The 109491-nt window shown below is 58.1% G+C and carries 115 protein-coding genes and 1 tRNA gene (2 of these 116 cut by a window edge); 66 read left to right on the forward strand and 50 right to left on the reverse strand.

The window, feature by feature from the left end; translation table 11 throughout:
* From ACXADZ_RS06885 to ACXADZ_RS06900, 4 genes are all read left to right on the forward strand, one after another.
* Window positions 1–80 carry the 3' end of a YhdP family protein gene (locus ACXADZ_RS06885; RefSeq protein ID WP_475194118.1) on the forward strand. 3298 nt of this gene lie to the left of the window's left edge, so the window shows 80 of its 3378 coding nt (coding positions 3299–3378); its start codon lies off the left edge, out of view; its stop codon occupies window positions 78–80.
* Window positions 81–122: 42 nt separating this feature from the next.
* The gene (queA, locus tag ACXADZ_RS06890; protein ID WP_475198516.1) at window positions 123–1169 is read left to right on the forward strand and encodes a tRNA preQ1(34) S-adenosylmethionine ribosyltransferase-isomerase QueA; all 1047 of its coding nucleotides are present in this window, start codon (window positions 123–125) and stop codon (window positions 1167–1169) included.
* A 111-nt stretch (window positions 1170–1280) separates the two neighbouring features.
* Window positions 1281–2558: an MFS transporter gene (locus ACXADZ_RS06895; RefSeq protein ID WP_475194121.1), complete on the forward strand. Its 1278-nt coding sequence runs from the start codon at window positions 1281–1283 to the stop codon at window positions 2556–2558.
* Between the two features lie 109 nt (window positions 2559–2667).
* A complete protein-coding gene (locus tag ACXADZ_RS06900; RefSeq protein ID WP_171090649.1) occupies window positions 2668–3243 on the forward strand; it encodes a DUF924 family protein in 576 nt (191 codons plus the stop codon).
* 49 nt (window positions 3244–3292) lie between these two features.
* Here ACXADZ_RS06900 and ACXADZ_RS06905 read toward each other — a convergent pair whose 3' ends face one another.
* A complete protein-coding gene (locus ACXADZ_RS06905; protein WP_475194128.1) occupies window positions 3293–3727 on the reverse strand; it encodes a hypothetical protein in 435 nt (144 codons plus the stop codon).
* A 214-nt stretch (window positions 3728–3941) separates the two neighbouring features.
* Between ACXADZ_RS06905 and lpdA the strand changes: the two genes are divergently transcribed.
* Window positions 3942–5336, forward strand: a complete 1395-nt coding sequence (gene lpdA, locus ACXADZ_RS06910; RefSeq protein WP_171090645.1) for a dihydrolipoyl dehydrogenase — start codon at window positions 3942–3944, stop codon at window positions 5334–5336.
* A gap of 132 nt (window positions 5337–5468) precedes the next feature.
* Here the strand turns inward: lpdA and ACXADZ_RS06915 are convergent, their stop codons facing one another.
* Complete coding sequence (locus tag ACXADZ_RS06915; protein ID WP_171185783.1) at window positions 5469–6854, reverse strand: M20/M25/M40 family metallo-hydrolase; 1386 nt, start codon at window positions 6852–6854, stop codon at window positions 5469–5471.
* Window positions 6855–7174: 320 nt separating this feature from the next.
* On the opposite strand from ACXADZ_RS06915, the gene hemA reads away from it, so the two are divergent.
* The 4 genes from hemA (at window position 7175) to ACXADZ_RS06935 (ending at window position 11404) form a co-directional block, all read left to right on the forward strand.
* Window positions 7175–8398, forward strand: a complete 1224-nt coding sequence (gene hemA, locus ACXADZ_RS06920) for a 5-aminolevulinate synthase (RefSeq protein WP_475194143.1) — start codon at window positions 7175–7177, stop codon at window positions 8396–8398.
* A gap of 129 nt (window positions 8399–8527) precedes the next feature.
* Window positions 8528–9733, forward strand: coding sequence for a helix-turn-helix domain-containing protein (locus ACXADZ_RS06925; RefSeq protein WP_475194146.1), 1206 nt, complete (start codon window positions 8528–8530; stop codon window positions 9731–9733).
* A 71-nt stretch (window positions 9734–9804) separates the two neighbouring features.
* Window positions 9805–10926, forward strand: coding sequence for a flavodoxin-dependent (E)-4-hydroxy-3-methylbut-2-enyl-diphosphate synthase (ispG, locus tag ACXADZ_RS06930; protein ID WP_171090637.1), 1122 nt, complete (start codon window positions 9805–9807; stop codon window positions 10924–10926).
* Window positions 10927–10987: 61 nt separating this feature from the next.
* Entirely contained in the window at window positions 10988–11404 is a 417-nt protein-coding gene (locus tag ACXADZ_RS06935) for a VOC family protein (RefSeq protein WP_475194152.1), read from the forward strand.
* Window positions 11405–11531: 127 nt separating this feature from the next.
* On the opposite strand, the gene ACXADZ_RS06940 is transcribed toward ACXADZ_RS06935, so the two are convergent.
* Both ACXADZ_RS06940 and ACXADZ_RS06945 read right to left on the reverse strand, forming a co-directional pair.
* On the reverse strand, window positions 11532–12290 hold the full coding sequence (locus ACXADZ_RS06940; RefSeq protein ID WP_475194154.1) for a DsbA family protein: 759 nt from the start codon (window positions 12288–12290) through the stop codon (window positions 11532–11534).
* The gene (locus ACXADZ_RS06945) at window positions 12287–13669 is read right to left on the reverse strand and encodes a M48 family metalloprotease (RefSeq protein WP_171647641.1); all 1383 of its coding nucleotides are present in this window, start codon (window positions 13667–13669) and stop codon (window positions 12287–12289) included. The genes ACXADZ_RS06940 and ACXADZ_RS06945 overlap by 4 nt, the downstream gene beginning before the upstream one ends.
* Here ACXADZ_RS06945 and ACXADZ_RS06950 point away from each other — a divergent pair.
* The 3 genes from ACXADZ_RS06950 (at window position 13668) to ACXADZ_RS06960 (ending at window position 18702) form a co-directional block, all read left to right on the forward strand.
* Complete coding sequence (locus ACXADZ_RS06950; protein WP_475194159.1) at window positions 13668–14831, forward strand: pyridoxal phosphate-dependent aminotransferase; 1164 nt, start codon at window positions 13668–13670, stop codon at window positions 14829–14831. The two genes, ACXADZ_RS06945 and ACXADZ_RS06950, sit on opposite strands and share 2 nt — an antisense overlap.
* A gap of 66 nt (window positions 14832–14897) precedes the next feature.
* The gene (locus ACXADZ_RS06955; RefSeq protein ID WP_475194164.1) at window positions 14898–16118 is read left to right on the forward strand and encodes an N-acetylmuramoyl-L-alanine amidase; all 1221 of its coding nucleotides are present in this window, start codon (window positions 14898–14900) and stop codon (window positions 16116–16118) included.
* Between the two features lie 94 nt (window positions 16119–16212).
* Window positions 16213–18702, forward strand: coding sequence for a penicillin-binding protein 1A (locus ACXADZ_RS06960; RefSeq protein ID WP_171090625.1), 2490 nt, complete (start codon window positions 16213–16215; stop codon window positions 18700–18702).
* Here the strand turns inward: ACXADZ_RS06960 and ACXADZ_RS06965 are convergent.
* On the reverse strand, window positions 18696–19526 hold the full coding sequence (locus tag ACXADZ_RS06965; RefSeq protein ID WP_475194171.1) for an aminoglycoside phosphotransferase family protein: 831 nt from the start codon (window positions 19524–19526) through the stop codon (window positions 18696–18698). The genes ACXADZ_RS06960 and ACXADZ_RS06965 overlap by 7 nt on opposite strands.
* A 77-nt stretch (window positions 19527–19603) precedes the next feature.
* Here ACXADZ_RS06965 and prfB point away from each other — a divergent pair, with 77 nt between their 5' ends.
* From prfB to ACXADZ_RS06985, 4 genes are all read left to right on the forward strand, one after another.
* Window positions 19604–20731, forward strand: a complete 1128-nt coding sequence (gene prfB, locus ACXADZ_RS06970) for a peptide chain release factor 2 (protein ID WP_171090621.1) — start codon at window positions 19604–19606, stop codon at window positions 20729–20731.
* Window position 20732: 1 nt separating this feature from the next.
* Window positions 20733–21437: a M50 family metallopeptidase gene (locus tag ACXADZ_RS06975; protein ID WP_475194178.1), complete on the forward strand. Its 705-nt coding sequence runs from the start codon at window positions 20733–20735 to the stop codon at window positions 21435–21437.
* Between the two features lie 104 nt (window positions 21438–21541).
* Complete coding sequence (locus tag ACXADZ_RS06980; protein WP_475194181.1) at window positions 21542–22942, forward strand: amidase; 1401 nt, start codon at window positions 21542–21544, stop codon at window positions 22940–22942.
* Between the two features lie 25 nt (window positions 22943–22967).
* Window positions 22968–23765, forward strand: coding sequence for a DUF2189 domain-containing protein (locus tag ACXADZ_RS06985; RefSeq protein WP_475194185.1), 798 nt, complete (start codon window positions 22968–22970; stop codon window positions 23763–23765).
* Here ACXADZ_RS06985 and ACXADZ_RS06990 read toward each other — a convergent pair.
* The 3 genes from ACXADZ_RS06990 to ACXADZ_RS07000 all read right to left on the reverse strand — a co-directional run bounded on the left by ACXADZ_RS06990 (window position 23762) and on the right by ACXADZ_RS07000 (window position 27169).
* Window positions 23762–24481 (reverse strand): helix-turn-helix domain-containing protein, encoded by a 720-nt coding sequence (locus ACXADZ_RS06990; protein ID WP_171185759.1) that lies wholly within the window; start codon window positions 24479–24481, stop codon window positions 23762–23764. The genes ACXADZ_RS06985 and ACXADZ_RS06990 overlap by 4 nt on opposite strands.
* A 306-nt stretch (window positions 24482–24787) precedes the next feature.
* Window positions 24788–25348, reverse strand: a complete 561-nt coding sequence (ilvN, locus tag ACXADZ_RS06995) for an acetolactate synthase small subunit (protein WP_475194187.1) — start codon at window positions 25346–25348, stop codon at window positions 24788–24790.
* Window positions 25349–25417: 69 nt separating this feature from the next.
* Window positions 25418–27169: an acetolactate synthase 3 large subunit gene (locus ACXADZ_RS07000; RefSeq protein WP_475194189.1), complete on the reverse strand. Its 1752-nt coding sequence runs from the start codon at window positions 27167–27169 to the stop codon at window positions 25418–25420.
* A 423-nt stretch (window positions 27170–27592) separates the two neighbouring features.
* On the opposite strand from ACXADZ_RS07000, the gene ACXADZ_RS07005 reads away from it, so the two are divergent.
* Together ACXADZ_RS07005 and ACXADZ_RS07010 are read left to right on the forward strand one after the other, a co-directional pair.
* On the forward strand, window positions 27593–28438 hold the full coding sequence (locus ACXADZ_RS07005; protein WP_475194193.1) for a HalD/BesD family halogenase: 846 nt from the start codon (window positions 27593–27595) through the stop codon (window positions 28436–28438).
* Window positions 28439–28484: 46 nt separating this feature from the next.
* Window positions 28485–28868, forward strand: coding sequence for a bleomycin resistance protein (locus tag ACXADZ_RS07010; protein ID WP_171090609.1), 384 nt, complete (start codon window positions 28485–28487; stop codon window positions 28866–28868).
* Window positions 28869–28934: 66 nt separating this feature from the next.
* On the opposite strand, the gene ACXADZ_RS07015 is transcribed toward ACXADZ_RS07010, so the two are convergent.
* Both ACXADZ_RS07015 and ACXADZ_RS07020 read right to left on the reverse strand, forming a co-directional pair.
* Window positions 28935–29582: a response regulator transcription factor gene (locus tag ACXADZ_RS07015; protein ID WP_475194196.1), complete on the reverse strand. Its 648-nt coding sequence runs from the start codon at window positions 29580–29582 to the stop codon at window positions 28935–28937.
* Window positions 29579–31012 (reverse strand): cache domain-containing protein, encoded by a 1434-nt coding sequence (locus ACXADZ_RS07020; protein ID WP_475194201.1) that lies wholly within the window; start codon window positions 31010–31012, stop codon window positions 29579–29581. Before ACXADZ_RS07020 ends, ACXADZ_RS07015 begins: the two co-directional genes overlap by 4 nt.
* A 245-nt stretch (window positions 31013–31257) precedes the next feature.
* Between ACXADZ_RS07020 and ACXADZ_RS07025 the strand changes: the two genes are divergently transcribed.
* From ACXADZ_RS07025 to ACXADZ_RS07035, 3 genes are all read left to right on the forward strand, one after another.
* A complete protein-coding gene (locus ACXADZ_RS07025; RefSeq protein WP_171090603.1) occupies window positions 31258–32340 on the forward strand; it encodes a TRAP transporter substrate-binding protein in 1083 nt (360 codons plus the stop codon).
* Window positions 32341–32460: 120 nt separating this feature from the next.
* Window positions 32461–33387 (forward strand): TRAP transporter small permease subunit, encoded by a 927-nt coding sequence (locus ACXADZ_RS07030; RefSeq protein ID WP_171090601.1) that lies wholly within the window; start codon window positions 32461–32463, stop codon window positions 33385–33387.
* A 17-nt stretch (window positions 33388–33404) separates the two neighbouring features.
* Window positions 33405–35759 carry a TRAP transporter large permease gene (locus ACXADZ_RS07035; RefSeq protein ID WP_171185751.1) on the forward strand — a complete coding sequence of 785 codons (2355 nt, stop codon included), beginning with the start codon at window positions 33405–33407 and terminating at the stop codon, window positions 35757–35759.
* Window positions 35760–35889: 130 nt separating this feature from the next.
* Here the strand turns inward: ACXADZ_RS07035 and ACXADZ_RS07040 are convergent, their stop codons facing one another.
* The 4 genes from ACXADZ_RS07040 to ACXADZ_RS07055 form a co-directional block, all read right to left on the reverse strand.
* Entirely contained in the window at window positions 35890–36279 is a 390-nt protein-coding gene (locus ACXADZ_RS07040) for a VOC family protein (protein ID WP_475194217.1), read from the reverse strand.
* Window positions 36280–36286: 7 nt separating this feature from the next.
* Window positions 36287–37111, reverse strand: coding sequence for an arginyltransferase (locus tag ACXADZ_RS07045; RefSeq protein ID WP_171185747.1), 825 nt, complete (start codon window positions 37109–37111; stop codon window positions 36287–36289).
* 75 nt (window positions 37112–37186) lie between these two features.
* Window positions 37187–37618 carry an RDD family protein gene (locus tag ACXADZ_RS07050; protein ID WP_475194228.1) on the reverse strand — a complete coding sequence of 144 codons (432 nt, stop codon included), beginning with the start codon at window positions 37616–37618 and terminating at the stop codon, window positions 37187–37189.
* A 65-nt stretch (window positions 37619–37683) separates the two neighbouring features.
* A complete protein-coding gene (locus tag ACXADZ_RS07055; RefSeq protein ID WP_475194235.1) occupies window positions 37684–38106 on the reverse strand; it encodes a DUF2852 domain-containing protein in 423 nt (140 codons plus the stop codon).
* 141 nt (window positions 38107–38247) lie between these two features.
* On the opposite strand from ACXADZ_RS07055, the gene ACXADZ_RS07060 reads away from it, so the two are divergent.
* The 5 genes from ACXADZ_RS07060 to ACXADZ_RS07080 are packed head-to-tail and all read left to right on the forward strand — an operon-like array spanning window position 38248 to window position 43518.
* Window positions 38248–38637, forward strand: coding sequence for a DUF4440 domain-containing protein (locus ACXADZ_RS07060; protein ID WP_475194238.1), 390 nt, complete (start codon window positions 38248–38250; stop codon window positions 38635–38637).
* Between the two features lie 49 nt (window positions 38638–38686).
* Window positions 38687–41482: a [protein-PII] uridylyltransferase family protein gene (locus ACXADZ_RS07065; RefSeq protein WP_475194242.1), complete on the forward strand. Its 2796-nt coding sequence runs from the start codon at window positions 38687–38689 to the stop codon at window positions 41480–41482.
* Window positions 41466–41738, forward strand: coding sequence for a hypothetical protein (locus ACXADZ_RS07070; RefSeq protein WP_475194249.1), 273 nt, complete (start codon window positions 41466–41468; stop codon window positions 41736–41738). Before ACXADZ_RS07065 ends, ACXADZ_RS07070 begins: the two co-directional genes overlap by 17 nt.
* A gap of 38 nt (window positions 41739–41776) precedes the next feature.
* Window positions 41777–42979, forward strand: a complete 1203-nt coding sequence (locus ACXADZ_RS07075) for an RSP_2647 family RNA methyltransferase (protein WP_475194254.1) — start codon at window positions 41777–41779, stop codon at window positions 42977–42979.
* Window positions 42976–43518 (forward strand): RSP_2648 family PIN domain-containing protein, encoded by a 543-nt coding sequence (locus ACXADZ_RS07080; protein ID WP_171090580.1) that lies wholly within the window; start codon window positions 42976–42978, stop codon window positions 43516–43518. Before ACXADZ_RS07075 ends, ACXADZ_RS07080 begins: the two co-directional genes overlap by 4 nt.
* Before the next feature lie 70 nt (window positions 43519–43588).
* On the opposite strand, the gene ACXADZ_RS07085 is transcribed toward ACXADZ_RS07080, so the two are convergent.
* On the reverse strand, window positions 43589–44275 hold the full coding sequence (locus tag ACXADZ_RS07085) for a M48 family metallopeptidase (protein ID WP_475194263.1): 687 nt from the start codon (window positions 44273–44275) through the stop codon (window positions 43589–43591).
* 212 nt (window positions 44276–44487) lie between these two features.
* Between ACXADZ_RS07085 and ACXADZ_RS07090 the strand changes: the two genes are divergently transcribed.
* Entirely contained in the window at window positions 44488–45291 is an 804-nt protein-coding gene (locus tag ACXADZ_RS07090; RefSeq protein WP_475194269.1) for a class I SAM-dependent methyltransferase, read from the forward strand.
* Between the two features lie 27 nt (window positions 45292–45318).
* Here the strand turns inward: ACXADZ_RS07090 and ACXADZ_RS07095 are convergent, their stop codons facing one another.
* The 5 genes from ACXADZ_RS07095 to ACXADZ_RS07115 form a co-directional block, all read right to left on the reverse strand.
* Entirely contained in the window at window positions 45319–46503 is a 1185-nt protein-coding gene (locus ACXADZ_RS07095) for a vWA domain-containing protein (RefSeq protein WP_475194273.1), read from the reverse strand.
* 4 nt (window positions 46504–46507) lie between these two features.
* On the reverse strand, window positions 46508–46678 hold the full coding sequence (locus ACXADZ_RS07100) for a hypothetical protein (protein ID WP_171090573.1): 171 nt from the start codon (window positions 46676–46678) through the stop codon (window positions 46508–46510).
* Between the two features lie 7 nt (window positions 46679–46685).
* The gene (locus ACXADZ_RS07105) at window positions 46686–48062 is read right to left on the reverse strand and encodes a DUF2927 domain-containing protein (protein WP_475194277.1); all 1377 of its coding nucleotides are present in this window, start codon (window positions 48060–48062) and stop codon (window positions 46686–46688) included.
* Window positions 48059–48508: an N-acetyltransferase family protein gene (locus ACXADZ_RS07110; protein ID WP_475194280.1), complete on the reverse strand. Its 450-nt coding sequence runs from the start codon at window positions 48506–48508 to the stop codon at window positions 48059–48061. Before ACXADZ_RS07110 ends, ACXADZ_RS07105 begins: the two co-directional genes overlap by 4 nt.
* A 101-nt stretch (window positions 48509–48609) precedes the next feature.
* The gene (locus tag ACXADZ_RS07115; protein WP_475194283.1) at window positions 48610–49455 is read right to left on the reverse strand and encodes an AAA family ATPase; all 846 of its coding nucleotides are present in this window, start codon (window positions 49453–49455) and stop codon (window positions 48610–48612) included.
* A gap of 382 nt (window positions 49456–49837) precedes the next feature.
* Here ACXADZ_RS07115 and dksA point away from each other — a divergent pair, with 382 nt between their 5' ends.
* On the forward strand, window positions 49838–50260 hold the full coding sequence (gene dksA / locus ACXADZ_RS07120; protein WP_475198517.1) for an RNA polymerase-binding protein DksA: 423 nt from the start codon (window positions 49838–49840) through the stop codon (window positions 50258–50260).
* A gap of 71 nt (window positions 50261–50331) precedes the next feature.
* Window positions 50332–51483 (forward strand): FAD-dependent monooxygenase, encoded by a 1152-nt coding sequence (locus ACXADZ_RS07125; RefSeq protein WP_475194285.1) that lies wholly within the window; start codon window positions 50332–50334, stop codon window positions 51481–51483.
* Window positions 51484–51487: 4 nt separating this feature from the next.
* Here ACXADZ_RS07125 and xth read toward each other — a convergent pair whose 3' ends face one another.
* Window positions 51488–52267 (reverse strand): exodeoxyribonuclease III, encoded by a 780-nt coding sequence (gene xth, locus ACXADZ_RS07130; RefSeq protein WP_171668417.1) that lies wholly within the window; start codon window positions 52265–52267, stop codon window positions 51488–51490.
* A gap of 280 nt (window positions 52268–52547) precedes the next feature.
* Window positions 52548–52871, reverse strand: coding sequence for a HesB/IscA family protein (locus ACXADZ_RS07135; RefSeq protein ID WP_171090564.1), 324 nt, complete (start codon window positions 52869–52871; stop codon window positions 52548–52550).
* A gap of 76 nt (window positions 52872–52947) precedes the next feature.
* Between ACXADZ_RS07135 and ACXADZ_RS07140 the strand changes: the two genes are divergently transcribed.
* Window positions 52948–54087 (forward strand): deoxyguanosinetriphosphate triphosphohydrolase, encoded by a 1140-nt coding sequence (locus tag ACXADZ_RS07140; protein ID WP_171668416.1) that lies wholly within the window; start codon window positions 52948–52950, stop codon window positions 54085–54087.
* On the opposite strand, the gene ACXADZ_RS07145 is transcribed toward ACXADZ_RS07140, so the two are convergent.
* Window positions 54088–54639 (reverse strand): putative pterin-binding protein, encoded by a 552-nt coding sequence (locus ACXADZ_RS07145; RefSeq protein ID WP_475194292.1) that lies wholly within the window; start codon window positions 54637–54639, stop codon window positions 54088–54090.
* A 131-nt stretch (window positions 54640–54770) separates the two neighbouring features.
* Between ACXADZ_RS07145 and argS the strand changes: the two genes are divergently transcribed.
* The 6 genes from argS (at window position 54771) to ACXADZ_RS07175 (ending at window position 60372) form a co-directional block, all read left to right on the forward strand.
* Window positions 54771–56516, forward strand: coding sequence for an arginine--tRNA ligase (argS, locus tag ACXADZ_RS07150; RefSeq protein WP_475194295.1), 1746 nt, complete (start codon window positions 54771–54773; stop codon window positions 56514–56516).
* Between the two features lie 88 nt (window positions 56517–56604).
* Entirely contained in the window at window positions 56605–57660 is a 1056-nt protein-coding gene (locus ACXADZ_RS07155) for an SPOR domain-containing protein (protein WP_475194297.1), read from the forward strand.
* Entirely contained in the window at window positions 57657–58664 is a 1008-nt protein-coding gene (gene nagZ, locus ACXADZ_RS07160) for a beta-N-acetylhexosaminidase (protein WP_475194300.1), read from the forward strand. The genes ACXADZ_RS07155 and nagZ overlap by 4 nt, the downstream gene beginning before the upstream one ends.
* A complete protein-coding gene (locus ACXADZ_RS07165) occupies window positions 58654–59448 on the forward strand; it encodes a segregation and condensation protein A (protein ID WP_475194303.1) in 795 nt (264 codons plus the stop codon). Before nagZ ends, ACXADZ_RS07165 begins: the two co-directional genes overlap by 11 nt.
* Complete coding sequence (scpB, locus tag ACXADZ_RS07170; RefSeq protein ID WP_475194306.1) at window positions 59441–60091, forward strand: SMC-Scp complex subunit ScpB; 651 nt, start codon at window positions 59441–59443, stop codon at window positions 60089–60091. The genes ACXADZ_RS07165 and scpB overlap by 8 nt, the downstream gene beginning before the upstream one ends.
* A gap of 65 nt (window positions 60092–60156) precedes the next feature.
* Window positions 60157–60372 (forward strand): hypothetical protein, encoded by a 216-nt coding sequence (locus tag ACXADZ_RS07175; protein WP_475194309.1) that lies wholly within the window; start codon window positions 60157–60159, stop codon window positions 60370–60372.
* 3 nt (window positions 60373–60375) lie between these two features.
* Here the strand turns inward: ACXADZ_RS07175 and ACXADZ_RS07180 are convergent, their stop codons facing one another.
* From ACXADZ_RS07180 to ACXADZ_RS07215, 8 genes are all read right to left on the reverse strand, one after another.
* A complete protein-coding gene (locus ACXADZ_RS07180; protein WP_475194312.1) occupies window positions 60376–61455 on the reverse strand; it encodes a 2'-deoxycytidine 5'-triphosphate deaminase in 1080 nt (359 codons plus the stop codon).
* Between the two features lie 61 nt (window positions 61456–61516).
* Window positions 61517–61593 (reverse strand) — tRNA-Pro (locus ACXADZ_RS07185).
* A 60-nt stretch (window positions 61594–61653) separates the two neighbouring features.
* Window positions 61654–62259: a MerR family transcriptional regulator gene (locus tag ACXADZ_RS07190; protein ID WP_475194315.1), complete on the reverse strand. Its 606-nt coding sequence runs from the start codon at window positions 62257–62259 to the stop codon at window positions 61654–61656.
* Window positions 62260–62277: 18 nt separating this feature from the next.
* A complete protein-coding gene (ihfA, locus tag ACXADZ_RS07195) occupies window positions 62278–62580 on the reverse strand; it encodes an integration host factor subunit alpha (protein WP_152458234.1) in 303 nt (100 codons plus the stop codon).
* A gap of 96 nt (window positions 62581–62676) precedes the next feature.
* The gene (locus ACXADZ_RS07200; protein WP_475194318.1) at window positions 62677–63648 is read right to left on the reverse strand and encodes a beta-ketoacyl-ACP synthase III; all 972 of its coding nucleotides are present in this window, start codon (window positions 63646–63648) and stop codon (window positions 62677–62679) included.
* Between the two features lie 21 nt (window positions 63649–63669).
* Window positions 63670–64758, reverse strand: coding sequence for a phosphate acyltransferase PlsX (plsX, locus tag ACXADZ_RS07205; protein ID WP_171090535.1), 1089 nt, complete (start codon window positions 64756–64758; stop codon window positions 63670–63672).
* A gap of 24 nt (window positions 64759–64782) precedes the next feature.
* Window positions 64783–64989 (reverse strand): 50S ribosomal protein L32, encoded by a 207-nt coding sequence (gene rpmF / locus ACXADZ_RS07210; RefSeq protein WP_008756996.1) that lies wholly within the window; start codon window positions 64987–64989, stop codon window positions 64783–64785.
* 205 nt (window positions 64990–65194) lie between these two features.
* Window positions 65195–65731, reverse strand: a complete 537-nt coding sequence (locus ACXADZ_RS07215) for a YceD family protein (protein WP_475194322.1) — start codon at window positions 65729–65731, stop codon at window positions 65195–65197.
* An 85-nt stretch (window positions 65732–65816) separates the two neighbouring features.
* Here ACXADZ_RS07215 and ACXADZ_RS07220 point away from each other — a divergent pair, with 85 nt between their 5' ends.
* The 3 genes from ACXADZ_RS07220 (at window position 65817) to ACXADZ_RS07230 (ending at window position 69008) form a co-directional block, all read left to right on the forward strand.
* Complete coding sequence (locus tag ACXADZ_RS07220; protein ID WP_171090530.1) at window positions 65817–66290, forward strand: outer membrane protein assembly factor BamE; 474 nt, start codon at window positions 65817–65819, stop codon at window positions 66288–66290.
* Window positions 66291–66390: 100 nt separating this feature from the next.
* Entirely contained in the window at window positions 66391–67131 is a 741-nt protein-coding gene (locus ACXADZ_RS07225) for a GNAT family N-acetyltransferase (protein ID WP_475194326.1), read from the forward strand.
* Between the two features lie 68 nt (window positions 67132–67199).
* Window positions 67200–69008 (forward strand): ABC-F family ATP-binding cassette domain-containing protein, encoded by a 1809-nt coding sequence (locus ACXADZ_RS07230; protein WP_475194329.1) that lies wholly within the window; start codon window positions 67200–67202, stop codon window positions 69006–69008.
* On the opposite strand, the gene ACXADZ_RS07235 is transcribed toward ACXADZ_RS07230, so the two are convergent.
* Together ACXADZ_RS07235 and ACXADZ_RS07240 are read right to left on the reverse strand one after the other, a co-directional pair.
* A complete protein-coding gene (locus ACXADZ_RS07235) occupies window positions 69005–69535 on the reverse strand; it encodes a sugar O-acetyltransferase (RefSeq protein WP_475194332.1) in 531 nt (176 codons plus the stop codon). The two genes, ACXADZ_RS07230 and ACXADZ_RS07235, sit on opposite strands and share 4 nt — an antisense overlap.
* 27 nt (window positions 69536–69562) lie before the next feature.
* A complete protein-coding gene (locus tag ACXADZ_RS07240) occupies window positions 69563–70318 on the reverse strand; it encodes a 3-hydroxyacyl-CoA dehydrogenase (RefSeq protein ID WP_475194335.1) in 756 nt (251 codons plus the stop codon).
* A 206-nt stretch (window positions 70319–70524) separates the two neighbouring features.
* On the opposite strand from ACXADZ_RS07240, the gene ACXADZ_RS07245 reads away from it, so the two are divergent.
* Entirely contained in the window at window positions 70525–71334 is an 810-nt protein-coding gene (locus ACXADZ_RS07245) for a hypothetical protein (protein WP_475194338.1), read from the forward strand.
* A gap of 78 nt (window positions 71335–71412) precedes the next feature.
* Here ACXADZ_RS07245 and tyrS read toward each other — a convergent pair whose 3' ends face one another.
* Window positions 71413–72666, reverse strand: coding sequence for a tyrosine--tRNA ligase (gene tyrS, locus ACXADZ_RS07250; RefSeq protein WP_171090519.1), 1254 nt, complete (start codon window positions 72664–72666; stop codon window positions 71413–71415).
* A 243-nt stretch (window positions 72667–72909) separates the two neighbouring features.
* On the opposite strand from tyrS, the gene ACXADZ_RS07255 reads away from it, so the two are divergent.
* From ACXADZ_RS07255 to ACXADZ_RS07265, 3 genes are all read left to right on the forward strand, one after another.
* Complete coding sequence (locus ACXADZ_RS07255) at window positions 72910–74031, forward strand: anhydro-N-acetylmuramic acid kinase (RefSeq protein WP_475194343.1); 1122 nt, start codon at window positions 72910–72912, stop codon at window positions 74029–74031.
* Between the two features lie 78 nt (window positions 74032–74109).
* Window positions 74110–74400: a hypothetical protein gene (locus tag ACXADZ_RS07260; protein WP_475194347.1), complete on the forward strand. Its 291-nt coding sequence runs from the start codon at window positions 74110–74112 to the stop codon at window positions 74398–74400.
* 9 nt (window positions 74401–74409) lie between these two features.
* Complete coding sequence (locus tag ACXADZ_RS07265; RefSeq protein WP_171090515.1) at window positions 74410–74871, forward strand: hypothetical protein; 462 nt, start codon at window positions 74410–74412, stop codon at window positions 74869–74871.
* Window positions 74872–74938: 67 nt separating this feature from the next.
* On the opposite strand, the gene ACXADZ_RS07270 is transcribed toward ACXADZ_RS07265, so the two are convergent.
* The 3 genes from ACXADZ_RS07270 to ACXADZ_RS07280 form a co-directional block, all read right to left on the reverse strand.
* Window positions 74939–75829: a fatty acid desaturase gene (locus ACXADZ_RS07270; RefSeq protein ID WP_475194353.1), complete on the reverse strand. Its 891-nt coding sequence runs from the start codon at window positions 75827–75829 to the stop codon at window positions 74939–74941.
* Window positions 75830–75874: 45 nt separating this feature from the next.
* Window positions 75875–76504, reverse strand: coding sequence for an extensin-like domain-containing protein (locus ACXADZ_RS07275; protein WP_475194358.1), 630 nt, complete (start codon window positions 76502–76504; stop codon window positions 75875–75877).
* 198 nt (window positions 76505–76702) lie between these two features.
* Entirely contained in the window at window positions 76703–77122 is a 420-nt protein-coding gene (locus ACXADZ_RS07280; protein WP_171668399.1) for a cupin domain-containing protein, read from the reverse strand.
* Between the two features lie 86 nt (window positions 77123–77208).
* Between ACXADZ_RS07280 and ACXADZ_RS07285 the strand changes: the two genes are divergently transcribed.
* Entirely contained in the window at window positions 77209–78627 is a 1419-nt protein-coding gene (locus ACXADZ_RS07285; protein WP_475194363.1) for a protein adenylyltransferase SelO, read from the forward strand.
* A 14-nt stretch (window positions 78628–78641) separates the two neighbouring features.
* Here ACXADZ_RS07285 and ACXADZ_RS07290 read toward each other — a convergent pair whose 3' ends face one another.
* Window positions 78642–79529, reverse strand: a complete 888-nt coding sequence (locus ACXADZ_RS07290; RefSeq protein ID WP_475194366.1) for a DMT family transporter — start codon at window positions 79527–79529, stop codon at window positions 78642–78644.
* Window positions 79530–79749: 220 nt separating this feature from the next.
* Here ACXADZ_RS07290 and ACXADZ_RS07295 point away from each other — a divergent pair, with 220 nt between their 5' ends.
* The 6 genes from ACXADZ_RS07295 to ACXADZ_RS07320 all read left to right on the forward strand — a co-directional run bounded on the left by ACXADZ_RS07295 (window position 79750) and on the right by ACXADZ_RS07320 (window position 84271).
* Window positions 79750–80454, forward strand: coding sequence for an endonuclease/exonuclease/phosphatase family protein (locus ACXADZ_RS07295; RefSeq protein WP_171090504.1), 705 nt, complete (start codon window positions 79750–79752; stop codon window positions 80452–80454).
* A gap of 83 nt (window positions 80455–80537) precedes the next feature.
* Window positions 80538–80951: a Fur family transcriptional regulator gene (locus ACXADZ_RS07300; RefSeq protein WP_171090502.1), complete on the forward strand. Its 414-nt coding sequence runs from the start codon at window positions 80538–80540 to the stop codon at window positions 80949–80951.
* Window positions 80952–81085: 134 nt separating this feature from the next.
* Window positions 81086–81964 carry a DMT family transporter gene (locus ACXADZ_RS07305; RefSeq protein WP_475194376.1) on the forward strand — a complete coding sequence of 293 codons (879 nt, stop codon included), beginning with the start codon at window positions 81086–81088 and terminating at the stop codon, window positions 81962–81964.
* Between the two features lie 136 nt (window positions 81965–82100).
* Window positions 82101–83378: a phosphopyruvate hydratase gene (eno, locus tag ACXADZ_RS07310; RefSeq protein WP_475194379.1), complete on the forward strand. Its 1278-nt coding sequence runs from the start codon at window positions 82101–82103 to the stop codon at window positions 83376–83378.
* 48 nt (window positions 83379–83426) lie between these two features.
* Window positions 83427–83966 (forward strand): GNAT family N-acetyltransferase, encoded by a 540-nt coding sequence (locus ACXADZ_RS07315; protein WP_475194382.1) that lies wholly within the window; start codon window positions 83427–83429, stop codon window positions 83964–83966.
* Between the two features lie 140 nt (window positions 83967–84106).
* On the forward strand, window positions 84107–84271 hold the full coding sequence (locus tag ACXADZ_RS07320) for a hypothetical protein (RefSeq protein WP_171183540.1): 165 nt from the start codon (window positions 84107–84109) through the stop codon (window positions 84269–84271).
* Here the strand turns inward: ACXADZ_RS07320 and ACXADZ_RS07325 are convergent.
* The 3 genes from ACXADZ_RS07325 to mazG form a co-directional block, all read right to left on the reverse strand.
* Window positions 84268–84717, reverse strand: coding sequence for a GNAT family N-acetyltransferase (locus tag ACXADZ_RS07325; RefSeq protein WP_171090492.1), 450 nt, complete (start codon window positions 84715–84717; stop codon window positions 84268–84270). The two genes, ACXADZ_RS07320 and ACXADZ_RS07325, sit on opposite strands and share 4 nt — an antisense overlap.
* On the reverse strand, window positions 84714–85655 hold the full coding sequence (locus ACXADZ_RS07330; RefSeq protein ID WP_475194390.1) for a nucleoside hydrolase: 942 nt from the start codon (window positions 85653–85655) through the stop codon (window positions 84714–84716). Before ACXADZ_RS07330 ends, ACXADZ_RS07325 begins: the two co-directional genes overlap by 4 nt.
* A gap of 61 nt (window positions 85656–85716) precedes the next feature.
* Window positions 85717–86574, reverse strand: coding sequence for a nucleoside triphosphate pyrophosphohydrolase (gene mazG / locus ACXADZ_RS07335; protein WP_475198518.1), 858 nt, complete (start codon window positions 86572–86574; stop codon window positions 85717–85719).
* Between the two features lie 66 nt (window positions 86575–86640).
* Here mazG and ACXADZ_RS07340 point away from each other — a divergent pair, with 66 nt between their 5' ends.
* The 4 genes from ACXADZ_RS07340 to ACXADZ_RS07355 all read left to right on the forward strand — a co-directional run bounded on the left by ACXADZ_RS07340 (window position 86641) and on the right by ACXADZ_RS07355 (window position 90294).
* The gene (locus tag ACXADZ_RS07340; RefSeq protein ID WP_475194395.1) at window positions 86641–87804 is read left to right on the forward strand and encodes a M20 aminoacylase family protein; all 1164 of its coding nucleotides are present in this window, start codon (window positions 86641–86643) and stop codon (window positions 87802–87804) included.
* Between the two features lie 12 nt (window positions 87805–87816).
* Window positions 87817–88791: an agmatinase gene (gene speB, locus ACXADZ_RS07345; RefSeq protein WP_475194400.1), complete on the forward strand. Its 975-nt coding sequence runs from the start codon at window positions 87817–87819 to the stop codon at window positions 88789–88791.
* Between the two features lie 87 nt (window positions 88792–88878).
* Window positions 88879–89826, forward strand: coding sequence for an agmatinase (speB, locus tag ACXADZ_RS07350; RefSeq protein ID WP_475194403.1), 948 nt, complete (start codon window positions 88879–88881; stop codon window positions 89824–89826).
* Between the two features lie 66 nt (window positions 89827–89892).
* Complete coding sequence (locus ACXADZ_RS07355; RefSeq protein ID WP_171090483.1) at window positions 89893–90294, forward strand: DUF1499 domain-containing protein; 402 nt, start codon at window positions 89893–89895, stop codon at window positions 90292–90294.
* A 15-nt stretch (window positions 90295–90309) separates the two neighbouring features.
* Here ACXADZ_RS07355 and ACXADZ_RS07360 read toward each other — a convergent pair whose 3' ends face one another.
* On the reverse strand, window positions 90310–90591 hold the full coding sequence (locus tag ACXADZ_RS07360; protein WP_171090481.1) for a hypothetical protein: 282 nt from the start codon (window positions 90589–90591) through the stop codon (window positions 90310–90312).
* 62 nt (window positions 90592–90653) lie between these two features.
* Here ACXADZ_RS07360 and prfA point away from each other — a divergent pair, with 62 nt between their 5' ends.
* The 3 genes from prfA to ACXADZ_RS07375 all read left to right on the forward strand — a co-directional run bounded on the left by prfA (window position 90654) and on the right by ACXADZ_RS07375 (window position 93371).
* A complete protein-coding gene (prfA, locus tag ACXADZ_RS07365; protein WP_475198519.1) occupies window positions 90654–91709 on the forward strand; it encodes a peptide chain release factor 1 in 1056 nt (351 codons plus the stop codon).
* On the forward strand, window positions 91706–92551 hold the full coding sequence (gene prmC / locus ACXADZ_RS07370; protein WP_171090479.1) for a peptide chain release factor N(5)-glutamine methyltransferase: 846 nt from the start codon (window positions 91706–91708) through the stop codon (window positions 92549–92551). Before prfA ends, prmC begins: the two co-directional genes overlap by 4 nt.
* A gap of 241 nt (window positions 92552–92792) precedes the next feature.
* Complete coding sequence (locus tag ACXADZ_RS07375; protein ID WP_475194415.1) at window positions 92793–93371, forward strand: DUF4167 domain-containing protein; 579 nt, start codon at window positions 92793–92795, stop codon at window positions 93369–93371.
* Between the two features lie 52 nt (window positions 93372–93423).
* Here the strand turns inward: ACXADZ_RS07375 and rsmA are convergent, their stop codons facing one another.
* From rsmA to lptG, 5 genes are all read right to left on the reverse strand, one after another.
* On the reverse strand, window positions 93424–94266 hold the full coding sequence (gene rsmA / locus ACXADZ_RS07380; RefSeq protein WP_475194418.1) for a 16S rRNA (adenine(1518)-N(6)/adenine(1519)-N(6))-dimethyltransferase RsmA: 843 nt from the start codon (window positions 94264–94266) through the stop codon (window positions 93424–93426).
* A gap of 84 nt (window positions 94267–94350) precedes the next feature.
* Window positions 94351–95316, reverse strand: a complete 966-nt coding sequence (gene pdxA, locus ACXADZ_RS07385; RefSeq protein WP_475194421.1) for a 4-hydroxythreonine-4-phosphate dehydrogenase PdxA — start codon at window positions 95314–95316, stop codon at window positions 94351–94353.
* Complete coding sequence (locus ACXADZ_RS07390; protein WP_475194426.1) at window positions 95313–96566, reverse strand: peptidylprolyl isomerase; 1254 nt, start codon at window positions 96564–96566, stop codon at window positions 95313–95315. Before ACXADZ_RS07390 ends, pdxA begins: the two co-directional genes overlap by 4 nt.
* Complete coding sequence (locus tag ACXADZ_RS07395) at window positions 96557–98713, reverse strand: LPS-assembly protein LptD (protein ID WP_475194430.1); 2157 nt, start codon at window positions 98711–98713, stop codon at window positions 96557–96559. The genes ACXADZ_RS07390 and ACXADZ_RS07395 overlap by 10 nt, the downstream gene beginning before the upstream one ends.
* Window positions 98713–99813: an LPS export ABC transporter permease LptG gene (gene lptG / locus ACXADZ_RS07400; RefSeq protein WP_475194435.1), complete on the reverse strand. Its 1101-nt coding sequence runs from the start codon at window positions 99811–99813 to the stop codon at window positions 98713–98715. Before lptG ends, ACXADZ_RS07395 begins: the two co-directional genes overlap by 1 nt.
* Window positions 99814–100042: 229 nt before the next feature.
* On the opposite strand from lptG, the gene ACXADZ_RS07405 reads away from it, so the two are divergent.
* The 3 genes from ACXADZ_RS07405 to ACXADZ_RS07415 are packed head-to-tail and all read left to right on the forward strand — an operon-like array spanning window position 100043 to window position 103050.
* On the forward strand, window positions 100043–101509 hold the full coding sequence (locus tag ACXADZ_RS07405) for a leucyl aminopeptidase (RefSeq protein WP_475194439.1): 1467 nt from the start codon (window positions 100043–100045) through the stop codon (window positions 101507–101509).
* A gap of 4 nt (window positions 101510–101513) precedes the next feature.
* Window positions 101514–101972, forward strand: coding sequence for a DNA polymerase III subunit chi (locus ACXADZ_RS07410; RefSeq protein ID WP_475194442.1), 459 nt, complete (start codon window positions 101514–101516; stop codon window positions 101970–101972).
* A gap of 31 nt (window positions 101973–102003) precedes the next feature.
* On the forward strand, window positions 102004–103050 hold the full coding sequence (locus ACXADZ_RS07415) for an aldo/keto reductase (RefSeq protein ID WP_475194445.1): 1047 nt from the start codon (window positions 102004–102006) through the stop codon (window positions 103048–103050).
* A 74-nt stretch (window positions 103051–103124) separates the two neighbouring features.
* On the opposite strand, the gene ACXADZ_RS07420 is transcribed toward ACXADZ_RS07415, so the two are convergent.
* Window positions 103125–104111 carry a GlxA family transcriptional regulator gene (locus ACXADZ_RS07420; protein WP_475194451.1) on the reverse strand — a complete coding sequence of 329 codons (987 nt, stop codon included), beginning with the start codon at window positions 104109–104111 and terminating at the stop codon, window positions 103125–103127.
* Between the two features lie 133 nt (window positions 104112–104244).
* Between ACXADZ_RS07420 and bcoG the strand changes: the two genes are divergently transcribed.
* Genes bcoG through ACXADZ_RS07440 form a run of 4 tightly spaced genes read left to right on the forward strand, consistent with a single transcriptional unit; the run spans window position 104245 to window position 107767 of the window.
* Entirely contained in the window at window positions 104245–105159 is a 915-nt protein-coding gene (gene bcoG / locus ACXADZ_RS07425) for a 3-dehydrocarnitine:acetyl-CoA trimethylamine transferase BcoG (RefSeq protein WP_475194455.1), read from the forward strand.
* Between the two features lie 60 nt (window positions 105160–105219).
* Window positions 105220–105537, forward strand: coding sequence for a hypothetical protein (locus ACXADZ_RS07430; protein ID WP_475194457.1), 318 nt, complete (start codon window positions 105220–105222; stop codon window positions 105535–105537).
* Window positions 105538–105545: 8 nt separating this feature from the next.
* Window positions 105546–107012 carry a carnitine 3-dehydrogenase gene (locus tag ACXADZ_RS07435; protein ID WP_475194459.1) on the forward strand — a complete coding sequence of 489 codons (1467 nt, stop codon included), beginning with the start codon at window positions 105546–105548 and terminating at the stop codon, window positions 107010–107012.
* Complete coding sequence (locus tag ACXADZ_RS07440; RefSeq protein WP_475194463.1) at window positions 107009–107767, forward strand: SDR family oxidoreductase; 759 nt, start codon at window positions 107009–107011, stop codon at window positions 107765–107767. The genes ACXADZ_RS07435 and ACXADZ_RS07440 overlap by 4 nt, the downstream gene beginning before the upstream one ends.
* Before the next feature lies 1 nt (window position 107768).
* Here the strand turns inward: ACXADZ_RS07440 and ACXADZ_RS07445 are convergent, their stop codons facing one another.
* A complete protein-coding gene (locus tag ACXADZ_RS07445; protein WP_171090450.1) occupies window positions 107769–107951 on the reverse strand; it encodes a hypothetical protein in 183 nt (60 codons plus the stop codon).
* A gap of 79 nt (window positions 107952–108030) precedes the next feature.
* Window positions 108031–108900: a helix-turn-helix domain-containing protein gene (locus ACXADZ_RS07450; protein WP_475194466.1), complete on the reverse strand. Its 870-nt coding sequence runs from the start codon at window positions 108898–108900 to the stop codon at window positions 108031–108033.
* A gap of 108 nt (window positions 108901–109008) precedes the next feature.
* On the opposite strand from ACXADZ_RS07450, the gene ACXADZ_RS07455 reads away from it, so the two are divergent.
* Complete coding sequence (locus tag ACXADZ_RS07455) at window positions 109009–109212, forward strand: DUF2061 domain-containing protein (RefSeq protein ID WP_475194471.1); 204 nt, start codon at window positions 109009–109011, stop codon at window positions 109210–109212.
* Window positions 109205–109491, forward strand: partial view of a fatty acid desaturase gene (locus ACXADZ_RS07460; protein WP_475194475.1) — the 5' end (the start) only. 616 nt of this gene lie beyond the right edge of the window; only the first 287 of its 903 coding nucleotides appear in the window; the start codon lies at window positions 109205–109207; its stop codon lies beyond the right edge, outside the window. The genes ACXADZ_RS07455 and ACXADZ_RS07460 overlap by 8 nt, the downstream gene beginning before the upstream one ends.

Consider the following 109491-nt stretch of genomic DNA (forward strand, 5'->3'; position numbering starts at 1 on the left):
TGTCAGACGGCCCCAATGCGCTTCCCCTGAAACCAGACGAGCCGAAACCCACCTTTGGCTCGCGTCCCAGCGACCGCTGAGAGCATATGGCCGAATCCCTTTCGGGGATGTATGGCGCGCGCATGAAACTCAGCGATTTTGATTTCCATCTGCCCGAAGACCTGATTGCCACGCGACCTGCCAGTCCGCGCTCGTCTGCGCGTTTGCTGGTGGCACAGGGAGATGTGACGACGGACAGCCATGTGTTCGACCTGCCGAATTTTCTGCAACCAGGCGATCGGCTGGTTCTGAATGACACGCGCGTTATCCCGGCACGGCTGAACGGTCGCCGTCATCGGGACAGTGCACAAGGCCCGGTCTCGGCAGGGATTGAGGCCACATTGCTGGACCCTCAGGCCGATGGCACATGGTCGGCACTGATCAAGCCGCTGAAAAAAGTGAAGATTGGGGAAGAGATTGTCTTCTCGGACGATCTGAGTGCAACGCTGTGCAAGGTTGAGGACGGTCAGGCGTATCTGAGGTTCAACCTGAGCGGAGAGGATTTTGATGCCGCGTTAGAGCAGGCCGGTGTGATGCCCCTGCCACCGTATATCGCGGCCAAACGTCCCGCGGATGAACAAGACAAGACCGATTACCAGACCATCTGGGCGCGAAATTCTGGTGCGGTTGCTGCCCCGACCGCCTCGTTGCATTTCGATGATGCGCTGATGAAAGCGTTAGCAGACCGAGGTGTTGGTTTCACGCACGTCACCCTTCACGTCGGCGCGGGCACGTTCCTGCCCGTCAAAGTAGAAGACGTGACCACCCACAAGATGCATGCAGAATGGGGGCAGGTGAGCCCTGAGGCGGCAGCCGAGATTCAGGCGACCAAAGACGCAGGCGGGCGTGTAATCCCGGTGGGCACCACGGCATTGAGGTTGATCGAAAGCGCCGCGCGGTCCGGAACAATCCAACCTTGGGAAGGGGACACCGATATATTCATCTATCCCGGTTTCAAGTTCCACGTCACCGACGCGCTGATGACCAATTTCCACCTGCCGAAATCAACGCTGTTGATGCTGGTGTCGGCGCTCATGGGGCAAGACCGGATGCTTAAAGTGTATGATTATGCGATTGAGCAGAAATACCGTTTCTTTTCTTACGGCGACGCGTCGCTTTTAATCCTGTGAAGGGCGCAGGCGAAGCATCAAAACAGTTCAATGTCGTAGACAAGCGCGACAGAAGCGGTCTTTGATCGCAGAACAGCTCGCACTTTAGGTTGGCATCAGTCGGAGACCCCAATGATTCAGGTTCTTTCCAGCGCATGGGCGTTGCTGCTCGGCATGGGGTTGCTGATGGTCGGAAACGGCCTTCAAGGCACGCTTCTGGGTGTCCGGGGCGAAATCGAAGGGTTCTCGACGCTGCAGATGTCATTTGTGATGTCAGCCTATTTTGTCGGTTTCCTCGGTGGCTCTCGTCTTGCACCTGAAATGATCCGACGCGTGGGTCATGTACGGGTTTTTGCGGCGCTGGCGTCTTTTATTTCGGCCGTCATGATTATGTACCCGATGCTCACGGACCCAATCGCCTGGGTTCTGGGGCGGGTGGTGATCGGCTTCTGTTTCTCGGGCGTGTATGTCACCGCAGAAAGCTGGCTGAACAACGCGGCCAATAACGAGAACCGGGGGCAGGCATTGTCCCTGTATATGATTGTTCAGATGTCAGGGATCATTGGTGCGCAAGCCCTGTTCCTGGTCGGTGATCCGGCGGGATATGAGACCTTTGTCATCGCTTCGATCCTGGTATCTGTGTCTTTTGCGCCAATTTTGCTGTCCATTTCACCAACACCGGCCTTTGACACCACCAAGCCCATGACCCTACGCGAATTGATGCAAAAATCGCCGCTGGGCTGTATCGGCTTGTTCCTTTTGGGAGGGGTTTTCTCTGCTCAGTTCGGTATGTCCGCGGTGTACGGGGCGCAGGCGGGGCTGAGCCTTGTTGAAATCTCAACCTTTGTAGCTGCCTTCTACGTTGGTGCGGTTGTGCTTCAATATCCGCTGGGGTGGTTTTCGGATCGAATGGACCGGCGTGTTCTGATCTTTCTGGTCGCAACGGTAGGGGCTGTCGCGGCCCTCGCAGGAATGCTCTACGGGGTGACTTTCGAGATCCTTTTGGTCTCGGCTTTTTTGATCGGCGGTATGTCCAACCCGTTGTATTCATTGTTGATCGCACATACCAACGACTTTCTGGAACACGAAGATATGGCCGCAGCGTCCGGTGGCCTTGTGTTCATCAACGGCTTAGGTGCCGTCGCAGGTCCATTGATCACCGGTTGGCTGATGGACGATGCCGTGTTCGGCCCGCCCGGCTTTTTCCTGATCATTGCTGTGCTGCTGTTCTTCCTTGCGGTGTATTCCGCATACAGGATGACGCAGCGCGCCTCGGTTCCCGTGGACGAAACCGGCACAATGTCGACATTGTATCCAACTGCGTCACCAGTCGCATTCGAAGTTGCGCAGGAGGTTGCGATCGAAGCAGCCGAAGCAGAAGCAGAAGAAAGCGCGCAGGAAACCGCTTAAGACACGAATTTATGTCGAATATGTTGCAATATGTTACTGTAACAGTTCTGTAAAACGGCCTTAAATGACCTTACGCCCCTTTTGCGGGCATAAGACGGAGTTTAAGGCAATGGCAACGCCTGAAGAGGTATTGAGTTTTTGGTTAGATAAAGTTGGTCCGAAAGGCTGGTACATACAGGATGAGGCGCTGGATGCAGAAATCCGCGATCGTTTCTTGTCAACTTGGGAGGCAGCGGTAGAGGGCAAGTTTTCGCTCTGGCTGACATATCCCAGCGGCGCACTGGCTTACATTATTTTGACGGACCAATTTCCACGTAACATGTTCCGGGGTCAGGCGCGGGCTTTCGCGACAGACCGGGCGGCTTTGGCGGCGGCGAAATGCGCGGTCGACAAAGGGTGGGACAAAAAGATCGACGAACCGGCGCGGCAGTTCTTTTACCTGCCCTTGATGCATTCAGAAAACCTGTGCGATCAGGAGCGCTGTGTGAGGTTGATTTGCGAAAACCTGAGCCGCGACACAAGCAATCTGCTGCACGCGCGGGCGCATCGCGAAGTGATCCGTAAGTTTGGCCGGTTCCCGTATCGAAACGAAGCGCTGTCGCGCAACTCGACGCCGCACGAGGTCGCATATGTCGACATGGGTGGTTACGGCACAACCGTGCGCGAGCTTCAAGCGACCGTTTGACGACGCCCGACGTGTTGACAGGCCGCGCAGAATTTTGCGCGGCGCAGCCTCATGAACCTGGCTCGCACCCTTTGAAATCCAGTACGCGCTGAGACACAACGTCGGCACCTTTTTCGATGGCCTGAGCAATCAGAACCTGAGGCTCGTCCGACAGGCTGCTCAACCGTTCCTGCGCTGCCTGTAACTTTTGTTCCAAACTGTTCAGGCGGGCCAAAGCTGACCGGAGCTCTTGCGCGGCTGCACTATTCGCCCCAGGATTTTCCAGCGACAAATCGGCCAGGTCTGCACGCAATGCCGCAAGCTCTGTTCTCGTGCCATTCACTTCATCCCGGATAGGGGCAACGGCCTGCACGGTTTGGGAAAACTCTGCTGTGATGCTCTCGACCTTGGACGCAAGTTGCCAGCCCAGAAACAGGCAAAGTGCTACAAGGATCAATGTGGCGTTGAGCAGAGCAAGCAGCAGGTCTTTAAGAGTTTTTGCCATGATCAGCCTCTTGAATGTCATTTGTTTAGAAATGCGCGAACGGTGTCGGCGGTTCTGTTCTAGCCACAGAGAGAGCTTGGGTATAGGCTGAATCCCGCACATTCAGGCTTTGCTTACCCTGCGTCGCTTTTGTCGCGGGGGTGGCCTGTTGATGTGTTTCAGAAAGTAGTTTAATGGTAAACTAATTTCTCAACACCTGCGCCGAGAGGGACACATGGCTGCACAATCTTATGATCTGATCGTAATCGGGGCTGGCCCCGGCGGCTATGTCGCTGCAATCCGCGCAGCTCAGCTGGGTCTGAAAACCGTTGTTGTCGAACGCGAACATCTGGGTGGTATTTGCTTGAACTGGGGTTGCATTCCGACCAAAGCCTTGCTGCGCTCGTCTGAGGTGTTTCACCTGATGGAACGCGCCAAGGATTTTGGTTTGAAGGCCGACAAGATTGGCTACGATCTGGATGCGGTGGTTAAAAGGTCACGGGGTGTGGCCGGGCAACTGTCGGGTGGGATTGGCCACCTGTTGAAGAAGAACAAGGTTGCCGTGGTGATGGGCGAAGCCACGATCCCTGCCAAGGGCAAGGTCAGTGTCAAAACCGAAAAAGGCACCGAAGAACTCACAGCCAAGAACATCATTCTGGCCACCGGCGCGCGGGCGCGGGAATTGCCGGGGCTTGAGGCAGACGGCGATCTGGTTTGGACCTACAAACATGCGCTGCAACCGCCACGGATGCCAAAGAAGCTGCTGGTCATTGGGTCTGGCGCAATCGGCATCGAATTCGCCAGCTTCTACAACACGCTGGGTGCCGACACGACCGTGGTCGAGGTGATGGACCGAGTGCTGCCGGTGGAAGATGCCGAGATCAGCGCCTTTGCTAAAAAGGCATTCACCAAGCAAGGCATGACCATCATGGAAAAAGCTATGGTCAAGCAGCTGGACCGTGCCAAGGGCAAGGTAACGGCCCATATCGAGGTCAAGGGCAAGGTCGAGAAACACGAATTCGACACCGTGATCTCGGCTGTTGGCATTGTCGGCAATGTCGAAAACCTTGGGCTTGAAGCTCTGGGGGTCAAGATCGACCGCACGCATGTGGTGACGGATGAATATTGCCGCACCGGGGTAGAAGGGCTCTATGCCATCGGTGACATCGCCGGCGCACCCTGGTTGGCGCACAAGGCCAGCCACGAAGGTGTAATGGTTGCCGACCTGATCGCTGGCCAACATGCGCACCCGGTTAAACCCGAAAGCATTGCGGGATGTACATATTGCCAGCCTCAGGTCGCGTCCGTGGGCTACACGGAAGCCAAAGCCAAAGAGCTAGGCTATGACATCAAAGTTGGTCGCTTCCCCTTCATCGGCAACGGCAAGGCGATTGCGTTGGGTGAGCCGGAGGGGTTGATCAAAACCGTCTTTGACGCAAAGACCGGAGAACTTCTGGGTGCGCACATGATCGGCGCAGAAGTCACCGAGCTGATTCAGGGATACGTAGTGGGTCGCCAGTTGGAGACCACCGAAGAAGACCTCATGAACACGGTCTTCCCACATCCAACCTTGTCAGAGATGATGCACGAAAGCGTTCTGGACGCTTATGATCGAGTGATCCACATGTAAGGGAAGGGGGCGCTACCCCCGCCGCGGCAAGCCGCGACTCCCCCGAGGTATTTGTAGCCAGATGAAGCAGGGGATCCGTACTTCATCTGGCCCAAAATACCTCGGAGCGCGAGGCAGAGCCTCGCAAAAAACCTACTTATTCAAAGCATCCAGAATTCGGGCCCACGAGCGGATGCCCTTATGGAAACTTTTGACGTCATATTTCTCATTCGGAGAATGGATGGCATCATCTTCGTTTGCATAGCCAACCAGCATCGAATCGAGCCCAAGCACGGTGTTGAAATACCCGACGACCGGGATGGACCCGCCCATGCCTGTAAACACGGCCTCGCGCTCCCATTCATCGGAAAGGGCTGCGCGCGCGGCTTCGAATTCTGGGCGGTTGATGTTCATGACGGAAGCAGGAGAGCCTTCGGAGTCATTATCCCAAACGACTTTAGCATCCGGAGACAGGCGTTCCTCGACGTGTTTGCGGATCTTCCTGCGCAACGCATCGGGGTTCATATCGCCCACAAGGCGGCAGGTAATTTTACAATGGGCTTCCGACGGGATCACGGTTTTCGAACCAGCGCCATTATAGCCGCCCCATAGGCCGTTCACCTCTAGTGTTGGACGTGCCCATTGCTGTTCAAGTGTCGAATACCCCTTTTCACCATGCGGTTGGGTATAACCGACCGAGTTCAGATAATCTGCTTCGTCGAAACCGCAGTTTTGCCACTGGCGAAGCTGGTCTTCGGGTACTTCGTGCACGCCCTCATAAAACCCTTCGATCGCGACGCGCCCGGTTTCGTCATCGTAGAACGAGGAGACGATCTTGGACAATTCCCGCAGCGGGTTCAGGCCGGGGCCACCATAGTGGCCGGAATGCAGATCGATCCGGGGACCTATGATTGTGAACTCGTCCTTCAGCATGCCGCGCAATTGGGCGGCAATCGAGGGAACGCCGCGTGACACCATCGAGGTGTCGCAAACAAGTGCCAAATCTGCTTTAAGCTCGGCCGCATTTTCCTTGAGGAAAGGAACCAGAGAGGGCGAGCCGGATTCTTCCTCGCCTTCGAAGAAAAAGGTGATGCGACAGGGCATGGACCCATGGACGGCCTTCCAGGCCCGGCAGGCTTCGACAAAGGTCATCAATTGTCCTTTGTCGTCAGATGCGCCGCGCCCGCGGATCACCGGACCATGTGCTGTTTCTTCAATCGCGGGATCGAAAGGATCGCGGGTCCAGAGGTTCAAAGGGTCGACTGGCTGAACATCGTAGTGACCGTAGAACAGAATATGCGGGGCGTCTGTGTCCTCTCCCACATGACCGACAACCATAGGGTGGCCGGGAGTTTCCCGCTTTTCAGCAGCAATCCCGATACTGCGGAGGTCATCGACTAGCCAATCTGCGGCGCGGCTTACCTCGTCCTTGAATGCGGGATCGGTTGAAATGGACTGGATTCGCAGCAATTCCATCAGACGGTCGATCGACGTTTGTAAATCATCGTCAATCCGGTTCAGCACAGTGTCTAGCGACATAGGGGGCTCCTGCTTTTCTAGGTTGGGCGAACCCTAGCAGCGTCAACGGCGCCGTCCAGAGCGGTTGTGTCGAAAAGTTAAATGTCTACTCAGCGCACTGACTTGACGGCGCCTGCGTCGTTTCCACGCGTTCGATGGCCGTAACTTTACTTGTCGTAGGGGGCGCAACCTTTTATTTGATGCAAATCAAAGTTGGGTTCACCTGTTCGGCTGTAACCAGCTAAACTAAGGAACGCAAAGCTGCTGAAGCAGGTTACACTGTTTAAGGCGGCAGACTATTAGCCCAAGGGAAACCAATTTGGGCGCTCAAGGAGGGTCCGTTGGACTATACTGCTCAGCTCGATTCAGCGATTGCCAGGCTGCATGACGAAGGACGTTACCGGACCTTCATCGACATCGAACGTCGCAACGGACATTTTCCTCATGCAGTACGCACGCGCCCGGATGGGTCGCAACAGAACATCACCGTGTGGTGTGGCAACGATTACCTGGGCATGGGGCAGCACCCGGTGGTTCTGAATGCCATGCACGAGGCTGTGGACGCCGCAGGTGCAGGGTCTGGCGGGACGCGCAACATCTCGGGCACCACGGTTTACCACAAAAGGCTTGAAGCCGAATTGGCTGATCTGCACGGCAAAGAAGCCGCGTTGTTGTTCACCAGCGCCTATATAGCCAATGATGCAACACTCAGCACTCTGCCCAAGCTGTTTCCTGGTCTGATCATTTATTCCGACGCGCTGAACCATGCCTCGATGATCGAAGGTGTGCGCCGCAACGGCGGTTCTAAGCGGATTTTCCGGCACAATGACGTGGCGCATCTGCGTGAGCTGCTTGAAGCAGACGATCCCGCCGCGCCCAAGCTGATTGCATTTGAGTCGGTCTATTCGATGGACGGCGATTTTGGCCCGATTGAAGAAATCTGCGATCTGGCCGCTGAATTTGGCGCGCTGACTTATATCGACGAGGTGCACGCGGTTGGCATGTACGGCCCGCGTGGCGGTGGCGTGACTGAACGTGACCGTTTGGCCCATCGGATCGACATTATCAATGGAACCCTCGCCAAAGCGTACGGCGTTATGGGTGGCTATATCGCGGCAAGCGCCAAGATGTGTGACGCTGTGCGCTCTTATGCGCCGGGCTTCATCTTTACGACATCACTGCCGCCTGCCGTCGCTGCGGGTGCCGCCGCTTCGGTTGCGCATCTGAAAACCGCGCAGGAGCTGCGTGACCAGCATCAGACTCAGGCCAAGATCCTCAAGCTGCGACTGAAAGGTATGGGTCTGCCTTTGATTGATCATGGAAGTCACATTGTGCCCGTGATCGTTGGTAACCCTGTGCACACCAAAAAGCTCAGCGATATGTTGCTGGATGATTATGGCATTTACGTGCAGCCCATCAATTTCCCGACTGTCCCGCGTGGCACCGAAAGGCTTCGGTTTACCCCGTCTCCGGTGCATGGACCCGACGAAATGAACCGTTTGGTGCAGGCGATGGACGAACTTTGGTCACATTGTGCGCTAAATCGCGCCGAACTTGCCGGTTAACCTCACGCCAAAGTGTGCAACGTGATTGCCGCGTGTTAAGCTTAGGTTAACAAAATTGGCAGACGAATCATTGTGGGGATGATTCGCCGCTAACGCGAAATACGCGACAGGCAGAATGGGGCAGCAGGGATGATTGGGCGCAGATCTCAGCGCGAGTCCGAAGAAGATGTAGACGTCAGGCCAAAAGGGTTTGACGATTACGAGATTCGTTTAGGCGACAAGATGCGCGGTGAACGCGCAACGATGGGCAAATCTCTTCTGGATGTTCAACGTGAACTGCGGATCAAAGCCAACTACATCGCCGCAATCGAAAACGCCGATCCTGGTGCATTTGATACACCCGGCTTCATAGCCGGGTATGTGCGTTCTTATGCACGTTATCTGGGCATGAACCCGGATGAGACTTTTGCGACCTTCTGTCAGGAAAGCGGGTTTGAAGTCGCGCACGGCATGTCGGCCGAGGCATCGGTTGTCCGCAAACCCACGGGTGGTCTTCCGGCACGTGGTCCGATGGGACGCGATCCGTTCATCTCGCCCAACACGCCCTTCATTCCGGGCAAGGAACCTCTGGTCAGCCAGATCGAGCCTCGGGCCATCGGGTCTTCGCTGGTCTTGTTGGCGGTCATTGGCGGCATCGGCTATGGTGGCTGGGCCGTTCTGAACAAAATCCAGCAGGTGCAAGTCAGCCCGGTGGAACAAGCCCCTGTCGTTCTGTCCGATCTTGATCCGCTGGATGCAGCCCGCAGTACTGTATCGGACAGCCCTGTCGAGACGGCAAGCGCTGAGGCGCTGGACCGTCTTTATCGTCCGCAGGCTTTGGACGTTCCGGTTCTGGTGGCGCGTGATGCGCCTATTTCAACGCTTGATCCGCGTGAGGTCGGAACGTTCCGTCCGCCCGAGCTGCCGCAGTTCGAAGTGGCAGATGTACACACAGTTGAACGTCCTGCATTGCCACAGGTGGTCGAGCAGATCGACACAACGCTAAAGATCGTGGCCGTGGACCCGGCTTGGATGCGCGTGACTGCGGCTGACGGCAGCATCATCTTTGAAGGCACTTTGGGCACGGTTGAGCAGGGCAGCGTTTTTGAGGTGCCCCTGACAGAAGAACCACCGCAGTTGCGGGCCGGGGCGTCTGGGTCGGTTTACTTCTCAATGAACGGTGAGCATTACGGCCCGGCCGGGGCACCGGGTACGGTTGCCAAAGGTGTCGTCCTGTCGAAAGATGCCGTGTCCGAGACTTATGCCGTGGCCGATCTTGAGGCCGAGCAGAACAGCGCGCTCAAGCAACTGGTGGCTGAACTGCAGACCGAGGCGACAGAAGCGCCCGCCGAGTGATCTAGCCATTGCGGTGACCCCGTTGCCGAACTATCTACAGTCGCAACTCTGGCAGACGCGGATCCGTCCTTATGTCCCTCAATCACGTACGCCCCTGGCGCGACATCTATCGCCGTAAATCCCGTCAAATCATGGTTGGCAACGTCCCGGTTGGCGGCGACGCGCCCATCGCGGTGCAGACCATGACCAACACGCTGACCACCGATGTGGCAGCGACCGTGGCGCAGGTTCAGGCCGCGGCCGAAGCGGGCGCCGATATTGTACGCGTTTCGGTCCCGGATGAGGCATCGTCCAAAGCGCTGAAAGAAATCGTGCGCGAAAGCCCCGTGCCGATTGTGGCAGATATTCACTTTCACTATCGCCGTGGCATCGAAGCAGCCGAGGCAGGGGCGGCTTGCCTTCGTATCAATCCCGGCAACATTGGCGATGAAACTCGTGTGAAGGAAGTGATCCAAGCTGCGCGCGACCACAATTGTTCGATCCGCATCGGCGTGAACGCGGGGTCTTTGGAAAAGCACCTGCTTGAGAAATACGGCGAACCATGCCCCGAGGCGATGGTGGAAAGCGGGTTGGAACATATCCGTATCCTGCAAGACAACGACTTTCACGAATTCAAGATCAGCGTGAAGGCCAGCGATGTCTTCCTGTCTGCCGCCGCTTATCAGGGCATTGCCGAGGCCACAGACGCGCCTATCCACCTCGGTATCACCGAGGCTGGTGGGCTGGTCAGCGGCACCATCAAATCGGCCATCGGTCTGGGCAACCTGCTGTGGATGGGAATCGGCGACACGATCCGCGTCAGCTTGTCCGCAGACCCGGTGGAAGAGGTCAAAGTTGGCTTTGAAATCCTGAAATCTCTGGGTCTTCGCCATCGCGGTGTGAACATCATTTCGTGCCCGTCCTGCGCCCGGCAGGGATTTGACGTGATCAAAACCGTGGAACAGCTTGAGCACAGGCTAGAGCACATCAAGACACCGATGAGCCTTTCGATCATCGGCTGTGTCGTGAACGGTCCAGGCGAGGCTTTGATGACCGACGTTGGCTTTACCGGCGGCGGGGCAGGGTCCGGCATGGTCTATCTGGCGGGCAAGGCCAGCCACAAGATGTCCAACGATCAGATGATTGATCACATCGTGGAGCAGGTCGAGAAGAAAGCGGCTGAACTCGACGCACAGGCCGAAGCGGCAGAGTAGATACACTCGGTCGAGACCTGCTACGCGTCTTAAATGGCAAGTCTGCAAAAGGGGCCAAGGAATGATCGCCTATATCACCGTTGGCGTAGACGACATCGCACGCGCCGAGCAGTTTTACTCTGCCTTCCTGCCGACCTTGGGGTATGAACTGGAGAGGTATCATGGCGATTTAAGCTATGCCTTGCCAGCCGAGCCGGGCCAGTCCGTTTCCTTGCCAGAATTTTATGTGAAATCCCCGTTCGACGGGCAACCAGCCTCAGCCGGTAATGGTACGATGGTTGCGTTTGAGGCACGAAATCAAAAGCAGGTTCGTGATCTTCACGCCGCAGCGATTGCCGCCGGTGGGGCGGATGAAGGCCAGCCAGGCTTTCGGGACGCATACGGTGCGCATTTCTATGTTGGGTACCTTCGCGACCCTCAAGGCAACAAGATCGCGTTGTTTTCCAGCAATCCAGACGAACCTGGACGAAAAGGATAGATGAGACGTTATCGAAGTTCTTAAGGTGAGAGGCTTCGAGATCTAGCAGGGTCTTCGTGAATTTTGTTCTACGTCGCACGCGCACAGGAAACGGAATTGGGGCGGGCCAAGCCGCCCCATCCTTCGTTTACCCGCGCTCAGCCCGAACACCATCCGCGATTTGTTGCATCTGATCGGCAGGCAGGAAGCCACGCAGCATTTCGGTGCCCAGAACAAAAGAAGGCGTACCCGAGATTTGCATCCGTTGCGCCAGCGCTCGGGTACGGGTGATTTCATCCGTAACGCTGTCGCTGTCCATCGCGGCGATGATCGCATCGCTGTCCAGGCCCAATCCGTCCGAGATGCGGCGTAAAGAGATTTCATTAGGCTCGCCGGTGAACTCCAGCAGCGCGTCGTGGACCTGTTTGTAAGCGTCGTCTCCGGCCACCTGCTTGGTCGCAACGGCAAAGCGCGAGGACAAGACAGAGGCATCACCCAGGATGGGGAGTTCTTTGATGACAAGGCGGATATTACCGTCTTCGGCCAACAGGCTGGCAACTTCGGGTACGGCACGTCGGCAATAGCCACAGCGGTAGTCCATGAATTCGACCAGAGTGATGTCTCCATCCGGGTTGCCGCCCACCCAGCTATAGCCGTCGTTGAAAAGCTCGTCTTCGTTGGCCGCGATCAGTTCCTTGTCAGCCAGCGCTTCGGCTGCGGCGTTGCGCTGTTCCAGGATGTTGATCGCTTCGATAATGACTTCGGGGTTTTCCAGCAGGTATTCCCGTACCTGCGCGCCAAACTCAACCTTTTCGGCATCGCTCATCGCGTTCAGGTCCAGCGCCTGCGCCGAGGTCGCAGCCATGGAAAGCCCCAGAAGGGCGGGTGCAGCATGTCTGAGGATCATTTCCGTTTCCTTTTGTTTCTCTTGAATCGTTCGGATGCAATCAGCACGTCTTGTGCCCTTTGCCAACCCGGTGAACCTTCGGGCAGTCGCGCCACGGCGCGTTTTGCGTGAATTCCGGCATCTTCTAGTCGCCCTTGCAGCGCATACCGCTCGGCTGTCACAGTCGATGCCATGCCGTTGTTGCCCACTTTTGCATATGCAACGCCCAGGTCCTGCATCAAACGCGCGTTGCGAAAATCGCGCGCACGCGCTTGTTCCAGGGCAGTAAGGGCCTGTTTAGTCTTGCCTTGCGCCAGCAGGGCCCGCCCATAACCTGCAAGGATCAGGGCATTGTTGGGGGCCATTTCAACGGCATTTGCATAAGCTTCAACAGCTTCGCTTACCTGCCTGTTTTCCAACAGAATTTGCCCCTTCAGATCATAATAAAACGGATCATCCGGACGGATAGCCAACGCTTCATCAATTGCGGCACGGGCTTGGGAGAGGTTGCGGTTTTGATGATGGGCCGAGGCTTCGCGCATTAGGCGAATGTCCCGATCGGTCTCTTCCTTGGCGCGCCGCAAGGTCCAATTGGGTGATCGCAAAAACGCCGAGAGTTTGCCTTTGACGCGGGCAAACCAGTAGTCGGCGGTCGGATTCGGAACGGCCTTGTCTCCAAATTCGTCCAGAAAAGCTTCGGCTGCGCGCAGGCGTTCGCGGCTGGTGGGGTGCGACCGCATATAGGGATCCTGATTGGCTACGCTCAGCAACTCCTGACCTGCGAATTTTCTGTGCAGTTCCACCATGCCGCTGGGTGAAATCTGGGCCCACCGAAGATAGCTGGCGGCACTGCGGTCCGCCGAAGCTTCTTCGGCGCGGGTGTGGCCCAGAAAACTGCGAAGGGCTGCGCCCCGCGTGCCGGCGGCGATGCCAATAGCAGCTTCTCCGCCGCCCGCTGCAGCCGCAAGCAGAGCCAAGGCTGTGCCAAGGCCCGCATTACGCTGAGCAGCTTTGAGGTTTTCGGCCCGGCGCGCCAGGTGACCATTTGCGATATGAGCGGCTTCATGTGCGATGACAGCCTGCAGCATTTCCGGGTTCTCTACGCTCAGAATCAGACCGTAGTTCACGTAGATGGCATTGTAGTCGATGACAAAAGCGTTGAACGTGTTGTCGTTGACGACCAGGATTTGAACGCGGTTTGTGTTCAACCCCGCTGCGCGCAGCACGGGAAAGGCCAGTTCACGCAGCCCATACTCGATATCGGGATCGCGGATCAGGCTTTGCGCATGGGTTTGCGCCACTGCCGCCAGCCAGACAACAGCTGCAAGCATCAGAGCCGGGATTGACGCCAGCCTGGATACGCGTTCAAAAGCCATGGCTGCAACATGGGAGATGGGCATGAGAAACTCAACCCGGTCCGGGGTCGATCCGTTTATTGTGATGGACGTGATGGAGGCCGCGCGCAAAGCGGAAGAGGCAGGACGCCATATCATCCACATGGAAGTCGGTCAGCCGGGGACAGGGGCCCCCAAGGGCGCGACCGAAGCGCTGGCAAAGGCAATGGAGCAAGGCCCTTTGGGTTATACGGTGGCTTTGGGGTTGCCTGCGCTCAGGCAGCGGATCGCGCGGCTTTACGGAGAGTGGTATGATGTTGACCTGAACCCGGATCGAGTGGTCATCACCCCCGGATCCTCAGGCGGGTTTCTGCTAACCTTCACGGCGTTGTTCGACAGCGGGGATCGTGTCGGTATCGGCGCGCCCGGTTATCCCTCTTACCGCCAGATCCTCAAGGCACTGGGTCTGGTGCCTGTCGATCTGCCCACTGCCCCTGAAAACAGGTTGCAACCTGTCGCCGATGACATTTGGGGCATGGACCTGAGAGGGTTGATGGTGGCCTCGCCTGCGAATCCGACCGGCACGATGCTGGATCACGCGGCCATGGGGGCGCTTATTGACGCGGCGCAGGGGCAAGGGGCGTCGTTCATAAGTGACGAAATCTATCACGGGCTGGAATACGAAGCCAAAGCTGTCACCGCACTGGAGCTGACGGATGAGTGCTATGTGATCAACTCATTCTCCAAATATTTCTCGATGACCGGCTGGCGCGTCGGATGGATGGTGGTGCCGGAAGGTCAGGTGCGCGTGGTTGAGCGGATTGCCCAGAACATGTTCATTTGCGCGCCCCATGCGAGCCAGGTTGCGGCACTGGCGGCGATGGATTGCGAAGACGAATTGCAGGCCAATCTGGACGTGTACCGCCGTAACCGCGCGTTGATGCTGGACGGTCTGCCCAAGGCCGGGTTCACGAACATCGCCCCGCCGGATGGCGCGTTTTATGTTTATGCTGACGTGTCTGACCTGACCAATGACAGCCGTGCCTTCGCGGCCGAGATTCTTGAAAAGGCGGGCGTTGCGGTAACTCCGGGTCTCGACTTCGACCCTCAGCGTGGTCACACAACCCTGCGTTTTTCGTATGCCCGTGCGACGGCAGATATTGAAGACGGTCTTGAGCGTTTGCGCCTGTTCATGGCCGAACGCGATGCGATCGCGGAGAAAGCCTGAGCCGTTCACAAAACGCAGCTAGTGTTATAGGCTGCCGTCCAAACGATCTCGGGAAAACTTGAGGCTATGAGCAGGATCTTCTTTTGCATCGCCCTGATATGGGCGCTTGCCAGCGGTGCGATGGCGCAGGATTTCAGCGCGCTGGCGCGTGTCCAGCCAGACCAAAGCCGCATTACGGATGTCGGGCGTACTGGGGTGCAGGTGAATATCGGCCTCAGCCAAGGGGTGCCGTACCGGATCTTCACCTTGCAGGACCCGTATCGGATGGTTCTGGACTTTAACGAGGTCGACTGGACGGGTTTGAAGTCGCAGGACTTCCTGCAATCAGATCGCATCAGCGGTGTTCAGTTCGGGGCCTATGTTCCTGGCTGGTCGCGTCTGGTGCTTGAGCTAGGCGCACCCATGGCGGTTGATACAGCGCAATTGTCAGTTGCCGAGGATTCGGGTGCTGCCGTATTGTCCCTGAACCTCAAGGGTACGGATTTCGACACGTTCAACGCAACCGCAGGTGCGCCGCGCAATCCGGGCTGGGACCTGCCGGAACCCGCCAACCTGCCGCAAGCGGAACCACGCAGCGCCGACCGACCCCTGCGCGTCATGCTGGATCCGGGTCATGGCGGAATTGATCCGGGTGCCGAAGTCGGCAATGTGAATGAGAAGACGATGATGCTGACTTTCGCGCGTGAGCTGCGCGAAGTTCTTTTGCGTTCAGGCAGATACGAGGTGGTCCTGACGCGGGTTGAGGATCAGTTCGTGTCGCTTGAGCGTCGGATTGCCTTGGCCCATCGCGCGGGTGCCGACCTGTTCATTTCGCTGCACGCTGATTCCCTGTCCGAGGGGCAGGCTCATGGCGCGGCGGTCTATACTTTGTCCGATGATGCCTCGGATGTAGCAAGTTCAAAACTGGCCGAGCGACACGACCGGGGGGATTTGCTTTCTGGTGTTGATCTCAGCGGCTCGGACGATCAGGTGGCCGATGTTCTGCTGGATCTGGCGCGGCAGGAAACCAAGCCGCGCACACGGTCGCTGGCCTCGGCAATTGCCAACGGCATGGCGCAGCAAGGTGGCCCAATGAACCGCAAACCGCTGCGCACAGCGTCTTTTTCTGTGCTAAAGGCGGCGGATATCCCTTCTGTTCTGGTCGAGCTTGGATTCTTGTCCAGTCCCAGAGATCTGAAAAACCTTAAGGATCCGGAATGGCGGTCGAAAATGGCTCTGGGTATTTATCAGGGGCTTGAGGACTGGCGACAGCAGGATGTGATCCGGAAATCCCTGATTGGTCAGTGACCTTGCGGCGCAAACCGGCTAGAATACGCTTGGTGTTTTGACCCTCAGGCGGAGCATCACTATATAGACGGCACCGCGAGAAAAAGGCAGTAACGTGATCCGGTTCATTCTTTCGTTTTTCGGGGCCATCTTCAGCCTCGTAACTTTGGGTATTTTCATGGCCGCACTGGTAATCGGTGCGGTGTTTTGGATGTATGGGCGCGACCTGCCCAGCCATGAATCACTGGCACAGTACAAGCCTCCGACCATCAGCCGGATCTATTCGGGCGAAGGTCAGCTGATCGACGAATTCGCGCAAGAGCGTCGTCTGTTCACCCCGTCCGAGGAAATTCCTGATCTGGTGAAGCAGGCTTTTATCTCGGCGGAAGACAAGAACTTTTACACCCATCAGGGATATGACCCGCGTGGTATCATCGCTGCGGGGGTTGAGGCCGTGCGCAGCAAGGGCGAAACCGTACGCGGGGCCTCGACCATCACGCAGCAGGTGATGAAGAACTTCCTGCTGTCGGGTGACCGCCGAGCTGAACGCAAGATCAAGGAAATCATCCTCGCCACAAGGCTTGAGGATACCTTGGACAAGGAACAGATCCTCGAGCTTTACATGAACGAGATCTTTCTGGGTCAGAACTCGTACGGTGTGACGGCTGCGGCGCAGACCTATTTCAACAAGACCTTGCAGGAACTTGCTCCGCATGAGGCTGCGATGTTGGCCGCAATGCCAAAGGCCCCGTCGGATTACCACCCGGTTCGCCAAAAAGAACGCCTTCTGGCCCGCCGCAACTATGTGCTGCGTGAGATGAACCAGAACGGCTATATCGATCAGGCGACCTATGAGGTCGAAGTCGAAATGCCGCTGCGTTCGGTTCAGAACGGTGACTTTGAAAGCTTCCGCACCGCTTTGCCGCCGCGGGACTATTTCACCGACGAAATCCGCCGCCAGTTGAGCGAGGATTTTGGCGAAGGCGAGTTCTTTACCGGCGGCTTTACGGTCCGTGCGTCTGTAGACGAAGAAATGCAGATCGAAGCTGCCAAAGCTCTGCGCGAGGCGTTGCAGAAATACGACCGCTCACGCGGCAGGTGGCGTGGAACCGGCGAAGTGATCCCAGAAGAAACGCTGGCGGATGAGGCGCAGTGGCGCGAAGCGTTGTCGATCATGGAAATTCCACGCGATGTGGTGCTACCGACCCGATGGTATCCTGCGGTCGTCCTGAATGTCGCGGACCAGCAACTCACGGTCGGGATCGAAAACGGGCCCGCCGACGGAATTGTCCCACGTTCGGACATCAAGTGGATGCAGGGCGATTTTGCAGCGAACTTCAAACGCGGTGACGTGATCCTTGTCATGGCCGGGGAAGAAGGGCAGTGGTCCGCCCGACAGGTGCCCGAAGTGCAGGGCGGCTTTGTTGCGATGGATGTGAACTCGGGGCGTGTTCTGGCGATGCAAGGCGGGTTCTCGTATCAGGACACCGTGTTCAATCGCGCCACGCAGGCGCAGCGTCAGCCCGGATCGTCTTTCAAACCCTTCGTCTACGCCGCCGCACTGGACAGTGGCTATAGCCCCGCAACCATCGTGGTGGATGCCCCGATTGAGGTGAACACACCACAGGGTCTGTGGCGTCCCAAGAACTCGTCGAACAAGTTCTACGGACCGACGCCGCTGCGCACCGGGATCGAGCAGTCGCGGAACCTGATGACCATCCGTCTGGCACAAGAAGTCACGATGCCGGTGGTTGCAGGCTATGCGGAACGCTTTGGCGTATACGACCGGATGGGGGCATTCCTTGCCAACTCGCTGGGGTCCGAAGAGACGACGCTTTACAAGATGGTGGCTGCCTATGCGATGTTTGCCAATGGCGGTCAGCGGGTCGAACCCACTCTGGTCGACCGTATTCAGGACCGTTTCGGCAAAACCATCTATCGCCACGACGACCGTCAGTGTCTGGATTGCGATTCCACATGGATGGCCGCTGATGAATCTCCGACCCTTGTGACGGACCGCCCTCAGGTGATGGATGCGATCACGGCCTATCAGTTGACCTCAATGATGACGGGCGTTGTGGATCGTGGCACTGCTTCGCGTTATGTCAACCTGCCGGTTCCGACAGCGGGCAAGACCGGAACCACCAACGAATCCAAGGATGCGTGGTTCATCGGATTTACCTCGAACATCGTGGCGGGATGCTACATCGGCTACGACCGACCGCGTCCGATGGGGCGGGGGGCTTACGGCGGCACGATGTGTGGCCCTGTGTTCCAAAGCTTCATGGAAAAAGCTGTCGAGAAATACGGCGGCGGTCCGTTCGAAGTGCCGGAAGGCGGTCATTTCATCAAGATCGACCGTTTCAGTGGCGCGCGGCTGCCTGACGATGCCAGCGGTGACTATGTTGTTGCTGAATTCTTCCGTGATGGCGTCGATGGCTTTATCGACCGCGTCTACGACGGCGGCTTTGCAATCGGTTCGGATCTGCCCTTGTTCGAGGAAGTGCAGCGCGCAGGCGTGCAGGTTCAGACCTCGACAGGTCAGACGGTCACTGTCGGGCCCAAAGCCACGCAGGGCGACCTGAGCACTGGCGGGCTTTACTGATCAGATAGATAAAGAAGCAGATTCAAAACGTCTGCTTCCGGATCGTTATCGACTACACCGTCCGATCGCCAGAAAATGGACAAGGCGCATTTGGCAGCGGCCCATTGGGCCAGCCGTTTCTTTGGCACTTTCAGCGCTTTGGAGTAGAGCGACAGGCAGGTTTCGATTTGCTGAGGATCACGCACCAAATCGGGCATCCCTTTTGGGTGTCGTAGTGCATTTGCCAGCTCAAACGCCTGATCTCCGACATACCCTTTGGCATCGAAAACCCGTGGGCCTGCATCGGTCATGATGATGTTGTCAGGGTGAAGATCCCCGTGAAGGGGCACGGGCGCTGGTTGGCTGTTCAACAGATGCCGGCCCATGTCCATGGCGGACAGCATGTCATTGCGCAGAAGGGCTGGGCATGTTGGCGCAAAAGCGCAATTGAATAACGGGGTGAAAACCTGGCCCAGGGGTCTCAAACCCTGAACCTGGATGGTGGGCTTTCCATGCAGTCGCGCAGCGGTTTCGGCAAGGATTCTCGTGGCGTCATCGGGGCGCCCCGAACGCGCAATGTCACCTAATGACGGGCCATCCAGCCATTCCATCAGAACAGCGCTCCGCTCTTCGTTGAAAATACGAACCGCACCTCGGTCTCGCCACGCATTTAACAGCGCGCTGCCGGGTGCTTCGTTGCCGCGATCCGGTCTGCGATAGAGTTTCAATGCGGCGGGTCCGTGTTTCGATAGCACTTTCCAAACCTGCGCCTGACCGGTCTCGGCAACCAGCTCTGGCTGCTGCAGGTTCCATTCGTCCAGAAACTCGTCGCATGTGCTTGGCATTCGCGTCCGGCCCGTCTTGTGGTGTCTCGCACCTCTTGCTATCACGCAAGCCTGATTGAGCAAGTTGGGACAAGACCATGCGCGCCGAAACCCAGAACATCGTGGCGGAAATCGAAAAGTCGCTGGAGCTGCTGGCGCAGCGTATGGACTATGAAACCGCGCCGCATCGCCTTGAGGAATTCAACGCGCGTGTCGAAGATCCGAACCTGTGGGACAACCCTGAAAACGCGCAGAAGCTGATGCGCGAACGGCAGATGCTGGTCGACGCCATCGAGACCTATGAAACAATCAAGACCGATCTCAGCGACAATATCGAGCTGATCGAACTGGGCGAGATGGAAGAGGATGAAGAAGTCGTTCAGGACGCTGAAGCAGCGATCAAGGCGCTGCAGGGCAAAGCCGCCAAGAAAGAGCTTGAAGCATTGCTGGACGGTGAGGCCGACAGCAACGACACCTTCCTTGAAATCAACTCGGGCGCAGGTGGTACCGAAAGTTGTGACTGGGCTTCGATGCTGGCGCGGATGTACGTTCGCTGGGCCGAGAAAAAGGGCTATACGGTTGAGCTGCAGTCCGAAACGGCAGGCGAAGAGGCGGGCATCAAATCTGCCGCTTACAAGATCTCGGGCCACAACGCTTATGGCTGGCTGAAATCGGAAAGCGGTGTACATCGGCTGGTGCGGATTTCGCCTTTTGACTCGGCGGCGAAACGCCATACCTCGTTCAGCTCGGTTTGGGTCTATCCGGTGGTGGATGACAATATCGAGATAGAGGTGAACCCGGCCGACATCCGCATCGACACCTACCGGTCCTCCGGCGCAGGTGGTCAGCACGTCAACACCACGGACTCGGCGGTACGGATCACGCACATTCCAACCGGGATTGTGGTGACCTCGTCCGAGAAATCGCAGCACCAGAACCGCGATATCGCCATGAAGGCACTGAAATCGCGCTTGTATCAACAGGAACTGGATCGTCGGAACGCCGATATCAACGCCGCGCATGAGGCCAAAGGCGATGCAGGTTGGGGCAACCAGATCCGGTCCTACGTGTTGCAGCCGTACCAGATGGTCAAGGATCTGCGCACGAACCATGAGACTTCGGACACCAAGGGCGTTCTGGATGGCGATCTGGACGGTTTCATGGCGGCAACGCTGGCTCTGAACGTGGCAGGTAAAAGCCGGTCCGAGGCGCAGGGCGACAGCTAAGGTGAAGCGCCAAAGCTCTTTTCTCAATTTGTTGAAAGGGCACTGGCAGCTTATTGCGATCACCACATTGGTTTTTCTGCTTTGGAACACACCCGCTGTGGTTCCGCTGAAAATTCTGATCGTCTTTCTGCACGAGCTGTCTCACGCCGTGACGATAATTTTGACCGGCGGCTCGGTCGAAAGCTTTTCGATCTCACCACAGCAGGGTGGGCTGGTGATCGGTCGGGGTGGCAACCGGTTTCTCAGCCTGTCCGCCGGGTATCTTGGCTCGCTTTTGCTGGGCATGGGCCTTTTGATCATTGCTTTGCGTACGCGGGCTGACCGTGCAGTTCTGGCAGGTTTTGGCGGGGTCATGAGTTTGGTAGCTGTGCTTTACATCCGCAATCTGTTTGCACTTGTGTTTTGTATCGGTGTCGGGTCGGTGATGATCGCCACCGCCTGGTATCTGCGCCGCGAGGTCAGCGACCTTGTGCTGCGCGTCATCGGGTTGACCAGTGTGATCTATGTGCCGTTCGACATCTTTGACGACACGATCCGACGCTCTGGCATACGCTCTGACGCGTTCATGTTGGCCGAGGAGTTCGGCGGAACAACAATGATGTGGGGCGGGGTGTGGTTGGTGCTGAGTACCCTCGCGATTTATCTGTGCCTGCGTCATTGCCTTGGGCCGGACAGCAACTTGCATTTTGGTCGTCCGGCAAGGTGAAGTGTTCCAGTGCTGTGGTGGCAAAAAGATACATTTAAACAGTGGGTTTAAATGAGCTGAACCGCTCGCTAGGCTGTTGAAGACGAACAACAGACCGGCGTGTTATGGACCTGACCAGGATATCGGCTGCAGAGCTTTTGAAACAACTGATAACCCGACAGGTTTCAGCCACGGATGTGATGCGCTCCACACTTGATCGTATCGCGGCGGTGAATGGCGATGTGAATGCTATCGTTGCGCTGCGCGATGAGAGTGCGTTGATGGACGAGGCGCGCAAGCACGACAGTGACCCAATCACCGGCCCGCTGCACGGGCTGCCAATTGCGGTCAAGGATTTGGTCAATGTGGCAGGTGTGGTCTCGTCTCACGGATCGCCTTTGTTCAAAGGTGTCGTGCCGGACAGTGACGATCTGATTGCCGCCCGGATGCGGGATGCGGGGGCGATCCTGATCGGAAAGACCAACACGCCGGAATTCGGATTGGGCTCGCACACATTCAACCCGGTTTATGGTGCGACGCGCAACCCGTATGACGCCGACTATACCTGCGGAGGTTCGTCTGGTGGGGCGGCGGTGGCCCTGGCCACGGGTATGGTGGCGCTGGCAGACGGATCCGACATGATGGGCAGTCTGCGTAACCCAGCGGCCTGGAACAATGTCTACGGCTTTCGCCCAAGCTGGGGCAGGGTGCCGTCTGATCCTGTCGGCGACAGCTTTCTGCATCAATTGTCGACACTTGGCCCCATGGCCCGCAGCCCCGAGGATCTGGGCATTTTGCTCGACGTCATCTCGGGGCCAGACCCGCGCCTGCCTTTAGCCTCTGAAAGTACTCTGGTGTCACCGGTGACACCGGCGGACATGCAAGGGCTGCGGATCGGTTGGCTTGGGGATTGGGGCGGGGCGTTCCCGATCGAGCCTGGCATTCTCGATCTTTGCAAAGATGCGTTGGCCGTGTGTGAAAGCTTTGGCGCTGATGTGCAAGACGTGGATCCGCCTTTCGATGCGGAACAGCTTTGGAAAAGTTGGATCACGCTGCGGTCGTTCAGCGTTGCGGCGGGGCTGGAGCCCTTGGCAGCACAAAAGGATCATCTGAAAGATACCGCACAATGGGAACTGGATCGCGGCCTGTCCATGCGCGCGATGGAGGTGCAGCACGCCAGCGTTATCCGCTCTGACTGGTTCCGCTGCGCGGCGGACCTGTTCACTCGGTTTGACGCACTGGTTCTGCCATCCGCACAGGTCTGGCCCTTCGGGATCGAGACCCCGTACCCGACCAGTATCGCGGGTCGGGCCATGGATACCTATCACCGGTGGATGCACGTCACAGTGCCGGTCAGCCTGATTGGATTGCCCTGTTTAGCGGCGCCTGCTGGCTTTGGATCAAACGGATTACCGATGGGGTTCCAGCTGTTTGGGCCAAGGGGCTCAGACAAGAAACTACTGTCAATTGGGGCGGCCTATCACGCCGAAACCAACTGGCCAAATAAGAGACCGGCGATGCCATAACGCCGGACAGGGAGGAGAGGACATCATGGATAAGCCTTTTGGAGTGCCGGAAATGCGACCGGTTAATACCGACATGCTGCGCTCGGCATTGCAGCGCGCATGGGCCGATTTCCGTCGCGCACCTTTATTCGGGCTGATCTTTGCGGGTTTTTACGTGCTGGCGGGCTGGGCCATGGCGTGGGTGACTGTGCAAACCGGAACAACCTTCTGGCTGGTGCTGGCAGCCATCGGGTTTCCGTTGATCGGACCTTTCGCAGCGGTCGGGCTTTACGAGGTCTCGCACCGGCTTGAGCAGGGTGAGCCTTTGGATGTTGCTGCAATCTTTGGTGTGGTGCTACAGCAGAGCCGTAGGCAGTTGCCGTCGATCTGCGCGATCATCGTTGTGATGTTTCTGTTCTGGTTCTTTTTGGGGCACATGATCTTTGCCCTGTTTCTGGGGCTGGCAACGATGACGAACATCTCGACCTCGACCGAAGTCTTCTTCACTCTGAACGGCCTGACCATGCTGGCCGTTGGAACGGCGGTAGGGGCGATCTTTGCGACCGTTCTGTATATGATCACCGTTCTGTCGATCCCGTTGTTGCTGGATCGTGAACTGGATTTTGTCACGGCCATGATCACAAGCTTTTCCTACGTAAAGGAAAACCTGTTTGTCATGCTGGGCTGGGGCGCCTTTATCGCGGTTGTAACGTTCGTGGCGATGGTGCCGTGGTTTCTGGGGTTGTTAATTGTGCTGCCTTTGCTCGGCCACGCCAGTTGGCATCTGTATCGGCAGATCACGCAGGGGGATGGTCAGCAGGACACCGCATCTGCGACCGATTAGAAATGCTGCGCCAGATTGTTTGTGGATAGGCGCGCAGCGGCAAAAATCGCGGCCGAGTCGTGCCCCAGATACTTGAGGACTACCGGTTCCGGGTTGGATGTATCGGCTGAGTTGACCACAGATCCGCGCCATTGAACCGCTGTTCCCGTGGCATCGGGTGAGATCAGATAGACCCGGCTGTTATGCCCGCCCCGCTGGGATGTCAGCATGTACACGGTATCGCCGCTACAGGCTGCGATCCCTTGTATTTCGCGTGCCTGCGGTGGGGCTTCGGGCATCGCCGCTCGCGAAACATAGCCCCGTATCAAGGTGCATTGGGTCAATGGCCGGGCGTGCAACAATGTCATGCGATGCTCGTCCGAAAGGCTTTCGATCACCGCATAAAACCCGGGTGCAAACGGCGATTTCTCAATCGCGTCTGACCCGGAGCCCAGAAACTCGGTCAGGGCTGAGGTTGCCGGGTGACTCTCTGACTTTTCGATCTCATCCAGCGGTTTCAGAAGGATGCGGGCGTCCACGTCGAAAAAACGACAGATCCGGTCCAGAACATCCGGTCGGGGCACGCTTTCGCCAGAGAGATACCTGTTGAACTGCGTCCGGTTCACCCCGAGTTTGCGGCACAGGGCCGAGATCGAGCGATGTTGCTGCGCCAAGCGCCGAAGATTCTCGCTGAACATTGCGCGTAGCTCTTCAGGACTGCGGGTATCGTCGGTCATGGCCGTCCAAGTGTTGCTTTGCCTTCGGATGAAACCAACTGAACAGCACGGCCAAGGCCAGTTGAACAGTGATAAATCGCACAGAATAACCCCAAGCAACGTATCCCCACGTCGCGTTGCACACCCAACGCTAGCGTCGTATAGCACAAAGGCAATAGGCTTTATCTGAAAATGACTGATCTTTATCCGGAAGCTCGGGCCCCTATTGCAATTTTAGCGCAATAACGCCACGTGGGCGGCGAGCGCGTTGCGCCGCCAACCCATAAAGTATCCCCGCCCCAAGATACCTCGGAACGGGCGCTAAGTTTAATCGCCGCGCAGCAACGCTGCGACACCGGTCCGCGCGACCTCGACAAGCCCCAGTGGGCGCATGAGATCGGCAAAGGCATCGATCTTGTCGGGAGCACCAGTGATTTCAAAGATGAACGAGTTGAGCGTGCTGTCGACCACATTGGCGCGGAAAATATCGGCCAGGCGCAGCGCCTCGACCCGTTTGTCTCCTTCACCAACCACTTTGATGATGGCCAATTCCCGTTCGACCGATGGGCCTTCGACCGTCAGATCATGCACATCATGCACGGTCACGATCCGGCCCAACTGCGCCTTGATCTGCTCGATCACCTGAGGGGTTCCGGTGGTGACGATGGTGATGCGGCTGAGATGGCCGGTGTGATCCACCTCGGCCACGGTCAGGCTTTCGATGTTATAGCCACGGCCAGAGAACAATCCGATGACACGGGCCAGTACGCCGGGTTCGTTTTCGACCAGAACCGCGATCGTGTGGCGTTCCTGTACGTCCGAGAAGGTGGGGCGTAGGTTATAGGCCGAGTGGCGGGTAGAGCCTTTTTTGATATGTAGGGCAGACATTTATGTCCCTTTCATCATCCTTGAGATGCCGGGCGCAACAAGGCGCCCGACTAAATCCGTCGAATTACGTTAAACCAGAACCGAACCTTTGGAATCGATCACGCCCTGCGTCTCGGCCTCGCCCAGCAGCATCTCGTTATGGGCCTTGCCCGACGGGATCATGGGGAAGCAGTTCTCGTGCTTTTCAACCAAACAGTCGAAGATCACCGGGCCGTCATAGGTGATCATTTCCATGATCGCGTCGTCCAGATCAGTGGGGTCGGAACACAGGATGCCTTTCGCGCCAAACGCTTCAGCCAGTTTGACGAAGTCGGGCAGGGCTTCGGACCAACTGTGTGAATAGCGCTCGCCATGCAGCAACTCCTGCCACTGGCGGACCATGCCCAAACGTTCGTTGTTCAGGATGAACTGTTTCACCGGCAGGCGGTACTGAACGGCGGTGCCCATTTCCTGCATGTTCATCAGCCACGATGCCTCACCAGCCACGTTGATCACCAGCGCATCCGGGTGCGCCATCTGCACACCGATAGAGGCCGGGAAGCCGTAACCCATCGTGCCCAGACCACCGGATGTCATCCAGCGGTTGGGGTCTTCGAAGCCAAGGTACTGCGCGGCCCACATCTGATGCTGGCCCACTTCGGTGGTGATATAGCGGTCGTGCTTTTTGGTCAGTTCCTCAAGCCGTTGCAACGCGTGCTGAGGTTTGATGGTCTTTTCGCTGGCTGTGAAGGCAAGGCAGTTCACCTTGCGCCACTCAGAGATCTGCGCCTGCCATTGCTTGATAGCCGCCGCGTCGGTCTTGCGACCGCGCGCTTTCCAGACCTTCAGGATGTCTTCCAGCACATGGGCCACATCGCCCACGATCGGGATATCGACGCGGATCACCTTGTTGATGGAAGAGGGGTCAATATCGATATGCGCTTTCTTCGAGTTTGGAGAGAACGCATCGACGCGCCCTGTGATCCGGTCATCGAACCGTGCACCGATATTGATCATCAGGTCGCAGTCATGCATCGCAAGGTTGGCCTCATAGAGACCATGCATTCCCAACATGCCCAGCCAGTTTTCACCGGACGCCGGGTAGGCCCCCAATCCCATCAGGGTCGAGGTGACCGGGATACCGGTCGAATTGACCAGCTCACGCAGCAGTTGGCTGGCCGCGGGGCCCGAGTTGATCACGCCGCCACCTGTGTAGAAAACCGGCTTTTTGGCGGTTTCGATGGCGGCAACCAGCTCGGTGATTTCCTCAAGGTCGCCCTTCAATACCGGCTGGTAATGCGATGTCGAAGGCTTCGGGCTGGTGTATTCGCCGGACGCAAACTGAACGTCCTTGGGGATGTCGATCAACACAGGGCCGGGGCGGCCCGAGGTAGCGACATGGAACGCCTCATGCATGGTCTCGGCCAGCGAATCCGTGTCCTTCACCAGCCAGTTGTGCTTGGTGCAGGGGCGGGTGATGCCAACTGTGTCAGCCTCTTGAAACGCGTCTGATCCGATCATGAAAGTGGGAACCTGACCCGTCAGGACCACAATCGGGATCGAATCCATCAAAGCATCAGTCAGGCCGGTAACAGCGTTGGTGGCCCCGGGACCAGAGGTCACAAGCGCAACGCCGGGCTTGCCGGTCGAACGCGCATAGCCTTCGGCAGCGTGAACCGCACCTTGTTCGTGACGCACCAGAATGTGGCGAATGTCATTCTGCAGAAAGATCTCATCATAGATCGGTAGGACGGCGCCACCGGGGTATCCGAATACCGTGTCCACGCCCTGATCCTTGAGGGCCTGAACCACCATCTTTGCGCCGGTCATCTCACGTGTCATCTGCTTTGCTCCGTTCGCGACATGTGTCTTGCGTTTTGCCAAAAAAAAGCCCCCGATTTTTTCGGAGGCGCATGGGTTCGATTATGGTTTTCCGTTACCGGCCCATGCGCGTTTTTCCTACGATTACGACTAGCGCTTTCATCGCCAGAGGCTCCTTCTTTGCGTGCAGGGACATTATGGTCGGGGGGAAGGGGCGTCAACAGGCAAAATCGCAAATTTCCTGTCCTGAGGGTGGTATTTTGCGACATTTTATTGCGCAGATTGCCGCATGTTGGGAACTTCCGGGAAGGCGCGGCTCGATTCTCTGGTTTTGCCGTCGCATTTTGGGGTCTGAAAGCGTCAAGCCAATGTCTGAAATTGGCATGATCCGCCGATATGTCTGCTGCACGGTCATCCGTAGGGCGCATGCAAGGGAGGCGGAAAATGCTGCAAGACCTGGTAGACCTTGGACGATACCCGATCGATTGCCCAGACTCTCCAGCCTATGATCGGTTGATCAGAGACCTGAGGCAGGAGCTCGACCATGATGGGTGCGCGGTCCTGCCCGGGTTTGTGCATGAAAAAGGCATCGCGCTTTTGGCCGAGGAAGCCGATGCCGTTGCCCCCAACGCGCACCGCTCTTTCAGCCGCACAAATGCATATTTCACCAAGGACGATCCACGATTTGGTATCGGGCATCCGATACGTCGGTTCTATGAACGTTCAAACGCTTTTGTCCCAGCGGACAACTTCCTTCAGTCCGGTCCCTTGCGGCGGATTTATGAGTTCGCGGACTTTCTGCCGTTCATTCGGGATGCCCTGAATGAACCCGAGGATCGGTTCTTCCGCTATGATGATCCGCTTGCGGATGTGATCATCAACGTGGTGGAAGAGGGGCAGGGCTTTCCCTGGCACTTCGATACGAACAACTACACAGTGACCCTGGCAATCCAGAATGGCGAGGCAGGAGGGGCGTTCGAATACGTTCCCAATCTTCGCACATCTGAAGACGAGAACTTTGCTCAGGTCGCCTCGGTTCTGGACGGCAACATGACGCGTGTTCACCAACTGGAGCTTCAGCCTGGGGATCTGCAGATTTTCAAGGGGAGGTATTCACTGCACCGGGTGGCACCTGTCACGGGAACGCGACGCCGCTACGTCGGAATTTTCTCGTTTGTCGAAGCTGAAGGCATGTGCGGCGGGGTTGAACGGACGCAGCAGCTTTATGGCCGTGTGTTGCCGCACCATTATGAACGCGCGGGTCTTCGCAAAGATCAATTGCTGGATTGAAAACCCGTCGTGGGTAAACTGAAGCGGTTCATGGTCGGAGCTTCAAATGCCTGAGATTTTGCAACTTACCCCATTCGTGCTGTGTTCGTCCTTGCAGAACCAGATCGATTTCTACTGTGACCGACTTGGGTTTTCCTGCGGGTTCAGGCAGGAAAACTACGCCTTCCTGTCGCTCGGGTCGGTGGCTATTCGCTTGTTGGAATGTCCCGCGCGGGAAGACGGCAAGTCACTGGGCGACGATCAGTCGTTTTACATTGATGTCGACGATGTAGACGGCCTGTACGAAAGCCTGAAATCCGGGCTGGCTGATTTGCCCGAAGGGCGCGTGCGACCGCCGTTTGACCAACCTTATCTTCAGCGCGAATTTCACGTTTTGGACGAGGACGGAACACTGGTGTTTTTTGGGCAGGACATAAGACCCCGGACCTGAGTACCCGCCCGGCGTCGACGTTCAAACATGTAACTTCAAGTAAGACGCGCCGCGCGTGCGCCTAGATCAGAAGCCGACGCCAGTACCTTGCAGCACACCATGTTCCAGCGCATAGCGTGTCAGACCAGCGGTGGAAGAAATACCCAGTTTGCGCTTGATGTTCTTGCGGTGGGTCTCGACCGTGCGCACCGAAATCTCGAGTTTTTGGGCGACTTCCTTGTTGGATTTGCCCTGTGCAAGTTCCAGCAGGATCGTCTGTTCGCGCCCGGTCAGTGCCTCGCGCGCGCTGTCCTGCTTTGGTTTAAGGGACCCGCTGGCGCCTGTGCACAGGTATTGTTCGTCCTGCATAACGGCGTCGATGGCCTGCTTGATCTCTTCGGTGGGTACATCCTTGAGAATATAGCCTTTGGCACCATGGCTGAGAGCTGTTGAGATGTATTCGGGACTATCATGCATCGACAAGATCAGGATGCGCGTTTCGGGAAGGCGTTCGAGGATGATTTCCGTCGCGCTGAGACCACCGAGACCGGGCATGTTGAGGTCCATCAGGATGACATCAGGGGCCAGGTCGACGGCCTGATCCACAGCCGCCTGACCACTACCGAGTGTGCCGACCACGTTTATGTCGTCAAAGCTTTCCAGGATAGACTGGATACCTTCGGCCACCATTGGGTGGTCGTCCACAATAAGAACTCGTGTGCTGTCAGAACTCATGTACCGGCCTTTCGGTTCGGAGTTGCGTCTTCCTGCGGCGGCAGAAGGTGGCTGAGCGGCAAGCTGGCTTCGATCACCGTTCCGCCTCGCGGTCCGCGTGATGACAGAATCCGTAACGATCCGTCAAGCTGTTCGATACGCTCCTGCATGTTGCGCAGGCCGATGCCTGTGGTTGCCGTCCCGGGCTCGGTGCGCAATCCGCGGCCGTTATCAGTGATCCGCATGGTCGCGCCCTTCTTATGTCCGCGCAGGTCTATCGTAACATGCGTAGCACCGGAATGGCGTTCGATATTGGTCAGAGCCTCTTGGGCTATGCGGTAGAGGGCAATCTTGCTGTCCTGATCCAGCCGGTTGCGGAACACGACGGTCGAGAATTCGGTCTCGATCCCGGTGCGGTCGCGGAAATCGTCAGTCAGCGCTTTCAGTGCCGGCCCCAGGCCCAGATCGTCCAGCACACCCGGGCGAAGGTCGCGGCTGATGCGCCGTACCTCGGTAATGGCGGTGCCAAGGTGGTCAATCCCTTTTTCCAGCGGATCGCGCGCGCCGATGTCGTCGCCGCGTGACAGACGGCGGCGGGCATTGTCCAGCGCATAGCGAACACCGACAAGGATCTGGCTGATGCCGTCGTGCAGCTCACGCGCGACCCGGCCACGTTCTTCTTCCTGCGCGTCGAAGACACGTTGGGTCAGTTCTTTCAGCTTGGCGTCAGCCAACCGGCGTTCGCGAATGTTCAGCAACATGCCCGAGGCAAAAACGATGAGGACAGCCGCTAGCACGATTGCACCGATATACATGAAGGTGCGTTGTACACGGGCTTCGACCTCGGCCCGCGCGTTGGCCACTGTGGCGACAATGTCATCGATGAAAACACCCGTGCCCACGACCCAACGCCAGTCCTGAAGTCCGACCACATAAGCGATCATCTGCGCCTCTTCCCCGGTCGACGGCTTTTGCCACATGAAGCTGTGCCAACCCGCGCCTTGGCGGGCGAGGCGAATGAACTCGTCCACGATGGGCGTGCCTTCGCTGTCGGTCAGCCCTTCCCAGTTCTGATTGATGAACTGCGTCTGTCTGGGGCTGACCAAGTTGTTTCCGTCATAGTCATAAACAAAGAAGAACCCGTCCTGACCATAGATCATCGCAGAAAGGATTTGCGTGACCAGGTTTTTGGCCACTTCATCATTGGGTTCAGCCCGACCATAGATGTAAGCAAATCCGTTGCGTGCCTGCGTGACATAGTTACGCAACTCTTCCTTCTTGGCCTCGATCAAGCTGCGCTCCAGTGCCTCGATCTCGCGCTCGGCTGTCGCGCGGGCCTCGTAAGCCACCAGCACGGCGATTGCAGCGACAGCGACCACCAATGGGATCGCGGCCACCAGAGACAATTTCTGCGCGTAGGTCAGCGAGACCAGTTGACGGAGTTTTTGCATAGTCGAATCGATACGCAAGCGGCGGCGAAAATGCAAAAGGAATGGGCAGGATCAGCAAAATGGCGAGTTTTTTGCATTGTTTACTTGGAGGATGGTCAAAGAATCTGTGAAAAACAGCAAAAGAAACCGCCCGTCTACGCAGTAATAGGTATTCCCATTCACATCACTGTCATTAGGCTGACGCGCATTGAATGCGACAGGTCCGGCTGTGCCGGATTATGACTATGAAGGGGAGGAACACTCATATGGATCGTCGTTCATTTCTGAAAAAATCCGCGCTGGGCGGATCAGCAGCTGCAGCAACCGCTCTGGCGGCACCGGCCTACGCTCAGGGCCAGCGCACGCTGACCATGGTGACCTCATGGGGTCGCGGTCTGGCGGGCGTGTTTGATAGCGCGCAGCGCTGTGCCGACAGCATCAACGCGATGTCTGATGGCAGCCTGAATGTTGAGATCAAAGCAGCCGGTGAACTGGTTGGCGCTTTCGAAGTGTTTGACGCGGTATCTTCCGGTCAGGCCGACATGTATCACGCCGCTGACTACTACTTTGTAGGTCAGCACCCGGGCTATGCGTTCTTCACCGCTGTGCCGTTCGGCATGACCGCGCAGGAGCTGGTGAACTGGTACTATCATGATGGCGGCATGGAGCTGCATGATGAACTGGGTTCGATCTTTGGCCTGAAATCCTTCCTGGCCGGTAACACCGGCGCGCAGGCAGGCGGTTGGTACTCGAAAGAGATCAATGGTCCTGAGGATTTCCAGGGTCTTAAGTTCCGTATGCCGGGTCTGGGTGGCCAGGCGCTGGGTAAGCTGGGCGCATCCGTACAGAACATTCCGGGCTCGGAAGTGTATCAGGCGCTGTCCTCTGGTGCGATTGACGGCACCGAGTGGATTGGCCCTTGGGCGGACGAAAAAGCCGGTTTCCAGGAAATCACCAAGACTTACTACACCGCTGGCTTCCACGAGCCGGGAGCAGGTCTGTCGCTGGCGACCAACCGCGACGTGTTCGACAGTCTGACACCGGCGCAGCAGAAGATCATCGAGATCGCCGCCGCCGAAGCGCACCAGTGGAACCTGGCGCAGTTCTTGGCCAACAACGGTGCAGCCCTGCAGCGTCTGCAGTCCGGTGGCGTGAAGGTCATGGAATTCCCGGAAAGCGTTTGGGACGCCTTCGGTCAGGCTTCGCAAGAAGTTCTGGACGAAAACATGGGCGACGAGCTGTTCAAGAAGATCCACGACAGCGCCATGACGTCGATGGCAGCATCGTCCGCGTGGAACAACCTGTCGTCGGGTGTCTATACCGCTCAGCGCGACCGCGTTCGCGGCTAAACATCAGCCAATAAAGTAAACGGTTTCCCCGCAATCGCGGGGAAGCCTTTCCTGTTGCATATGCGCGGATCCATCATGCCGCTATAATAAGCAATGCAACTGACGCGACCCGGGGACAACATGCAGGACGACAACGGTATTTCGTTTTTCGGCGCCCTGTGGAATGGACTGATCTGGTTCATTCAGAACATTGCCGAAGCCTTCTATAATTTCGGATATGCGGTGACGCATCCGCAGCTGTGGCTGAACTGGTCGGACAAAGAAGCGATCATGCGCTTTGTCTACTATGGGGGCTCGGTCGAGTTCTTCTTTGTGGTCTTCACGCTGTTTCTGGTTCTGACGGCCATTGGCCTCTACTATCGGAACTTCATGTGGGGCATGGTGCGGGGGCTGGAAGGGTTCGCAAACGTCACCGGGCGTTTCTTTGCCTGGGCAGGTCTTCTGATGGTTATTCAGCAGATCGTCATCGTATTCATGCAACGCGTGTTCACACGGGCCGATATGGCCTTTGGCCTGGGTATACCGTTTCAGAAGGATATCAGTTGGTTCGCGGAAGAACTTAAACTCTACAACGCAATGGTCGTGTGCCTGTGCTGCACATACACTTTCGTTCAGGGCGGACATGTTCGGGTTGACCTGATCTATGCAGGCATCAGCCACCGCGCCAAGCGCGTTGTCGATATGTGCGGCGCGATGCTGTTCATGATGCCCATGGCAGTGCTGACATGGATGTACGGCTGGTACTTTATGTGGCGGCACCTGATCGTGCCGAAGCCCTCGGCCAGTGACACCTTGGATCGTCTCGTGGCCAAGTCACGCGCACTGCGCTGGAACGTTGAAACAATCGGGTTCAGTCCCAACGGGTTCAACGCGTATTTCCTGTTCAAGATCCTGCTGGTGCTGTTTGCAGGCATGGTGTTCCTGCACGCGATAGCCTTCCTGTGGCGGTCGTATCTGGAATACGTGGAAGGGCCGGAAAGCGCCGGAAAATACCTCGACAAGGACAGCCTTGGCGAGGGCGAAGAAGCCTATGAAGGCGCACATTAAGGACGGAGACCAAGACAATGCTATTCGGACTTGATGGCGTCGAGATAGGCCTCATTATCGTATTCTTTTGCCTTTTCGGAGGCATCCTGTCCGGTTTCCCGGTGGCCTTTGCCATCGGCGGGGCCGGGGTTATCTCATTCGGGATCATCGCAGCCTTGGACAGCGCAGGATTGCTGATCCATCAGGCAATCGACACAGGCTCGCAAGCTTACCGGGATGTCGTGAACTCGGGTGTGAAACCCGACACGATATCTGTGTTCCGATACCCAGACTTACCGAGGATCGCCGAGCCGGTCTTTGTTCAAGGTTGGGAAACCGCTTTGGACCGCAATGTTTCGTTCATCGTGAACCGCATGAACGAACGTGTTCTGGCCGGTCAGTCCATCGAGACACTTCTGGCCGTGCTGATGTTCGTTCTGATGGGCATCACGCTTGAACGCTCGAAGATCGCCAACGATCTGTTGACGACAATGGCGCGTGTCTTCGGCCCGTTGCCCGGCGGTCTGGCAGTGTCGATTGTGGTTGTCGGCGCGTTTCTGGCGGCCTCGACCGGTATCGTCGGCGCAACCGTGGTGACCATGGGCCTGCTGGCCTTGCCGACCATGTTGCGGAACAATTACTCGCCAGAGCTGGCGACTGGTGTGATTGCGGCCTCGGGCACGTTGGGACAGATCATTCCACCGTCGATTGTCATCGTTTTGTTGGGAACGCTGGCCGGTGATCTTTATTCGACCGCGCAAGAAACGCGTGCGGTCGAGGCCGGATGTACCGATGCGCTGACCTATCTGGGTGAGCCCGCGGTGGTTTCGGTCGGAACCCTGTTTCAGGCGGCACTTCTGCCGGGGATCATGCTGGCCTTGCTGTATGCGCTCTATGCCTTTGGGTACGCGTTGCTGAACCCGGACAAAGCGCCAGCCGTTGAAATGTCAGGTGGCTCGGGTGAGACGATCACCCGCTCAGAGGGTCTGACCTGGCTGCTGGGCGCGCCGGTTGCGATCATTGTCGGTGCCGTGCTTTTGGGCAGTGCTGGCGTCATCGGCAGCCAGAACATCTCGGTCTCAGCATTCTCGGATGTCGGGCAGGGCGCATCGTTGCGCACCAACGTATCGGAAGAATGCAAGGCATCGATGATCGATCTGCATGGCCAGTCCGCCTGGGATCAGGCGGTTGCCGAGCAGGAAGAGATCGACGCTGCCGGTGGTATCGCCAATGCCGAGCGTTTGAGCGAGGAAGAGCTGGTTGAAGCCCGCGAGGCAAAAATCGCGAATGCAGCGCCGATTGGAAACGGAGTTGCGGTTTTTGTGGTGCTGCTGGCGCTGACCCTGGTTCTGGGTCGGGGTATCGCGCCCTCGCGCTCGCCACAGCCATTGATCGTTGGTGCGATTGGTCTTTTGTTGATGTTGTTGGTCGATGTTCTGTTTGTTGCACCGACTACATCTGCGGGGCTGACATTTGTTCTGTTGGCCATTCCATTTGCCATTGCGATCTATGGTTGCCGGGAAGCGGCAGCACGCTGTGCGACCAACGACCTGATCCGCGTGGTGTTTCCACCCTTGGTTCTGATTATCGCGGTGCTGGGTTCGATCCTGGGCGGTATCACCAACCCGACACCTGCCGCCGCATTGGGTGCGGGCGGGGCAATCATGCTGGCCGCTTATCGCAAACTGCATGATCAAGGCCGTTCCGGCGGCGTCATCATCTGGTCGACCTTTGCCGTGATCATCTGTTTGCTGTTGGGCGTGAACTTTGACCTTAGGGTCAATCAGGAAGGTGCTTCGGTCGAAACCGTGATCGCGTTTGTTCTGGCTTATGCAACGTATCTGTATGCTCTGTTTGGCCTGTTGTTTGGCTGCTGGGTGTTGTTTTCGAGCGGTGTTCTGACGCCTGTTGTTCGCGAGACAGCCAAAGTGACCTCGATGGTCTTTACCATTCTGATCGGATCACAGTTGCTGAACCTTGTGGTGATTTCGTTTGGAGGTGAGCATTATATTCAGCAGTTCCTGAAGAGCTTTGACAACGAGTTCACGGTCTTCCTGATCGTGATGCTGGTGCTGTTCATTCTGGGCTTTGTGCTGGACTTCCTTGAAATCATCTACATCGTGATCCCCATTGTGGGGCCGGTGATTTATGGTGGATCTTTCGATCCGAAATGGGTGACGATCATGGTGGCTGTGAACCTGCAGACCTCGTTCCTGACGCCGCCTTTCGGGTTCGCCTTGTTCTATCTAAGGGGGGTTGCCCCAAAAGAGGTCACAACCGGCCACATATACCGAGGGATCATACCGTTTGTATTGATCCAGGTGGTTGGCATTGCGATCTTGTGGTTCTTCCCCTCGATCGTCACCATTGTGCCGGATCTGATCCCGAATTGATCCCGGTGAGCAAGATGCAAAGGGGGCCTGGTGGCCCCCTTTTCATTTTTGCTTTGGAAAAGGGGCCAGCCCCTTCTTGGCCTGCGGCCAATTCATCCCCGAGGTATTTGTAGCCAGATGAAGATGCGGATCAGTTGAATTCTATCAGGTCCCAACGATTGCCGAAGGGGTCACGCCAGACTGCGACCTGGCCATAAGGCTCGGAGCGTGGGGATTCCTCGAACGTCACGCCCCGTGCCAGCATGTCGGTATGATCGCGAGAAAAATCATCGGTTTGAAGGAAGAAACCCACGCGGCCACCGGTCTGATTGCCAATAGCGGCTTCCTGGTCGGGGCCGTCAGCTTCGGCCAGCAGAAGAGAACTGCCTTTTGAGCCGGGTGGGGCGATCAATACCCAGCGTTTGCCGTCGCCCAGGTCGATGTCCTGCAGAAGCTGGAACTTGAGCGTTTCGGTATAAAATGAGATCGCGGCATCGTAGTCGGGCACCACAAGGGTAACCGCGTGCAAATTTTGCTTCATGATGATGTCAGCCTTTGGTCGGATGGCGGTCGGGCAACTGAATATTGGCCACTTGTTCCGCTATTGGGGCTGAGGACAACGGGTGATGCGATGCATCGGAAAAGGCATCTGGATCTTTGATCTTTTGCCATTGGCCCTGAATATAAGCCTCGAGCCCTGAGAACTTGGCCTTGTAGCCCATCTTGGGGCTGCCCGGGACCCAGTAGCCCAAATAGATGTAGGGCAGGCCGGCTTCGCGCGCGATGTCTATGTGATCGAGGATCATGTATGTGCCCAGCGAATTCTGGGGCTGGTTTGGATCGTAGAAGGAATAAACCATGCTTAGCCCGTCATCGAGCACATCGGTCAGACTGACTGCGATCAGATCGCCGGTTTTCGGGTCGGCATATTCCACCACACGGCTGCGGATCGGAGTCTCTTCGATCATGGCAGCAAATTCGAATACATCCATGTCGGCCATGCCGCCGTCGGCGTGCCGGGTATCCAGATAACGGCGGAACAGTTCGTATTGTTCGTCTGTAGCCCAGGGTGACGTTGCGCGGCGTTCCAGATACCCGTTGCGCTTTGCAGCGCGTTTCTGGCTTTTGGTGGCGCGAAAGGCCGAAACGTCGATCCGGGCGGACAAACAAGCTGCGCAGTCCGTGCAGGACGGTCGGTAAAGCACGTTTTGCGATCGGCGAAACCCCTGCTGCGAAAGCGAGTTATTCAACTGCTCAGCGCCTTCGCCTTGAAGGGCCGTAAACAATTTACGCTCCATCCTGCCGTCAAGATAGGGGCAGGGTTGTGGAGCGGTCACATAGAATTGTGGCGCAATTGGCAGCGTGTGTCGCATGAAGTTCCCATCTAGCCTCGGGACAGATGATAACAACCGTTCCCGAGACCGCCAAGTGATTCACGCAGTTGGGCCTCACGCTCTTTGATTGATCATAACAGTCCCTAGGAAACTGTCGGTCAGGCCCTGACCGCGGGCGCTTGTCAGCATCATGATGACCGAAATGATCTGGACCACGAAAAACGCCATGCTGACGAAATAACCGGCAGTATGGGCGATGGCTTTGCCCATATCCATACGTTCGCCAAACGCGTCGCGCAGTTCGATGCCCATGAAGCGCATACCCAGCGTGGCTGAGCCGTTCGACATAGTGATGACCCGATACGCAAAGCTGATCACCGCATAAATCAGCGGCAGGAAAAACAGCCCCGCACCGAATGTCAGGAAGACGGGCACGATGCACAGCAGCGAGATGAAGGCGATATCGAACAGCCACGCGACAAAGCGCTTGGTCGCAACCGAGCTGTAGAATTCTGGTTGAGTATCCGGGTTGGGCAGGTGGTTCATTCGTCAGGTCCGAAAGATAGGGTTGAGGCACCCTGACCCGAAGTATCGGGGCAGGGCAAGGGCTATCAGGCAGGTGCGCCTTTGCCGTCGTCTTCGTGGTTCTCGCAGGCGCGTTCGTCCATGAACTGGTCGAACTCGGCCTTGTCCTTGGCCTCGCGCAGACGGCGCAGGAAGGCTTCGAAATCCTGCTGCTCGCGCTCCAGACGGGCAAGGGTGTCGGCCTTGTAGGCGTCAAAGGCGCTGTTACCCGACGGCTTCATTGCGCTCATGTGGCTGTGCCAGGATTTACGGCGGCTGCAGGACTTGCTGAACATGCGTTTGCTCCAGATCATATAAGCCAGAAGGGCTAGGCCAACGGGCCAGAAGAAGATGAACCCAAGGACCATGGCGGCGATCCAGGCCCCTTTGCCTTTGTCGTCCAGCCAGGCTTCAATTCGGTAAAGCCATCCCGGATTTGCGGGGACGGCGGGGTCTGACAGTGCAGTCATGAAAGCTCTCCAGGGTTGATGTAAATTCTTTTCACATTGTCTAGATGGGGATGCATTTTGGTGATGCAAGGGGTGATGTGAAAAAGATTTACATTCTGCAACTCGGTTGACGTTGAACACCTCTGATCGCAGGGTGCGGTCATGAGTATGACTGAAAACAAGACAGCTCCGGCGTTGAATGAAATTCTTGACCTGGAAAAGCAGGTCTGGATTGCGTTGGTCGAAGGTAATGCAAGCGCAGACCGTGCTTTGCTGAGTGCAGATTTTCTGGGGGTTTACCCAACCGGGTTTGCCAATCGCGATGATCATGTTGGCCAATTCGCGGATTCTCCGACGATGGTGGAGTTTGATCTGAGCGATGCGCGGTTGCGGGTTCTGACGTCGGATATAGTCCTGTTGTCTTATAGGGCTGATTACTTGCGTCCCGGTGCGACAGAGCGCGAAGCGATGCTGATTTCCTCATTGTGGGAACGAAGGAACGACGTCTGGGTCAACAGTTTCAGTCAGGACACACCCGTTCAGGACGTCTGATCAGAATGCCCCATTGACGATGACGCGCCGCGATGCGCAGGGTGCGCGCATGACTGACGCACTTGCCATTACCCGACTTCCACGTGCTTTTGATCCGTCTCTGGGGGATGAAGCGCGGGCCCTGATGCCAGATTTGCCGCAGGAAATGGGTGAGCTCGTGGCGGGCACTGCCGGGTCCAGCCCTTATCTGAAAGGTCTGATCGAGCGTGAGAAAGGCTGGCTGCCCGAGGCATTGGAACAGCCGGATCAGGCGCTGGCGAACGTTATGGCTGCAGCGCGCGAACTGCCGCCCGATCAGTTGAAACCCGGCTTGCGTCAGGCCAAGCGACGTTTGGCGCTGCTGACCGCCTTGGCCGATATCGCGGGCGCATGGCCGCTGGAAAAGGTCACAGCGGCCCTAACGGATTTCGGAGCCCTGGCTGCGGATGTTGCGGCCAAGGCCGAGATCGCTGCTTTGATCCGGCGCAAGAAACTGCCCGGAATGACTGAAGATGATGTCGAAAACGCAGCTGGGCTGGTCATTCTTGCGATGGGCAAGATGGGCGCGCATGAGCTGAACTATAGCTCGGACATTGACCTGATAGTCCTGTTTGATGAGACGCGTTTTGACCCAGATGATTTTTATGAAGCCCGGCAGGGCATGGTCCGGGCGACGCGAAACTTTTGCGCAACGCTCAGCGACAAGACGGCGGACGGGTATGTGTTTCGTACCGATCTGAGGCTGCGTCCTGATCCCGCCGTGACACCGGTCTGCATGGCGATGGAGGCGGCTGAACGGTATTATGAAAGCCTTGGTCGTACCTGGGAACGGGCAGCCTATATCAAGGCACGACCCTGTGCCGGGGATCTGGTTGCGGGTCAAAGGTTTTTGGACAGCCTGCGCCCATTCGTCTGGCGCCGTCATCTGGACTTTGCGGCCATTCAGGACGCCCATGATATGCGTCTGCGTATCCGCGAAAACAAAGGTACGGGTGGGTCCATGTCAATCCCCGGCCACGACATGAAGCTGGGGCAGGGCGGTATCCGAGAGATCGAGTTTTTCACTCAAACCCGCCAACTGATCGCAGGTGGGCGGGTTGCTGACCTGCGGGTGCGGGGGACTGTTCCGGGGCTGGCAGCGCTGGCGTCAAAAGGCTGGGTGCCAGAGGACGTAGCCGAGAAACTGACCGATCATTACCGGGCGCATCGCGAGGTCGAGCATCGCATTCAGATGATCCACGATGCGCAGACCCACAAGGTTCCCAAAACGCCGGATGGGATCGAACGTGTTGCGTGCCTGATGGGGATCAGCAGCGCCGATTTGATGCAAGACCTGACGAACCGCCTGACCGAAGTACATGAACTGACCGAGGGGTTCTTTGCTCCGGGCCAATCACAACCGCCCGCGCCTGCGCAGGATGTCGAGTTCGACAAAAAGATACTGGCGCGTTGGACGACATATCCGGCGTTGCGAAGCCAGCGAGGTGCTCGGATTTTCGAACGTCTGCGGCCAGAATTGCTGTCGCGCCTCGCCAAGACGGCCAAGCCAGACGAGGCGCTTATGGCCTTGGACGGGTTTCTGGCCGGTCTTCCCGCCGGCGTGCAGCTGTTTTCCTTGTTCGAAGCGAACCCGCATCTGATTGACCTCTTGGTCGATATTGTTGGCACATCCCATGCGCTTGCTTCGCACCTGTCACGCAATGCGTCTGTGTTTGACGCAGTGATCGGGGGCAGTTTCTTTACCGATTGGCCGGGGCAAGAGGCGCTGCAGGCCGAACTGGCACAAGCCCTTTCAGAGGAAACGGACTATGAAACTCAGCTCGATCTGGCGCGGCGCTGGTGCAAAGAATGGCATTTCCGTATTGGTGTGCACCATCTGCGCGGCCTGATTGACGGGGCACAGGCCGGTCAGCAATATGCTGAGCTTGCTCAGTCGGTGATTGCAGCCATACTCCCACACGTCACTGAAAACTTCGCCCGCAAACATGGTCCTGCGCCGGGGCGCGGGGCGGCTATTCTGGGCATGGGCTCACTTGGGGCAGGGCGGATCAACTCGCAATCCGATCTGGACATGATCGTGATCTATGATCCCTTGGACCAAGAGATGTCGGATGGCCCGCGCCCATTGGCCACGCGGACATATTACGCCAGGTTTACGCAGGCGCTGATTACAGCACTCTCGGCCCCAATGTCCCAAGGGCGTTTGTATGAGGTCGATATGCGATTGCGCCCCTCGGGTAATCAGGGGCCGGTGGCAACAAGCTGGGCCAGCTTTACCAACTATCAGCAAAACGAAGCTTGGGTGTGGGAACATTTGGCCCTGACTCGCGCGCATGTCGTCGCGGGTGACGCGGGGCTGGCTGAGGACATTGAATCCTTCCGGGCTGAATTCCTGTCTCACCCACGAGAACAGGCTAAAGTCCTGCGCGAAGTGGCAGAAATGCGCGCGCGCCTTGCTGCCGCCAAGGCACCTGCGGGCATCTGGGATGCCAAGAACGGACCGGGGCGTCTGATGGACATCGAACTGATGGCCGAGACCGGCGCTTTGCTGGCCGGCTCGGCGCAGCGTGATGTATCGTCGGGTCTGGATGGGGCCGTCGCAGCCGGATTGCTGAATGTCGCGCAGGCGCAATCGCTGAAAGAGTGCTATGATTTATGCTGGTCCGTGCAATGTGCCGCCCGACTGCTGTCGGGCAAGGTCATCGAAGCGGACAAGATCGGCGAGGGCGGCACCGCGTTTCTGTGCCGCGCGACCGGGTTCGAACAGGTCGAGGCGCTACAGGCGGCATTGCAGGACAGTTACACGATCGCAGCCGATCTGATCGGGAGCGTGATCAAAGGGGGCGAAGATGGCGCGCAGCACTGATCCCAACGACCACAAGGGTTTGATCCTTGAAGCTTATCGCATTGAGGGCATCTCCTTGCCCGAATGCCGCAGTATCTTTCTGGACTGGGCGCTCAGCCTGCCTGCCGATCGCGATCAGAATACAGCGCTGGCGGAATTACACGCGGGTTATGTGGACCAAAACCCCGATCATCCCATGACTCAGGTCCTGAGCGAGGGTCTTCAGGCGGCTCAGAACCCCAAACGCCGAGGCGGATGGCGATCCCGTAACCGCTAGGGGTTTTCGACCGGCGCGTTCCTGACTATGAGGGCGCCATGACCCAATCTGCCGACCGCCCCCGTATCCGCCTGAAACCCAAAGCCAATGCGCGCGGCCTGCGTCATGGCTTCCCCTGGGTCTATGCCAATGACATCGTCACCGACCGCCGTACCCGTAAAATCCCTGCCGGTGCACTGGCCGTGCTTGAGGATGAAAAACGCGCGCCCATCGCGCTGGTGGCGGTCAATCCTGAATCCAAGATCATGTGCCGGGTGCTGGACCGTGATATTGACGCGCAGCTTGACGCCGCGTGGTTCGAAACCCGCCTGCGGCGCGCCCTCGAGATGCGCGAAAGCCTGTTTGACGCGCCGTATTACCGCCTGATCCATGCCGAGGCGGATGGCTTTCCCGGCGTGATCATCGACCGCTTCGGTGACGCCTGCGTTATCCAGCCGAACGCGGCCTGGGTCGAGGCACATCTGGACCTGCTGACAGACGCTCTGGTCAAGGTGACAGGCGTGTCCACGGTTCTAAAGAACGCCTCGGGCCGTACACGTGGGCTTGAGGGGCTGGACGACGTCAACCAAACCCTGCGCGGCACCGCACCCGATGCACCGCTGCCGGTGCCGATGAATGGCGCGACCTACATGGCCGATCTGACCGGCGGGCAGAAAACCGGCCTGTTCTATGACCAGCGTCCCAATCATGCCTTCGCTGCGCGGCTTGTTCATCCCGGAGCGCAGGTTCTGGATGTTTTCAGCCATGTGGGCGGCTTTGGTCTCGCCATGCTGGCAGGCGGTGCAGGGCAGGCGCTGTCTGTTGATGGCTCTGCCGCCGCACTGGAGTTGGCGGCAAAGGGCGCCGAGGCTTCGGGCCTTGCTGACAAGTTCCAAACCCGGCAGGGCGACGCGTTCGACGTGTTGACCCAATTGGGGGAAGAGGGCGCGCAGTTTGACGTCGTGATCTGCGACCCGCCCGCTTTTGCGCCGTCGAAACAAGCGCTGGATGCAGGGCTGCGCGCCTATGAGCGGATCGCCCGACTGGCCGCACCTCTGGTCAAATCCGGTGGTTATCTGGGACTGTGCTCATGTTCACACGCCGCTGATCTGGGGCGATTCCGCGATGCCTCATCCCGCGGGATCGGTCGGGCCGGACGGCAGGCACAACTGATCCACACCGGGTTTGCGGGCCCGGATCACCCGCAATTGCCGCAACTGGCGGAAAGCGGTTACCTCAAAGCGGTGTTCTATCGCCTATGAAAGCCGTGCTCGACACCTGCGTGATCTACCCCACGGTGATGCGCGAGATGCTTTTGGGCGCGGCGCGTATGGGTCATTTCACCCCGATCTGGTCTGCACGCATCCTCGAGGAATGGGCCCGCGCCGCCCGCAAACTTGGCCCAACGGGTGAGGCACAAGCCCGTGCCGAAATCGCACTGACACAAGCCAATTGGCCCGATGCCGAGCGTGCGGTTAACGAGGGACTGCAAAACCGCCTTTGGCTGCCTGATGCTGCTGACATTCATGTATTGGCCACCGCAATTGCTGCGTCTGCCGATGTAATCGTGACGGTGAATGCGAAGGATTTCCCCAGAAATATCCTGTCCGAAGAGGGGCTTGAACGGCGTGACCCAGACAGTCTGCTTCACGGTTTTTGGCAGGCAGACGCAATTGGGATGAACGCACTCGCGGCTCAGGTCCTTGCCGAGGCTAACCGTCTTTCAGGTGATCAATGGACCTTGCGCGCATTGATGAAAAAAGCCCGCCTTCCCCGATTGGGCAAAGCCCTCACCACGTAAACGCGATCCTGCTTCATCTGGCTAAAAATACCTCGGAGAGCGCGAGAGGCTGGCCTCTCGCCGCGCACCCTCAGCCACGTTCCCAACGTTGTTCAAGAGCTTCCAACGCTGCAATCCGCTCGTCCGTCTTGGGGTGGCTCATCAACCACGCCGGAACGACACCGGCGCGTTGCTGCGTCAGGTCCTCCAACTTGTGGAACAGTGATTTCTGCGGGCCAATTCCGATCCCGGCCTTGGTCAACAAAGCTGCGGCGTATTCGTCGGCCTCATACTCATCCCCTCGTGACAGGCGCGAGGCCAAAAGGGCGGTTAAAGCATTGGCAATCATCGCACCGATGAACGGGATGAACCGGTTCAGGACCAGTATCAACGCCGTCCGCATCGCGTTCTGACCGGAAAAATCAATCATCCGCCGCCGGGCGTGCCCCAGCGCCACATGCCCCAACTCATGCGCGATGACACTGGCCATTTCCTCGGCTGAAACTTCGCCATTGCGAAACTTGCGATAGAACCCCCGCGTAATGAAAATCCGCCCGTCTGGGGCGGCCAACCCATTCACCGGGTCGATCTCATAAATATAAACCGGTACCCGATCGATCCCCAAAGCAGCGGCCAGCCGGTCCGTCATACGCTTCAACGCGGGGTCGGCCAGTTCGGTCGACTTTGCGTCCAGCTCTCGGTGGGTGCGCCAGACGGATATCCGGTACATCGCAAGGCCGTACAAAACGGCCAGAAGGATCGGGGTGAGCTTGATCATAGCCCAGATATGGGGCAGCAGCGAAGGGCTGGCAAGAGGGACGCATGGGTACCATGCAGAACCGTTACGACTGCGGCAACAGCCGTTGAGTGCGCAAATAACAGCGCCGAGAAGAACCCCGCAGGAGATGTCATAGCAACAAGTAACTCGAGCCAGATGAGAAATTTGCGAATTTGCAGTATAATCCATCCGATTTTGCCGGAGGAAGTGCTGTGTCTGACCCCTATGCCGATCTCGCATCTCAGGATGAAGACCTTCAGAAACGTATCGCCGACGCGATAGATATCCGAAGCCAGGATGCCGCGCAGATTGCGATCAGGCAGGCCTATCTTGCGGATATTAAGTTGCCCCCCAACGCCGCGGCTGTCGAATTGGGGTCCGGGACGGGATATGTCACACGGGACCTGATCGACATGGCCGGAGCCGAAACAGCACTGGGTGTGGAACCCTCACCTGTAATGGTGGCCCGTGCCAACGCGCATTTTGCGGGCGAGCCAAACATGAGCTTTGTAGTTGGTGACGCAAGGCAAACCGGCCTACCGGATAGCAAGTTCGATATTGTGTTGATGCACACGTTGCTGTGCCATGTCCCCGAACCGGAGAAAGCCATTCACGAGGCTCATCGGATTTTGAAACCCGGCGGCATATTGGCGATTTGTGATGGAGACTACAGCACCGCAACCGCTCAGATCGCCGATTTCGATCCGCTGGATCAGCTTGTGCGTTTCATGATCAACCAGAACGTCACCAACCTTTGGATCATGCGTCAGATATCAGGTCTGCTGACCGAAAACGGCTTTGCATTGGGTGCACGTAAAGGCCACGGTTATGTTGCTGAAGGGCAGGCCGAGTACTTTCTGACCGTCATAGATCGGGGCGCGGATCGCTTGGTGGAAGAAGGCATTCTGCAGCCCGGCACCGGGGAGGCCCTGAAGCAAGAGGCCCGCGACCGCGTCGCGCAAGATACGTTCTTTGGCTACATGTCCTACGTCAGTCAAATCGCCTACAAGAAATAGACATCTGACCGATCTTGGTTTCACGCTCTACCGCGTAAGCTCCCTCATGCCCTGTTCCAGGCCGGCCAGTGTCATGGGCACCATGCGATCCTCGAAAATCTCTCGGATCATCCCAATGGAATGGGTGTATTCCCAATATTTCTCGGGCACGGGATTGATCCAAAGGTTGGATGCCCACTGTTCACGCGCCCGTTGCAGCCAGACTTGTCCGGCTTCTTGATTCCAGTGTTCGTTGGCACCGCCGGGATAGGCGATTTCATACGGGCTCATCGAGGCGTCGCCGACGAAGATGCATTTGTAGTCACCGCCATAGGTGCGCAGCACTTCGTGCGTGGGGGTCTGTTGATCCCAGCGACGGCGATTGTCGCGCCAAACACCTTCATAAAGGCAATTGTGGAAGTAGTAATATTCCAGATGCTTAAACTCGGTTCGGGCGGCGGAAAACAGTTCTTCGACCACCTTAATGTGCGGGTCCATTGATCCGCCCACGTCCAGAAACAGCAGCACCTTGACCGCGTTGTGACGCTCGGGGCGGGTCTTGACGTCCAGATAGCCATGTTCAGCTGTGGCGCGGATCGTGCCTTCCAGATCCAGCTCTTCAGCCGCGCCTTCACGGGCCCAGCGGCGCAACCGTTTCAAGGCGACCTTGATGTTGCGTGTGCCCAGTTCAACTGTGTCGTCTAAGTTTTTGAATTCCCGCTTGTCCCAGACTTTGACAGCACGCTGATGGCGGCTTTCCTTCTGACCGATGCGGACGCCTTCGGGGTTATACCCGTAGGCCCCAAACGGAGAAGTTCCGGCCGTACCAATCCACTTGTTTCCCCCCTGATGGCGGCCCTGTTGTTCCTTCAGACGCTCACGCAGGGTTTCCATCAGCTTATCAAACCCGCCAAGCGCTTCGATCTCGGCTTTTTCCTCATCCGACAGGTGCTTTTCGGCCATCTTGGCCAGCCAGTCGCCAGGGATATCCACGGCTTCCAGAACCTGATCGAAACTGATCTCATTCAGCCCTTCGAAGCTGGCAGCAAAAGCGCGGTCAAACTTGTCGATGTTGCGTTCGTCTTTCACCATCGACACACGCGCGAGGTAATAAAACGCTTCGACATCATAAGTGGCGAGACCCTTTTTCATGCCCTCCAGAAAAATCAGGTATTCTCGGAGCGAGACCGGAATTCCAGCTTTGCGGAGGTTTTCGAAGAAGGGCAGAAACATCGCGCTATACCACCAAGCGGACCAGAACGAGCGATATTATTAACCCGACCAGCGCAAACGCGATCCCGTAGCCTGCCGCATATTGCGCCATGTCGGCCCCGTTGCCATTGCGTTTCTTCGCGGTCAAAGCGCCCAGGATTGCCCCCAGGATCGCCATTCCCAAAACTACCACCATATGCGTTTCACCCGTCTGTCGTGCTGCTGGAACTCCGCTGGCCTGCACTTTCAATCAAAGATTGGGCCACCAGTTCCGAGCCGAACCCGTATCGCGCCCAACCAATGCTGTCCAGCCTGACCGAACGGGCCTGTTGAAGCTGTCCGGACTGTTTCAAAGCTTCGGACTTCAACAGAAGCAACGTAGCTAAAATCGAGGCGTTTTCGGCGCGGGTCATCACGTCAATGGCGTTGTTCAGTTCAGGCAAGACGCGGGGCCCCTGGTTTTGAGCCAAAGCAAATGCAGCGGTCTGAGTGGTCACATAGGCCTGGTGAACTTCGGTTCCAGGCGTTGCCTTCAGAAACTGCTGAGCAATCTGGAACTGGCGCAGCGCTTCGTTCGGATTTCGGAACTGCTCCATCCGACCCATCAGGTAGTGGGGGTAAGCGCGGCGGTGGTCCGTCCATCCCAGTCGCTGACCGATGCTTGCTGCTTTTCTGGCTGCCCGCATTTGCCGGGGCGAACCGGGCCCACGCCCCAGCGATTTCTGGATGGCGTCGATCCATTCACGTGGAGTTTCGGTTGCAGGTTGCGCAGCCAGCCGATTGCCGCGCGGATTCAGGCGGCTCAGCACTCCGGGGATCACGGCGGCAACTTCTTCGCGGCTCATGCCCGTGCGCAGTTCGGGCGCATAAGCGGCACGCAGGATCAACATGTCAAACCCGGTCAGAACGGTGTGGATGTTGTCGTCGTTGAACACAGAATCCGGCAGGTGATAGAGGTCATTCAACGGCCCAAGGGCCTGGGCCAGCTCTTCATGCAGGCAGTCCCGAATTTCTTGTGGGCTGACATCATAAGGGATAAAAATGCCAAGCCGTTCGCGTTGGCGCAGTTCGGTCCAACTGCTTTTCGCCTTGCGGCGGTCACGGCGGTATTCGTCCAAGCTTGAGGCGTTTGGAACCACGAAACAGGCTGCATTGGGCAGAATGCGCAGGATGTCTTCCTGGCTGACTGCCTCGATTGTGATATTGGCCTGACCCTCGCGGATCTGCCGGATATTGATCCCGGCTTCGCGTTTCAGGCGGTTCAGCAGCCGTGTCAGATCCTGCTGCATGCTGGCGGTGGGTGAACCTGTCAGCCTTACTGTGACGGGCGTTTCAAACCGGGTGAACACGGGCAGCGCGGCCCCGCTTTCCAACGCGAAATGCAATGATACAAAGTCTTCGGCGATGTTCTTGTTGGATCGGGCAGGTGGCCAGGGCCGCGGAGCACCAAAGGTCTTGGTCGGAGGCAATGTCGCCTCAACCGAGCGAACCTCGTCTGACACCGGAACCGTCTGAATGGTTTCTACAGTTGTACAGCCCGCCGCAAACAACGCCAGAACAAGAGCGGACCAACGCCTCATGTGCGGGAATACTTGATAAATGGCGTGACCGTTCCAATGCGGTCATAAAGCTGGCGCGCGGTTTTGTTGAACTCCTGTGTCAGCCAATAGACAGACGGGGCACCTTGTCGGTCAGCCTCGTCATACACCGCCTGGATCAACGCACGGCCCACGCCTGTTCCACGGGCTTCGGGGCGGGCGAACAGGTCTTGCAGATAGCAGACCTTTTCCACTTTCCATGCGTGGCTGTGAAACAGGTAATGCGTCAACCCGACCAGATTGCCATCCTGCTCGGCGACAAAACATGAAAAATCCTGCGGGTCATCACCCAACAGTCTTGAGAACGTTGTCTCGTACACCTCTGTAGGCAGCGTAGTTTCATAAAACGTCAGATAGTCCCGCCACATGTCAGCCCACTGATCCTTGTCTTCGGCTTGAAGTGGGCGGATTTTCAATGTGTTCGCCAAGCGATCTATCCAATTCTGTGAGGTTGAGCCTGTCACTTTTGCGATGCTGACAGCCGGGGTGCAGCAACGCAAGCCAAGATCACCAAATGTTCAGGTTTCAGCTACCGTTTGCCGCGTGCCATGAAGGCCAGGCGTTCGAACAAATGCACATCCTGCTCATTTTTAAGCAACGCTCCGTGCAATTTGGGCAGGGCGCTGGCCCCGTCGCGCTTGAGGTCTTCGGCGCTCAGGTCTTCGGCCAGCAACAGCTTCAGCCAGTCCAGAACTTCTGAGGTTGAAGGTTTTTTCTTCAAACCCTGTGTCTCACGGATTTCATAGAACTGGGTCAGCGCCGTGGTCAAAAGCGCGTCTTTGATGCCGGGGTGGTGAACTTCGACGATACGGCGCATCGTGGCCTCGTCGGGGAAGCGGATATAATGAAAGAAGCAACGGCGCAGAAAGGCGTCAGGCAGCTCTTTTTCGTTGTTCGAGGTAATGATGACGATGGGGCGGTTCTTGGCGCGGATTGTTTCTCCGGTCTCGTAAACATGGAACTCCATTTTATCGAGTTCCTGCAAAAGATCGTTGGGAAATTCGATATCCGCCTTGTCGATCTCATCGATCAGCAGAACAACCTTTTCGTCGGCGTCGAATGCCTGCCACAACTTACCCTTGCGGATATAGTTGGTCACATCATGCACGCGCTCTTCACCCAACTGACTGTCGCGCAGGCGGCTGACCGCATCATATTCATACAGGCCCTGTTGCGCGCGCGTGGTGGATTTCACGTTCCACTCGATCATCCGCAGGCCCAACGCGCCGGCCACCTGTTTGGCCAACTCAGTCTTGCCAGTGCCGGGTTCCCCTTTGACCAGCAGAGGGCGTTCGAGTGTGACGGCTGCGTTCACGGCAATGGTCAGATCGTCTGTGGCGACATATTCGGCTGTACCTTTAAAACGTGCTGTCATGGGCCTCTCATGTGGTTATGCGACGTGGTCGGGCAAACTGTGTTTTCCGGGTTACAGAGCGGCAAGGTTTTTGACAACCCGCGTCCCTGCGTTGAACAACGGGATTTTTACTGCATCTCCAAGCCCTTTTGCTTGATTCGCGTGCAGTCGACGTTAAGGCGTTAAGTTAGCCGCCCCAAAAAAGCCTGCTGAATTTCATAGAAAAACAAGGTTTTCTTGATGTTTGTCTCGTATTTAGACAAATCCGCTTGGGCGAATGTGGATGCAACGTTTGTGTAGTGACATTCCACGGCCCGTCGGCTAAACGCTGCGCAGAAGGGAGAGCCAAATGTCAGGTGAAACAACCGCGACCGACGTTTCTGGCCATACCGAGGGAGCAAATATGAAGCAGGAAGTTTTTCTGCCGGAGGACTACCGTCCGGCCGAAGATGAACCTTTCATGAATGATCGTCAGCTTGAGTATTTTCGGCGCAAGCTGCTGGATTGGAAGACAGAACTATTGGCAGGCAGCCGCGACACGATCGAAGGGCTGCAGGACAACACCCGCAACATTCCGGACGTCGCAGATCGCGCCAGCGAGGAAACCGACCGTGCGCTGGAACTGCGTACACGGGATCGTCAGCGCAAGCTGGTCGCCAAGATCAACTCGGCCCTGCGCCGGATCGACGAAGGGGAATACGGGTATTGCGAAAAGACCGGCGACCCGATCTCGCTGAAACGTCTGGACGCGCGTCCCATTGCCACCATGACGCTTGAGGCACAAGAACGCCACGAGCGCCGCGAAAAGGTCCACCGCGACGATTGATCGCCGGTTTGGGGTTAAAAACTTAAGCGCCGGGGCCTGTGGCTCCGGCGTTTTTGCGTTAAGGCGGGGGCATGAATATCCATGGTTTGAGATTCTGCGTGATTGGTGGCGGCATCGGTGGTCTGGCCACCGCGCTAGCGCTACAAGTCAGGGGCGCACAGGTCACTGTGCTTGAACAGGCTGCCGAACTGACCGAAGTCGGAGCAGGTCTGCAAATCAGCGCCAACGGCATGGCTGTGCTGAGGGCTCTTGGCGTTGCAGAGGGCAGGCCTGCTTTAGGGCAAAAATCGTTTGGCACAGTTCTGCGTGATTATAGGAAAGGGCGGGTGATCAGCCGCGTACCCAGTCCCGCCGCAGGATCAACATATTACTACCACCGCGCTGACCTGCTTGATTTACTGCACAAGGCCGCGTTGCGCGCCGGAGTGGAACTGCGTCTAGGATCGTGCGTCACCGAAGTGCGCAAACACCCCGGAGAGGCCGAGATCGTTCTGGAAGGCGGCGAAAGGCTGCGGGCCGAATGTGCCGTTGCAGCAGACGGCGGACGCAGTGTGATCCGGCCGATCCTCAACGGGCCCGAAACACCAGCCTTCACCCATCAAGTCGCATGGCGGGCCACGATTCCATGGAACCGTCCCGAGCAGATGCCGCGCGCTGCGCTGACAATTGGCCCCGGACGTCACGTGGTGACGTATCCTTTACGCGACCAAAGCCAGATGAACATCGTAGCGATCGAAGAACGGTCAGACTGGCATGAGGAAGGCTGGCGTCTGGAGGGCGATCCAGTTGATCTGCGTGCACGCTTCGCGGACTTTGGCGGGGAAGTGGGCGATATTTTGGCGCAAGTCCAGAATGTCAACATTTGGGCTTTGTTCCTGCGCCCGGTTGCCGAGAAATGGCAGAACGGTCGCCTTGCCCTGCTGGGGGATGCGGCACATCCGACGTTGCCCTTCATGGCGCAAGGAGCTTGCTTGGCACTGGAGGATGCGTGGTGTCTTGCACGTGCCTGCGAGGCCCAGTCGGGTGTCGCACAGGCGTTGGCTGCATACGAAAACGCGCGCAAAGCACGCGCGCGAAAAGTCGTTGCTGCAGCGGGATCAAACGCGCGGAACTTTCATCTCAGAGGCCCAATGCGCCTGGCTGCACAGGCCGCTTTGATGGCGCTTGGTCCAAGGCTCACGCAACGATACGAGTGGATTTACAGCTACGATCCGACGGCCTGAGGGACTACAGGTCCAAATCAACCCAGACCGGCACGTGATCCGAAGGCTTTTCGTGTCCACGGATTTCAAAGTCGATCCGGCAATCGCGCATCAGATCCGCAGCCTGAGGGGTCAACAGGAAATGGTCGATCCGAATGCCGTCATTTCGGTTCCAGGCACCGGCCTGATAATCCCAGAATGAATAATGCCCGGGGCCTTGGGTCGTGGCCCGGAATGCCTCGGTAAACCCAAGGTTCAGGATCTTGCGAAATGCCGCACGGCTTTCGGGGCGGAACAGGGCGTCCTCCCGCCATGCCTCAGGACGTTTGGCATCTTCGGCCTGCGGGATGATATTGTAGTCACCCGCCATCAGGGCTGGCTCTTCACTGTCCAGCAGGTCACGCGCGCGTTGATACAGTCGTTCCATCCACGCCAGCTTGTAATCATATTTCGGGCCGGGCACGGGATTGCCATTGGGCAGGTACAGGCCGCAGAGCCGCAGCGCTTTTTTTCCGACAACAGTGGCTTCGATCCAGCGAGCTTGCTCGTCTTCTTCGTCACCCGGCAGACCGCGCGAGACATCTTCCAATGGCAGTTTCGACAGGATGGCCACTCCATTGAAACTCTTTTGCCCGTGGGTTTCCACGTTATATCCACGCTCTTCAAACATTTCGCGTGGGAAGTTCTCGTCGATGGACTTGATTTCTTGCAAAAGAACGACGTCGGGTTGCGCGTCATCCAGCCAACGGGGAAGGGCTTCGGCCCGCGCTTTGATGCCGTTGATGTTGAATGTGGCGATTTTCATGCGCGATCCTCCGAAGCCTTTGGCAACCTATCGCTCAGAATGAACCCAGCGGCAAGGTGGTGGGCGAGTTTGGGAGGCTCTGCCTCGCGCTCCGAGGTATTTTTAGCCAGATGAAGAAACGGATCCTTAACCTATTCACTCGATGGTTTTGAGGCGGTACAGGCGGAGGCGCCAATGACCGCGCCAGGTGAAGCTCTCTGATCGTTGGGTCAGAGAGCGGATCCCTGCTTCATCTGGCCAGAAATACCTTGGGGGTGTGGGGGCAAAGCCCCCACCGGGTTCACATCGAAAAAGACGTGCCGCATCCACAGGAAGAGGTTGCGTTGGGATTGTCGATCACAAAACGCGCGCCGATCAGCTCTTGGGTGAAGTCGATGACCGCATTTTCCAGGAAAGGCAGCGAGATCGCATCAACAATGACTTTCTGACCATTGCCTTCAAGGATCAGGTCATCCTCTTTAGGGGTGTCCAGCGCGATTTCGTATTGAAAGCCCGAGCAACCGCCGCCTTCCACTGCAACACGCAGAGCCTGGCCCTGATCCGCCGCGCCAATTTCGGCCAGACGTTCAAAAGCGCGTTCAGTGACTGTAGGGGGCAGATTCATGCCGCTCTCCAAAGGTTTATTTCCTTAGCATCCTACAATATATGGAACTCGAGGACAGGCGACAAGGACTAGACCTTTGGTCAGAGCGAGTTTTGCCTCGGATCCGGACCGCGCAAGAGGGCGGCTGGTGCCAGAGGAAGAGAGCAGCTTCCGGTCATGCTTTCAACGCGACCGGGACAGGATCATTCATGCCAGCGCATTTCGGCGGCTCAAGCACAAGACACAGGTCTTTGTCGAGCATGAGGGCGACAGCTATCGCACGCGCCTGACCCATTCCATAGAAGTGGCGCAGGTGGCGCGGACCATCGCCGGGGCGTTGGGTCTGAACCCAGAACTCACCGAGGCTGTGGCTTTGGCGCATGATCTGGGGCACACGCCTTTTGGTCATACAGGTGAAGACGCCTTGCACGTGTTGATGGAGCCGTACGGTGGTTTTGACCACAACGCGCAGGCCATTCGGATTGTGACGCGGTTAGAACGTCACTACGCCGAGTTCGACGGCTGCAACCTGACATGGGAATGTCTGGAAGGGATCGCCAAACATAACGGCCCGGTTGTGGGTGATTTGCCCTGGGCATTGGCCGAATGCAATCATGGCTTTGACCTTGAACTCCACACCCATGCCAGCGCCGAGGCGCAGGTGGCAGCGCTGTCTGACGACATCGCGTACAACAATCATGACTTGCTGGATGGGCTACGGGCAGGGTTGTTCAAAGACGATGATCTACGCGACATGCCCATTGTTGGGCAGTGCTATGCGGAAGTGGACGCAAAGTACCCAAACCTTGACCCGTATCGGCGTCGTCACGAAGCGCTGCGGCGTGTGTTTGGCGTTATGGTGTCTGACGTTATCAACACGTCCCGTGACCTGATTGAAAACTCGGGGGCGCAGTCTGTCGAGGTTATCCGACATCTTGGCTATCCGGTCATACAGTTTTCAGACGGGGTTTGGGCGCAACTTCGCGAAATCAGGGCGTTTCTGTTTACCCGGATGTATCGTGCCCCAAGTGTCATGAAGGTCCGGGCCGAAGTCGCAACGATTGTAGAGGACCTGTTCCCCATTTATCTGAATGATCCGAAACAGATGCCTGCGCGCTGGCACAATGACATTGAAGCTGCCAAGGATGAGACCGCCTTGGCGCGTATTGTTTCGGACTACATTGCGGGTATGACCGACCGGTTTGCTCTGCAGGATCACGCCCGGCTGACGGGCTGATCACTCTACAGCGATGTAAGCTATGGCCCAGACTTGCTGCCCCGCTTGTTCCGCCGATTGGTCAGCGTCGTCTGTTGGCGGGAATACGATCATCGTGGGGCCGTACCCTCCGATCCCCATGGGTGAACCATCGGCGTGCGTAGCGATGATTGGTTTATGGGTGGTGATGCTGTCCCACGCGATTTCGGCCTGATACCCGTCCAAAGCCATCGGCAGCGCTGATTTACCTTCGGCACCAGCCATGATCATGACTTCAGAAAGAAGGGGGCCTGAGAACGTATAATCTCGTTGATTGCCCGGAGGGCCGTAAGGGATGGTGATTTCAATCTGTTGCAGCGTATCCAGCATGGCCCCATCAAATCCGGCAGCGCCGTCATGTGTGACTTCGAGGTATCCCAGCAAGCCGCCGTCATTCTCACCGCGTGCTGGCAGGTTTGTTTCGCTGACAGCGCCGCCCAGCGTCAGCAACACATGGCCTTGCGGCTGGGGCAGATCGGCCAGAGCGGGAATAGCTGTCGTTAGAAGCAAGGCAAAAGGCAAGGCACGGCGCATGTGTGTCTCCGGTCGTTGTGATCAGGCCGAGAGTAGCGAGGTTTGCGCTCAAACCAAGCTTAAACATTAGGCGTCCATTGACCTTGCCGCTTTGCGTGTTAAACCGCCCGGCAAGCAAAAGGACATCCGAAATGAACCTGTTTTCCGAGATCCGCGGCCTGGTACTGGACGCACTGACGCAGATGCAGTCCGAAGGCACTCTGCCCGAAGGGTTGAGCTTTGACAACGTAGCGGTTGAACCTCCGCGTGATGCCGCGCATGGGGACATGGCGACCAACGCTGCAATGGTGCTTGCGAAACCAGCCAAGATGAAGCCGCGTGACATTGCCGATGTGTTGGCTGGGAAACTGGCAGCGGATGACCGGATCACCAGCGCCGAAGTGGCTGGTCCCGGGTTCCTCAACCTCCGGCTCGCAGCTTCAGTTTGGCAGGGTGTGCTGGCCGCGGTGTTGGAAACAGGCACCGACTATGGCCGCTCATCCATGGGGCAGGGGCAGAAGGTCAACGTGGAATACGTCTCGGCCAACCCCACCGGCCCGTTGCATGTGGGCCATACGCGTGGGGCGGTGTTCGGCGATGCGCTGGCAAGCCTGTTGGCCTATTCCGGCCATGATGTGACCCGCGAGTACTATATCAACGACGGCGGCGCACAGGTGGATGTGCTGGCACGGTCCGCCTATGAGCGGTATCGCGAGGCCAATGGTCTGAGCCCCGAGATTGCCGAGGGTCTGTATCCCGGTGACTACTTGATCCCAATTGGTGAGGCGCTGAAAGAGAAGTATGGCGACAGCCTGATCGACAAGCCGGAAAGCGAATGGCTGGAGGATCTGCGCAACTTCGCCACGGACGCGATGATGGACCTGATCCGCGCTGACCTGAAGGCGTTGGGCGTTGAGATGGATGTGTTCTTCTCGGAAAAATCGCTCTATGGCACAGGGCGGATCGAGGCGGCACTTCAGTCGCTGACCGACAAAGGTTTGATCTACGAAGGCGTCCTTGAGCCGCCGAAGGGCAAGAAGCCCGAGGATTGGGAGCCGCGCGAGCAGACCCTGTTCAAGTCGACCGAGCATGGTGATGACGTGGACCGTCCGGTCAAGAAATCGGATGGCAGCTGGACCTATTTCGCCCCGGATATCGCCTATCACTATGACAAGGTCAGCCGTGGCTTTGACGCGCTGATCGACGTGTTCGGTGCCGACCATGGCGGTTATGTCAAACGGATGAAGGCGGCTGTATCGGCACTGTCCGACGGCAAAGTGCCACTGGATATCAAGCTGACGCAGTTGGTGAAGCTGTGGAAGAATGGTGAGCCATTCAAAATGTCCAAACGGGCGGGGAACTTTGTCACCTTGCGCGATGTGGTCGATCAGGTGGGGCCGGACGTGACCCGTTTCGTGATGCTGACCCGCAAGAACGACGCGCCCTTGGATTTCGATTTTGACAAGGTGTTGGAACAGAGCCGGGAAAACCCCGTGTTCTATGTGCAATACGCTCATGCCCGTGTGATGAGCGTTCTGCGCCGTGCTGCTGAAGCCGGGATTGCCGCAGATGACGCGACCCTCTCCGGTGCTGATCTGAGCAAGAATGATCACGCCTCAGAACTGACTGTGGCCAAGAAGCTGGCCGAATGGCCGCGTCTGGTGGAAATTGCTGCGCGCACCAATGAACCGCACCGTGTTGCCTTCTATCTCTATGAACTCGCGGGCGACTTCCATGCGCTGTGGAACAAGGGCAATGACGAAACCCAGTTGCGTTTCATACAGGATGGCGATGTTGCCACAAGCCAGTCGAAAATCGCATTGGCCCGTGCCGTTTCTGTTGTGATTTCAGCGGGCTTGGGTATTCTTGGCGTTACTCCGGCGCAGGAGATGCGGTAACAAATATCGCCCGAACCGCCGGTACGAGGTAGGCAAGAAATGACCCGCGCGCCTTATTTTCAGGCGCGAAACGGGCAGTGAGGCGGACATGGCGAGTTACGATTACTCGGGGCAGCAAAGCCCCGAGCAGATGCATTACCCGAATCAAGCGTATTCTGAGGATGCGTATGATTACCCCGATGATATGCAAGATTATGACGCACCGCGCGGCACGTATGGGCTGGGCCGGATCGTAAATGTTCTTGGCGCCGTCGCGTCCTTGGCGTTGGTCGCGGGTGTTGGCGTATGGGGCTATCAACTGGTCATGCGGGATGTGAGCGGCGTGCCCGTGGTGCGTGCGGCCGAAGGCCCGATGCGCATCCAACCGGAAAATCCGGGTGGAACCCCTGCGGATCACCAGGGGCTGGCCGTCAATGCCGTTGCGGCTGAAGGTACCGCTGCAGCCCCCGCAGATCGGCTGATCCTTGCGCCACGACCAGTATCTTTGGCGGACGAAGACCTGCCTGGCGGCGACCTGAAGCCAACCCCGGCGCTGCATGTTGTCGAAGAGCCGATCACCACCCAGGAAGCCGCGCGACTGCGCCAAAGCGCGGTGGACGCGCTGGTGGCTGAACTGGCGGGTGAGGCGGCCAAGACCCAGCAGGAATTTGAAGACGGGACACAAGTGGCGTCGCTGGCCACGCCCGAGGAAGAGCCGGCTATTGATCCCGCCGATTTTGCGGCAGCCTTACCAGATCCGGCCATTGCCGAGTTGCCGGGGGTTCGCAGGTCATTGCGCCCGGTCAAACGCCCTGCGCGCAGTCAGATCTCGCCCAGCGAGGCGTCTGAGGGTGCGATCAATGCTGCCGTGAAGGCTGCGGCTGGGCTGGATGTCGATCCCGACACGCTGGCCAAAGGCACGCGTCTGGCGCAGCTTGGGGCCTATGACAGCACTCAGGTGGCGCAGGCTGAATGGGATCGCCTGAGCGGTCGGTTCGGTGAATATATGGACGGTAAACAGCGCGTTATCCAGAAAACCTCAAGCGGCGGTCGAACCTTTTACCGCCTGCGCGTTCTGGGATTTGAAGACCTGAGCGACTCGCGCCAGTTCTGCGCTGCGCTGGTGGCGCAAGGGGCTGATTGTATTCCGGTGGCCGTGCGGTGAAATTTGGCGCAACGATCACCGATGCCGAAGGACTGCGTCTGACGCAGGAGGAAAGAGACCTGTTCCGCCAGATGAACCCGTTCGGGTTCATCCTGTTTGCCCGCAACATCGAAAGTGCTGATCAGGTCCGCGCTTTGTGTGACGATTTTCGCGAGGTGGTCGGGCGCAATTGCCCGATCACGATTGATCAGGAAGGCGGGCGCGTGCAGCGCTTGCGCGCACCTTTGGCCCGCGAATGGCTGCCACCGCTGGATCACGTTACGCGTGCAGGTGATCAGGCCGAGCGTGCGATGTATCTGCGCTATCGCCTGATTGCGGACGAACTGTTCAGCCTGGGTATCGACAGCAACTGCGCCCCCATGGTCGATGTGGCGCGGTCCGATACGCACGCATTTCTCAAGAACCGTTGCTATGCTTCTGATCCTGAACAGATTTCCAAGGTTGGTCGAGCCGTTGCAAAAGGGCACTTGGACGGGGGCGTTCTGCCTGTGGTCAAACACATGCCCGGACATGGCCGCTCCACGCTGGACAGCCACTACGACTTGCCGCATGTCGATCTATCATTGGACGAATTGGACAGCAGCGACTTCGCGCCGTTTCGTGCACTGAACGATTTGCCGATGGGGATGACCGCACATCTGGTTTACGATCAGATCGATCCCCAACCAGCCACGATTTCTGCCACCATGATGGGTGTGATCCGCGACAAGATCGGCTTTGACGGGCTGATCATGACCGACGATATCGGGATGAAAGCGCTGAGCGGCACTCCGGCCGATGTGTCCCGTCAGGCCATTCAGGCGGGATGTGATGTTGTTCTGCACTGTAATGGCAGTTTTGCAGACCGTGCCGCAGTGATGGAAGCCGCCGGAGAGGTGACCGATCAGGCACAAGCCCGCGCAGAACGGGCGCTGGCGATGCGCAAACCTCCGCAGCAACTTGACATCCCTGCCGCCGAAGCGGAACTATCTGCCCTAATGGGCGGGCAGGTATATGAACGATAACCTTTTTAGCGAAGACCCTGTCTCGGTCGCGGATCGTCTTGCGGCCGAAGCACTGATCGTTGACGTCGATGGGTTCGAAGGCCCTCTGGATGTGCTGCTGACCCTGTCGCGGACGCAAAAGGTGGATCTGAGGAAAATCTCGGTTCTGGCACTGGCGCAGCAATACCTGGCTTTTGTTGAAAAGGCCCGTGCGCTGCGGATCGAACTGGCTGCTGACTATCTGGTTATGGCCGCTTGGCTGGCCTTTCTCAAATCCCGGTTGCTGTTGCCACCGGATCCGGATGACGAAGGGCCATCGGGCGAGGAACTGGCCGCGCATCTGGCGTTTCAGCTGGAACGCCTTCAGGCCATGCGCGATGCTGCTGCACGTTTGATGGCGCGCGATCAGTTGGGCCGCGATTTCTTCAAGCGCGGGCAGGGCGAAGATATTACGCGCATCCGTACCGTGACCTATTCCGCCACGCTGCTGGATCTGATGCAGGGCTATGCCCGTATCCGTACGCGGGACGAATTCCGCCCCTTTGTGATGGATCGCGACTCGGTCTTCACGATGGAACAGGCACTGGAACGGATGCGCCCGTTGATTGGCTTTGCCGGAGCGTGGACCGACATGGAGACGTACCTGCCGGAGGGCTGGGAAGCCGACCCGGTGCGCCGCAGGTCCGCAACGGCGGCAACTTTTGCGGCCTCGTTAGAGCTGGTGAAGGAAGGACATATGGAGATGAAACAGAGCGAGACATTCGCTCCGATCCATCTGCGAAAGAGGACCGAGACACGTGACTGACGCCCCTGAAGAAACCGGTACACTGTTCGAAGCACCTCCGCTGGCGGAACAGGAACGCATGGTCGAGGCTGTTCTTTTCGCCAGTTCTGAACCGGTGACAATCGCAGATCTGGAAGCCCGGATGCCCCATGGCAGCGACGCGGCGCAAGCGGTTGAATTGCTTCAGAAACGTTATGAGGGCCGTGGCGTGCGTGTTGTGCGTGTCGGTGAGGCCTGGGCCATCCGCACGGCGCCTGATTTGGGTTTTCTGATGCAGAAGGAAACGGTCGAAACCCGCAAACTCAGCCGCGCAGCGATCGAAACTCTGGCCATCGTCGCCTATCATCAGCCTTGTACACGGGCCGAGATCGAAGAAATCCGAGGGGTTTCGGTGTCGCGCGGAACCATAGATCAGCTCTTGGAAATGGAGTGGATCAAACTGGGCCGTCGCCGTATGACGCCGGGCCGTCCTGTGACCTTTGTGGTTACGCCAGAATTCCTGGATCACTTTGGTCTGGAAAACGCGCGTGACCTGCCTGGCCTGAAAGAACTTCGGGCGGCTGGGCTTCTCGAAAACCGGCCTCCGCCGGGTGCCATTCCACTGGGTGAAGGGCGCGAGGACGAGGCCGACGAAGATCAGAACGAGCTGTTCGAGGAAGAGTGATTGCGCAGCCCTTTTGTTGCCGCATAAAGCGCCTATCTTTAACCCTGAGGACAGGGAGTTGAGCAATGAATGCAAATCGGATCATTGATATGATTGTGCGTCAGGTCATGCGCCGACTGGTCAACAAAGGCGTGAACAAGGGCATTGATATGGCCTGTCGCATGGGCAAGGGCGACGCCACATCCAAGGGGCCAAAGCACGCCAATTCATCTGATCATGCGCAAAAGCTTCGGCAGGCCGAGAAGATGAGCCGGCAGATGCGCCGGTTCATGAAATTCTAGAACTTACCCAACAGCCTTGAAGTGCTTGGACAGTTTCAGGCCCTGACCTTGATAGTTTGATGCAATGCCCGCGCCGTACAATTGCGTCGGCATGTCGGCCATTTTCTCATAGACCAGACGCCCGACAACTTGCCCGTGCTCCAGCACAAAAGGTGCTTCGTGGCAGCGAACCTCTAAAACACCGCGCGATCCAGCCCCGCCCGCAGCAGCGTGACCGAAGCCGGGGTCAAAGAAACCGGCGTAGTGCACCCGGAATTCACCAACCATTGCCAGATAGGGGGCCATTTCAGCGGCGTACATCGGCGGAATATGCACCGCTTCGCGGCTGACAAGGATATAGAACGCGCCGGGATCAAGGATGATACAACCGTCCTTGGTACGCACCTCTTCCCAATAATCCTGCGGGTCGTATTTGCCGATACGATCCAGATCAATCACCCCGGTGTGGGGCTTGGCGCGGTAGCCGACCAGATCAGTGTCGGGCAGTTGCAGATCAACCGAGAAGCCGAGACCGTCCTGAATAACAGCAGGCCCGTTAACCAATGGAGACTCGGCGTGCAGAGACTTCAGTTCATCGTCTGAAAGAACGGCCTGACCCTGACGGAAGCGAATCTGGTTGAGGCGCATTCCGGGGCGCACCAGTACCGAGAACGAGCGCGGGCAGATTTCGGCATAAAGCGGGCCCGAGTAACCTGCGGGAACCCGGTCAAATTCGGTGCCACCATCGGTGATGGTCCGGGTCAGAAGGTCCAGCCGCCCGGTCGAGCTTTTGGCATTGGCGACAGCGCTCATGTCGTCGGGCAGAGTAAGCGATTCCATCAGCGGCACCAGATAAACGCAGCCTTTTTCCAGAACCGCCCCGTCGGTGATGTTGATGCGGTGCATCTCGAACTCGGTCAATCGATCCGTGACACTGCGGCGTTCACCCGCAAGGAACGATGCACGGACGCGGTAAGCAACTGTTCCCAAACGCAAATCAAGGCTTGCCGGTTGAATCTGTGCAGGCAGAACGTCCGGGCTGGCGCTGATTTCGCCACGCGTGATCATCGCTTCGATCTGCTGGTTTGGACATACACCTGTCATCTCGATCCCCTCTGGTGCCAGAGCGGGATCTGGCCTGTGTGCCATAAACGTCGGTGTGATTTGGTCGGGCTAGCAGGACTCGAACCTGCGACCTTCCGTCCCCCAGACGGACGCGCTACCAGGCTGCGCCATAGCCCGACGTTGGGGTGTTCATAAAGATTTTCCCGGCAGGGGCAAGAGGAAAACAATGCCTTTTTCCTAACCCGTCGCCTGTGTCTCGACACGATCCAGCCAGTGGCGCAGGTCTTTTGCAATCGGGGCGATGCGGCGCAGCAGATCGTCGTCAAACTCTGCTCGGTTCCACGCCAATGAGGTGATTCCCCCCATCAAAGGGGCGGCATCAAGCTCAGGCTCTGCGACTGGTTTTGCGTTAGCGGCTGGCGCGTCGTTGATCTGAGCATCCTCTTTCACCAACGGCTCGGATGGTTCGCCCAAATCCATGTGGATCTGTTCCGTGACTGGCGCAGTTTTTGGCTCAAACGGCACCACGGTGTCTTCCACAGGCTCAGCCGGGGCAGGGGGTTGTTCATCTAACGACGGAGACAGCGACGCAACATGCGCCACGCCTTGCTCACGCAGAATTCGCTGCACGCCTTTTATGGTGATTCCGTCTTCATGGAGCAGTTTTTTGATCCCGCCCAGAAGCCGCATGTCATTGGGGCGGTAATACCGGCGTCCACCCGCCCGTTTGACGGGTTTCACCTGCGTGAACCGGCTTTCCCAGAAACGCAGAACATGGGCCTGTACGCCAAGCCAATCCGCAACTTCACTGATGGTGCGAAACGCGTCGGGAGACTTGCTCATATCCGCGCGACCTCGGGGTTATTTGCGATTCCCGGCAGCGACGCGATCTTTCATCAGATGCGACGGACGGAAGGTCAGCACGCGGCGCGGCTGAATTGGAACTTCTTCACCGGTTTTGGGATTGCGACCAACACGGGCGGTCTTGTCGCGTACACTGAACGTGCCGAAGGATGAAATCTTGACCTGCTCACCGCGCACCAGAGCGTCAGACATGTGGTTCAGAACACTTTCAACCAGCTGTGCGCTTTCGTTTCGTGAAAGCCCAACCTCGCGAAAGACGGCTTCGCTCAGATCCATTCGAGTCAGTGTTTTATCGCCCATGCCATTTCCCCTGTTGATATCAAAGCATATGGGTATGGCAAATTCGCTGTCAATATCAATGAATTGCGGGCGGCTGTGTAAGCCGGTTTGCGCCGGTTACCAGCGCAGAACAACCGAGCCCCATGCCAGTCCGCCGCCAATGGCTTCGGTCACGATCAGGTCGCCAGGCTTGATCTGCCCACGCTGTTTGCCCACCGAAAGGGCCAGCGGAATCGATGCGGCCGAGGTGTTGCCATGATCCTGAACCGTCACCACGACGTTCTCCATAGGCAGGCCCATTTTCTTGGCGGTGCCCTGAATGATGCGGATATTGGCCTGATGCGGCACGATCCAGTCTACGTCCGAGTTGCCCAGACCCGCGCGCTCGAGCGCGGTTTCAGCAGTTTTTGTAAGTTTTTCAACAGCATGGCGGAACACCTGGTTGCCTTGCATACGCAAATGCCCGGTGGATTGCGTTGATACACCGCCATCGACATACAGCAGATCTTTATAGCGACCATCCGAGTTCAGATCGGTTGCCAGAATGCCGCGATCTTCCGAAGTGCCGTTGCCTTCCTGAGCTTCCAACACCAAAGCTCCGGCTCCGTCGCCGAACAGGACACACGTGGAGCGATCCGTCCAGTCCATGATCCGAGAGAACGTCTCGGCGCCGATGACAAGCACGCGCTTGGCCTGACCCGAAACAATCAGCGCATTCGCGTTGGAAAGTGCAAAAACGAATCCCGCGCATACGGCTTGTACGTCAAAGGCAAACCCCTTGGTCATGCCAAGCCGGGCCTGAACCATGGTTGCCGCAGACGGGAAGGTCAGATCAGCTGTCGATGTCGCTACGACGATGGCGTCAATGTCATCCGCACTTAAATCGGCATCTGCCAAGGCCGCCTCGGCTGCTTTTGTCGCCAGATCCGAGGTCGTTTCGCCCTCGGCTGCGAAATGGCGCCGCTCAATACCCGATCGCGTTCGGATCCATTCGTCGGTTGTGTCCAGTGTTTTCTCAAACTCGGAATTGGGAACAATGCGTTCCGGCAAATAATGCCCGACACCTACTACAACTGAACGGCCTGCCATGTTGGGGTACTGCCTTTTTGATTATTTTTCGGTCTGCGGCGCAGCTTGCGCGGCATCTTGTGCAAGCTGGGCTGTGGATGCAACCCGCGCGGCCAATTTTTCGGAAAAGCCCGATTGCGCCAGCGTAAAGGCCAGCTTGATTGCAGCCGACACGCCGGTCGCGTCTGCGCCGCCATGAGATTTCACCACGGTGCCGTTCAGCCCAAGAAAGACGCCGCCGTTCACACGCCTTGGGTCGATCCGTTTCTTCAGACGGTTTAGCGAGGTGATCGCCAGAATTGACGCCAGCCGGGACAGCGGAGAATACTTGAAAGCCTGGCGCAGCAGGTCACCGATCAGGCTGGCTGTGCCCTCACCGGTTTTGATCGCAACGTTGCCCGTAAACCCATCCGTGACAATGACATCTGCCTTGTCGCCCGGAATGTCGCTGCCTTCGACAAAGCCCACAAATTCGAAATTTGCCTGCTCTGCAAACTCGGTGATCATTGCGTGAGCCTCTTTCAGCTCGGCCCGACCTTTGTGTTCTTCGGTGCCGACGTTCAGCAACCCAATCCGGGGCCGTGCAAGCGCCATGCCATTGCGCGCATACGAAGCGCCCATCAGGGCATATTGCAACAAATCCTTGGCGTCGGCGCGGACGTCTGCGCCCACGTCGAGCATCACGTTGAACCCCTGAGGGTTGCGCGAAGGCCACAGAATCGCAATGGCCGGGCGGTTCACACCCGGCAGTTTACGCAGGCGCATCATCGACAGCGCCATCAGCGCACCGGTGTTTCCACAGGACACCGCACCATGTGCCTCGCCCTGGCGCACTGCCTCAAGCGTGGACCACATCGAAGTTTGCTTGCCGTTGCGCACAACCTGGCTGGGCTTGTCCTCCATCGTGACGACGTCCGGACAATCACGAAAAACGACGCGCCCCTCAAGGACACGCCGTTTTGCGACTAGCTTTCGCAGGACCTGCTCGGGACCGTGCAGCAAGAACCCAATATCCGGGTTCTTGTCAGCCGACTTTGCCAGACCGGCAACAACAACTGCGGGACCTTCGTCCCCACCCATGGCGTCGACCGAGATGGTGATCCGTCCGGCGTGCGTGGGCTGTTCAGTCATGCCTCGGCCTGCGCTCAATCAGGCTTAGGCTGCGTCTTCGTCCAGGTCGATTTCGTCGGCCTGTGCGACGACTTCACGATCATCATAGTGGCCGCAGGATGCGCAAACGTGGTGCGGGCGCTTCAGCTCGCCACAGTTCGGGCATTCGTTCGGGTTTGCAGCAACCAGAGCGTCGTGTGCGCGGCGGTTGTTGCGACGCGACTTGGAAACTTTGTTCTGTTGGACGGCCATGGTCTCAACCTTTGTCTACTGAGGGTCAGCAGATTCGCCGCCGACCGGGTTTCATATTTCGTTTTATCGTGGTTTGACGCGCGTTTAGGCGACCAGCCCCGCAATGTCCAACCCAAAATCCGATGAGCGCGCGAAAATACTGCGATTCTCGTCATGTTCAAGCGATTTTTCTGGCCGCCTGCTATGACAGGAAATCAGCCCCCTGTCACTCGTCTTTTTTCAGCGCGCCGCGCAAACCTGCCAATCCGGCAAATGGCTTGACGTCTTCGTCGGTCATGGCCTGTTTGCCTGGCTCTGTATAGTCGACCTGGCCCAGTTCTGCCCCGTCCTTGCGTGGGTATTGCGGCAATGCCAGCGCCAGCGCCTCGACCATGACCACTGCCGGATCAATCTCGGGACCCAGCGGTTCGGATTCGTCATCTTCGGGGATCTCGAACTCGGGTTCATCAGGATCGGTCCAATCGGACAGAAAGGTGCGATGAACCGGGACATCAATACGGGTTGTAACAGGATCGAGGGTGACGACGCAGGGCTGGATGACAGTGGCCCCAAGTTTGCCGTTGAGAACCCAGTCGCGCTTGCCCTGCGCTCGGACCTCTCCGACAAAGCTGAGCTTGCGCAAACCCAGTAATCCCAGATCTTGCCGAATCTCGTCTAACGAAGCGGCAGAAGGGCGCAGATCGAACGGAGTTGGAGCGTTCTGAGGCAGATCGGCCACCCGAAGTGATGTAAGGTTGCTCATTTGTGAGCCTTTCTATGTGTTGAACCGTGGCAGCGGTTTCTGTAATCGGATAGAAGCCGCAAGAGGCCAAGGCAAGAGGGTGCATATGTTGAAGGTAATGAACCGGTTGAAACCAGCGACAAAATCGCTTGTGTTTGTTGCCTGTCTGGCTGCGGTCGGGGCCTGTACGCCCATCTTCAAGAATCACGGCTATGTCCCCCCGGCCGAGGAACTGGCGGAAATCAAGGTTGGCGTCGATACGCGCGACACCGTGGAAGAAGCCATCGGTGCTCCGGGCGCTTCGGGTGTGGTGCGGGATTCAGGCTTTTACTATGTCCGCTCGCGGGTGCGGCACTACGGCCCGAAACGGCCTGAGGTCGTATCGCGTGAACTGGTTGCCATCAGCTTTGACCAACGTGGCGTCGTCAGAAACATCGAGCGTTTTGGCCTGGAAGACGGGATCGTGATTCCCCTGGAACGCCGTGTGACTGACTCCAACGTTCAGGACAAAGGCTTCCTGCGTCAGCTGCTTGGCAATATCGGCAACTTCAACCCGGCTAACATTCCGGGTGCCAACTAATTCGGTCTGCTGGCTTGCGTTGGTCACAAGACGGTCACATGTCTTGTGTTAGCGAGGTCATGACGACAACATTGGGTCGGCAACCCCGGAGGATGCGACCGTGGCGACAGCGGTTTTGTTGAGCAAAGGGCGCTATCGCGCCCGATTGGCGCAGTCGGCTGAAGACATCAGTGCCGCGCAGGCATTGCGCACACAAGCCTTTGGCACTCAGCAGTTGGATAGCGATGCGTTCGACGGGCGGTGTTGCCACGTCTTGGTCGAGGACCTGCGCACTGACGCGCGGATTGTCTGTTGTTTTCGTATGATGCGCATGGATCACGGTCGAGAGGTCGGGCGCAGCTATTCGGCGCAGTTTTACGACCTAAGTTCGCTTGAGGGTTTCAACGGCCGAATGGTCGAGATGGGGCGGTTCTGTGTCCACCCCGATTGCAGTGATCCCGATATTCTGCGCGTCGCGTGGGGTGCGATGACTGCTTATGTGGATCAGAACGGTGTTGAGATGCTGTTTGGGTGTTCGTCCTTTGCCGGTACCGAGACCGAACAGTACCTGGACGCGTTTGCGATGCTCAAACACCGTCATCTGGCCCCAAAACGATGGCTGCCGCGGGTGAAGGCACCGGATGTTTTTCGCTTTGCCACACGTCTGCGGCGCAGGCCGGATCTGAAGCAGGCGATGTTACGAATGCCGCCTTTGTTGCGGACCTATCTGATGATGGGCGGCTGGGTCAGTGATCACGCGGTTGTGGATCGCGACATGAACACGCTGCACGTTTTTACCGGGTTGGAAATCCGGGCGATTCCTCCGGCGCGGAAACGTCTGCTGCGGGCGGTGGCCGGGTAGTTTGAGTATTTTCGAAAAGGTGAAGCTGGGGCGTTGACGCAGTGTGACTGCCGGTTTAGCTGGCGGGCATGGCGAGAATTCCTTTGTTGCAGATGTCCGGCATTTCCCTGACCTTCGGGGGCGATCCGGTGTTTTCCGATCTTGATCTGGTTGTCCAACCCGGTGACCGCGTGGCACTGGTGGGGCGCAATGGATCGGGCAAATCGACCCTTATGAAAGTGATGGCGGGACTGGTTGAAGCTGATCAGGGCGAGATCGTTGTACCGCCGGGGAAATCCGTAGGGTATATGGAGCAAGACCCAACGATGGAGGGGTTTGCAACGCTGGGGGACTATGCCTCTAGTGGGTTGGAGCCGGGCGAATTGTACAAGGTGGAACGGGCGGGTGAAGGGCTGAAGTTCGATCCTTCTCGCCCCGTTGAGACAGCCTCGGGTGGGGAACGGCGACGGGCAGCATTGGCCAAGTTGATGGCTGAAGCCCCCGATCTGATGCTGCTGGACGAGCCAACCAACCATTTGGATATTGAAGCCATCGCGTGGCTGGAGCGCGAACTAGGATCAACCCGTGCGGCTTTTGTATTGATCTCGCACGACAGGGCATTTTTGCGGGCACTGACGCGGGCGACGCTTTGGATCGACCGAGGGGCTGTCAGACGGCAGGAGCAGGGTTTTGATGCGTTTGAGTCCTGGCGGGACAAGGTCTGGGAAGAAGAAGACCAACAGCGTCACAAGTTGAATCGGTTGATCAAATCCGAAGCGAAATGGGCGGTCGAGGGCATCAGCGCCCGGCGCAAACGCAATCAGGGCAGGGTACGGGCCTTGCAAGCGTTGCGGGCGGAAAAGGCGGCGCAGATCAAACGTCAGGGTTCCGCTGCCATGACGCTTGAAGCAGGGCCAAAGTCGGGTCGTAAGGTCATTGAGGCCAAAGGCTTGGCCAAGGGGTTCGACGACAAGCAGATTGTTCGGAATTTTGACCTTCTGGTGCAGCGCGGTGATCGCGTGGCGTTTGTCGGACCAAACGGGGTCGGCAAGACAACGCTTCTGAAAATGCTGTTGGGGCAGGTGGAGCCGGATGAGGGTTCGGTTTCGTTGGGCACCAACCTTGAGATCGCTGTGTTCGACCAGACGCGTGCTCAATTGGATCCCGAGATGTCCCTTTGGGACAGTTTGACCGGTGACCCCGAGATGCGGGTGTCGGGTAAGGCTGATCAGGTGATGGTGGGCGGACAGCCCAAGCACGTCGTTGGCTATCTCAAGGAATTCCTGTTTGACGAACGGCAGGCAAGAGCGGCTGTGAAATCCTTATCTGGTGGCGAAAAAGCAAGGCTGTTGCTAGCGAAGCTGATGGCGAAATCCTCGAACCTTTTGGTGCTGGACGAACCGACCAACGATCTGGATGTCGAAACACTGGACTTGTTGCAGGAGCTTCTGGACGATTACGACGGCACGGTTCTGTTGGTCAGCCACGATCGGGATTTTCTGGACCGTGTGGCCACGACGACAATTGCGATGGAGGGCAATGGGCGCGCCACGGTTTATGCCGGTGGGTGGTCGGATTACATCGCGCAACGCGGTGATGTGACGGGCAAAAAGGAAGAAAAAGCAAAAGCTTCAAAGCCAAAGGTCAAGCAAGAGGTCAAGCCGAAATCCGGTCTGTCTTTCTCGGAAAAACACAGGTTGGAGAGACTGCCCGCCGAGATCGCGCGCCTGGAGGCCGAGATCGCCAAGCTGGAAGAGTTGATGTCTGACCCCGAACTGTTCACCCGCGAGCCTGTCAAGTTTCAGAAAGCCACCGACGCTTTGGTGGAACGGCAAGAGAAACTTTCAGCTGCTGAGGACGAATGGCTGATACTCGAAGAAAAGGCTGAAGGCGCTTAGGGCTTCAGGCCTGTCGCGGGATTGCCCACTACGGTCTCTCCGGCGACAACGTCCTTGGTGACGACGCTGCCTGCGCCAATCGTGGCATTGTCGCCGATAGTGACGCCGGGCAACAGGATCGCGCCACCACCGACCCAAACATGTTTGCCTATTGTAACCGGCAAGCCGATTTCCAGCCCTTGCGCCCGTTCAACCGGGTCCTTGGCGTGTTGGGCGCAATAGATCTGGACATGGGGGCCAAACATTGACTCGTCCCCAATCCGAACCGGGGCTGTATCCAAGACCACGCAGCCGGTGTTGAAATAGACCCGGTCGCCCAGATGGATGTTCATCCCATAGGCGCAATGAAACGGGGCTTCGAGGAAACAGTCTTCGCCTGCTTGACCCAGCAAGGCACGTAGCTCTGGTGCCATCGCGCCGCGTGCGTCGGGTGGGCAATTGTTGTGCGCGTGAACCGCGCGTCTTGCTTGCGCGCGTAAGGCATCAAGTTCCGGGTCCAGACAGCAATACCATTGACCGGACTGCATTTTTTCACGTTCCGACATGGGGCAGGTTTAGCGCATGCGCAGGGCGCCGTCGATGCGGATGACCTCACCATTCAGATAACCCATCTCGACAATGAAACCGGCCAGACGACCGTATTCCTTCGGGTCGCCCAAACGGGGCGGGTTCGGGACGTCAGCAGCGAGCTGTTGTTGTACCTCTTCGGGCAGGCCAGCCAGCATCGGTGTCATGAAGATGCCGGGTGCAATCGTCATGACGCGAATGCCGGTTGAAGCTAGATCACGGGCCATCGGAAGGGTCATGCCGACGACACCGCCTTTGGACGCTGCGTAGGCCGCCTGACCCTTTTGCCCGTCATAGGCGGCGATAGAGGCGGTGTTGATGATCACACCACGCGCGCCATCGGACTCGGGGTCATTCCTGGCCATCTCGGCGGCGGCAAGACGAGACACGTTGAAAGTGCCGACCAGATTGATGTCGATGGTGCGCTGAAAGGCATCCAAAGGGTGGGGACCATCCTTACCGACCGTTTTGATGCCATACGCGATGCCCGCGCAATTTACGGCAGCAGTGATCTTGCTCATCTTCTCCACGCCATGGCGCACGGCGGCAGCCACCGAATCTTCATCTGTCACGTCCGTCTGCGCGAAGTGACCCCCGATTTCGGCAGCTACCTTTGCGCCGCGATCCGCGTCGCGATCCAGAATGGTAACCTGCGCACCTTCAGAGGCAAAATAGCGGGCCGTGGCTTCGCCGAGACCGGAAGCGCCGCCGGTGACGAGTGCTGCAGTGGTGGACAGGTGCATGGTGAACTCCTCCCAGATATATGAACGCTTGTTCAATAACTGCTACGCGGGGTGGTGTCCACACTTTTGATGATGACGCTGCCCATCCGGGCTATACTTGCGTTCCTGAAGACAAATTAATCCGACCCTCACGAAAACGCGCCTGTTTGTGAGTGAAGATGTTGGGGCCGTCATGTGTTTTTTCGCCAGGAGGTCCTGATATGGTTATGAGTAAGAAACAAACGCTGGGCGCTGTATTTGTCGCGCCTGTTTTTGGATTGGTGATGATTGGCAGTGCATCTGCTGCTCCGGAAACCTGTACTGGAAAAACAGCCCGCAGCCTGGCGAATGCCGGGGATTATGCGGGCCTATGTGATTGTGTGCAGGTGACGCCGAGTTTTCTGGACAGGCTTCAGAGACGGTCGGATTTCGAGACAACGTTGGACGTGACCGGGGCACAGTGTCCGGGTCTCGCCGCGCTACTGACGGACTTGCCGACGGCAAGCCTTTCGGGATCAAGTGAAAACCGTGGTGAAAGCCGGGGATCTGAACCGATTGGTGAAGCGTTTGCAGATACGGGAAACCCAGGATCGCCAGGCGGTGGTGAACCCGGAGATGGCGACGACCCGAGCGATGATGGCGGACCCGGAGAAGGCGGCGGACCCGGTGATGGTGGCGGACCCGGAGATGGTGGCGGCCCCGGTGATGGCGGCGAACCCGGTGATGGTGGCGAACCCGGTGATGGTGGCGAACCCGGAGATGGTGGCGGAAAAGGCGGCGGAAAAGGCGGCGGCAAGGGAGAAGGTAAAGGCGGCGGCAAAGGCGGCGAAGGTAAAGGCGGCAAAGGCGGCGAAGGAAAGGGTAAAAACGGCGATGGCCGAGGTGAAGGCAAAGGCAGCAGCAAAGGCAACAACGGCGGCGGGAATGGCGGCGAAGGCAGCAGCCCGGGCCGGGGCAACAACGCCAACAATGACGAAGGCGGTGATGACCGGAACGGTCGTGGCGGCGGTCGAGGTGGTGGAAAGGGACTTAGGTAAACACCCCGTCTTACGAAGCAACACGGCCACCCGATTGGGTGGCCGTTTTTTGCTTTGCCTCTTCAGATTGAGGCCTTGTCAGCCGAGCTGAACCAGCGCGTGGCGCTTTTTGCCAGCGCTCAGCTTGATGGGCGATGACAGCGCGCCTGCGTCGATCATCAGCCCTGCATCGGTCAGCGGCGCATCATCCAGCTTGGCCCCGTTCTCGGCGATCAGGCGCTTGGCCTCTTTGCCGGATTTTGCCAAACCCGATTTGACGATGATCTGCACGATGGACATGCCGTCACCCAACTCATCAGGGCTGAGGGTCAATGTTGGCAGATCTCCACCAACGCCGCCTTTCTCGAACACTTCACGCGCGGTCGCTTCGGCGTTGGCCGCAGCCTGCGCGCCATGCAGCAGGGTTGTGACTTCATTGGCCAGACGGATTTTGGCTTCATTGATCTCGGACCCGGCAAGGGCGCCCAGACGGTCGCACTCATCCACCGGCAATTCAGTGTAGAGCTTCAGAAACCGGCCCACATCCGCGTCGGTGGTGTTGCGCCAGAACTGCCAGAACTCATAGGGCGAGCGCATCTCGGCGTTCAGCCAGACCGCACCGTCCTGAGACTTACCCATTTTCTTGCCGTCACTGGTGGTCAGCAGAGGCGAGGTCAGGCCGTAGATCTCGTGATCCAGCACGCGGCGGGTCAGGTCGATGCCGTTGACGATGTTGCCCCACTGATCCGAGCCGCCCATCTGCAGAACGCAGCCATAGCGGCGGTTCAGTTCCAGGAAGTCATAAGCCTGAAGGATCATGTAGTTAAACTCGAGGAAGCTCAGCGACTGCTCACGATCCAGCCGCGACTTCACAGACTCAAACGACAGCATCCGGTTGACCGAGAAATGGCGTCCGATATCCCGGAGAAAATCGAGGTAGTTCAGATCGTCCAGCCATTCGGCATTGTTCAGCATCAGTGCCTTGTTCTCGGCGTCCGTGTCATAGTCGATATACGCTGAGAACACCTTTTTGATGCCCGAGATGTTCTCGTCGATCTGTTCGGGGCCCAGCAGCGGGCGTTCATCGGCGCGGAAGGATGGATCGCCCACCTTGGTGGTGCCGCCGCCCATCAGGGTGATCGGCTGGTGGCCGGTTTTCTGGAACCAGCGCAGCATCATGATCTGGATCAGGCTGCCCACATGCAACGACTTGGCCGTTGCATCAAAGCCGATATAGGCCGGTTTGCACCCACTGATCAGCGCGTCGTCAAGGCCCTGATAATCGGTGCAGTCGGCGAGAAAGCCGCGCTCGATCATCGTGGCGATGAAATCCGATTTGGGGTGGTAGGTCATATCGTGCCCTTTGGGTTAATGTTGCGGGGCACTGTATAGGCGGCAGCGCGCAGGAGGAAAAGCCACCTTTTCATAAGTGTGCCGGGTGTCGATCCCGCCACGCGATTTGCGAAAAATGAATGCCGCCTGATGAGAACGCTTGCGTTTTTGTGCAAACAAAAGGCAGTTTGACCGGGCTGCAACCCAGAGGTGAACCCAAAGACCCGGATGTAGCGAAAAGAACAGCCAGATCAGGAGGCAGGCGTGAGCCAGACCATCAGCAAACACGGGGTGATCCGGGCACTGGGCGCAATGTCGGGGACTTCGATGGATGGGGTGGATGCCGCGATGGTCGAAACCGACGGGCACCAGATCATCGGGTTTGGGCAAAGCGGCTATCGTGCCTATACTGACGCAGAGCGCGACGTGTTGCGTACGGCGCTGGGGCAGTGGCACGGGCCAGATGTCGATGCAGCCGCCGAATTGGTCACTTTTGCCCATGCCGAAGCGCTGTCGGAATTTGAAGAGGTCGACCTGATCGGTTTTCACGGCCAGACCCTGGCACATGAGCCGCGCGGGCGTGGCACCTTGCAAGTGGGTGACGGTCTGGGACTTGCGCAAGCGTTGGGACGTCCGGTCGTTTGGGATTTCCGTAGCGATGATGTGGCGATGGGGGGCGAGGGCGCTCCGCTGGCGCCGTTCTTTCATTTTGCCTGCGCCAAGTGGTTTGGTGCGGATCGGCCTTTGTGTTTTCTGAACTTGGGTGGGGTCGGCAATCTGACCTATGTTGATCCGTCCTTTGACGGACCCGAAGCGCCCGGCGCGTTGCTGGCCTTTGACACCGGGCCTGCAAATGCGCCGGTTGACGATCTGATGCAAGCCCGGCTGGGGCTGCCGATGGACCGGGACGGGGCGCTCGCGCGGGATGGCACCGTCGAAATGGGCGCGTTAGAGCTGTTTCTGGCCGAGCCATACTTTGCCCGGATGCCGCCGAAATCATTGGACCGGAATGATTTTTCGGAAATGATCGGTCTGGTGCAGGAATTGAACGATGCGGATGCCGTGGCAACCCTGACCGGGATGTGTGCCGCGGGGGTCGTGCAAGGGATGGAGCATTGCCCGAAACCTCCGTCATGTGTGCTGGTCACCGGCGGCGGGCGACATAATCCGGTTTTGATGGAGATGCTGCGCGTGTCGTTGGACTGCCCGGTCGAACCGGTCGAGGCAGTTGGACTGGATGGCGATATGCTCGAGGCGCAGGCTTTTGCCTATCTGGCGGTGCGCGTGGCGCGGGGCCTGCCGACCTCGTGCCCCGGCACAACCGGTGTTCAGGCACTGGTCGGGGGCGGAGTGGTCAGTTCGGTTTCGATGAATGCCGTTGGGTAGCGTTACCCAAAAACAGTTCAAAAAAACAACTTGTTGTGCGACGGTTGCCTCAGACCCATGGATTGAGGGCAAGGCATTATGGCGACAAAAGCAGAGCTTGAAAGCGAATTAGAGAAATTGCGGCAGCGCAACGCGACGTTGGAGGCGCGGGTCGAACAGGACCCGAAGCCCAAGGACGCGCCCGAACGCGTCAAGACATCAGATGAAATCCGAAAGCTGCTTGAAGAGCATGGCATTGATCTGAGCAAGGCACAGTCCTTGGGAGAGGACGTGGTCGAGGAATTCGGCCGCCTGCAGAAGGATTATCCGATGACTGCGTTACTGATTGCGTTTTCGCTGGGATACGTAGTCGGACGCGCGCAAGGTTAGGAGGGACCCATGAGCAGATTGAGTAGAAATCTGGTGACGATCTATCGGACGGAACGTCTGATCGCCCGGCGCCGTCTGGCCGTGGTTCAACAGCAGACTATTTTGATGGGGATCGCGGGCATTGCTGCCCTGTCAGCGCTGGTGCTTGTGAACGTTGCTTTGTTCTTTGCTCTGCAAAATTCCATGTCTCCTGCCTCGGCCGCTGCATTACTGGCACTTGGCAATCTTGCGTTTGCCTGTCTGCTGGTTTTGTTCGCGCGACGCAGCAACGCAGAGGACGAAGTCGCCCCGGCGGTTGAAGTTCGCGACATGGCGATTGCAGATATCGAGGATGAGTTGGAAGAGATGGCGACTGAAGCGCGCGAAGTTGTGCAGGCCGTCAAAAGCATCGGGGCGAATCCATTGGGTTCGATGGCGACAGTGTTGGTGCCTTTAATCAGCATGTTGATCAAAAGCCGAAGTGGCGAATAGGGGGCGCTGCCCCCGCCGCGCAAGCGCGCCTCCCCCGAGGTATTTTCGGCCAGATGAAAAACGGATCTTATGAGTTGAGCGTTCTGGCGTAGTCTTTGGTGAATTCCGTGTAACCTTTGGATGTGGATTTCAGGTGCGCGCGTGTCCAGTTGTGCAACTCGGGCAAGTGGTGGAACGGGACGTTTGGAAAGGAATGATGCTCGGCGTGGTAAGGCATGTTCCAGGCCAAAAACCGTAAGACCCGGTTGGTAAAGGTGGTGCGCGAGTTTTCGAGCATGTTTGCCACCGGCGGGCAGAGGCCATGCTCGGCCAGCAGGTAAAGGCGTAAAACGGGTTGAGCGACTAGCACCGGAAGAAGCCAGACCCAGAACAGTATCGTGCTGTAAGTCAGGCTGATGAGCGTTAAGGCATAGAGACCAAGCAGAATGCGCGCTTCGACCTTCATCGCTTTGTGTTGGCGCTTCGGAAGGTAAGGGGCATCCAGGTGGCCGCGTGCGTTTTGAACCAGAACCTTTGCCATGCCGCTCCAATAGATCCATCCGCTCAGATATATCAGCAGGTCAGTCCAGTTGTCGGGGCGCGGTTTTCCATCCAGCTCCGGGTCGCGTTTGGGGTCGTTGGTCCATTTGTGGTGGGCCAGATGGAAATATCGAAACCACGTAAAGGGCAGGGCAATTGGGACCGAGACCAGATGTCCGACCGCATCGTTCAGCCACCCTGTACGAAAAGGGGTCTTGTGGGTGCATTCGTGGCTGAGGGTGAAGAGGAACACCAGCAAAACGCCTTGCGGCAGGATCAAAACCGGCCAGAACGGGATTTGCGCCACGATTGCGGCGCTCACGACCGACAACGCCGCCAGATAGATCAACAGATGGTTCAGCCCAGCGGAGTTCGACCGGCGTTGCAATCGGTCCTTGGTCTCAGTGGGCAGAGAAGCGATCAGGTCTTTGTGGTCCATACCGGCATCGTTAAACCCGGTTTGAGTCCGGTCAAGCCCGAAGGACTAACGACAAACCGGAGCGCCTTTGCGCTGGGCTGTGTCAAAGTGAAAATGTCCAACGTGATAGCGGTCGGCGTCCGGGCCGAGTACGGTACTAAACACGCCACAGGCACCGGTGTGCAGCTCGCGCAACACCGCACTTTGGGTCTTGTCCGTCCACCCGTCCTTAACGGTGATTTGTGTGCCGTCCTGAAGAACAAAGGTCGAAATATCGATGGCCCGCCCGCGTGCGTGCTGAGACAGACGCGCGCGTGGCTGGTTGTTCTGAGTTTTGCAGGCATAGTGCCCCACAACCCGCATCCCCTTGAGCCCGCCGCCCATTTCGGCAAAGGCGGGTTTAGCAACGGTTTCGATCCATGTTTTCAGCGTGACAGCCGTCTGACAATCCATCAGCGAAAACTGACTGAGGGCAACATCTGAGATTCGGTAGACCCGAACCGGTTTGGCAATGCCGCAGCCCCGGGCTTTGCTTTTCAGGGTTTTGCGCGTTTCGCCCAATATGGTCCAGTCGCCGCAGACGGCCCCGCGTTCGCGCATCCGCTCGCGTCCTTGTTCCAATTGCATGGCCGCGCATGGGGACAGGTCGTCGGGCGTCTGCGCGGCTGGTTCGGCGGTTGTGGACTCGTTGGGCAATGAAACATCCAACGGTTCGCCAGATTCTGCACAGTCCGGGCTGGCGCTTGCAATCCCTGCACTTAAGCAGAGAAAAAGGGCAGTCAAACAGACCTGCTTCATGCTCACTCGATACTCCGTCACACACGGTTACGGGTACAGGATGGTCAAAGCTGGGCCGTCTGTAAACTCAACTTTTCAGAGATTTCTTGGGTCGGGCTATTCCCTTGGGATGTCAAAGCCCGGCGCGGCCAACTCAAAACCTTCGAAATCAAAGCCGGGAGAGACCGTGCAACTGACCAAGGTGTAGTCGCCTGTGCTGCGTGCAGCCTGCCAATGGCCTTCAGGAACGATCAACTGCGGTGCGCCTTTTAACAGGTCAGGAGTCAGCAGATGATCAACCGCAGGCCCCGCATCCGTCGCGCTGAGCGACAGGACCAGAGGTGCGCCTGCGTGGTAGAGCCAGATCTCGGTGGCGTCGACCCGATGCCAGTGGCTGCTTTCACCGGCCTGCAACAAGAAATAGATGCAAGTGCCGGTGGGGCGGCCTGCGTTGCTGGCACGCCATGTCTCGGCATACCAACCGCCTTCGGGGTGACGTTGCAGGTTCAGGTGGTCGATAATGTCTTGTGCGGTCATAGGTGCCCTCTTGGTTCGGCGCGATTATGCACGGGACGATACGATCCGCTATGGTATTCGTGCGCCTGAACAATATGTAATGCGACATGACCCTGACGATCCCCTTTGATAATACTTATGCCCGTCTGCCGGATGCGTTTTTTGCGCGGCAGGCACCGGTTCCCGTGCGTGCGCCGCAGATGAGTGCATTCAACGATGATTTGGCGAAGTTGCTGCAGATCACCCCAGGAGATGTGCAGGACATGGCCCAGGCTTTTGCTGGCAATCGTCTGCCCACAGGTGCAGAGCCCATTGCGCAGCTGTATTCTGGGCACCAGTTCGGACAGTATAACCCTCAATTGGGGGACGGGCGTGCGGTGCTGCTGGGCGAGACCGTAGGCACCGATGGGGTGCGCCGGGACATACAGTTGAAAGGCTCGGGCCCCACGCCCTTTTCACGCCGAGGCGATGGTAGGGCGTGGCTTGGGCCGGTTCTGCGCGAATATGTGGTGTCTGAGGCGATGCACGCGCTGGGCGTCCCGACCACACGTGCTCTGGCCGCTGTAGAAACAGGTGAGACGGTGTTTCGCGAAGGCCCGATGCCCGGCGCTGTGCTGACGCGCGTGGCCAGCAGCCATCTGCGGGTGGGCACGTTTCAGGTTTTTGCGGCTCGGGGGCAATTGGACAGTTTGCGCCAACTGACGGAATACGCCATCGCGCGTCACTATCCCGAGGCTGACGGGCCTATGGGTCTGTTGCGGGCGGTGCGGGACGCACAGGCCAAGCTGATCGCGCATTGGATGAGCGTGGGGTTCATTCACGGGGTGATGAACACTGACAATTGCTCGATCGCGGGTGAGACGATTGATTATGGCCCTTGCGCTTTCATGGACACGTATCACCCCAACACGGTCTACAGTTCGATTGACCGGATGGGGCGCTATGCCTATTCGAACCAGCCCGACATTGCCGTGTGGAATCTGGCGCAGCTTGCGACGTCGCTGATCCAGCAGATGGATGATAAGGAGGCCGCTGTCGAAGAGGCGACCGAGATCGTCCATGCCATGCCAGAGCTTTTGCAGCAGAATTGGTTGACCCTGTTCCGGGCCAAGATCGGTCTGACGGCTGACGAAGACGCTGATCTAGAGCTTGTGACGGATCTTTTGAAACGCATGGCCGAAGGGCAGGCGGACTTCACCAACACATTCCGGGCGCTGGGCAGCGATACCGCGCGGGATCAATTTGTTGACCCCGCCAGCTATGACAGTTGGGCCGAGGGCTGGCGCGCGCGATTAGAGCGCGAAGCGCAACCGTTCGACGTGATGGCCGCTGCTAACCCGGCGTTTATTCCGCGTAACCACCGTGTCGAACAGATGATCCAAGCGGCGGTGCAAGGGGATTACGCGCCGTTCCATCGGCTGAATGCCGTCCTCGCTCGGCCTTTTGATGATCAGGATGACGACGCAGATTTGAAACGGCCCCCGGCCAAGAACGAGGTGGTGCACGCAACCTTCTGTGGGACATGACCCATAGGGCGACACTACTTTCGCACGATTTCCAACACTGCGGCGCTGACGATCAGCGCAGCGCCCAGAAACTCGCGCAGGCCAAAGGGGTCACCGGACAGCAGGGCAGCAGATGCGATTCCGACGACCACTTCGCTCATCAGCAGCAGGCCGACCCTTGAAGGGGAAAGCTTCGTCGCAGGCCAAATCGTCATGTAGATCATGGGCAGGACGTAGAAGGCCGACAACAGGGCCAACAGAAGAATGCGGATCGCTTCACTTTGCGCGATGGGTGGTAAAGCCTGCTCGGGCAGAGCAAGAAGGCTGAATAGGGACAAGATCAGCGCACCGAAAACAAAGGCAAAGACCTGCCCCGAAATCGAGATGCGATTGACACGATAAAGGCCCATAGAGCCCAGGGCCCAGCATATGCCTGAGGCCAATGCCAGCCAATCGCCTATGTTTTGCGGCCAGGGCACGAAACCCGCGCCGCCCAGAACAACAAAAAGGCCGCCCAACCCGCAGAAAAGACCAGCAAGGCGCGTTAGGCTGAGACGCTCACCCAGAAACAAAACACCCAGAAGTGTTCCCCAGATCGGGGTGAGGTAGAACAGCAGTATGGACCGCACGACGTCGGTATACACCAGGCTGATGGAATACAGGCTGAACGCGGCCCCTGTGAACATGCCGCTGAGCATCAGGTTGCGCCATTCCCGCACCAGCGTTTGCCGATCGCTCCAAATAAACGGAAGTAAGGCGATCAGGGCCGCGCAGTACATGACAATCCCGGGCCAGGGGCCGGTCAGACCCTGATCCAGAAAGAACCGAACCGGGATCCAGTAGAGCCCCCATAGCGCGCCACCCATGACCAGAACCAGGCTGGCGCGGGTGCTGTTGTCCGGCTGTGTCTGATGCAGTTCCATTCAGCCCCTCGAGTTGTGGCGGTGTCGCCGTTCCACTGCAACCGGATAGAGCAGAGGATCAAAAGGAACAATCCTTTGGTGATCGCTTGCAGGTCGTTTGCCAATTAACCGTGCAATTGGCTTTGTTTCTGTCCAAGGCATTCGTTCCGTAACCGAACAGAGGGGTTGCGCACCGCGCCAGAGGTGGCACATTGGGCGCAAGCCCATTGGTCAAGCCCTTATGAAACCGTCTTCAACCCTACGTATCGCCAGCTATAACATTCAAAAATGCCTCGGGCTGGATTTCCGGCGTCAACCGCAGCGCATCCTGCAGGTCATCGAACACATGCGGGCTGACATCGTAGTGTTGCAAGAGGCTGACAAACGCCTGCCGCCCCGCCCGGCGGCCCTGCCGCATTTCATGCTGGACGAGGCCGGTTGGCAGATCGTCGATCTGGGCGGGGCCGGAAGCCTTGGGTGGCATGGCAATGCGGTCATCTGGCGTGGTGACGGCATTGCAGTCCGGCAAACAGGGCATCACGAATTGCCGGGGTTAGAGCCGCGCGGGGCTGTCCGGGTCGAGTTTGACACTCAAATCGGGCCGCTGCGGGTGATGGGGATGCATCTTGGGCTGCTGCCCGCATCCCGTCGGCAACAGATTTCGCATATCCGGCGCTGTGACGACGATCTTGACCAGATGCCAACTGTCTGGGCCGGGGACTTCAATGAATGGTCACGACAACCGGTTCTGGACCATCTGGCCCCCGAAATGCGCTTTCTACCGCCTCGCCCCAGCTTTCCCGCAGCCCAACCTCTGGGCGCGCTGGACCGGATCGCGCTGGGCGCAGGGGTGCAGGCCACTGCACATGGGGTTCACGACGCGCGCCCGGCGCATATCGCATCGGATCATCTGCCCGTTTGGGCCGATCTGACACGTGCCGCATAAGATCAGCGGAAAAGCGGAAAACCCTGTGGCGCAAACGGCGCAGACATACTAAGACAGAGACCCGAGCAAGTCTGAGGGGCATCATGTCGGATACGATTATTGGGCGTTGTGAGGCCAAGGGCCTGCGCATGACCGGTCAAAGAAGGATCATCGCGCAGGTATTGGAGCAAAGCGACGACCATCCGGATGTCGAAGAACTTTATGCACGTGCTTCTGCCGTCGACAAAGGTATCTCGATTGCGACGGTCTATCGGACGGTCAAACTGTTTGAAGAGGCCGGGATTCTGGAACGTCTGGAATTCGGCGACGGCCGCGCGCGGTATGAAGATGCCGAGCGTGATCACCATGACCACCTGATCGACATGCAATCGGGCGAGGTCATCGAATTCGTCGACCCCGAAATCGAAGCCCTTCAGGAAAAAATCGCGGCAAAACTGGGATATAAGCTGAAAGGTCATCGGCTGGAACTGTACGGCGTGCCGCTGGAACAGGACTGATCCATCACGAAACGCGATTGATTAACCCACGTTAATTCATCAAGCGTGTCGGGAAATTGTCTTGCCCACGGCCGTCGCATCAGGTTGTTGTGCGCAATAGGCACCGGATGTGCCCTTTTCCTGTGGACGCGCAAATGAACAACGTAAACGGCATTCTGCTGCTCATAGGGTCGATGGCGGCCTTTGCACTTGAAGATATGTTCATCAAGGTCTTGTCGGTCTCTGTACCGACTGGGCAGATCATGGTGTTCCTCGGTCTGGTCTGTGGCGTCGTGTTCGCCATCTTGTCACTGGTCTCGCGCAAGCGGATTTTTGATCCGGTGGCCTGGCAATTACTGCCAATGGTACGCGCGGCAACCGAAGGGATCGGGGCGGTGACCTTTGTGACAGCACTGTCTTTGATTGATCTGTCCACGGTCGCCGCTGTGTTTCAGGCCATGCCCCTTGCTGTCACCATGGGGGCGGCACTGTTTCTGGGTGAACAGGTTGGCTGGCGGCGCTGGAGCGCCATTGGTGTTGGTTTCATCGGCGTTCTGATGATCATCCGCCCTGGTTTGGAAGGATTCCAGCCCGAATCCCTGTTTGTGGTGTTGACCGTCATTGCCATTGCCGCACGGGATCTGATCACGCGCAAGCTGGACGTGCGAGTGGCCTCAACTGTTGTGGCGATGCAAGCGTATATCGCAGTGGCGCTGGCTGGGGGGCTGTTGATGGCAATGTCTGGTGCATCCTTTACACCGCTTCAGGATGGACAAGCCCTGCCATATTTAGGCGCCGTAGGGTTTGGAGTGATTGGGTACTACGGCATTGTCACTGCAATGCGTGTGGGCGAAGCGTCGGCTCTTATGCCGTTCCGCTATACACGTCTGGTGTTTTCGATCCTTGCGGGGATGCTGATGTTTGGTGAGCGGCCAGATGTCCTGACAATGGCGGGCGCGACCCTTATCATCGGGTCCGGTCTGTACACCTTTGTCCGCGAACGGCGATTGGCTCGCGAACTTGTCCCAGCCTGATCTTGTTGGCGCAAACAGAATACTGTTAGCCCTAAAGGGCGGTAAATATGCGTGTTAGCGTTAACGGAAACGGTTTACTTTTGGGCCGGTGCTGCTATGACGCGTGCAACCGACTGCAGCCATAGGGACAGGCCTCATGAGCACCATCATCGACATCCACGCACGCGAAATTCTGGACAGCCGGGGCAACCCCACGGTTGAAGTCGACGTCATTCTGGAAGACGGCACCATGGGCCGCGCTGCCGTGCCGTCCGGCGCATCAACCGGTGCCTATGAGGCAGTGGAAAAGCGCGACGGCGACAAATCGCGGTACATGGGCAAGGGTGTTCTGGAAGCCGTTGCCGCCGTGAACGGTGAGATCGCCGAAGAACTGGTAGGTTTCGACGCGACCGAACAGGTGGCCATCGATCAGGCGATGATCGAGCTGGATGGGACCGAAAACAAGGGCCGTTTGGGTGCAAACGCCATTCTGGGTGTTTCGCTGGCAACGGCTAAGGCAGCGGCGGATTTCACCACACAGCCGCTGTATCGCTATGTGGGTGGCACCTCGGCCCGCGTTCTGCCTGTGCCGATGATGAACATCATCAACGGCGGTGAGCACGCGGATAACCCGATCGACATTCAGGAATTCATGATCATGCCGACCTCGGCCGCGAACATCCGCGAGGCGGTGCGCATGGGGTCCGAGGTGTTTCATACACTGAAGAAAGAGCTCTCGGCAGCTGGTCTGGCCACCGGTGTCGGTGATGAGGGTGGCTTTGCCCCCAACATCGCCTCGACCCGCGAAGCGCTGGATTTCATCCTGAAGTCCATCGAAAAAGCGGGTTACAAACCGGGTGAGGAAATTCACCTGGCGCTGGATTGCGCCGCGACTGAATACTTCAAAGACGGCCAATACGTTCTGGCAGGCGAGGGTATCTCACTGTCGTCCGAAGAAAATGCAGCCTATCTGGCGGCGCTGGTCAATGACTATCCGATCATCTCGATCGAAGACGGCATGTCCGAAGATGACTGGGACGGTTGGAAAGCCCTGACCGATGCCATCGGCGACAAGGTGCAGCTGGTGGGTGACGACCTGTTCGTGACCAACCCCGCACGTCTGGCCGAAGGGATCGAACGCGGCTGCGCGAACTCGATGCTGGTCAAGGTGAACCAGATCGGTTCGCTGACCGAAACCCTGCGCGCCGTCGATATGGCACACCGTGCGCGTTACACCAACGTTATGTCCCACCGCTCGGGCGAGACCGAGGACGCCACCATCGCCGATCTGGCTGTGGCGACCAATTGCGGTCAGATCAAAACCGGCTCTCTGGCCCGGTCGGACCGGTTGGCCAAATACAACCAGCTTATCCGTATCGAGGAATCTTTGGGCGAGGTCGCGGAATACGCGGGCGCGTCGATCCTTCGCAAATAACCCCTGTGGTGCTAGGCTGGCCCTTGGGTGCGATCCGGGGGTCACGTCTTGCTGAAGATTATTGAACCAGAAACGCCGGACCAGCTGAACGCGGTTCGGCGTTTGTGTTGGGACTATCGGGATTTCCTGCTGACGCTGGATGAGCGATCTGTCCGGATCGTCCAAACCTTCTATGCCAAGGAAAAATACGCCCGTTTGATGGACACTCTGGCAGCAGATCATGCACCGCCTGACGGCGGAATCAAACTGGCCATGCTTAGAGGAGAGCCGATTGGTTGCGGCATGTTTCATACAATCGCGCCGGGTGTGGCCGAAATAAAGCGAGTGTATGTGAGGGATACAGCAAGGGGATCCGGTGCAGGGCGTGCAATCATGCTGTCGCTGATTGAAACCTGTCGGGACCTTGGCTTCGATCACATCCGAATGGATACCGGAAAACCGCTGAAAGCAGCGACTCAATTATACCTGTCTTTAGGGTTCCGTCTGCGTGGTGCTTACTCTGAGATTCCAGAAATCGCTCGGGATCATCTGCTCTTTTTTGAAATGCAGCTCACGGAAGTCAAAAAAAGTAAAAATAACGATAATTGAATTTAATCAGCGTTTTACGCGCCGAAATGCCTTATTTTGTCCGCTTTAGATCTGCTTAAATTTTATTATGTGTGAACTTGTTACTAACTATGCCCGCGCTGAATCCCGTAACCTCAGTTCATTACAGAAAGGGGGCTACGATGTCTGTATCAAAATTCCTTCTGATAATCGCCGCAACGTCCATAACCATTCTGTCCGCGTGTGCGGGTCCGGGAACCTACCCGATAACCGGGGAAGAAGTATCGGCGAATGATCCGGTTCAGGACATGAATCCCGCCAATATCTTCCGGGGAGAATCGCGCTAAAGCGCCTTGCTCATCAGCATGTACTTTTCGCGGGGTCTGAACCCGGTACGCAGGTACAGTTTCTGAGCGGCCTCATTGGTTCTGTCCACTTCAAGATGAAGCGCGGTCAGACCCGCTCCGGCCAATGCCTTGGGAAGATCCAGCAAAACCTCGGTGGCGATGCCACGGCCGCGGACGGCAGGGCGGATATAGATTTCGTCTACGAACCCGTCCATGCCACCGAACTCGACTGACCAGCCGAAGGTGAGGATGATATAGCCCAACGGCGCGCGTCCCGGGCCAATCAGGTAGACACAGCCATGGGGGATGCCTTCCAGCAAGGGGGCAAGGGCATTTCGGGTTTTGTCAGCGTCCTGTTCGATCCGCGCCTCGGCATGAAACGCAGTGACCAGCGCCATCAGGCGGTCCAGATCTTCGGGGCGCGCAAGGCGCAGAGCGGCGCTCATAGTCGGGCCAGCCTTTCTGTCAGCAGGGCAAAAAAGCCATCCGCGTCGAGGTCGCCGACAAACAGCGCATTAGGTGCACGTTCGGTCACGCCCCACCAATCGGCGACGGTCATGCCCATGGTCAGTTCCGACCGGGTCTCAACCTCGACATTTACATGACGGCCCGAGAACAATTCGGGCCGGATCAGATAAGCGGTTACGCAGGGGTCATGCAAAGGTGCGCCCGCGCTGCCGTATTTTTCCTTGTCGAAGCGTTCAAAAAAGTCGGTCATTTCCGCCACTGCAATGCCGACCTTGTTTCCCAATGCCCGGAATGCATCATTGCGGGGTTTGGTGACCAGCGCTTTGTGCGTAACATCCAAGGGCATGACCACGATCGGTCTGCCGGATCGGAAAACGATATCAGCGGCTTCCGGGTCGACGTGAATGTTGAATTCCGCCGTGGGGGTGATGTTGCCCACTTCGAAATAAGCGCCCCCCATCAGCACGATCTCCTGCACCCGATCGACGATGTCGGGGGCCTTGCGGAACGCCATGGCGATGTTGGTCAGCGGCCCCAACGGGCAGAGTGTCACGGTGCCTGGTTCATGTTTGCGCAGTGTCTCGATGATGAAATCAACTGCATGTCCGTCTGCCAGCGGCATTTCAGGGTCCGGCAGAACGGGCCCGTCCAACCCGGTTTTACCATGTACATGTTCTGCCGTGACCAGAGGGCGGATCAAGGGACGATCACATCCCGCATAGACAGGAACATCCGTCTGGCCCGCCAGTTCGCAGACAATCCGAGCGTTCTTGGCTGTCAACGCTAGAGGAACGTTTCCGGCAACGGCAGTGATGCCCAGAACATCGATCTCATCCGGGCTGGCCAGGGCCAGCAGGATGGCGACGGCGTCGTCTTGTCCGGGGTCGGTGTCGATGATGATTTTGCGCGGTGCCATTGTGCCTCCGGGGTCTTGAAACGCGGACACTCGCAAGTGTCACCGCACTTGTCCAGCAGTTTCAGGCCCCGGTCGGCGCGTCCACCGGCGGGAGTTTGCCATTGGCGCGATGTTCCTCGGTTTTGACCTCGTCCCAGAGCGCATCCATCTCGGCAAGATCGCTTTGGGCGGGGGTTTTGCCCCTCTCGGCCAGACGGGCTTCGACCTGTTCAAAGCGGCGGGTGAATTTGGCATTGGTGCGGCGCAGGGCGGCCTCGGGTTCGATACCCAGATGGCGCCCAAGATTGACCATCACAAACAGCAGATCGCCGAATTCGTCCTCAAGCGCATCGGCGTCCATCGTGTCGCGCGCTTCTTCCAGTTCAGCCGCTTCTTCGGTGATCTTGGCCAACACATGGCTGGCATCGGGCCAGTCAAAGCCAACGCGAGCGGCACGTTTTTGCAGTTTGTGAGCGCGCAGCAGGGCGGGCAGGTTCGCCGCGACACCGTCCAACGCGCCTTTCTGTTCCTTGCCCGCACGCTCGGCGGCCTTGATTGCTTCCCAATCCTTGGTCTGCTGATCGGCTGACTTGTCGCGGGATTCGTCACCAAACACATGCGGATGGCGGCTGACCATCTTGTCCGACATGGTTCGAACCACGTCTTGAAAGGTGAAATGCCCGGCCTCTTCAGCCATTTGCGCGTGAAAGACAGATTGGAACAGAAGATCGCCCAGTTCTCCTTTCAGCTCATCATAAGCCTCGCGCTCAATGGCGTCGGCGACTTCATACGCCTCTTCAATCGTATAGGGTGCGATGGTCGCGAAATCCTGCTCGATATCCCACGGGCAGCCACTTTGCGGGTCGCGCAGGCGGCGCATGATTTCCAGCAAACGCTCGATACCAGCGTCGCTGTCGTGGATCAGAGGATTTTCGGCCATTGCGAACCCTTTCGTTCCGGTGTCAGATGCATCCATTCCGCAGTCCCGATCAGGAGTCCACCCCAGATGCCCGTCGTCAACCGAATTGCCGATTTCTCAGCCGATATGTCCGCATGGCGGCAGCATTTGCACACGATCCCTGAATTGGAGTTCGAGTGCTATGAGACAGCCGCCTTTGTGGCCGAGCGTCTGCGCGAGTTCGGGGTGGATGAACTGCATGAAGGCATCGCTAAGACCGGAATGGTTGCGATCATCAACGGGCAGGAGGATGGCCCGACCATCGGCCTGCGCGCGGACATGGACGCTTTGCCCATCGCCGAGGAAACCGGGGTGGAGTACACGTCGACACATCCGGGCAAGATGCATGCCTGTGGCCACGACGGGCATACGACGATGCTGCTTGGGGCTGCGCGCTATCTGGCCGAGACGCGGAATTTCCGTGGCCGCGTCGCGCTGATCTTTCAGCCTGCCGAGGAAGAAGGTGGCGGTGCTGGCGTGATGGTGGAAGAGGGCATCATGGAGAGGTTCGACATTTCGCAGGTCTATGCGCTGCACAACGCGCCGGGTTTTGCAGAAGGGGCATTTTATACCACGCCCGGGCCGATCATGGCGGCGGTTGATACGTTCGAGGTACATATCCAAGGTGTCGGTGGCCACGGTGCCATGCCGCATGAGACGCGAGACCCTGTAATGGCGGCCTGTGGTATCGCGCAAGCTATTCAGACGATTGTCAGCCGCAACCACTATGCCTTGGACGATCTCGTGGTCTCGGTCACGCAAATACATTCGGGCACGGTCAACAACGTGATTCCCGACACGGCCTATATCAATGGAACGGTACGCACGTTCGATCCGGCTGTGCAGAAAATGGTGATGGAACGAATGGAGCAGATCGTACAGGGGCAGGCGGCGTCTTATGGGGTTGAGGCGCGACTCGACTATGATGTCAACTATCCCGCAACGATCAATGATGCCGAAAAAGCCAACTTCGCTGCTGACGTGGCACGTGAGGTCGCGGGCGAGGATCGGGTGATCGCCAACGCAGGCCGCGAAATGGGGGCCGAGGATTTCTCGTACATGCTGCAGGAACGGCCCGGCGCGTATCTGTTCTTGGGGCAAGGCGAGGGGGCAGGGCTGCACCATCCCAAGTACAACTTCAACGACGATATCGCACCGGTCGGCGCGTCTTTTTTTGCACGTATCGTGGAAAAGGCGCAGCCGTTGGGCTGATGGGGAAAACAGATGGCACTGGAAGACGCAAAGAACCAAGTGGACGAGGCGTTCACCAACCCGGACCTTAAAGGGTTGTCTTATGAAAACACCTTTGGCGGGGCGACCTCGTTCCTGCGACGGCTGTACACCAAAGATCTAAGCGGCGTAGACATCGCGGTGACCGGGGTGCCCTTTGATCAGGCTGTCACCAATCGCCCCGGCACGCGCCTTGGCCCGCGTGCGATCCGCGAAGCCAGCGCCCTGCAATCGCCTGACGCGCCTTATGGATGGCCTTTTGATGCGCTCAGCGAACTGGCCATCGTGGACTACGGAGACATGGCCTATGACTATGCCAATATCCCGGCCTTTCCCGACACACTAACCGATCATATCCGCACCATTCTGGCGGCCGATGTAGCGTCCGTCACGCTGGGCGGGGACCATTATATCAGCTTCCCGATCCTGAAAGCCTATGCCGAGAAATACGGACCCATGTCATTGCTGCAATTTGATGCGCATACAGACACTTGGGCCGATGATGACATGTCCCGCGTTGATCACGGGACAATGTTCTACAAGGCAGTGAAGTCGGGGATCGTGGACCCGAAACGCTCGGTCCAGGTGGGCATTCGCACCACCAATGAGGACACACTGGGCGTCAACATCATTGACGCGCGGGAGGTCTATGAATCCGGCCCTGCCGCAGTCGCACAGAAGATCAAGGGTATACTGGGTGACAGCCCCGTCTATCTGAGTTTCGACATCGACGGGCTGGACCCAGCCTTTGCGCCGGGCACCGGCACGCCGGTTTGGGGCGGGCTTAGTTCCATTCAGGCACAGATCATCCTGCGCGACATTGCCGGTATCAACATCAAAGGCGGAGACGTGGTCGAGGTCTCTCCGCCTTTCGACACATCCGGCGCAACGGCGATTGCCGGGGCGCATGTGGCGACGCAGATCATCTGTCTGCTGGGATGGGATAAGCTGGCCAAAGCGAAAGAGTAAACCCGTTTGGGTACGCGTTAACTTCTGGTTAGCCATATTTCCGGTATGTGCTGGAAGACGTGATAAAAGGGATGGGGCGGCACGCGCATGACAGAATTCAACCAACCGGTCAGCGGCAATGACTTGGCGCGTTTCTCGGGGCCGAACACGTTTATGCGCCTTCCACAGGCCGCGTCACTGGCGGGGCTGGACGTGGCGGTGCTTGGCATTCCGATGGATATCGGCACCTCGTGGCGGTCGGGCACTCGGTTTGGCCCGAAACAGATCCGCAGTGAAAGCGCGATGATCCGGCCCTATAATATGGCCACGTCGGCGGCCCCGTTTGACAGCTTGCAGATCGCTGACATCGGGGATCTGGCGATCAATACCTTCTCATTGTCGGACAGCCTGAGGATCATCAAAGAAAGCTATGATGCGATACTGGCAAAGAACGTGATCCCGGTGGCGATGGGGGGTGATCATTCAATCACCTTGCCGATTTTGCGAGCAATTGCCGCCAAGCACGGGCCGGTAGCGCTGGTGCATGTGGATGCCCATGCGGATGTGAATGACGAGATGTTTGGTGAAAAGGAAACCCACGGCACCGTTTTCCGCCGCGCCTACGAAGAAGGGCTGATCGTTCCTGACAAAACCTTTCAGATCGGCATTCGTGGATCAGGCTACGCGGCATCGGACTTTACCGAGGCCAAGGACTGGGGATTCCGCCAGTTTCCCGCCTGGGAGCTGTGGCAGCAGAACCTGACCCAGATCGGCTCGCAGATTCGCAAGACCATCGGCGAGCATCCGGTTTATATCACCTATGACATCGATAGCCTGGATCCGGCCTTTGCTCCGGGCACCGGCACGCCAGAGATTGCGGGGCTGACGACCCCACAAGCGCTGCAACTGATCCATGCGTTGCAAGGGGTGAACGTGGTGGGCTGTGACCTTGTCGAGGTCTCACCACCTTATGATCCCTCGGGCAACACGGCGCTGACGGCGGCGAACCTGATATATGAGATGCTGTGCATCCTGCCGGGGGTGACGTCACGGTAAACTGTTCGGGAACGGGTTGTGTAGGCGCTTCATCCGCCTAGGATTTGCCCCAGAGGGTAAAGTGGGATGAAAAAGATGGTTCTTTGGGCAGTGCTCGCGCTTGTGATCGGACTGGGCGCTTATATCCGGCTGGCCCCATCCGACCCTGCGCAATGGAATGTTGCGCCGGTCGCACCCGTGGATCAGGACCTGCCCGGTGGTGTGGTGCGTGTTGTCGAAACCGGTCCCGACGGGCTGCAGCGTCTGGACCAGATCATCCGCGCCACGCCCCGCACAGCGGTGTTGGCTGGGTCCGTCGATGCAGGCATGATCACCTACATCACCCGCACGAAATGGATCGGGTTTCCCGACTACACCACGGTTCAGCAGCACGGCAACTCTCTGCGCGTTCACGGCCGCCTGCGGTTTGGGCGCAAAGATTTTGGCGTGAACAAAGCGCGGGTCGATGGGTGGTTGCAGAAGATGTAATTGAGTGGCGGTGGTTTAAGACGCGTCGTCCGAAGCTGCCTTCCCAAAGGGTTTACTTTGCAACCCCGATGACAGGCACCCTTCCTGAACCTCTCGCCACATGGGAACGTTCAGCGACATTTGACATTGCGCGGTGAACATGCGGCCATCGACCTGCAGGCAGATCATCTCGCCCAGTTCGATGCGCGTGCCGGATGTGTCGGTGCAATAGCAATCGCGGGTTTTACCGTCCGGGCCGACGTAATCAGCAAAAACCGGCGTGGATGTCAGCAGTAAAGCAAGCAAAATCCGTTTCATAGTGGCAAGCTTAGCATGACGTTGCCCTTGACCAAAGCCCCGGGATGAGAGACACCGCCCGGATGATCCCCGAAGAACGTCTTGAACAGATCACCCAGCGTTTTCAATACCTCGAAGCAGCCATGGCCGATGGTGCGTCGGGGGGCGATATTGCGACGCTGGCCAAAGAATATTCCGACCTCAAGCCGGTGGTTGATCAGATCATGGCCTGGCGTCAGCTGGTCGCGGATCTGGCCGAGGCCGAGGCGATGCTGGCCGACCCGGATATGAAAGAACTGGCCGAAGAGGAAATCCCTCAGCTACAGGCCAGTATTCCTGCGGCGGAACAGGCCCTGCAATTGGCGTTGCTGCCAAAAGACGCGGCCGATGCGCGCCCGGCGATGTTGGAAATTCGCCCTGGAACCGGCGGCGATGAGGCCGCTTTGTTCGCAAGCGACCTCTTGCGCATGTATCAACGCTATGCCGAGGCGCGGGGCTGGCGGTTTGAGATTATCGAGGAACAGGCCTCGGATTTGGGCGGCATCAAAGAGGTCGTGGCTCATATCAAGGGCGACAATGTCTTTGCCCGGATGAAGTACGAATCCGGCGTGCACCGCGTGCAGCGTGTGCCCGAGACGGAAAGTGGTGGGCGGATTCATACCTCGGCTGCGACTGTGGCGGTTCTGCCTGAAGCCGAGGATGTGGACATCCAGATCGACGCAAATGACATCAGAATTGATACGATGCGCAGTTCAGGCGCGGGTGGACAGCACGTAAACACCACCGACTCGGCGGTCCGGATCACGCACCTTCCGACGGGGTTGGTTGTCACGAGCTCCGAGAAGTCCCAGCACCGCAACCGCGAGATTGCCATGCAGGTGCTGAAGACGCGGCTTTATGACTTGGAGCGGCAGCGGATCGACAGTGAACGCTCGGCAGATCGGGCCAGTCAGGTGGGCTCGGGCGACCGTTCGGAACGTATTCGTACCTATAACTTCCCGCAAGGTCGCATGACGGATCACCGCATCAACCTGACGCTTTATAAGCTGGATCAGGTCATGCAGGGCGATCTGGATGAGGTTATCGATGCGCTGACGGCTGATGATCAGGCGCGGCTGCTGGCCGAGATGGCGCAATGACCGGCCTGCAGACAGCGGCACAGGCCATGGTGGCGGCAACGGCCCGTCTGCGGGCGGCTGGAGTGGATGATCCTGCGCGGGATGCACGACTGCTGCTGGCCCATGCGGCGCGCATAGAAGCCAGTCGGGTGACGCTGATTGCGCCCGAGGAGTTGCAGCCCGAGATTGCCGAGCGCTATGACCAGTTGATCTCGCTTCGCGCCATTCGGGTGCCGGTTTCACATTTGCTGGGCGAACGAGAGTTTTATGGGCGCCGATTCCGGGTCAGCCGGGATGTTCTGGACCCACGACCCGAAACCGAAACCCTGATCGAAGCAGCCCTGAGCGCGCCGTTTGATCACGTTCTGGATTTGGGGGTCGGCTCGGGTTGCATCCTGATTACGTTGCTGGCCGAACGTGCCAGCGCGTCAGGCGTCGGTGCCGATCTGAGCGAAGCTGCCTGTCTGCAAGCCAGTGCAAATGCGATTGAGCATCAAGTTCAGGGGAGAGTGGATATTGTGCGCTCGGATTGGTTTGAAAACATTGATGGTCAGTTTGACCTTATTGTTTCCAATCCACCTTATATCTCAGTGGACGAAATGGTTGAATTGTCACCAGAGGTCAAAGAGCACGAGCCGCGCATGGCCCTAACCGACGAAGGAGACGGGTTGGGTGCATACCGTCGGATTGCTGCGTCAGCCCCGGATTTTCTGTTGCCGGGGGGGCGGATTCTTGTTGAAATAGGCCCAACGCAGGCCAAAAAAGTTGCCGCTTTGTTTGATGCGGCAGGGCTTGTAGATGTTTGTGTGATCCCTGATCTGGACGGGCGCGACCGTGTCGTTGGCGCAAAAATGCCGGGTTGATCGGCAGGATTGCGACCAAAAAGCGCTGCCCGAACCAAAAAACCTGGTGAAAACCCGAGATTCCTCTTGTCTGCGCGGTCAGGACATGCTTACTCAGGATTAGTCGGCGAGGTTGACGCTATTGCAGCGCACCCCTGACGCCAAGCCCAAAAAAGTCGAGATCCCGTCACGGCAAACGCCTTAGAGCAGTGCAAAACACGGGTGGTTCGACAGCGAATTGACAAGGCTGACGTAGAGAAAGATGAGATCTTCCAAATCCCGCTCGCGGGCCAAGAATAACCGCAATCGTCCCTCCGGCGGCAACGTCGTAAACCGTGTTTTTGACAGCTCGGGCCCCGAGGGCAAAGTGCGTGGCACGCCGCAGCAGATCATTGACAAATACAATCAACTGGCACGTGACGCGCAACTGTCAAACGACCGTGTGGCTGCTGAAAACTTTCAGCAGCATGCCGAGCATTACTTGCGAATGCTGAGCGAAGCGCAGCGCGAAATGGAAGCCCGCCGGGAAGAGCAGGAGCGCCAGAACCGCGAACGCCAGGCCGAACGGGATCGCGAACGCGCCGAACGTCAGGAACGCGAAGCCGCCCGTCAGGCCGACCCGGCCGAAGCGCCGCAGCCAGATGTGATGGATTTCGCAGCCCCCGAGGCCACACCTGAAAGCGGGTTGGTTGAAACTCCGGAAAGCAAAGAGGCTGAAGGCTCAGCTCCGGAGAAAAGGGAAAAACCTGCACGCAAGCCGCGGGCGCGGAAGCCCAAAGCTGCACCGGTAAGCGAAGAGGCCCCGAAAACCGATGGGGACGCTCCTGAAGCGGCTGAATAAGCCAAGCAACAGATCGAACAAAAAGCCCCGGTAGAACCGGGGCTTTTTATTTTTAGGTCTTTTGAACTTCGCGGGCCAGTGCGCAGAACGCTTCCAGCGGAACTTGTTCCGCGCGTTCCGTGGGCTGAATCCCTGCCGCCAGCAAACGGTCTTCGATATCGGGGGCTACGCCCTTCAATGAAGCCCGCAGCATTTTGCGGCGTTGATTGAAGGCCGCAGCCACAACACGGGACAGGGTGGCAGCATCGGCGGGATAGCGGGGCTCGGGCAGGGCGGTCAGGTGAACCACGGCGCTGGACACCTTGGGCGGTGGGGTGAACGCGCCCGGGGGCAGCGACATGGCGATGCGCGCGTCAACCCTCCATTGCGCAAGGATGGCGAGACGGCCGTACGCCTTGCCGCCGGGTTGAGCGACGATACGTTCAGCAACTTCGCGTTGGAACATCAGCGTCAGGCTTTGCCAGAAAGGTGGCCATTCGGGTGGCGTCAGCCAACGGACCAGCAACTCGGTACCCACGTTATAGGGCAGGTTGGCCGCAACGCGGATCGGCGGCGTCAGGTGTTCCAGCGGGTTGATTTCCAGCGCATCACCGTTGATGACCTGAAGCCGTCCGGGATACGCCGCAGCGATGTCGTTCAGGGCAGCGATACAGCGCGTGTCTTTTTCCAGTGCGACGACCTTGCGCGCGCCTTCAGACAAAAGCCCGCGGGTCAAACCGCCGGGGCCAGGGCCGATTTCCAGCACATCACATTCAGTCAGGTCCCCGGCCTGACGGGCGATCTTGGCGGTCAGGTTAAGGTCCAGCAAGAAGTTCTGACCCAATGATTTGCGCGCCGAGAGCTGATGGGTTGCGATGACCTCGCGCAGCGGGGGAAGATTGTCGATAGCGCTCATGATCCGATTACCGTGATGCAAAGGGGCGCAGGTGCGCCAGAGATTTTTTGCCTCCGGCGGAGGTATTTTCAGCCAGGTGAAGGATCAAGAGCTTTTTGCCATGCGTTGAGCGAGCTTCAGGGCCTCAATCAGGCTGGTGGGCGTGGCAATGCCTTTCCCGGCGATGTCCAGCGCTGTGCCGTGATCCGGCGACGTTCGGATGAAGGGCAGGCCCAGTGTCACGTTCACGCCACGGTCGAAATCCAAGGTTTTGATCGGGATCAGGGCCTGATCGTGATACATCGCGATCGCCGCATCATAGCGCGCGCGGGCCGCGGCGTGAAACAGCGTATCTGCCGGGTGGGGGCCAGTGAGCGTCGCGCCATCGAGGTTCAGTTCAGCGACAAGCGAGGCAATCCAATCGCCTTCCTCAGTTCCCATTTTGCCGCCTTCGCCCGCATGAGGGTTGAGGCCAGCGATGGCGATGCGCGGGTTGGCGATGCCGAACTGCTTGCGAAGGCCAGCAGCGGTAATCTCGATCGTATCGCGTAGGAGATCCGGGGTCAGGGCTTCTGGAACTTGTGACAACGGAATATGGATTGTAGCAGGCACAACACGCAGTTGATCGCTGGCCAACATCATCACGACCCGTTGCGTTCCAGAAAGGGCGGCAAGAAACTCGGTATGGCCGGGATAGCTGAATCCGGCCCCGTCTATCAGAGCTTTTTTGTGGATGGGCGCTGTGCAAAGCGCCGAGGCGTGTCCTGCTTTAACCAAGTCGACACCTGTTTCGATGGCATCGATCACAGAAGGAGCGTTGGCGGGGTCGGGCTGGCCCGGCACATTGGGGACCGGGAAGTCCAGTTGCAGGACGGGAAGCGCTTGATCGCAGACCGTCAGGGCCTGCGCGGGATCTTCGATTTCCGCGACCGGAGTACCAGCAGGCAGGTGGCTGGCATCGCCGATATAGAAGAACGGGCAGGAGCCGCGTAGTTCTTCCCAGGCTTTGGCCGCTATTTCGGGACCGATCCCCGCCGGTTCGCCACAGCTGAGTGCGATTGGGCGGGTCATTCCTGAACGATAATAGCGTCGGCCCGCAGCTGTTCCACCAGGCTTTCAGCAAAGGCTGTAAGGCGTTGCTGTGCCAGGGCATTGGCCACGTCCGCGCGAGAGGTGTTTTCACCCAGATCACGTGTGCGATTGCACAGCATCAGGAACATCAGCGTTTGACCGTTGTTGCGCGTCAGGTTTGTAGACACCTCGTTGCGGTCCAGCTTGGCCAATTCTACCGCGACATCACGGGGCACCTCGGAAGGGGCGGCGTCGATGCGTTCCAAGACTTCTGGGGGTTGATCCTTGGCGATTCCATAGAGATCATCGCAGGTGTCGATCTCTTCTTTCAGGCGTGTGGCTTGCGACAGCGCGTCGGCATTGCGGCCACCTGGGATGTAATAGATCGCATAATCCAGCTTTGAGATCGGGGCGGCTGAGGTTGCAACTTCACGCAGGCCGCGCATCTGGAACAAGGCGACAGCATTTGGCAACGAAATGGGATCCGTGACCTCTCCGTTTTGAAGTCCCAGGATTACAGGCTGCAAAGCTGGCGGAAGGTCTGTGATGTTCAGCCAGTCCAACCGTCCGCCCTGATCACGGGTGGCGGCTGCGGAATATTGTGCTGCGGCTGCTGAAAACGCATCAACACCTTCCAGCCGCGAGATTTCCTGAGCCAGCAGTTCGGTCTGCGCAACGGTTTGCTGATTTACCGGGATGATAATTTCGGACAAAAGGACTTGAAGCCCACCGCCCCCGGTCTGCCCAAGGGCCCGGTCGATCTCATCTTCGGTGGGACGCGCCTGAGACAGGTAGCGTGAGCTGATGTAGTCACGCCAAGCCAACTGATCCGCGATGTAATCCCGAACTGTCTCAGGGTCGACACCCGACTCTCCCAGCAATTGCAGGAACTGTTCCGAGGACAACTGGCCGCGCGACGCAAATTCGTCAATTCCCAATTGAACGGCCTCGGGGGCAGCTTGCACGCCAGCTTCGCGCATGACCTGTTGGCGCAGCTTTGCATCGATCAGGGCGTCTCGCACGTCGGCTTCGCTGCTGCCGGGCAGGCCCAGTACGTTCAGGAATTGCAGCCGTTGCTCGAGTTCGTACCAGGTAACGATGTCCTGATTGACCCGGATCGCAGGAGAAAACAGGCTTTGCGCCATGGAATGCGTGCCTGCAACTGCGAAAATCGCGGCAGTCAGCGCCGGTGCGACCGGTTTAAGCCAACCGGAACGTAGAAACCTGGAGAAACCTGATATCAACTGCATGTTCTCTTGTATGTCTTGCCACCGCTTTCGACAGAGTACCCTGTCAATGACAGGGTAAAGCCGAATTCTGTCGAAGGCTCAATAGTGGATGTTGAAGTAAAGCGCCGGCTTACAGACATGTTAACCTGCACGCATTCGTTGCGATATGTCACGCCCAGACCCAAACGGATCGGTTCGGATTGGCCCAGATCATAGCGCGCCTGGGCATTCGTCAGCCAGTTCTGATCGACCTGATACCGGCCGACAAGCCAGATTTCCGAGATCTCGTCGACGATATTTTCCGCTGGATCCGGTTCCTGCCAGATGTAACTGCCGGAAATCCTCGCAACCTCGTTTGTCCAGGCACCACGCAGTTCTGCTTTGACAAAACTGAAATCGTTGTCGATCAATCCGCGACCGCCAAGGGACCAGCCATTGTTGGTTTGAATCTGTCCTGCGATCAGCAGATCGGATGAGGTGCCTTGCAAACCCGATGTCAGGGTGAAATTCGGGTCTGCGTCTGCCCGGAATACCTGACCGACGGTGGCCAGCGCCTGCCAGCCGCCTGCGCCGTAACGGGCCCAGTTCAGGCCAACAACACCTGTTGCACCGTCTTCGCGCTGATCTTCCGCTGGGAAACGCGAGAGCGCCAGCAAGTTACCCTGATCGAATTCCTGAAAAGTGCTCTCGTCATTTGGCACGTCTGTGTCCGACACATGCGTCCATCCGATCTGAGCGATGGGCTCAAGGAATTGCACGGCACCTGATTGCTCGCGCCGCGTCATCGGATAGCGCAATGTCAGAGCAGCCCTTGGCGTTGAGCGTGTGACCTGCGAGGGGAAATTGCTGTCATGGCGAATGTTGAACGTGTCGACAGATGCCCCCAGCGTTACGTCGGCGCGCAGGCCCGAAGCGAAGGTCCAGCTGCGCAGCCACTCTGCGTCAAACGTGGCGCGGGCGATGTCTCGGCCAACAATGTCTGCGTCGCTTGTACGTTCATGGGCGTGGCCGATAAAGGCCAGCCGCACTTCGCCGCCCAAAGCACCAGGGAAAAAGCGTTTTTCGTAATTCAAGTCGAATACGCGAGACGGAATTTCGTCCTGGTTTTCACTTTCGCGCAGCGTTTTGTAGTGGATCAGGCTGGTTTTGAATGCGGTATCCCGCTTGATCCGCTCCAGCGAAAGTTCACTGCGCAAACGGTCCAGATCAGGCAGGCCGTAATCCACAAGATAGGCGTCATCCGAAGCGGTTTGCACTTGGAATGTCAGCCGGTAGTCATTCTTGAGGTTGAACCAGCCATTTGCGAACAGGTAGCCACGATCCTGATCAGGCTGAATGTCATCGCGGGTATAGGCACCTTCTAACTGAATACGACCGTTTACAAAGGCTTGACGGTATCTATAGCCCAGCGTTGTCGTGCTGCCTGATACATAAGGTGTCAGCGTCAGGTCCTTGTGGTCCCCCAGCTTGATGAAATACGGAACCTGAACACCTGTTCCCAATTGCGAAGTACTGCGGATCGAAGGCACCAGAAAGCCTGTCGCGCGGTCAAGCGTGGGATCGGGCAGGCGCAAATAGGGAAAATAGAAAACCGGGTAGTCCAGCACCCGAAGCTGCGCGCCTTCGAAATAGAGCTGTTGTTCCAACTGGTCATGGGTGACACGACGGGCCCTAATCTGCCAAAGCGGCGGCTTGCCGTTGGCGCAGACATGGCAGGAGGTGGCCGAAACCTTACTGAACTGCGTATACCGGCCCGCTGCCCGCTTTGCCTGAACCGAGGCAATCTGAACCTGCTGATCAAACACCATTCGTGCGCCGATCAGCAAACCGTTCTGAATGCCACTGTCGAGCTGTCCTGAGTCCGCCAGCAGCGTTGTCTGACCGCCCTGATCGATACGGATGGGGCCTTCCAGTTTCAGCTCACCGGTTTCACGGTCATAAGTCACACGCTGAGCGGACAGCTTGATGTCGCCTTGAAACGCCTCGACATTGCCTTCAGCCACCAGTTTGCGTTCGGGCGTGATGAAAACCTTGTCGGCGACCAGCAGGGCAGGCTCTTCCTGCGTTTCTGCGCCCTGAGGCTGTGCAGGCGTCGATTGGGCCACAAGGGGTGCCGGGGCGGACAAAGCCAGCGCGCTGGTCAGCAACAGGGGAACAAAGCGCCTCATCAGCCGTCCTCCGCATGAAGCAGCAGGCCAAGAGACAGCAATATGGCAGCAAAGGGCGGTGCCCAGGCAGCGATGTATGTGGGCAATTGTCCGTTTTCCCCGAGGATTTGCGCAAAGTTGCGGACGAAGTAGATGGCAAAGCCAAGCAGAACCGCTGTCAGCACCGCAATACCCGTTCCGCCAAGGCGGACGTGACGCATGGTGAAGGCTGCTCCGATCAGGACCATCGAGACCAGAAAGAAGGGGCGTGCCAGCTGCACTTGCAGCCAGACCTCATACTGTTTGGTCGAAAAGCCTGCTTCGCGCAGATCCGCGATCAGTTGCGGCAGGTCGTAAACCGAAACGGAATCTTGTTGTCCCAGCGTGTCGAGAATGCGCTGGCGGGTAAGCGAAGTTGGAAGGTCAAGGCGGTCATGAACAACGGCGTTGGTTTCGGGGTTCCCACCGTCTTGCATGGACCAGATCTTGGCGTTGGAAAGAATCCACCGGCCATCCTCCAGATCGGCCCGGTCGGCAATGATCTGTTGGGTTGGCTTTCCATCGCGGGCGAAGGTGATCACTGTCACGTCGTCCAGCCCCAGCTTGTCGCCGTTTGAGGTGCCGCGCGCGTGGATCACCGCTTGTCCGTTTTCCGCCGATTGGCGCAGCCACAATCCTTCACTGCTGATCGACAGGGCAGAGCTGCCGTTGTTGCGATAGGAATCGGACAGGCGTTGGAACTCTTCCGAGGTGGCAGCGGCGATTGGGTTCAGCAATGCCACAGCCAGCACGCCGATAGTGAGTGCCAGAAGGACAGGCGCTACCAAAGCGCGGATGCCCGAGCGGCCCGTGGCACGTGTCACCACCAGCTCTGAGGTGCGCGCAAGCCCTACGAAAAGGGCGATGGTCGACAAAATGACTAGCAGCGGTAGCATTTCGCTGATCGCGGCCGGTGTGTTGAGCAGTGTAAGTTGCAACAACTGACCGAAAGACAGGTCATAATCGTCAAACCGGCGAATCTGTTCGATCAGATCGATAAGAATTATCAGTGTTAGGAAAATGCCGCCAATGACCAGAAAACTCTGCATGAAACGTCGGGCGAAGTAGCGGTCGAGGATCACAGGCGCGCCCCCGCAAAGCTTGCAACACGGGCGTTCGGGCCGCTTGCGCGCGCGCAGAATGTTCTGCGCAACGGCTTATGCCTGCCCTCTCGTGCCACGTCTTTCTCCCCCGAGCCTGCCGGTTATTTTTCGGAGACCTTAATGCAATTGAAGGCCGGGGAAAACTGCTATCTGGTCAAGCGGTGCTACGCGGGCTAGGTCTTGGGGAACAGAATTTGAGGAGTTTACAATGAGCAGTCTTGTACCGATCCGCTTTCAGGAGTTTGACTTGGATGCGATGGCGCAGGCCGAGGGTCGGGTGGTTATCATCATCCCGTCCGACGGCAAGATGAGCCCCGCCGCCCGACGGGCCAACCGTCTGACAAAAGGGGCCGTCGCGCGGCTGGTCGAAAGCGGGTCTTTCGAAAAAACCAAGACTGCAGATGTGATCTCGCTGGCGTGGCCTGCCGGGATGGCGGCCGAGGCTTTGGACGTCCTGGTGTTGCCGCGCCGCCCTGAGGCGGACGAGGCGCGCAAGGCGGGCGCTGCTGTGGCAAAGCTGGCAGGCGGCAAGGACGTGCTTGTGATGGTTGGCAATCAGGCGCGCACAGAAGATCTGGCTTTGGGTATCGCGCTGCGCAGCTATGACTTTGACGCGCATAAGACCAAAGAAAGCGAAGACGCAGGCACGGTCACAATCAGCCATTCGAAACCTGACGAGGCAGAGGCGGAATTTGCACCGCTTTACGCAATTGCAGATGGCGTGCGGATGACCCGCGATCTGACCAATGAGCCCGCAAACGTTCTGACAACCTCCGAATTCGCCGACCGCCTGGTCGAGATGCAGGAGCTGGGCCTTGAGGTCGAAGTTCTGGACGAAGACAAGCTGGCCGAGCTGGGAATGCGCACATTGCTGAGCGTCGGGCAGGGTTCGGACAGCCCGTCCAAAGTGGTCGTCATGCACTGGAAGGGCGGCGACAAGGGCGATGCGCCGCTGGCTTTAGTCGGCAAGGGTGTGGTGTTTGACACAGGCGGTATCTCGCTGAAACCAGCGGGTGGCATGGAAGAGATGACCATGGATATGGGTGGCGCAGGTGTTGTCGCCGGTACCATGCGCGCGCTGGCCAAGCGTAAGGCCAAGGCGAATGTCGTTGGTCTGGTTGGATTGGTTGAAAACATGCCATCCGGCAATGCCACACGCCCCGGTGATGTGGTCAAGTCAATGAAAGGTGACACGGTCGAGATCATCAACACCGACGCCGAAGGTCGCTTGGTTCTGTGCGACGTGATGTGGTACGCGCAGGAACGGTTCAGCCCGGTCGGTATGATCGATCTGGCCACGCTTACCGGCGCGATCATTATCGGGCTGGGGCACGAGAATGCCGGTGTGTTCTCGAACAACGACACATTCTGCAACGCATTCCTGAAATCCGCCAAGGCCGAGGATGAAGGCGCGTGGCGGATGCCGTTGGGCGATGCCTATGACAAGTTGCTGAAATCGCGCATCGCCGACATGAAAAACATAGGCGGCCGGCCCGCAGGCTCGATCACCGCCGCGCAGTTCCTGCAACGGTTCGTCAAAGAAGAAACGCCCTGGATTCACCTGGATATCGCGGGTGTGGCCTCGGTTTCCGCTGAGACATCTTATGCACCCAAAGGTGCCACCGGTTGGGGTGTTCGCGCGCTCAGCCGGTTTGTGCAGGACAATTTCGAGTAAGCTAATGGGCGCTGTCTATTTCTACCACCTGACCCGCCAGCCGCTGGAACACACCTTGCCGGTGTTACTGGACAAGGCGCGGCAGGCCGGGTGGAAGATTGCCGTGCGGGGCACCGACCCTGCGCGGATGGACTGGCTGGATGAAAAGCTGTGGCTGGGGCCCGAAGACGGGTTTCTGCCGCATGGCCGCGAAGGTGGCCCCCATGACGCAGAGCAGCCGATTTTGCTAACCACAGGTTCGGAAACTGCCAATGGCGCGTCCTGTGTCATGGCAGTTGATGGCGCGCCGGTCGAGGCGGAAGAAGTCGCCGCGATGGAACGTGTGTGCATTCTGTTCGATGGCAATGACGACATGGCCGTTCAACACGCGCGCGGGCAGTGGAAAACGCTGACCGCTGCGGGGTGTTCGGCGCAATACTGGTCGGAAGAATCCGGGCGGTGGGAAAAGAAGGCCGAAGCCTGACGGGCGACGCCGTTTTCAGGAGATTTGAAAGATGCAAATGAAGCCTTTGGGCCGTACAGGAATCATGGTGAGCGACCTGTGTCTTGGAACCATGACGTTTGGCACACAGACCTCCGAAGCCGATGCGCACAAGCAGATGGACATGGCACTGGATGCTGGCATCAACTTTGTGGACGCAGCCGAAATGTATCCGGTGAACCCGGTTTCAAAAGAAACGATCGGACGCACCGAAGAGATTCTGGGCAACTGGAACGCGGCCAATGCGGCGCGGCGGAGCGATTACATTCTGGCGACCAAGCATTCCGGCGAGGGTTTGTCATTTGTGCGCGACGGTGCGCCGATCACAGCCAAGACGATCCCCGAAGCGATTGAAGGATCGTTGAAGCGGTTGCAGACAGAGTGCATTGATCTTTATCAGTTTCACTGGCCGAACCGTGGCAGCTACATGTTCCGCCAGAATTGGGATTTTGCGCCAACCGGGCACAACACCGATGACGTTCTAGAGAACATGCAGGAGTGTCTGGAGGCGTTGCAGGCTCAGGTCGACAAGGGCAACATCCGCGCCTTTGGTCTGTCCAACGAAAGCGCATGGGGCACGGCGCAGTGGGTGCGTTTGGCCGAAAAGATGGGCGCGCCGCGTGTGGCATCGGTTCAGAACGAATATTCTCTGCTCTGTCGTCTGTTCGACACGGATATGGCCGAGCTATGCGTGCATGAAGATGTCGGGCTGATGGCGTTCTCGCCTTTGGGTACCGGGTTGCTGACGGGTAAGTATCAGGGTGGTGCCGTCCCGGACGGTTCGCGCATGTCGCTTTCGCCTGAACTGGGCGGGCGCAAGTCTGATCGGGTGTTTGATGCTGTCGCGGCTTATCTGGACGTTGCTGCGCGCCATAGCTTGGATCCGACGCATATGGCATTGGCCTGGTGTCGTACACGTCCCTTCATGATGTCCGCTATTTTTGGCGCGACCTCGGTTGAGCAGCTTGAACACGTATTGGCTGGCGCGGATCTGACGTTGTCAGATGAGGTGCTGGCAGAGTTGGATGCAGCCCATAAGGCGCACCCGATGCCGTACTGAGGGCAGGGGGCGCTGCCCCCGCCGCCTTCGGCGGCTCCCCCGAGGTATTTTTAGCCAGATGAAGTTGGATCCGGTCAGTGATGGGTGGGGTGCGCGCGCTCTTGCCTGAGGTCGCGGGCGGACTGGCCGTGTGCGGTGCGAAAGGCACGGGCGAAGCTGGATTGTGAGGCAAATCCCGTGGCCAGCGCCACATCCATCAGCGGCATGTCGGTGTCAGTGACAAGGCGACGCGCTTCGGCCAGGCGCAGTTGCAAGTAATGGTCTTGCGGCGTGGTGTTCAGGCGCAGACGGAACTGTTGTTGCAAGGTACGCGGGCTGGTGCCCAGTCGGTCTGCGATATAGGCAAGCGGCAGGGGGTCATCCAAAGAGTCCTGCATCAGTGAATTGGCCTTGGCGGTCAAAGCTGTGTGGCGGTGTGGTGCGCCAGTGCGACTTTGCGGTTTGGCAGGGTCTGGAGCGCCTTCGTAGAGGAACAAGCCCGAAACGCGCGCTGCGAAACCCGCGCCGTGGCGGGCGGCGATGATGTGCAGCATCATTTCGACCGCTGGGATCGCGCCCCCTGACGTCAGCCGAGTGTCCGAGACGGTGTAGCGGTCTGGGCGTACATCGACCTCGGGGAAGCGCGCGGCGAAGTTTTCCAAGTCTTCCCAATGGGTGGTGGCGGCGTGGCCGTCGAGCAGCCCGGCCTCGGCCAGCAGCCAGGGGCCGCCGTCGATGCCTGCCATGGTTGCGCCAGTACCTGCAATCCGGCGCAGACCCGCGAGCAGGCTGGGGGTGGCGTGACGGCCCAGTTGGAACCCGGCCACAACGATCATCAGGTCACAGCCTTGCAGACGTGCCAGCGGGATGCCGGGCACTTGCAGGGCGCTGGTCAGCATTGCCGGTTCGGGTGTGGCTGTCACATAGTCCCAATCAAAGGCCGGGCGATCGGCCAGACGGTTGGCCGCGCGCATCGGGTCGACGGCCGAGGCGAAGCTGAGCGTGTTGCAGTCATCAAGCACCAGCACCGCCGTTTTCAGGGCGCGATGTTCGGGTTGCAGTATGTTTTTTGCGGATTGCATCAAGTTCGATTCGCATTCTGGCAAGTTGTTTTCCCAAGGCTGCGCCAGAGTCGGGTCAGAACGCAAATCGGAATCCGGGGAGAAGCCTGGGGAAAACTCAGGTCAAAACCGGGTATAACTTGGGGAAAACGCCATGCCTCTGGAAATGAACCGTGATGTCTTTATCACCTGCGCCGTGACCGGCTCGGGTGGAACGCAGGATCGCAGCCCTCATGTACCGCGCTCGCCGCAGCAGATTGCGGACAGCGCGATTGCTGCCGCCAAGGCTGGGGCTGCGGTTGTGCATTGCCATGTGCGTGACCCCGAAACCGGTGCGCCAAGCCGTCGGCTGGACCTGTATCGTGAAGTGACAGACCGGATTCGCGACGCCGACGTGGACGTTGTTCTGAACCTGACCGCGGGTATGGGTGGGGACATCGTGTTTGGGGGCGTTGAAAGCCCGTTTCCTGTGAATGAGGCCGGCACGGACATGATCGGCGCGTCGGAGCGCGTTGCGCATATTGCCGAGTGTTTGCCCGAAATCTGCACTTTGGACTGTGGCACCATGAACTTTGCCGAGGCCGACTACGTCATGACCAACACGCCCGGTGCGCTGCGCGCTATGGGACAGATGATGACGGATATGGGGGTAAAGCCCGAGATCGAAGCCTTTGACACCGGCCACCTATGGTTTGCCAAGCAGTTGGTGAAAGAGGGGATTCTGGAGCCCAACGCCTTGGTTCAACTGTGTATGGGTGTGCCGTGGGGCGCGCCGGACGATCTGAATACCTTAATGGCGATGGTGAACAATGTCCCCGATGACTGGACCTTCAGCGCATTTTCGCTGGGGCGTAACCAGATGGCTTATGTCGCCGCTACGGTGCTGGCGGGCGGCAACGTGCGCGTGGGTCTTGAGGATAACCTGTGGCTGGACAAGGGCGTGCTGGCCGAGAACTGGCAACTGGTCGAACGGGCCGGGACCATCATCGAGAATATGGGCGCACGGGTCATCGGGCCGCAAGAAGTGCGCGAGAAGTTGGGATTGGAAAAACGCGCGCCCAAAAACTGATTTGTTCGCGTTGGACGGCCCAATCCGAAAGCTCAGGGTGTCAGCATAAGGATCAAAACCATGCGAGCGGTTCTGGTGATGTGCGTGGCGCTCCTGATGCTGTGCCTGCCCCGGGAAGGGGCAGCGCAAGCCACAGAGGACGACTTGGCCCGCCAGGAGTGCGAAGCCAAGGGTGGACGCTATGAGGTGGGTGGGCGACTCCGGCAGTTTATCTGCTTTGAACCTTTGCCAGACGCCGGGAAGTCCTGTGAAAAAGCCTCCGATTGTGCAGGGTTCTGCCTGTCGGACACCAAACAATGCAGTGCTGTTGCGCCGAAATTCGGATGCATTTCGCATCTGGATGAGGCGGGGCTGGCACAAGTGATCTGTATCGATTAGAGGACGATATGACAAAAACGGCAGCAATCATCGGGGGTGGGGTCATTGGCGGCGGTTGGGCTGCACGGTTCCTGCTGAATGGGTGGAACGTGCGGGTGTTCGACCCGGACCCGGAAGCAGAACGCAAGATTGGTGAGGTTCTGGACAATGCGCGGCGGTCTCTGCCGGGCCTGAGCGATGTGCCGTTGCCGCCCGAAGGGACGCTGAGCTTTCACGATGAAATGGCCGACGCCGTAGAAGGCGCGACTTGGATTCAGGAAAGCGTACCGGAGCGTTTGGACCTGAAACTGAAAGTCTACAAAGGTCTGCAAGAGGCCTGCGATCCGGGCGCAATCATCGGGTCCTCGACCAGCGGCTTTAAACCCTCGGAACTGCAAGACGGCGCGCTGCGCCCCGAGCAGATCGTCGTCACACATCCGTTCAACCCGGTCTACCTGCTGCCGCTGATCGAGCTGGTGCCCACCGACAAGAACCCGCCCGAGACAGTCGCGCGGGCGCAGGATTTGCTGAAATCGGTTGGGTTTTTCCCATTGCACATCAAGAAGGAAATCGATGCGCATATCGCGGACCGGTTCCTTGAAGCGGTGTGGCGCGAGGCTCTGTGGCTGGTCAAGGACGGCATTGCGACGACCGAGGAAATCGATGAGGCGATCCGCATGGGGTTTGGCATTCGCTGGGCCCAGATGGGTCTGTTCGAAACCTACCGCGTTGCGGGTGGTGAAGCCGGAATGCGGCATTTCATGGCGCAGTTTGGCCCGGCGTTGAAATGGCCCTGGACCAAGCTGATGGATGTGCCCGAGTTCACTGACGAACTGGTCGACATGATCGCCGATCAGTCCGATGCGCAATCGGGGATGTATTCGATCCGCGAGCTGGAGCGTATTCGCGACAACAACCTTGTGGGCATGATGCGCGCGCTCAAGGCGCAGAATTACGGGGCAGGCGCTGTGCTGAACCAGCATGATGCGGCTTTGAAGCCAGGCGCCTTGCCGACATTGGATCAGGCGGATGTGAGCCAGCCGATCCTGACCCTTGCGCGTGCGGTTCCGTTGGACTGGACCGACTACAACGGTCATATGAATGAGGCAAAATATCTGGAAGCATTCTCTGCCGCCACCGACCGGTTCATGGAGATCATCGGATGCGACGCCGAGTATATCTCATCCGGCGGCAGCTATTTCACAACTGAAAATCACATCCGGTACATCGACGAGGTGCACGCGGGCGCCAAGATCGACGTGCGCACGCAGATGTTGCTGGGGCAGGGCAAAAAGTTGCACGTGTTCCACAGCATGTATGAAGGGGACAAGCTTCTGGCCACAGGCGAAAGCTTCATGCTGCATGTCAGCCTTGAGACGCGCCGACCGTGCCCTCCTTCCGCCGAGATTGAGGCTGCGATGGTACGAATTGCTGAGGCTCAATCTGGTTTGCCTTACCCCGAAGGTGCGGGGGCCGCTATTCGGAAACCATCATGAGCCGGAGGGTGTTGGTAACGGCCGGCGCGTCTGGTGTCGGTCGCGCCATGGCCGAAGCGTTTGACGCGGCTGGATATGATGTCTGGGTCACGGATATCGATCAGGCAGCGCTAAGCTCCGTGCCCGATCATTGGACGACGCATTGCGCCAATGCGTCGGATGAGGCTGATATGCGCTGCGTCTTTGATGCTGTGTCTGAGGCAGGCGGGCTGGACACCCTGTGTGCCAATGCAGGAATAGCAGGGCCAACCGATGCCATTGAAGACATCGATCTGAACGCATGGCGGGCCTGTATTGCGGTTAATCTGGACGGTGCGTTTCTGGCTGCCAAATATGCAGCACCATTGATGAAATCGGCGCGGGCGGGAAGCATCATCCTGACCTCGTCGACGGCGGGGCAGTATGGCTATCCGTACCGCGCGCCCTATGCTTCGGCCAAATGGGCGGTCATTGGATTGATGAAGACACTCGCGATGGAGCTGGGCCCGCATGGCATACGCGCTAACGCCATCTGTCCGGGCGCAGTGGAAGGTCCGCGCATGGAGGGCGTTCTGGCCCGTGAGGCAGAAGCCAAAGGCATGAGCCGAGACGCGGTGTACCAAGGCTATGCTTCGGGTACGTCCATGGGGCGCTTTGTCGAAGCGCAGGACATAGCCAATATGGCCGTCTTCCTTGCGTCAGATGCGGCGCGGCTGGTGTCGGGTCAGGTCATCGCGGTGGATGGTCACACGGTAAATCCTGACCCGAAACTGTGATCTAGCCCTGATTTGGCCCACGAATTTGGCGGATGGTCTGACGGACCGCCTGCCAGTCCTGTGCTTCCTGCTGGTTTCCGGCAGCCTCGCATTCGCGCATTTTCTGCGCAGCTTCGGCCTCGGCCCGGTCTCCGTGAGCGGCGTAAAGGGCACGTGCGTATTGAGCGGTTTGTAATGCGTCCATTCCTGTGGTCCTCCGTCTGTGATCGGAATGCCCGAAGGTTCGCGCCAACGGACCATAGCACAGGATTGGTCGGCCCGCATCATGTGGTTTCAGAAATCCTGGATCTGAGCTGCCGCAGGTGGTTGGGAAAGTTTCGGGCAGTCACATCAGCTTCGCGCACCAGCGTGTCGAAGTGACGTGTAAAGGTTTCGATCCGGTCCCGGTCGCGGAACGCCATATAGTGACTGCCAGCGTAGAACACGCACAGCAGGGGGCCGAAAATCGTTACAGGGGCCGAATAAAGCCGTTTTGCATCAAACAGATAGATCCGCATTCTGGGGTAAAGCTGATCGCATAGTGTCAGAAGGTGGTCGATCTGTTCCAGCCGCACCTGCGCGCTAAGGCCGCTGTAATACCCTGTGGCGCTTGCAAAGCTCTCGATTTCGAACAGCGGCATGGCGATCTCATAATCCGACTGCGCACTGCGCATCCAGGCCAACCTGTCCTCGGACGCGCCGATGGCCTGATCTGCCGTGCGCCCCAGATGCGGGGCATATTCCCATTCCAGCACAGCACGGGTCTTGAGCATGTCGGGCAGGGTCGCCGGGACATAGCGAACCTTGTAGCCAGCGGCCTCCTTGTGCCACTCGAAGATCCGCTCATCGACCAGCGCGCGGGGGGCTTCGGTGAAACTGAGAGAGCTGGCCAGAAGTTCGGCCGCGCTTTCGGGCCTGTCGGAGAGGCTCAATAACCAATCGGCTGAAACACCAAGTGCGGCCGCGCATCCTCCGACCACATGCGCGTTGGGCAGACGCGCACCATGCCCGGTCAAAAGCTGCGATACGGTCGAGCGGTCAACACTGATGTGCCGTGCCAGCGCGCTTTGACTGATGTTTCGCTGCTCCATCGCCTGAGCCAGACGTTGACGGAACTGAGCGGCGCGATCTCTTTTGTCGATTTTTACCTGCATGTTGTGACAAATATCATAGATGTTGAATTTTGTTAATCATATTCAGAATTCCCACCATGACCATCGCCCTGTAACCCTTTGAAAAAAGCAAAAAGACTGAGGGTCGGAATGGAAACGCGGCGAAGATCTGTCGTGAAAGCAATCGTTTGGAATGTCATGGGGCTAGTCACCATGACTGTTGTGGGGCCGATTGCCACGGGCTCAGCCACTGTGGGCGGGGTTGTGGCGCTGGTGAACACCGCCATTGGCCTGACCATGTATGTGATTTACGAGCGGGTTTGGGCAGGTATCTCGTGGGGGCGCAATGGCTGAGCGACCCACTTCCCAAGCGCCTGAATGGGGCACATTATTCCTGATCATTGCCTGCTATGGGGCGTGGCTTGCAGGGCTGTTTTGGTTGGCAAGCCTGTCAGTTTGGCTGGCTGTTCCGGCCCTTGCTGTTGTTGCGGCGCTGCATTCGTCGCTGACACATGAGGCCCTGCACGGGCATCCTTTCCGCACAAAATGGGTAAACGAGGCGCTGATGGCGCTGCCGCTGACGCTGTTCATCCCGTACAACCGCTTTCGGGATTTGCACCTGGCGCATCATCA

This window comes from Ruegeria sp. ABM4_193 (genome assembly GCF_056158705.1).

Excerpts from the sequence above, each read along its gene's own strand:
- dksA (WP_475198517.1), top strand. The coding sequence starts at position 49,838 with ATGAAGCAGGAAGTTTTTCTGCCGGAGGACTACCGTCCGGCCGAAGAT.
- ACXADZ_RS07240 (WP_475194335.1), bottom strand. The coding sequence starts at position 70,318 with ATGCACCTGTCCACCACTGCAGCACTCGTCACCGGCGGCGCTTCCGGT.
- ACXADZ_RS07270 (WP_475194353.1), bottom strand. The coding sequence starts at position 75,829 with ATGGACCACAAAGACCTGATCGCTTCTCTGCCCACTGAGACCAAGGAC.
- prfB (WP_171090621.1), top strand. The coding sequence starts at position 19,604 with ATGCGCGCCGAAACCCAGAACATCGTGGCGGAAATCGAAAAGTCGCTG.
- ACXADZ_RS07155 (WP_475194297.1), top strand. The coding sequence starts at position 56,605 with ATGGCGAGTTACGATTACTCGGGGCAGCAAAGCCCCGAGCAGATGCAT.
- ACXADZ_RS07005 (WP_475194193.1), top strand. The coding sequence starts at position 27,593 with ATGCTGCAAGACCTGGTAGACCTTGGACGATACCCGATCGATTGCCCA.
- ACXADZ_RS07045 (WP_171185747.1), bottom strand. The coding sequence starts at position 37,111 with ATGCGACACACGCTGCCAATTGCGCCACAATTCTATGTGACCGCTCCA.
- ACXADZ_RS06985 (WP_475194185.1), top strand. The coding sequence starts at position 22,968 with ATGGATAAGCCTTTTGGAGTGCCGGAAATGCGACCGGTTAATACCGAC.
- ACXADZ_RS07125 (WP_475194285.1), top strand. The coding sequence starts at position 50,332 with ATGAATATCCATGGTTTGAGATTCTGCGTGATTGGTGGCGGCATCGGT.
- ACXADZ_RS07070 (WP_475194249.1), top strand. The coding sequence starts at position 41,466 with ATGGCGCGCAGCACTGATCCCAACGACCACAAGGGTTTGATCCTTGAA.
- mazG (WP_475198518.1), bottom strand. The coding sequence starts at position 86,574 with ATGGCCGAAAATCCTCTGATCCACGACAGCGACGCTGGTATCGAGCGT.
- ACXADZ_RS07245 (WP_475194338.1), top strand. The coding sequence starts at position 70,525 with ATGAGTAAGAAACAAACGCTGGGCGCTGTATTTGTCGCGCCTGTTTTT.
- ACXADZ_RS07075 (WP_475194254.1), top strand. The coding sequence starts at position 41,777 with ATGACCCAATCTGCCGACCGCCCCCGTATCCGCCTGAAACCCAAAGCC.
- ACXADZ_RS07325 (WP_171090492.1), bottom strand. The coding sequence starts at position 84,717 with ATGAGCGCCGCTCTGCGCCTTGCGCGCCCCGAAGATCTGGACCGCCTG.
- ACXADZ_RS07035 (WP_171185751.1), top strand. The coding sequence starts at position 33,405 with ATGCTATTCGGACTTGATGGCGTCGAGATAGGCCTCATTATCGTATTC.
- ACXADZ_RS07280 (WP_171668399.1), bottom strand. The coding sequence starts at position 77,122 with ATGACCGCACAAGACATTATCGACCACCTGAACCTGCAACGTCACCCC.
- ACXADZ_RS07410 (WP_475194442.1), top strand. The coding sequence starts at position 101,514 with ATGGGCGCTGTCTATTTCTACCACCTGACCCGCCAGCCGCTGGAACAC.
- prmC (WP_171090479.1), top strand. The coding sequence starts at position 91,706 with ATGACCGGCCTGCAGACAGCGGCACAGGCCATGGTGGCGGCAACGGCC.
- speB (WP_475194403.1), top strand. The coding sequence starts at position 88,879 with ATGACAGAATTCAACCAACCGGTCAGCGGCAATGACTTGGCGCGTTTC.
- ACXADZ_RS07095 (WP_475194273.1), bottom strand. The coding sequence starts at position 46,503 with ATGTTTCTGCCCTTCTTCGAAAACCTCCGCAAAGCTGGAATTCCGGTC.
- ACXADZ_RS07040 (WP_475194217.1), bottom strand. The coding sequence starts at position 36,279 with ATGAAGCAAAATTTGCACGCGGTTACCCTTGTGGTGCCCGACTACGAT.
- ACXADZ_RS07165 (WP_475194303.1), top strand. The coding sequence starts at position 58,654 with ATGAACGATAACCTTTTTAGCGAAGACCCTGTCTCGGTCGCGGATCGT.
- ACXADZ_RS07305 (WP_475194376.1), top strand. The coding sequence starts at position 81,086 with ATGAACAACGTAAACGGCATTCTGCTGCTCATAGGGTCGATGGCGGCC.
- ACXADZ_RS07200 (WP_475194318.1), bottom strand. The coding sequence starts at position 63,648 with ATGGCAGGCCGTTCAGTTGTAGTAGGTGTCGGGCATTATTTGCCGGAA.
- ACXADZ_RS06900 (WP_171090649.1), top strand. The coding sequence starts at position 2,668 with ATGGCAACGCCTGAAGAGGTATTGAGTTTTTGGTTAGATAAAGTTGGT.
- ACXADZ_RS07285 (WP_475194363.1), top strand. The coding sequence starts at position 77,209 with ATGACCCTGACGATCCCCTTTGATAATACTTATGCCCGTCTGCCGGAT.
- ACXADZ_RS07060 (WP_475194238.1), top strand. The coding sequence starts at position 38,248 with ATGAGTATGACTGAAAACAAGACAGCTCCGGCGTTGAATGAAATTCTT.
- ACXADZ_RS07440 (WP_475194463.1), top strand. The coding sequence starts at position 107,009 with ATGAGCCGGAGGGTGTTGGTAACGGCCGGCGCGTCTGGTGTCGGTCGC.
- ACXADZ_RS07215 (WP_475194322.1), bottom strand. The coding sequence starts at position 65,731 with ATGAGCAACCTTACATCACTTCGGGTGGCCGATCTGCCTCAGAACGCT.
- ACXADZ_RS06945 (WP_171647641.1), bottom strand. The coding sequence starts at position 13,669 with ATGCCCATCTCCCATGTTGCAGCCATGGCTTTTGAACGCGTATCCAGG.
- ACXADZ_RS07235 (WP_475194332.1), bottom strand. The coding sequence starts at position 69,535 with ATGCAGTCCGGTCAATGGTATTGCTGTCTGGACCCGGAACTTGATGCC.
- ACXADZ_RS07105 (WP_475194277.1), bottom strand. The coding sequence starts at position 48,062 with ATGAGGCGTTGGTCCGCTCTTGTTCTGGCGTTGTTTGCGGCGGGCTGT.
- ACXADZ_RS06905 (WP_475194128.1), bottom strand. The coding sequence starts at position 3,727 with ATGGCAAAAACTCTTAAAGACCTGCTGCTTGCTCTGCTCAACGCCACA.
- tyrS (WP_171090519.1), bottom strand. The coding sequence starts at position 72,666 with ATGACCTACCACCCCAAATCGGATTTCATCGCCACGATGATCGAGCGC.
- ACXADZ_RS06950 (WP_475194159.1), top strand. The coding sequence starts at position 13,668 with ATGAGAAACTCAACCCGGTCCGGGGTCGATCCGTTTATTGTGATGGAC.
- ACXADZ_RS07390 (WP_475194426.1), bottom strand. The coding sequence starts at position 96,566 with ATGCAGTTGATATCAGGTTTCTCCAGGTTTCTACGTTCCGGTTGGCTT.
- plsX (WP_171090535.1), bottom strand. The coding sequence starts at position 64,758 with ATGACTGAACAGCCCACGCACGCCGGACGGATCACCATCTCGGTCGAC.
- ACXADZ_RS06925 (WP_475194146.1), top strand. The coding sequence starts at position 8,528 with ATGATTGGGCGCAGATCTCAGCGCGAGTCCGAAGAAGATGTAGACGTC.
- ACXADZ_RS07135 (WP_171090564.1), bottom strand. The coding sequence starts at position 52,871 with ATGAATCTGCCCCCTACAGTCACTGAACGCGCTTTTGAACGTCTGGCC.
- eno (WP_475194379.1), top strand. The coding sequence starts at position 82,101 with ATGAGCACCATCATCGACATCCACGCACGCGAAATTCTGGACAGCCGG.
- ACXADZ_RS07190 (WP_475194315.1), bottom strand. The coding sequence starts at position 62,259 with ATGAGCAAGTCTCCCGACGCGTTTCGCACCATCAGTGAAGTTGCGGAT.
- lpdA (WP_171090645.1), top strand. The coding sequence starts at position 3,942 with ATGGCTGCACAATCTTATGATCTGATCGTAATCGGGGCTGGCCCCGGC.
- rpmF (WP_008756996.1), bottom strand. The coding sequence starts at position 64,989 with ATGGCCGTCCAACAGAACAAAGTTTCCAAGTCGCGTCGCAACAACCGC.
- ACXADZ_RS07145 (WP_475194292.1), bottom strand. The coding sequence starts at position 54,639 with ATGCGCCGTGCCTTGCCTTTTGCCTTGCTTCTAACGACAGCTATTCCC.
- ACXADZ_RS07435 (WP_475194459.1), top strand. The coding sequence starts at position 105,546 with ATGACAAAAACGGCAGCAATCATCGGGGGTGGGGTCATTGGCGGCGGT.
- ACXADZ_RS07300 (WP_171090502.1), top strand. The coding sequence starts at position 80,538 with ATGTCGGATACGATTATTGGGCGTTGTGAGGCCAAGGGCCTGCGCATG.
- ihfA (WP_152458234.1), bottom strand. The coding sequence starts at position 62,580 with ATGGGCGATAAAACACTGACTCGAATGGATCTGAGCGAAGCCGTCTTT.
- ACXADZ_RS07420 (WP_475194451.1), bottom strand. The coding sequence starts at position 104,111 with ATGCAATCCGCAAAAAACATACTGCAACCCGAACATCGCGCCCTGAAA.
- ACXADZ_RS07295 (WP_171090504.1), top strand. The coding sequence starts at position 79,750 with ATGAAACCGTCTTCAACCCTACGTATCGCCAGCTATAACATTCAAAAA.
- ACXADZ_RS07115 (WP_475194283.1), bottom strand. The coding sequence starts at position 49,455 with ATGACAGCACGTTTTAAAGGTACAGCCGAATATGTCGCCACAGACGAT.
- ACXADZ_RS07085 (WP_475194263.1), bottom strand. The coding sequence starts at position 44,275 with ATGATCAAGCTCACCCCGATCCTTCTGGCCGTTTTGTACGGCCTTGCG.
- ACXADZ_RS07080 (WP_171090580.1), top strand. The coding sequence starts at position 42,976 with ATGAAAGCCGTGCTCGACACCTGCGTGATCTACCCCACGGTGATGCGC.
- ACXADZ_RS06980 (WP_475194181.1), top strand. The coding sequence starts at position 21,542 with ATGGACCTGACCAGGATATCGGCTGCAGAGCTTTTGAAACAACTGATA.
- prfA (WP_475198519.1), top strand. The coding sequence starts at position 90,654 with ATGATCCCCGAAGAACGTCTTGAACAGATCACCCAGCGTTTTCAATAC.
- ACXADZ_RS06955 (WP_475194164.1), top strand. The coding sequence starts at position 14,898 with ATGAGCAGGATCTTCTTTTGCATCGCCCTGATATGGGCGCTTGCCAGC.
- rsmA (WP_475194418.1), bottom strand. The coding sequence starts at position 94,266 with ATGAGCGCTATCGACAATCTTCCCCCGCTGCGCGAGGTCATCGCAACC.
- ACXADZ_RS07260 (WP_475194347.1), top strand. The coding sequence starts at position 74,110 with ATGGCGACAAAAGCAGAGCTTGAAAGCGAATTAGAGAAATTGCGGCAG.
- ACXADZ_RS07265 (WP_171090515.1), top strand. The coding sequence starts at position 74,410 with ATGAGCAGATTGAGTAGAAATCTGGTGACGATCTATCGGACGGAACGT.
- ACXADZ_RS07175 (WP_475194309.1), top strand. The coding sequence starts at position 60,157 with ATGAATGCAAATCGGATCATTGATATGATTGTGCGTCAGGTCATGCGC.
- ACXADZ_RS07065 (WP_475194242.1), top strand. The coding sequence starts at position 38,687 with ATGACTGACGCACTTGCCATTACCCGACTTCCACGTGCTTTTGATCCG.
- ACXADZ_RS07330 (WP_475194390.1), bottom strand. The coding sequence starts at position 85,655 with ATGGCACCGCGCAAAATCATCATCGACACCGACCCCGGACAAGACGAC.
- ACXADZ_RS07000 (WP_475194189.1), bottom strand. The coding sequence starts at position 27,169 with ATGACACGTGAGATGACCGGCGCAAAGATGGTGGTTCAGGCCCTCAAG.
- ACXADZ_RS07450 (WP_475194466.1), bottom strand. The coding sequence starts at position 108,900 with ATGCAGGTAAAAATCGACAAAAGAGATCGCGCCGCTCAGTTCCGTCAA.
- xth (WP_171668417.1), bottom strand. The coding sequence starts at position 52,267 with ATGAAAATCGCCACATTCAACATCAACGGCATCAAAGCGCGGGCCGAA.
- pdxA (WP_475194421.1), bottom strand. The coding sequence starts at position 95,316 with ATGACCCGCCCAATCGCACTCAGCTGTGGCGAACCGGCGGGGATCGGT.
- ACXADZ_RS07055 (WP_475194235.1), bottom strand. The coding sequence starts at position 38,106 with ATGACTGCACTGTCAGACCCCGCCGTCCCCGCAAATCCGGGATGGCTT.
- ACXADZ_RS06940 (WP_475194154.1), bottom strand. The coding sequence starts at position 12,290 with ATGATCCTCAGACATGCTGCACCCGCCCTTCTGGGGCTTTCCATGGCT.
- ilvN (WP_475194187.1), bottom strand. The coding sequence starts at position 25,348 with ATGTCTGCCCTACATATCAAAAAAGGCTCTACCCGCCACTCGGCCTAT.
- ACXADZ_RS07355 (WP_171090483.1), top strand. The coding sequence starts at position 89,893 with ATGAAAAAGATGGTTCTTTGGGCAGTGCTCGCGCTTGTGATCGGACTG.
- ACXADZ_RS06935 (WP_475194152.1), top strand. The coding sequence starts at position 10,988 with ATGATCGCCTATATCACCGTTGGCGTAGACGACATCGCACGCGCCGAG.
- ACXADZ_RS07010 (WP_171090609.1), top strand. The coding sequence starts at position 28,485 with ATGCCTGAGATTTTGCAACTTACCCCATTCGTGCTGTGTTCGTCCTTG.
- ACXADZ_RS07320 (WP_171183540.1), top strand. The coding sequence starts at position 84,107 with ATGTCTGTATCAAAATTCCTTCTGATAATCGCCGCAACGTCCATAACC.
- ACXADZ_RS07025 (WP_171090603.1), top strand. The coding sequence starts at position 31,258 with ATGGATCGTCGTTCATTTCTGAAAAAATCCGCGCTGGGCGGATCAGCA.
- ACXADZ_RS07430 (WP_475194457.1), top strand. The coding sequence starts at position 105,220 with ATGCGAGCGGTTCTGGTGATGTGCGTGGCGCTCCTGATGCTGTGCCTG.
- speB (WP_475194400.1), top strand. The coding sequence starts at position 87,817 with ATGGCACTGGAAGACGCAAAGAACCAAGTGGACGAGGCGTTCACCAAC.
- ACXADZ_RS07375 (WP_475194415.1), top strand. The coding sequence starts at position 92,793 with ATGAGATCTTCCAAATCCCGCTCGCGGGCCAAGAATAACCGCAATCGT.
- ACXADZ_RS07030 (WP_171090601.1), top strand. The coding sequence starts at position 32,461 with ATGCAGGACGACAACGGTATTTCGTTTTTCGGCGCCCTGTGGAATGGA.
- ACXADZ_RS07020 (WP_475194201.1), bottom strand. The coding sequence starts at position 31,012 with ATGCAAAAACTCCGTCAACTGGTCTCGCTGACCTACGCGCAGAAATTG.
- ACXADZ_RS07180 (WP_475194312.1), bottom strand. The coding sequence starts at position 61,455 with ATGACAGGTGTATGTCCAAACCAGCAGATCGAAGCGATGATCACGCGT.
- ACXADZ_RS06895 (WP_475194121.1), top strand. The coding sequence starts at position 1,281 with ATGATTCAGGTTCTTTCCAGCGCATGGGCGTTGCTGCTCGGCATGGGG.
- ACXADZ_RS06990 (WP_171185759.1), bottom strand. The coding sequence starts at position 24,481 with ATGACCGACGATACCCGCAGTCCTGAAGAGCTACGCGCAATGTTCAGC.
- ACXADZ_RS07050 (WP_475194228.1), bottom strand. The coding sequence starts at position 37,618 with ATGAACCACCTGCCCAACCCGGATACTCAACCAGAATTCTACAGCTCG.
- ACXADZ_RS07445 (WP_171090450.1), bottom strand. The coding sequence starts at position 107,951 with ATGGACGCATTACAAACCGCTCAATACGCACGTGCCCTTTACGCCGCT.
- queA (WP_475198516.1), top strand. The coding sequence starts at position 123 with ATGAAACTCAGCGATTTTGATTTCCATCTGCCCGAAGACCTGATTGCC.
- ispG (WP_171090637.1), top strand. The coding sequence starts at position 9,805 with ATGTCCCTCAATCACGTACGCCCCTGGCGCGACATCTATCGCCGTAAA.
- ACXADZ_RS07340 (WP_475194395.1), top strand. The coding sequence starts at position 86,641 with ATGCCCGTCGTCAACCGAATTGCCGATTTCTCAGCCGATATGTCCGCA.
- ACXADZ_RS07220 (WP_171090530.1), top strand. The coding sequence starts at position 65,817 with ATGTTGAAGGTAATGAACCGGTTGAAACCAGCGACAAAATCGCTTGTG.
- ACXADZ_RS06915 (WP_171185783.1), bottom strand. The coding sequence starts at position 6,854 with ATGTCGCTAGACACTGTGCTGAACCGGATTGACGATGATTTACAAACG.
- ACXADZ_RS07395 (WP_475194430.1), bottom strand. The coding sequence starts at position 98,713 with ATGAGGCGCTTTGTTCCCCTGTTGCTGACCAGCGCGCTGGCTTTGTCC.
- argS (WP_475194295.1), top strand. The coding sequence starts at position 54,771 with ATGAACCTGTTTTCCGAGATCCGCGGCCTGGTACTGGACGCACTGACG.
- ACXADZ_RS07015 (WP_475194196.1), bottom strand. The coding sequence starts at position 29,582 with ATGAGTTCTGACAGCACACGAGTTCTTATTGTGGACGACCACCCAATG.
- ACXADZ_RS07290 (WP_475194366.1), bottom strand. The coding sequence starts at position 79,529 with ATGGAACTGCATCAGACACAGCCGGACAACAGCACCCGCGCCAGCCTG.
- ACXADZ_RS07415 (WP_475194445.1), top strand. The coding sequence starts at position 102,004 with ATGCAAATGAAGCCTTTGGGCCGTACAGGAATCATGGTGAGCGACCTG.
- ACXADZ_RS07455 (WP_475194471.1), top strand. The coding sequence starts at position 109,009 with ATGGAAACGCGGCGAAGATCTGTCGTGAAAGCAATCGTTTGGAATGTC.
- ACXADZ_RS07230 (WP_475194329.1), top strand. The coding sequence starts at position 67,200 with ATGGCGAGAATTCCTTTGTTGCAGATGTCCGGCATTTCCCTGACCTTC.
- ACXADZ_RS07100 (WP_171090573.1), bottom strand. The coding sequence starts at position 46,678 with ATGGTGGTAGTTTTGGGAATGGCGATCCTGGGGGCAATCCTGGGCGCT.
- bcoG (WP_475194455.1), top strand. The coding sequence starts at position 104,245 with ATGCCTCTGGAAATGAACCGTGATGTCTTTATCACCTGCGCCGTGACC.
- ACXADZ_RS07360 (WP_171090481.1), bottom strand. The coding sequence starts at position 90,591 with ATGAAACGGATTTTGCTTGCTTTACTGCTGACATCCACGCCGGTTTTT.
- ACXADZ_RS07405 (WP_475194439.1), top strand. The coding sequence starts at position 100,043 with ATGAGCAGTCTTGTACCGATCCGCTTTCAGGAGTTTGACTTGGATGCG.
- ACXADZ_RS06965 (WP_475194171.1), bottom strand. The coding sequence starts at position 19,526 with ATGCCAAGCACATGCGACGAGTTTCTGGACGAATGGAACCTGCAGCAG.